This window comes from Vibrio sp. Y20_XG_PY13 (assembly GCF_024181925.1).
Lineage (GTDB): Bacteria > Pseudomonadota > Gammaproteobacteria > Enterobacterales > Vibrionaceae > Vibrio > Vibrio parahaemolyticus.
On sequence record NZ_JAMZAL010000007.1, the window covers coordinates 56,915 to 172,257 of the forward strand.

At 44.4% G+C, this 115,343-nt stretch carries 99 protein-coding genes and 1 other RNA gene (2 of these 100 running past the window's edge); 51 read left to right on the forward strand and 49 right to left on the reverse strand.

Annotated elements, in window-relative coordinates; all coding sequences use genetic code 11:
- From NL646_RS16710 to lnt, 4 genes are all read left to right on the forward strand, one after another.
- A protein-coding gene (locus NL646_RS16710) for a PhoH family protein (RefSeq protein ID WP_005483495.1) crosses the window boundary here: on the forward strand, nt 1–495 show its 3' portion. Its footprint begins 603 nt before the window's first position; the window shows 495 of its 1,098 coding nt (coding positions 604–1,098); its start codon lies beyond the left edge, outside the window; its stop codon occupies nt 493–495.
- A gap of 2 nt (nt 496–497) precedes the next feature.
- A complete protein-coding gene (gene ybeY, locus NL646_RS16715; RefSeq protein WP_017448782.1) occupies nt 498–962 on the forward strand; it encodes an rRNA maturation RNase YbeY in 465 nt (154 codons plus the stop codon).
- A 106-nt stretch (nt 963–1,068) separates the two neighbouring features.
- Nucleotides 1,069–1,968: a CNNM family magnesium/cobalt transport protein CorC gene (corC, locus tag NL646_RS16720; protein WP_005483493.1), complete on the forward strand. Its 900-nt coding sequence runs from the start codon at nt 1,069–1,071 to the stop codon at nt 1,966–1,968.
- Nucleotides 1,969–2,007: 39 nt separating this feature from the next.
- Nucleotides 2,008–3,525, forward strand: a complete 1,518-nt coding sequence (lnt, locus tag NL646_RS16725) for an apolipoprotein N-acyltransferase (protein WP_253664464.1) — start codon at nt 2,008–2,010, stop codon at nt 3,523–3,525.
- A gap of 96 nt (nt 3,526–3,621) precedes the next feature.
- Here the strand turns inward: lnt and NL646_RS16730 are convergent, their stop codons facing one another.
- Complete coding sequence (locus NL646_RS16730; protein WP_005454505.1) at nt 3,622–4,092, reverse strand: zinc ribbon-containing protein; 471 nt, start codon at nt 4,090–4,092, stop codon at nt 3,622–3,624.
- A gap of 155 nt (nt 4,093–4,247) precedes the next feature.
- Here NL646_RS16730 and leuS point away from each other — a divergent pair, with 155 nt between their 5' ends.
- From leuS to lipA, 12 genes are all read left to right on the forward strand, one after another.
- Nucleotides 4,248–6,821: a leucine--tRNA ligase gene (gene leuS, locus NL646_RS16735; RefSeq protein WP_005454506.1), complete on the forward strand. Its 2,574-nt coding sequence runs from the start codon at nt 4,248–4,250 to the stop codon at nt 6,819–6,821.
- Nucleotides 6,822–6,987: 166 nt separating this feature from the next.
- Nucleotides 6,988–7,530, forward strand: coding sequence for an LPS assembly lipoprotein LptE (lptE, locus tag NL646_RS16740; RefSeq protein ID WP_005454508.1), 543 nt, complete (start codon nt 6,988–6,990; stop codon nt 7,528–7,530).
- A 5-nt stretch (nt 7,531–7,535) separates the two neighbouring features.
- A complete protein-coding gene (gene holA, locus NL646_RS16745; protein ID WP_005496214.1) occupies nt 7,536–8,555 on the forward strand; it encodes a DNA polymerase III subunit delta in 1,020 nt (339 codons plus the stop codon).
- A 90-nt stretch (nt 8,556–8,645) separates the two neighbouring features.
- Nucleotides 8,646–8,963, forward strand: a complete 318-nt coding sequence (rsfS, locus tag NL646_RS16750) for a ribosome silencing factor (protein ID WP_005456130.1) — start codon at nt 8,646–8,648, stop codon at nt 8,961–8,963.
- Between the two features lie 4 nt (nt 8,964–8,967).
- A complete protein-coding gene (rlmH, locus tag NL646_RS16755; protein ID WP_086483952.1) occupies nt 8,968–9,438 on the forward strand; it encodes a 23S rRNA (pseudouridine(1915)-N(3))-methyltransferase RlmH in 471 nt (156 codons plus the stop codon).
- Nucleotides 9,439–9,467: 29 nt separating this feature from the next.
- Complete coding sequence (mrdA, locus tag NL646_RS16760) at nt 9,468–11,393, forward strand: penicillin-binding protein 2 (protein WP_253664465.1); 1,926 nt, start codon at nt 9,468–9,470, stop codon at nt 11,391–11,393.
- Nucleotides 11,393–12,514: a rod shape-determining protein RodA gene (gene rodA / locus NL646_RS16765; protein ID WP_021449681.1), complete on the forward strand. Its 1,122-nt coding sequence runs from the start codon at nt 11,393–11,395 to the stop codon at nt 12,512–12,514. Before mrdA ends, rodA begins: the two co-directional genes overlap by 1 nt.
- A gap of 2 nt (nt 12,515–12,516) precedes the next feature.
- Nucleotides 12,517–13,320 (forward strand): septal ring lytic transglycosylase RlpA family protein, encoded by an 804-nt coding sequence (locus NL646_RS16770; RefSeq protein WP_005483406.1) that lies wholly within the window; start codon nt 12,517–12,519, stop codon nt 13,318–13,320.
- 92 nt (nt 13,321–13,412) lie between these two features.
- Nucleotides 13,413–14,591 carry a serine hydrolase gene (locus NL646_RS16775; RefSeq protein ID WP_005488796.1) on the forward strand — a complete coding sequence of 393 codons (1,179 nt, stop codon included), beginning with the start codon at nt 13,413–13,415 and terminating at the stop codon, nt 14,589–14,591.
- 138 nt (nt 14,592–14,729) lie between these two features.
- A complete protein-coding gene (gene ybeD / locus NL646_RS16780; RefSeq protein WP_005488798.1) occupies nt 14,730–15,008 on the forward strand; it encodes a DUF493 family protein YbeD in 279 nt (92 codons plus the stop codon).
- A gap of 176 nt (nt 15,009–15,184) precedes the next feature.
- The gene (gene lipB, locus NL646_RS16785; protein ID WP_005488805.1) at nt 15,185–15,847 is read left to right on the forward strand and encodes a lipoyl(octanoyl) transferase LipB; all 663 of its coding nucleotides are present in this window, start codon (nt 15,185–15,187) and stop codon (nt 15,845–15,847) included.
- Entirely contained in the window at nt 15,844–16,809 is a 966-nt protein-coding gene (gene lipA, locus NL646_RS16790) for a lipoyl synthase (protein ID WP_005496220.1), read from the forward strand. The genes lipB and lipA overlap by 4 nt, the downstream gene beginning before the upstream one ends.
- Before the next feature lie 261 nt (nt 16,810–17,070).
- Here the strand turns inward: lipA and glyA are convergent, their stop codons facing one another.
- A complete protein-coding gene (gene glyA / locus NL646_RS16795; RefSeq protein ID WP_005479594.1) occupies nt 17,071–18,321 on the reverse strand; it encodes a serine hydroxymethyltransferase in 1,251 nt (416 codons plus the stop codon).
- A gap of 347 nt (nt 18,322–18,668) precedes the next feature.
- Between glyA and NL646_RS16800 the strand changes: the two genes are divergently transcribed.
- From NL646_RS16800 to NL646_RS16810, 3 genes are all read left to right on the forward strand, one after another.
- Complete coding sequence (locus tag NL646_RS16800; RefSeq protein ID WP_005496223.1) at nt 18,669–19,271, forward strand: YitT family protein; 603 nt, start codon at nt 18,669–18,671, stop codon at nt 19,269–19,271.
- A gap of 90 nt (nt 19,272–19,361) precedes the next feature.
- Nucleotides 19,362–20,882 carry a winged helix-turn-helix domain-containing protein gene (locus tag NL646_RS16805; RefSeq protein WP_253664466.1) on the forward strand — a complete coding sequence of 507 codons (1,521 nt, stop codon included), beginning with the start codon at nt 19,362–19,364 and terminating at the stop codon, nt 20,880–20,882.
- A gap of 131 nt (nt 20,883–21,013) precedes the next feature.
- Entirely contained in the window at nt 21,014–21,913 is a 900-nt protein-coding gene (locus NL646_RS16810; protein WP_136677758.1) for a hypothetical protein, read from the forward strand.
- A gap of 104 nt (nt 21,914–22,017) precedes the next feature.
- Here NL646_RS16810 and treC read toward each other — a convergent pair whose 3' ends face one another.
- The 4 genes from treC to gmhB form a co-directional block, all read right to left on the reverse strand.
- Nucleotides 22,018–23,703 (reverse strand): alpha,alpha-phosphotrehalase, encoded by a 1,686-nt coding sequence (gene treC / locus NL646_RS16815; RefSeq protein ID WP_253664467.1) that lies wholly within the window; start codon nt 23,701–23,703, stop codon nt 22,018–22,020.
- An 87-nt stretch (nt 23,704–23,790) separates the two neighbouring features.
- Nucleotides 23,791–25,215, reverse strand: coding sequence for a PTS trehalose transporter subunit IIBC (gene treB, locus NL646_RS16820; protein ID WP_024700102.1), 1,425 nt, complete (start codon nt 25,213–25,215; stop codon nt 23,791–23,793).
- 176 nt (nt 25,216–25,391) lie between these two features.
- Nucleotides 25,392–26,339: a trehalose operon repressor TreR gene (treR, locus tag NL646_RS16825; protein ID WP_005479596.1), complete on the reverse strand. Its 948-nt coding sequence runs from the start codon at nt 26,337–26,339 to the stop codon at nt 25,392–25,394.
- Between the two features lie 102 nt (nt 26,340–26,441).
- Nucleotides 26,442–26,993, reverse strand: coding sequence for a D-glycero-beta-D-manno-heptose 1,7-bisphosphate 7-phosphatase (gmhB, locus tag NL646_RS16830; protein ID WP_005459163.1), 552 nt, complete (start codon nt 26,991–26,993; stop codon nt 26,442–26,444).
- A gap of 342 nt (nt 26,994–27,335) precedes the next feature.
- On the opposite strand from gmhB, the gene metN reads away from it, so the two are divergent.
- From metN to NL646_RS16845, 3 genes are read left to right on the forward strand one after another with little or no spacing between them, the layout of a single operon-like run.
- Nucleotides 27,336–28,370, forward strand: coding sequence for a methionine ABC transporter ATP-binding protein MetN (gene metN, locus NL646_RS16835; protein ID WP_025499999.1), 1,035 nt, complete (start codon nt 27,336–27,338; stop codon nt 28,368–28,370).
- Nucleotides 28,360–29,037 carry a methionine ABC transporter permease gene (locus NL646_RS16840; protein ID WP_005459160.1) on the forward strand — a complete coding sequence of 226 codons (678 nt, stop codon included), beginning with the start codon at nt 28,360–28,362 and terminating at the stop codon, nt 29,035–29,037. The genes metN and NL646_RS16840 overlap by 11 nt, the downstream gene beginning before the upstream one ends.
- Before the next feature lie 32 nt (nt 29,038–29,069).
- The gene (locus NL646_RS16845) at nt 29,070–29,879 is read left to right on the forward strand and encodes a MetQ/NlpA family lipoprotein (protein ID WP_005459159.1); all 810 of its coding nucleotides are present in this window, start codon (nt 29,070–29,072) and stop codon (nt 29,877–29,879) included.
- A 104-nt stretch (nt 29,880–29,983) separates the two neighbouring features.
- On the opposite strand, the gene NL646_RS16850 is transcribed toward NL646_RS16845, so the two are convergent.
- Nucleotides 29,984–30,760: a Zn-ribbon-containing protein gene (locus tag NL646_RS16850; RefSeq protein ID WP_005459158.1), complete on the reverse strand. Its 777-nt coding sequence runs from the start codon at nt 30,758–30,760 to the stop codon at nt 29,984–29,986.
- A gap of 2 nt (nt 30,761–30,762) precedes the next feature.
- Nucleotides 30,763–31,308 carry a SecY-interacting protein gene (syd, locus tag NL646_RS16855; protein ID WP_025521221.1) on the reverse strand — a complete coding sequence of 182 codons (546 nt, stop codon included), beginning with the start codon at nt 31,306–31,308 and terminating at the stop codon, nt 30,763–30,765.
- 108 nt (nt 31,309–31,416) lie between these two features.
- Here syd and queF point away from each other — a divergent pair, with 108 nt between their 5' ends.
- The 6 genes from queF to NL646_RS16885 all read left to right on the forward strand — a co-directional run bounded on the left by queF (nt 31,417) and on the right by NL646_RS16885 (nt 39,823).
- Nucleotides 31,417–32,262 (forward strand): NADPH-dependent 7-cyano-7-deazaguanine reductase QueF, encoded by an 846-nt coding sequence (queF, locus tag NL646_RS16860; RefSeq protein ID WP_253664468.1) that lies wholly within the window; start codon nt 31,417–31,419, stop codon nt 32,260–32,262.
- A gap of 162 nt (nt 32,263–32,424) precedes the next feature.
- On the forward strand, nt 32,425–34,707 hold the full coding sequence (locus tag NL646_RS16865) for a tetratricopeptide repeat protein (protein WP_253664469.1): 2,283 nt from the start codon (nt 32,425–32,427) through the stop codon (nt 34,705–34,707).
- A 98-nt stretch (nt 34,708–34,805) separates the two neighbouring features.
- On the forward strand, nt 34,806–36,371 hold the full coding sequence (locus NL646_RS16870) for a diguanylate cyclase (RefSeq protein ID WP_253664470.1): 1,566 nt from the start codon (nt 34,806–34,808) through the stop codon (nt 36,369–36,371).
- A 288-nt stretch (nt 36,372–36,659) separates the two neighbouring features.
- Entirely contained in the window at nt 36,660–38,021 is a 1,362-nt protein-coding gene (gene ppnN, locus NL646_RS16875) for a nucleotide 5'-monophosphate nucleosidase PpnN (protein ID WP_005496242.1), read from the forward strand.
- 73 nt (nt 38,022–38,094) lie between these two features.
- The gene (xni, locus tag NL646_RS16880) at nt 38,095–38,877 is read left to right on the forward strand and encodes a flap endonuclease Xni (protein WP_005459149.1); all 783 of its coding nucleotides are present in this window, start codon (nt 38,095–38,097) and stop codon (nt 38,875–38,877) included.
- A 193-nt stretch (nt 38,878–39,070) separates the two neighbouring features.
- A complete protein-coding gene (locus NL646_RS16885; RefSeq protein ID WP_005496245.1) occupies nt 39,071–39,823 on the forward strand; it encodes a DNA/RNA non-specific endonuclease in 753 nt (250 codons plus the stop codon).
- A 91-nt stretch (nt 39,824–39,914) separates the two neighbouring features.
- Here NL646_RS16885 and rlmM read toward each other — a convergent pair whose 3' ends face one another.
- The 7 genes from rlmM to pomA form a co-directional block, all read right to left on the reverse strand.
- Nucleotides 39,915–41,006: a 23S rRNA (cytidine(2498)-2'-O)-methyltransferase RlmM gene (gene rlmM, locus NL646_RS16890; RefSeq protein WP_015296337.1), complete on the reverse strand. Its 1,092-nt coding sequence runs from the start codon at nt 41,004–41,006 to the stop codon at nt 39,915–39,917.
- Complete coding sequence (locus NL646_RS16895) at nt 41,003–41,401, reverse strand: DUF423 domain-containing protein (protein WP_005489963.1); 399 nt, start codon at nt 41,399–41,401, stop codon at nt 41,003–41,005. The genes rlmM and NL646_RS16895 overlap by 4 nt, the downstream gene beginning before the upstream one ends.
- On the reverse strand, nt 41,391–42,014 hold the full coding sequence (locus NL646_RS16900) for an alpha/beta fold hydrolase (protein WP_253664471.1): 624 nt from the start codon (nt 42,012–42,014) through the stop codon (nt 41,391–41,393). Before NL646_RS16900 ends, NL646_RS16895 begins: the two co-directional genes overlap by 11 nt.
- Nucleotides 41,995–42,915, reverse strand: a complete 921-nt coding sequence (locus NL646_RS16905) for a transcriptional regulator GcvA (protein WP_011105705.1) — start codon at nt 42,913–42,915, stop codon at nt 41,995–41,997. The genes NL646_RS16900 and NL646_RS16905 overlap by 20 nt, the downstream gene beginning before the upstream one ends.
- 547 nt (nt 42,916–43,462) lie before the next feature.
- Nucleotides 43,463–44,911, reverse strand: coding sequence for a tRNA uracil 4-sulfurtransferase ThiI (gene thiI / locus NL646_RS16910; protein ID WP_005496249.1), 1,449 nt, complete (start codon nt 44,909–44,911; stop codon nt 43,463–43,465).
- Between the two features lie 294 nt (nt 44,912–45,205).
- Nucleotides 45,206–46,153, reverse strand: a complete 948-nt coding sequence (locus tag NL646_RS16915) for a flagellar motor protein MotB (RefSeq protein ID WP_005460634.1) — start codon at nt 46,151–46,153, stop codon at nt 45,206–45,208.
- Nucleotides 46,154–46,168: 15 nt separating this feature from the next.
- The gene (pomA, locus tag NL646_RS16920; RefSeq protein ID WP_005482965.1) at nt 46,169–46,930 is read right to left on the reverse strand and encodes a flagellar motor protein PomA; all 762 of its coding nucleotides are present in this window, start codon (nt 46,928–46,930) and stop codon (nt 46,169–46,171) included.
- A 261-nt stretch (nt 46,931–47,191) separates the two neighbouring features.
- Between pomA and xseB the strand changes: the two genes are divergently transcribed.
- Genes xseB through dxs form a run of 3 tightly spaced genes read left to right on the forward strand, consistent with a single transcriptional unit; the run spans nt 47,192 to nt 50,226 of the window.
- Complete coding sequence (xseB, locus tag NL646_RS16925; protein ID WP_005381566.1) at nt 47,192–47,434, forward strand: exodeoxyribonuclease VII small subunit; 243 nt, start codon at nt 47,192–47,194, stop codon at nt 47,432–47,434.
- Between the two features lie 21 nt (nt 47,435–47,455).
- Nucleotides 47,456–48,340 carry a (2E,6E)-farnesyl diphosphate synthase gene (gene ispA, locus NL646_RS16930; protein WP_025504998.1) on the forward strand — a complete coding sequence of 295 codons (885 nt, stop codon included), beginning with the start codon at nt 47,456–47,458 and terminating at the stop codon, nt 48,338–48,340.
- A gap of 20 nt (nt 48,341–48,360) precedes the next feature.
- Nucleotides 48,361–50,226 (forward strand): 1-deoxy-D-xylulose-5-phosphate synthase, encoded by a 1,866-nt coding sequence (gene dxs, locus NL646_RS16935; protein WP_025570585.1) that lies wholly within the window; start codon nt 48,361–48,363, stop codon nt 50,224–50,226.
- 76 nt (nt 50,227–50,302) lie between these two features.
- Here the strand turns inward: dxs and pgpA are convergent, their stop codons facing one another.
- The 14 genes from pgpA to NL646_RS17005 all read right to left on the reverse strand — a co-directional run bounded on the left by pgpA (nt 50,303) and on the right by NL646_RS17005 (nt 63,053).
- A complete protein-coding gene (gene pgpA / locus NL646_RS16940; protein WP_253664472.1) occupies nt 50,303–50,809 on the reverse strand; it encodes a phosphatidylglycerophosphatase A in 507 nt (168 codons plus the stop codon).
- 37 nt (nt 50,810–50,846) lie between these two features.
- On the reverse strand, nt 50,847–51,812 hold the full coding sequence (gene thiL / locus NL646_RS16945; protein ID WP_025570589.1) for a thiamine-phosphate kinase: 966 nt from the start codon (nt 51,810–51,812) through the stop codon (nt 50,847–50,849).
- A gap of 83 nt (nt 51,813–51,895) precedes the next feature.
- Nucleotides 51,896–52,363, reverse strand: a complete 468-nt coding sequence (gene nusB / locus NL646_RS16950; RefSeq protein WP_005456038.1) for a transcription antitermination factor NusB — start codon at nt 52,361–52,363, stop codon at nt 51,896–51,898.
- Entirely contained in the window at nt 52,363–52,833 is a 471-nt protein-coding gene (gene ribE, locus NL646_RS16955) for a 6,7-dimethyl-8-ribityllumazine synthase (RefSeq protein WP_005440184.1), read from the reverse strand. The genes nusB and ribE overlap by 1 nt, the downstream gene beginning before the upstream one ends.
- 169 nt (nt 52,834–53,002) lie before the next feature.
- Complete coding sequence (ribBA, locus tag NL646_RS16960; protein WP_020840184.1) at nt 53,003–54,112, reverse strand: bifunctional 3,4-dihydroxy-2-butanone-4-phosphate synthase/GTP cyclohydrolase II; 1,110 nt, start codon at nt 54,110–54,112, stop codon at nt 53,003–53,005.
- Between the two features lie 169 nt (nt 54,113–54,281).
- Nucleotides 54,282–54,935 carry a riboflavin synthase gene (locus tag NL646_RS16965; RefSeq protein WP_005483039.1) on the reverse strand — a complete coding sequence of 218 codons (654 nt, stop codon included), beginning with the start codon at nt 54,933–54,935 and terminating at the stop codon, nt 54,282–54,284.
- Nucleotides 54,936–54,947: 12 nt separating this feature from the next.
- The gene (ribD, locus tag NL646_RS16970) at nt 54,948–56,072 is read right to left on the reverse strand and encodes a bifunctional diaminohydroxyphosphoribosylaminopyrimidine deaminase/5-amino-6-(5-phosphoribosylamino)uracil reductase RibD (protein ID WP_253664473.1); all 1,125 of its coding nucleotides are present in this window, start codon (nt 56,070–56,072) and stop codon (nt 54,948–54,950) included.
- 7 nt (nt 56,073–56,079) lie between these two features.
- Nucleotides 56,080–56,529 (reverse strand): transcriptional regulator NrdR, encoded by a 450-nt coding sequence (gene nrdR / locus NL646_RS16975; protein ID WP_005482986.1) that lies wholly within the window; start codon nt 56,527–56,529, stop codon nt 56,080–56,082.
- A gap of 127 nt (nt 56,530–56,656) precedes the next feature.
- Entirely contained in the window at nt 56,657–57,907 is a 1,251-nt protein-coding gene (locus tag NL646_RS16980) for a glutamate-5-semialdehyde dehydrogenase (protein ID WP_029863975.1), read from the reverse strand.
- Between the two features lie 17 nt (nt 57,908–57,924).
- Nucleotides 57,925–59,064: a glutamate 5-kinase gene (gene proB, locus NL646_RS16985; protein ID WP_005483011.1), complete on the reverse strand. Its 1,140-nt coding sequence runs from the start codon at nt 59,062–59,064 to the stop codon at nt 57,925–57,927.
- A gap of 121 nt (nt 59,065–59,185) precedes the next feature.
- On the reverse strand, nt 59,186–59,575 hold the full coding sequence (crl, locus tag NL646_RS16990) for a sigma factor-binding protein Crl (RefSeq protein WP_005455997.1): 390 nt from the start codon (nt 59,573–59,575) through the stop codon (nt 59,186–59,188).
- Nucleotides 59,576–59,691: 116 nt separating this feature from the next.
- A complete protein-coding gene (frsA, locus tag NL646_RS16995; protein WP_005455935.1) occupies nt 59,692–60,939 on the reverse strand; it encodes an esterase FrsA in 1,248 nt (415 codons plus the stop codon).
- A 91-nt stretch (nt 60,940–61,030) separates the two neighbouring features.
- Nucleotides 61,031–61,495: an oxytetracycline resistance phosphoribosyltransferase domain-containing protein Tet(34) gene (gene tet(34) / locus NL646_RS17000; RefSeq protein WP_005381590.1), complete on the reverse strand. Its 465-nt coding sequence runs from the start codon at nt 61,493–61,495 to the stop codon at nt 61,031–61,033.
- Nucleotides 61,496–61,763: 268 nt separating this feature from the next.
- The gene (locus NL646_RS17005) at nt 61,764–63,053 is read right to left on the reverse strand and encodes an NCS2 family permease (RefSeq protein WP_005456001.1); all 1,290 of its coding nucleotides are present in this window, start codon (nt 63,051–63,053) and stop codon (nt 61,764–61,766) included.
- A gap of 1,021 nt (nt 63,054–64,074) precedes the next feature.
- Between NL646_RS17005 and NL646_RS17010 the strand changes: the two genes are divergently transcribed.
- The gene (locus NL646_RS17010; protein ID WP_023623223.1) at nt 64,075–65,547 is read left to right on the forward strand and encodes an aminoacyl-histidine dipeptidase; all 1,473 of its coding nucleotides are present in this window, start codon (nt 64,075–64,077) and stop codon (nt 65,545–65,547) included.
- Nucleotides 65,548–65,623: 76 nt separating this feature from the next.
- Here the strand turns inward: NL646_RS17010 and NL646_RS17015 are convergent, their stop codons facing one another.
- Nucleotides 65,624–66,163: a DUF3332 domain-containing protein gene (locus NL646_RS17015; RefSeq protein ID WP_005455994.1), complete on the reverse strand. Its 540-nt coding sequence runs from the start codon at nt 66,161–66,163 to the stop codon at nt 65,624–65,626.
- Nucleotides 66,164–66,493: 330 nt separating this feature from the next.
- Between NL646_RS17015 and NL646_RS17020 the strand changes: the two genes are divergently transcribed.
- Together NL646_RS17020 and NL646_RS17025 are read left to right on the forward strand one after the other, a co-directional pair.
- A complete protein-coding gene (locus tag NL646_RS17020; RefSeq protein WP_140267950.1) occupies nt 66,494–67,564 on the forward strand; it encodes a succinylglutamate desuccinylase/aspartoacylase family protein in 1,071 nt (356 codons plus the stop codon).
- Nucleotides 67,565–67,774: 210 nt separating this feature from the next.
- A complete protein-coding gene (locus NL646_RS17025) occupies nt 67,775–68,218 on the forward strand; it encodes a hypothetical protein (protein WP_021823167.1) in 444 nt (147 codons plus the stop codon).
- 87 nt (nt 68,219–68,305) lie between these two features.
- On the opposite strand, the gene NL646_RS17030 is transcribed toward NL646_RS17025, so the two are convergent.
- Both NL646_RS17030 and purL read right to left on the reverse strand, forming a co-directional pair.
- Nucleotides 68,306–68,608 (reverse strand): DUF3622 domain-containing protein, encoded by a 303-nt coding sequence (locus NL646_RS17030; protein WP_253664474.1) that lies wholly within the window; start codon nt 68,606–68,608, stop codon nt 68,306–68,308.
- 269 nt (nt 68,609–68,877) lie between these two features.
- Nucleotides 68,878–72,786 (reverse strand): phosphoribosylformylglycinamidine synthase, encoded by a 3,909-nt coding sequence (gene purL / locus NL646_RS17035; protein ID WP_253664490.1) that lies wholly within the window; start codon nt 72,784–72,786, stop codon nt 68,878–68,880.
- A gap of 299 nt (nt 72,787–73,085) precedes the next feature.
- Here purL and mltF point away from each other — a divergent pair, with 299 nt between their 5' ends.
- Nucleotides 73,086–74,663 (forward strand): membrane-bound lytic murein transglycosylase MltF, encoded by a 1,578-nt coding sequence (mltF, locus tag NL646_RS17040; protein ID WP_164885536.1) that lies wholly within the window; start codon nt 73,086–73,088, stop codon nt 74,661–74,663.
- Between the two features lie 308 nt (nt 74,664–74,971).
- Nucleotides 74,972–75,106 (forward strand): hypothetical protein, encoded by a 135-nt coding sequence (locus NL646_RS23370; protein WP_020904161.1) that lies wholly within the window; start codon nt 74,972–74,974, stop codon nt 75,104–75,106.
- A gap of 57 nt (nt 75,107–75,163) precedes the next feature.
- Here NL646_RS23370 and tadA read toward each other — a convergent pair whose 3' ends face one another.
- The 6 genes from tadA to NL646_RS17070 all read right to left on the reverse strand — a co-directional run bounded on the left by tadA (nt 75,164) and on the right by NL646_RS17070 (nt 80,557).
- Nucleotides 75,164–75,688 (reverse strand): tRNA adenosine(34) deaminase TadA, encoded by a 525-nt coding sequence (gene tadA, locus NL646_RS17045; RefSeq protein WP_021823438.1) that lies wholly within the window; start codon nt 75,686–75,688, stop codon nt 75,164–75,166.
- Nucleotides 75,689–75,852: 164 nt separating this feature from the next.
- Nucleotides 75,853–77,412: an AbgT family transporter gene (locus NL646_RS17050; RefSeq protein ID WP_005483743.1), complete on the reverse strand. Its 1,560-nt coding sequence runs from the start codon at nt 77,410–77,412 to the stop codon at nt 75,853–75,855.
- A 287-nt stretch (nt 77,413–77,699) separates the two neighbouring features.
- Nucleotides 77,700–78,110 (reverse strand): prepilin-type N-terminal cleavage/methylation domain-containing protein, encoded by a 411-nt coding sequence (locus tag NL646_RS17055; RefSeq protein WP_021449706.1) that lies wholly within the window; start codon nt 78,108–78,110, stop codon nt 77,700–77,702.
- Nucleotides 78,100–79,407, reverse strand: coding sequence for a hypothetical protein (locus tag NL646_RS17060; RefSeq protein WP_025534919.1), 1,308 nt, complete (start codon nt 79,405–79,407; stop codon nt 78,100–78,102). Before NL646_RS17060 ends, NL646_RS17055 begins: the two co-directional genes overlap by 11 nt.
- Nucleotides 79,407–80,033 carry a PilW family protein gene (locus tag NL646_RS17065; protein WP_005455995.1) on the reverse strand — a complete coding sequence of 209 codons (627 nt, stop codon included), beginning with the start codon at nt 80,031–80,033 and terminating at the stop codon, nt 79,407–79,409. The genes NL646_RS17060 and NL646_RS17065 overlap by 1 nt, the downstream gene beginning before the upstream one ends.
- An 8-nt stretch (nt 80,034–80,041) precedes the next feature.
- On the reverse strand, nt 80,042–80,557 hold the full coding sequence (locus tag NL646_RS17070; protein ID WP_021487286.1) for a GspH/FimT family pseudopilin: 516 nt from the start codon (nt 80,555–80,557) through the stop codon (nt 80,042–80,044).
- A gap of 103 nt (nt 80,558–80,660) precedes the next feature.
- On the opposite strand from NL646_RS17070, the gene NL646_RS17075 reads away from it, so the two are divergent.
- Nucleotides 80,661–81,092 carry a type IV pilin protein gene (locus NL646_RS17075; protein WP_005483031.1) on the forward strand — a complete coding sequence of 144 codons (432 nt, stop codon included), beginning with the start codon at nt 80,661–80,663 and terminating at the stop codon, nt 81,090–81,092.
- 69 nt (nt 81,093–81,161) lie between these two features.
- Here NL646_RS17075 and dnaJ read toward each other — a convergent pair whose 3' ends face one another.
- From dnaJ to grpE, 4 genes are all read right to left on the reverse strand, one after another.
- Nucleotides 81,162–82,307, reverse strand: coding sequence for a molecular chaperone DnaJ (dnaJ, locus tag NL646_RS17080; protein WP_005482993.1), 1,146 nt, complete (start codon nt 82,305–82,307; stop codon nt 81,162–81,164).
- Nucleotides 82,308–82,511: 204 nt separating this feature from the next.
- Nucleotides 82,512–84,425: a molecular chaperone DnaK gene (dnaK, locus tag NL646_RS17085; RefSeq protein WP_005455943.1), complete on the reverse strand. Its 1,914-nt coding sequence runs from the start codon at nt 84,423–84,425 to the stop codon at nt 82,512–82,514.
- Nucleotides 84,426–84,770: 345 nt separating this feature from the next.
- Nucleotides 84,771–86,045 (reverse strand): dicarboxylate/amino acid:cation symporter, encoded by a 1,275-nt coding sequence (locus NL646_RS17090; protein WP_017448814.1) that lies wholly within the window; start codon nt 86,043–86,045, stop codon nt 84,771–84,773.
- A 417-nt stretch (nt 86,046–86,462) separates the two neighbouring features.
- Nucleotides 86,463–87,059 (reverse strand): nucleotide exchange factor GrpE, encoded by a 597-nt coding sequence (gene grpE / locus NL646_RS17095; RefSeq protein WP_253664475.1) that lies wholly within the window; start codon nt 87,057–87,059, stop codon nt 86,463–86,465.
- Between the two features lie 145 nt (nt 87,060–87,204).
- Here grpE and nadK point away from each other — a divergent pair, with 145 nt between their 5' ends.
- The 4 genes from nadK to bamE all read left to right on the forward strand — a co-directional run bounded on the left by nadK (nt 87,205) and on the right by bamE (nt 91,961).
- Entirely contained in the window at nt 87,205–88,089 is an 885-nt protein-coding gene (gene nadK / locus NL646_RS17100) for an NAD(+) kinase (protein ID WP_005455932.1), read from the forward strand.
- 250 nt (nt 88,090–88,339) lie between these two features.
- Nucleotides 88,340–89,530: a DUF3103 domain-containing protein gene (locus NL646_RS17105; RefSeq protein WP_253664476.1), complete on the forward strand. Its 1,191-nt coding sequence runs from the start codon at nt 88,340–88,342 to the stop codon at nt 89,528–89,530.
- Between the two features lie 167 nt (nt 89,531–89,697).
- Nucleotides 89,698–91,362 (forward strand): DNA repair protein RecN, encoded by a 1,665-nt coding sequence (gene recN / locus NL646_RS17110; protein ID WP_005456006.1) that lies wholly within the window; start codon nt 89,698–89,700, stop codon nt 91,360–91,362.
- 239 nt (nt 91,363–91,601) lie between these two features.
- A complete protein-coding gene (bamE, locus tag NL646_RS17115) occupies nt 91,602–91,961 on the forward strand; it encodes an outer membrane protein assembly factor BamE (protein WP_005455981.1) in 360 nt (119 codons plus the stop codon).
- Between the two features lie 100 nt (nt 91,962–92,061).
- On the opposite strand, the gene NL646_RS17120 is transcribed toward bamE, so the two are convergent.
- On the reverse strand, nt 92,062–92,409 hold the full coding sequence (locus NL646_RS17120) for an RnfH family protein (RefSeq protein WP_005456005.1): 348 nt from the start codon (nt 92,407–92,409) through the stop codon (nt 92,062–92,064).
- Nucleotides 92,399–92,842, reverse strand: coding sequence for an SRPBCC family protein (locus NL646_RS17125; RefSeq protein WP_005381641.1), 444 nt, complete (start codon nt 92,840–92,842; stop codon nt 92,399–92,401). Before NL646_RS17125 ends, NL646_RS17120 begins: the two co-directional genes overlap by 11 nt.
- Before the next feature lie 118 nt (nt 92,843–92,960).
- On the opposite strand from NL646_RS17125, the gene smpB reads away from it, so the two are divergent.
- From smpB to NL646_RS17150, 5 genes are all read left to right on the forward strand, one after another.
- Nucleotides 92,961–93,446: an SsrA-binding protein SmpB gene (gene smpB, locus NL646_RS17130; RefSeq protein WP_005455975.1), complete on the forward strand. Its 486-nt coding sequence runs from the start codon at nt 92,961–92,963 to the stop codon at nt 93,444–93,446.
- A 67-nt stretch (nt 93,447–93,513) separates the two neighbouring features.
- Nucleotides 93,514–93,881, forward strand: a transfer-messenger RNA (tmRNA) gene (ssrA, locus tag NL646_RS17135).
- A gap of 180 nt (nt 93,882–94,061) precedes the next feature.
- On the forward strand, nt 94,062–95,285 hold the full coding sequence (locus NL646_RS17140; RefSeq protein ID WP_053312925.1) for an integrase domain-containing protein: 1,224 nt from the start codon (nt 94,062–94,064) through the stop codon (nt 95,283–95,285).
- Nucleotides 95,286–95,638: 353 nt separating this feature from the next.
- Nucleotides 95,639–95,908, forward strand: coding sequence for an AlpA family transcriptional regulator (locus tag NL646_RS17145; protein ID WP_159738692.1), 270 nt, complete (start codon nt 95,639–95,641; stop codon nt 95,906–95,908).
- A 198-nt stretch (nt 95,909–96,106) separates the two neighbouring features.
- Nucleotides 96,107–98,386, forward strand: a complete 2,280-nt coding sequence (locus tag NL646_RS17150) for a hypothetical protein (protein ID WP_253664477.1) — start codon at nt 96,107–96,109, stop codon at nt 98,384–98,386.
- 370 nt (nt 98,387–98,756) lie between these two features.
- Here the strand turns inward: NL646_RS17150 and NL646_RS17155 are convergent, their stop codons facing one another.
- The 5 genes from NL646_RS17155 to NL646_RS17175 all read right to left on the reverse strand — a co-directional run bounded on the left by NL646_RS17155 (nt 98,757) and on the right by NL646_RS17175 (nt 107,729).
- Nucleotides 98,757–100,553: a DUF262 domain-containing protein gene (locus NL646_RS17155; protein ID WP_053312927.1), complete on the reverse strand. Its 1,797-nt coding sequence runs from the start codon at nt 100,551–100,553 to the stop codon at nt 98,757–98,759.
- An 8-nt stretch (nt 100,554–100,561) separates the two neighbouring features.
- Nucleotides 100,562–101,263 (reverse strand): M48 family metallopeptidase, encoded by a 702-nt coding sequence (locus NL646_RS17160; protein ID WP_159738690.1) that lies wholly within the window; start codon nt 101,261–101,263, stop codon nt 100,562–100,564.
- 31 nt (nt 101,264–101,294) lie between these two features.
- Complete coding sequence (locus NL646_RS17165) at nt 101,295–104,666, reverse strand: type I restriction endonuclease subunit R (RefSeq protein ID WP_159738689.1); 3,372 nt, start codon at nt 104,664–104,666, stop codon at nt 101,295–101,297.
- A gap of 101 nt (nt 104,667–104,767) precedes the next feature.
- Nucleotides 104,768–106,057, reverse strand: a complete 1,290-nt coding sequence (locus NL646_RS17170; protein ID WP_253664478.1) for a restriction endonuclease subunit S — start codon at nt 106,055–106,057, stop codon at nt 104,768–104,770.
- Nucleotides 106,050–107,729, reverse strand: a complete 1,680-nt coding sequence (locus NL646_RS17175) for a class I SAM-dependent DNA methyltransferase (protein WP_213911244.1) — start codon at nt 107,727–107,729, stop codon at nt 106,050–106,052. Before NL646_RS17175 ends, NL646_RS17170 begins: the two co-directional genes overlap by 8 nt.
- A 948-nt stretch (nt 107,730–108,677) precedes the next feature.
- On the opposite strand from NL646_RS17175, the gene NL646_RS17180 reads away from it, so the two are divergent.
- The 5 genes from NL646_RS17180 to NL646_RS17205 form a co-directional block, all read left to right on the forward strand.
- Complete coding sequence (locus tag NL646_RS17180) at nt 108,678–109,313, forward strand: recombinase family protein (RefSeq protein ID WP_023586000.1); 636 nt, start codon at nt 108,678–108,680, stop codon at nt 109,311–109,313.
- A 512-nt stretch (nt 109,314–109,825) separates the two neighbouring features.
- Nucleotides 109,826–111,292, forward strand: a complete 1,467-nt coding sequence (locus tag NL646_RS17185; protein WP_023586002.1) for a DUF5677 domain-containing protein — start codon at nt 109,826–109,828, stop codon at nt 111,290–111,292.
- 1,169 nt (nt 111,293–112,461) lie between these two features.
- Nucleotides 112,462–112,710 carry a type II toxin-antitoxin system antitoxin HipB gene (gene hipB, locus NL646_RS17195; protein ID WP_023586003.1) on the forward strand — a complete coding sequence of 83 codons (249 nt, stop codon included), beginning with the start codon at nt 112,462–112,464 and terminating at the stop codon, nt 112,708–112,710.
- A complete protein-coding gene (locus NL646_RS17200) occupies nt 112,710–114,023 on the forward strand; it encodes a type II toxin-antitoxin system HipA family toxin (protein ID WP_053312932.1) in 1,314 nt (437 codons plus the stop codon). The genes hipB and NL646_RS17200 overlap by 1 nt, the downstream gene beginning before the upstream one ends.
- Nucleotides 114,024–114,511: 488 nt before the next feature.
- Nucleotides 114,512–115,343: the 5' portion of a site-specific integrase gene (locus NL646_RS17205; protein WP_236253416.1), read on the forward strand. The gene runs 902 nt beyond the window's last position; only the first 832 of its 1,734 coding nucleotides appear in the window; its start codon is at nt 114,512–114,514; its stop codon lies beyond the right edge, outside the window.

Sequence of the window (115,343 nt, forward strand, 5' to 3'; positions counted from 1 at the left end):
TACGACGCATTATTCGAGATGCTAGGCTTCGAGCGAGTTGAAAAGCTGATTGAACGCAACGTTATAGAGGTCGCTCCTCTGGCATACATGCGCGGTCGTACGCTGAACGATGCTTTCATCATTTTAGATGAAAGTCAGAACACCACCGTTGAACAGATGAAAATGTTCCTGACTCGTATTGGTTTCAATTCGCGTGCGGTTATTACTGGTGACGTCACTCAGATCGACTTACCTCGTGGTGCGAAGTCAGGTCTTCGTCATGCGATTGAAGTGCTCAGTGAAGTCGACGACATCAGCTTTAACTTCTTCCAAGCAGATGACGTTGTTCGCCACCCTGTGGTTGCTCGCATCGTCAACGCCTACGAGAAGTGGGAAGCGCAAGATCAAAAAGAACGTAAAGAGTTCGAGAAACGTCGCCGTGAAGAGCGTGATGCTAAACTGTTAGAAGCAGCGAAAGCAGAACTTAGCGCTCAAGTCGCTGCAACTAAGGAATAAAAATGGCAATTGAACTTGATCTGCAACTGGCAGTCGAAAATGAAGAAGGCTTACCTTCGCAGCAAGACTTCCAACTTTGGTTAGACAAGACCATCCCTCTTTTCCAACCTCAAGCAGAAGTGACAATTCGAATTGTCGATGAGAAAGAAAGCCACGATCTTAACCATGAGTATCGTGGTAAAGATAAGCCGACGAATGTGCTTTCTTTCCCATTTGAAGCGCCTCCTGGCATGGAGATTGACCTTTTGGGCGATCTTATTATTTGCCGCCAAGTTGTTGAAAAAGAGGCAATTGAACAGAATAAGCCTCTGTTAGCACATTGGGCGCATATGGTTGTACATGGCAGCTTGCATCTGCTAGGTTATGATCATATCGAGGATGACGAAGCTGAAGAGATGGAGTCACTCGAAACAGAAATCATGCAAGGTATGGGTTATGAAGACCCTTATATTGCTGAAAAAGAGTAACCCTTTGGGTACTCGACAGGGAAAGGCGAACCAATAAAACAGTTCTCGCGTTCGCCTCTCTACGTGAGCTATCACACGTCTGATAGCGTTACTTAATTGAGAAACAATGAACGAAGATAATTCTCCCTCTTCTAACGAAGGTAAGAAAGAAAAGGCAGAAGGTCCGAGTAGAAAGTCCTTCTTTGAACGCCTAGGTCAACTATTTCAAGGCGAACCAAAAGACCGCCAAGAGCTTGTGGATGTAATCCGCGACTCAGAAGTAAATGACCTGATTGACCACGACACTCGCGATATGCTCGAAGGTGTTATGGAAATCTCCGAAATGCGTGTGCGTGACATCATGATCCCGCGTTCGCAAATGGTCACCGTTGAGCGCACTGACGATTTAGATACTCTAATCGCACTTATTACCGATGCTCAGCACTCTCGCTACCCAGTAATCAGCGAAGATAAAGACCATGTGGAAGGTATTCTTCTTGCGAAGGACTTACTTAAATACTTAGGCTCAGGCAGTAACCCATTTGATATTGAAGAAGTAATTCGACCTGCAGTTGTGGTACCGGAAAGCAAACGTGTTGACCGCCTGCTAAAAGAGTTCCGTGAAGAACGCTATCATATGGCGATTGTTGTCGATGAATTCGGTGGTGTTTCTGGTCTTGTGACCATTGAAGATATCCTGGAAGAAATCGTCGGGGATATCGAAGATGAATTCGATGAAAGCGAAGAAACAGACATTCGTAAGCTAAGCAAGCATACGTTTGCTGTCAGAGCGCTGACAACCATCGAAGAGTTTAATGAGACATTCGGTACCAACTTCAGCGATGAAGAAGTAGATACGGTAGGTGGCATGGTCATGACTGCCTTTGGTCACTTACCTTCTCGCGGCGAATTGGTCGAAATTGAAGGCTACAACTTCAAAGTCACCGCTGCCGATAACCGTCGTGTCATTCAACTCCAAGTGACCATTCCAGACGAAGAAACGCTGGTTGAAGCCACTCAAGAGTAACGCGATACCCTACTACCGGGAATATCAGAAAAAACAATAATGATGAATTTACTCTTTCATCGCCTCAAGCGGCCCTTAGCGGCCGCTTTTGTTGGCGCCTCCACTACCCTAGCATTTGCTCCTTACCAGTTATGGCCAATTGCCATTCTTAGCCCTGCAATATTGCTAATTCTTCTTGCAAACCAAACGCCTAAGCGCGCGCTTTGGGTAGGTTATGCTTGGGGATTAGGCCAATTTGCAACAGGTGTTAGCTGGGTTTATGTCAGCATTTCTGGCTTCGGCGGGATGCCGCTGATTGCGAACCTCTTCTTGATGGGTATGCTCATTGCCTACCTTGCAGTTTATTCCGGATTGTTCGCTTGGCTAAACAATAAGTTTTTCCCTCAATTTAGCCTCAGTAAAGCGCTTCTTGCTGCTCCGGCATTATGGCTAATTACCGATTGGTTACGCGGTTGGGTGATGACTGGCTTCCCTTGGTTGTGGTTGGGCTATAGTCAAATTGATGCGCCACTAGCAAGCTTTGCACCGATCGGTGGTGTAGAACTGCTCACGCTGTTTGTTCTTATTAGTGCAGGTGCATTAGCATATGCGTGGATTCACAAACAGTGGTTGATGATTATCATCCCTGTTGTTTTGATGAGCGCAGGTTTTGGGATTCGCCAATATGATTGGGTGACACCTCGCCCAGAAGACACCACTAAAGTGGCGTTGATTCAAGGTAACGTCAACCAGAACCTCAAATGGCTGCCAAGCCAACGCTGGCCAACCATCATGAAGTACGCCGACCTGACGCGTGAAAACTGGGACGCCGACATCATTGTCTGGCCAGAAGCAGCAATCCCAGCATTTGAAGTTGAAGTACCTTCCTTCTTGAGCAACATCGACAGTGCCGCGAAGATGAACAACAGCGCCATCATCACAGGCATTGTTAATCAATCGGAGGACAAGCAGTTCTATAACAGCATTCTGTCGCTAGGCGTCACACCATACGGTGATTACAGCTTTGATATGAGCGAACGCTACCACAAGCATCACCTATTACCGTTTGGTGAGTTTGTTCCGTTTGAAGATATCTTGCGCCCACTGGCTCCATTCTTCAATTTACCAATGTCGTCGTTTAGTCGTGGGGCGTTCGTGCAACCTAATATCGTTGCGAACGGCATGCACATGGCACCAGCGCTCTGTTACGAGATCATTTTTAATGAACAAGTGCGTCAAAACGTTACTGACGAAACCGACTTCATTCTAACGCTTTCGAACGATGCATGGTTTGGACATTCGATTGGACCACTTCAGCATATGGAAATCGCTCGTATGCGTGCTCTGGAACTGGGCAAACCGCTGATCCGTTCAACAAACAACGGCTTAACAGCAGTAACCGATTATAAAGGCAAGATTGTAGAGCAAGTTCCTCAATTTGAAACAGCTGTACTACGTGCAGAGCTCACCCCAACAGATGGAACAACACCATACCGAACGTTTGGCACTTGGCCATTGTATTTTTGGGTTGCGCTGAGTTTAATGCTGGCTTGGTGGTTACCGAGAAAGAAAGACTAAAAACGTCATTTTTTGACATAAGACGAATAACGAAAAAGAGGCCACACGGCCTCTTTTTTTTCTTATCAAGCAAATACAAAAAGATTGTATAGGTGGCTATGGTTTCAAGGACTGACGACTAAAGCCTTTGTGGCCACATTTGATACATGGAATGATGATAGTTGGATGGTTGTAGGTAGTTTTATGTCCGCACTCATCACAGACAAGTGTGCCTAAGCCGATAACCTCGCCAGCTTCATACAAGCCTTGATGCTCCAAGTCATCAAAAAGCTCTACCCACTCCACTTTGGTACGGTCCGTAATCTCTAGTAAGCCTTGCCAAATGGAATCCGCTACCGTTAAGTAAAAAGGACCGCTTTTGCTGTCTTCATAGCTCTCAGAAAACTCTTTTAAGTCGGCTTTCACATACGCGGCAATTAAGGCCAACTCATCTTTGGTCAAGTCATTGGCGGCTTCCACCACTTTGCCCGACGTTTCTAAAGCTTTGTTAACTTCTTCCGGACTTTGCTTCAAGGTTTCAATCACATCCTCGAGCATTTCCTCATAACCTGTTTTACGTTTAGGCATAACTGACCTCCATTCTTTCTCCTACCTAGGCGCATTCAGTGCGCATGGGTACAGATTGGCTATTGTTGTGATCCCTAGCTTTAGGTATTCTATGACGATCTATTTAAGTCTGTTCTAACCGAACTCACAAATTCCAAGATAACCGGATATCATCGATGCAAGAACAATACAATCCACAAGACATTGAACAGAAAGTTCAAAAGCACTGGGATGACAACAAGACCTTTGTTGTAAGTGAAGACCCAAATAAAGAAAAATTCTACTGTCTATCTATGTTCCCATACCCAAGTGGTCGACTGCACATGGGTCACGTGCGCAACTACACCATCGGTGACGTAGTATCTCGCTTCCAACGCCTACAAGGCAAAAATGTAATGCAACCAATTGGTTGGGATGCGTTCGGTCTACCAGCAGAAAACGCAGCGGTGAAAAACAACACAGCACCTGCGCCATGGACTTACGAAAACATCGAATACATGAAAAACCAGCTTAAATTGCTAGGTTTTGGCTACGACTGGAATCGTGAATTCGCAACTTGTACGCCTGAGTACTACCGTTGGGAACAAGAGTTCTTCACTAAGCTTTACGAAAAAGGCCTAGTTTACAAGAAGACGTCTTCTGTTAACTGGTGTCCAAATGACCAAACCGTTCTTGCAAACGAACAGGTTGAAGACGGCTGCTGCTGGCGTTGTGATACTCCAGTAGAGCAAAAAGAGATCCCTCAGTGGTTCATCAAGATCACAGAATACGCGCAAGAGCTACTTGACGATCTAGACAAACTTGAAGGTTGGCCAGAAATGGTTAAGACCATGCAACGCAACTGGATTGGTCGCTCTGAAGGTGTGGAACTGAAGTTTGAAGTGAAAGGTCAACAAGACCTAGAAGTTTACACAACGCGTCCAGACACACTGATGGGTGTGACTTACGTAGGTATCGCAGCGGGTCACCCTCTAGCAACGCTAGCTGCAGAGAACAACCCAGAGCTTGCTGCATTCATCGAAGAATGTAAGAACACCAAAGTTGCTGAAGCTGAACTGGCGACAATGGAGAAGAAAGGTATGGCGACTGGCCTTACTGCTATTCATCCATTGAACGGTCGTGAAGTACCAGTTTACGTCGCAAACTTCGTATTGATGGACTACGGTACAGGCGCTGTAATGGCAGTACCTGCACACGACCAACGCGACTTCGAATTCGCAACTAAGTACGGTCTAGACATCATCCCAGTGATCAAACCAGCAGATGGTAGCGAGCTAGACATCTCTGAAGCAGCGTACACAGAAAAAGGTGTATTGTTCGATTCAGGTGAGTTCGACGGCCTAGAATTCCAAGCGGCATTCGATGCAATTGCAGCGAAGCTAGAAGCGGAAGGTAAAGGCACTAAGACCGTTAACTTCCGTCTACGTGACTGGGGTGTATCTCGTCAACGTTACTGGGGTGCACCAATCCCAATGGTAACCACTGAAGACGGTGAAGTTCACCCAGTACCTGCTGACCAACTACCAGTGATTCTTCCAGAAGACGTGGTAATGGACGGCGTAACCAGCCCAATCAAAGCAGACAAAGAATGGGCGAAGACCACATTCAACGGCGAACCGGCTCTACGTGAGACAGATACGTTCGATACGTTCATGGAATCTTCTTGGTACTACGCACGTTACTGTTCACCACAAGCTGACGATATCCTAGATCCAGAAAAAGCAAACTACTGGCTACCAGTAGACCAGTACATCGGCGGTATCGAGCACGCTTGTATGCACCTATTGTACTCACGCTTCTTCCACAAATTGCTACGTGATGCAGGCTACGTAACGTCTGACGAGCCGTTCAAACAACTACTATGTCAAGGCATGGTACTGGCTGACGCGTTCTACTTCGAGAACGAGAAAGGCGGTAAAGAGTGGGTTGCACCAACAGATGTTGCTGTAGAGCGTGACGGTAAAGGCCGCATCATTTCTGCTAAAGACAACGAAGGCCGTGATGTAACACACTCAGGCATGATCAAAATGTCTAAGTCTAAAAACAACGGTATCGACCCTCAAGAGATGGTAGACAAGTACGGTGCTGATACAGTGCGTCTATTCATGATGTTCGCATCTCCAGCAGACATGACGCTTGAGTGGCAAGAGTCTGGCGTAGAAGGTGCAAACCGCTTCCTAAAACGTGTTTGGAAACTAGTGAAAGAACACGCAGAGAAAGGCGCAGCAGAAGCAGTGGATACAGCAGCACTTTCTGGTGAGCAAAAAGCACTTCGTCGTGACGTTCACAAAACTATCGCGAAAGTGACTGACGATATCGCTCGTCGTCAAACGTTCAACACAGCAATCGCAGCAATCATGGAACTGATGAACAAGCTAGCGAAAGCACCTCAAGAATCTGCACAAGATCGTGCAATTCTTGATGAAGCGCTAAAAGCGGTTGTAACGATGCTTTACCCAATCACTCCGCACATTTCATACGAGCTGTGGACTGCGCTTGGTGAGTCAGACATCGACAACGCAGCATGGCCAACGTTTGATGAGAAAGCGCTAGTTGAAGACGAAAAAACTATCGTTGTTCAAGTTAACGGTAAGCTACGAGCGAAGTTAACAGTAGCGGCAGACGCAACGAAAGAACAAGTTGAAGAGCTTGGTCTAAACGACGAAAACGTTACTAAGTTCACAGATGGCCTAACAATCCGTAAAGTAATTTACGTACCAGGTAAACTGCTGAACATCGTTGCAAACTAAGCGGTCACTGTAAGCAAATTACAGCTTGCAATAACGCAGAGCGAACTAATTCGCGCGCTAAGAGTCTTTAAACAGGGTAGTTCACTACCCTGTTTATTTACCTCAAACCATTCACAGCGAGTGGTTTAAGGTAAATAACCCCTTCAATTTAGGATGAATACAATCAATGCGCTTTTTCTCTTTGATTAAACTACCAGTGGTATTGGTACTAGCGGGGCTTCTTTCTGCCTGTGGTTTTCACCTTCGTGGCGAGTATTCCGTTCCGGAAGAACTGCACACCATGTCATTCTCTAGCTACGATGAATACAGCAAGCTCACACGCTATGTACGCTCTCAGCTGCAACTCAACAAAGTTGACCTAGTTCAGCCGTCATCTTCAGTACCAAATCTGCATTTAATCAAAGCAACCATGGATGAGCGAACGCTCTCGCTTTACCAAAACAGTCGTGCGGCAGAAAAAGAATTGACTTACGTGGTGCAATATCGCGTCACAATTCCAGGGTTTGGCTCAAAAAATTTCACCACAACCGTGAACCGCAACTACCTAGACAACCCGTTAACGGCATTGGCAAAATCGGTTGAACGTGACGTAATCGAAGACGAGATGCGTCAACAAGCAGCGAAACAGATGATGCGTCAACTTGGCCGAATCCGTGCCGAGTACGAAGCGGGGCAAATTGCAGCGCCAACTGAGAAAACAAACTCTTAATCAACATGCGAATTTATGCTGACAAGCTAGCTGACCATCTAGCCAAACACTTAAAGCAGGTTTATCTGATCTTCGGAAACGAACCGCTACTGATCCAAGAAAGCCGCCAAGCGATTCAAAAAACCGCTCTACAACATGGTTTTGAAGAAAGACACCGTTTTGCTGTCGATGCAAGTTTAGATTGGAACCAAGTGTATGACTGCTTTCAAGCTCTGAGCTTATTTTCTAGTCGACAACTCATTGAGCTTGAGATCCCAGAAAGCGGTGTCACCACAGCTATCAGCAAAGAGCTACAGACTCTGTGTGACATGCTGCATGATGACATCATGCTAGTGATCATCGGAACGAAGCTGACTAAAGCGCAAGAAAATGCCAAATGGTTTAAAGCACTGAATACCAAAGGCGATTGGGTCAGCTGCTTAACGCCGGATCTTCAGCGTTTGCCTATGTTTGTGCAAACGCGCTGCCGCGCATTAGGTTTAAAGCCCGATCAGCAATCCTTACAGATGTTGGCACAGTGGCATGAAGGCAACTTATTTGCACTTTCTCAGAGTCTAGAGAAACTGGCTTTGCTCTATCCTGATGGCGAACTGACTGTTGTACGCTTAGAGGAAGCCTTAAGTCGACACAACCACTTTACGACGTTTAATTGGATTGATGCGTTACTTGCAGGTAAAGCTAATCGTGCTCAACGCATCCTGCGTCAATTAGAAGCCGAAGGCATTGAAACGGTCATTCTCATCCGAAGTGTGCAGAAAGAGTTCAATCAACTATTAAGCATGCATCAAGATCTGACTCAAATGTCGATTAGCCAAGTCTTTGAGAAGTATCGCGTTTGGCAAAATAAACGTCCGCTTTATAACGCCGCGTTAATGCGCTTATCAGCAAGCCGTATTTGCGCCCTAATCTCCTTGCTTGCGCAAGCTGAGATTAAAGCCAAAACCCAGTATGACGAGTCCGTCTGGCCAACTATTCATCAATTGAGCTTAGAAACCTGCTCTCCTGATATTAAGCTGGCAATTTAAAAATCAAAGCGTGCTATAGTGCGCGACCTATTTTGCCCAACTACACGCAAAATAGATGAGATGTAAAAGAGATAACCCGAGGAAAACCGAGTGCTTCGCGAAGAACTGAAAGACTTTTTAGCAGACAAAGCCGACGATATGAAAGCGGAAGATATTGTCATCCTAAACGTGGAAGACAAATCCAGCGTAACAGACTACATGATCATTTGTACGGGTACGTCTAAACGCCACGTTTCATCCATCGCCGATCACGTTGCATCTGAAGTAAAAAAAGCAGGCCTTGAACCTTTAGGTATGGAAGGAGAAAACGAAGGTGAATGGGTTGTCCTAGATATGGGCGACGCGATGCTGCATGTCATGCAGGAAGAACACCGCTCTCTGTACCAACTAGAAAAACTCTGGGGTTAATCTTTTGAAAATTCAACTAATTGCCGTTGGCACAAAAATGCCAAAGTGGGTTGAAGAAGGCTTCCAAGAATACCGTCGCCGTTTCCCTCATGATATGCCACTAGAGTTGGTTGAAATCTCAGCAGGAAAACGCGGCAAAAACGCTGATATTGCTCGAATTCTACAAAAAGAAGGCGAAGCGATGTTAGCAGCAGTGCCAAAAGGCAATCGTATCGTGACCCTAGATATTCCCGGTAAAAAGTGGGACACCCCACAACTGGCAGAGCAGCTAGAAGTTTGGAAACTCGATGGTCGTGACGTTTCTATTCTGATCGGTGGTCCTGAAGGTTTAGCACCTGCATGTAAAGCCGCAGCCGACCAAAGTTGGTCACTGTCAGCGCTAACGTTACCGCACCCACTTGTGCGTATCGTCATGGCAGAGAGTTTATACCGAGCGTGGAGCATTACCGCTAACCACCCTTACCATCGCGAATAATCGTTGTTTAACTTTAGAGCCAAGCGTTAATGATTCGTAGACGCCGCAGTCAAATCCGAGATTATCAAGCCGAAGCGCGCCTATTCGCTAGCCGCGCTATCGTTGCTTTTTTCGGCATCGTTGTTTTGATGGGCTTGCTGGTCGCCAATATGTACAACATTCAGGTGAACCAGTTTCAAGATTATCAAACCCGTTCAAATGACAACCGCATCAAAGTGGTTCCTATTGCGCCAAACCGCGGTCTTATCTACGACCGAAATGGTGTCCTGTTAGCCGAAAACCGTCCTGTCTTTAACTTGGAGCTGACTCCAGAAAAAATCAAAGACATCGACGCTACTATCCAAGAATTGCAAACCATTCTGGAAATCACACCAGAACAGATCGAACGCTTCCATCGTGAGCGTAAGCGTACTCGTCGATTCAAATCCGTCCCATTGCTAACCCAGCTGAACGAAAAGCAGGTCGCGGTCTTTTCCGTCAACCAATACCGTTTTCCTGGTGTTGAAATTAGTGCCACACTCAAACGTTACTACCCTTACGGGGAAGTGTTAACGCACGTAATCGGCTATGTTTCTCGTATCAATGACCGCGACATGCAGCGTTTGATTCGAGAAGAAAAAGACGCCAACTACCAAGCGACTCGTGACATCGGTAAGTTGGGCATCGAAAAATACTACGAAGATCTGCTGCACGGCACTGCTGGCTACCAAGAAGTGGAAGTCAACAGCCGAGGACGCGTGATTCGCACGTTAAAATACGTACCGCCAGTTCCGGGCAAAGACATTGTCTTAAACCTCGATATCAACTTGCAGCTTTACGTTCATCAGCTTTTGGATGGTCGACGTGGCAGCGCTATCGTGCTTGATCCTCGTGACAATGGTGTGCTAGCTATGGTGTCTAGCCCAAGTTACGACCCGAACGCTTTTGTCCACGGCATTTCTGGTAAAGCCTATCGCGATTTGTTGAACGATAAAAACCGCCCGTTGGTAAACCGCACGACGCTAGGTATTTATCCGCCAGCTTCAACAATCAAGCCATTTATGGCTGTCGCAGCGTTGCAAGAAGGCGTAATCACGCCAAATACTACTCGCAACGACCCAGGTTATTGGCGCATTCCTAACTCAGACACTCGTCCATTCCGTGACTGGTTGCGTTGGGGACATGGCCGCGTGGATGTCATTAAATCCATTGAAGAGTCTGTTGATACGTTTTACTACCAAATTGCTTATGACTTGGGGATCGACCGAATTTCAAACTGGATGATGATGTTTGGTTTTGGTGACTACACAGGCATCGATATCTACGAAGAAAGTAAGGCAAATATGCCAACTCGTGATTGGAAAATGTCTCGTCACAAAACGCCTTGGTACAAAGGTGACACTATTCCTGTTGGTATCGGCCAAGGCTATTGGACGGCGACACCTATGCAAATTGCGAAAGCAACATCGGTGTTAGTGAATAATGGTGCGGTTTCCGCTCCTCACCTCCTAAAGTCCACCATCGATAATGGTGATAACTTTGAGGAACAAGAAACCTCTGAATACGTAACCTACCCACCGATTCAAAATGTGCCAGAAAAATACTGGGATATTGCGAAAGAAGGTATGCGCCGTGTAAACCATGGTACTCGTGGTACGGCTCGTCGTTCTTTCTACAATATGAGCTACCAGACAGCCGGTAAATCAGGTACAGCGCAGGTCTTTGGCTTGAGCGAGAACGAAGAGTACAACGCAGATGAAATCGCGGAACACTTGCGTGACCACGCCCTGTTTACGGGCTTTGCTCCGTTTGACGATCCAAAAGTTATCGTTACTCTCGTGCTAGAAAACGCAGGCGGTGGCTCAAGTAACGGTGGTCCAATGGCGAGAAAAATCTTTGACCGAGTGGTACTTGGCCCAGAAGAAATCAAACCAGAAGATGACAAAACCAACGCGCAAAAAGAGGTTACACGCTAATGAAGATGGATCCCTCTACAGGTAAAAACCGCGCCTTGTTTGAGCGCTTCCATATCGACTTGCCTCTCCTACTCGGCATCTTTGCTTTAATGGGTTTTGGTCTTGTGATCATGTACAGTGCCAGCGGACAAAGTTTGGAGATGATGGATCGCCAAGCAATGCGCATGGTATTGTCTCTTGTCGTGATGGTGGTTCTGGCTCAACTTTCTCCACGAACGTATGAAAGCCTGGCGCCACTAATGTTTATTGCCGGTGTAGTTTTACTATTTGGCGTACTGTTCTTTGGTGAGGCCTCGAAAGGTGCGCAACGCTGGCTCAACCTAGGCTTTGTTCGATTCCAACCGTCCGAATTACTCAAACTTGCGGTACCGTTGATGGTTGCGCGCTATATCGGTCGCCAACCATTACCACCAACATTCCGAACGCTGATTGTTGCGCTAATCATGGTGTGCTTACCAACGATTCTTATCGCGAAACAACCAGATTTGGGAACGTCGATTCTGATTGCGGCTTCAGGTATTTTCGTTATTTTCCTAGCAGGCATCAGTTGGAAGATCATCGCAGCGGCTGCCATTGCCTTAGGTGGTTTCATACCAATTTTGTGGTTCTTCTTGATGCGCGAATACCAAAAGGTTCGCGTTCGTACTCTGTTCAATCCAGAATCTGACCCACTTGGAGCGGGTTACCACATTATCCAAAGTAAAATTGCGATTGGTTCTGGCGGTATTTCCGGTAAAGGTTGGTTGCACGGTACGCAGTCACAACTGGAATTTCTTCCTGAACGACACACTGACTTTATCTTTGCAGTAATTGCTGAGGAATGGGGTATGATTGGCTTCCTTTGCCTATTAGCCATCTATCTCTTCATTATTGGTCGAGGCTTGTACCTTGCTAGCCAAGCACAAACCGCGTTTGGACGAATGATGGCAGGCAGTATTGTACTTAGCTTCTTCGTGTATATTTTTGTAAATATCGGCATGGTGAGTGGCATCCTACCTGTTGTAGGTGTACCGTTACCACTGATCAGCTATGGCGGTACCTCGATGGTGACCCTAATGGCTGGTTTTGGCATTTTGATGTCGATTCATACGCACCGAAAAGCATTCTCTAAGGCGACCTAGACATGCAAAAACGCGCTTTATATTCCTTAGTTTTTTCTGCACTGATTTTGGCTGGTTGTTCATCCACCAGCCAAAAGACACAAGAAGGCCGTTACGAACTTGAATCCGATGTAGCACCTGATACACCGCTTTCAGTCGAACACATCGAGGATGCGCATCCCAAATACGAACCTTACAGCCTAGGCGGTAATACCGATTACCACTTGCGCGGTAATGATTACAAGATCGTTCGCGACGCAAAAGGGTTTACTGAAAAAGGTCGTGCATCTTGGTACGGTAAAAAGTTCCAAGGGCATTTGACATCTAACGGTGAAATCTACGACATGTACTCCATGACGGCTGCGCATAAAACGCTACCGTTACCAAGCTATGTGAAAGTGACCAACACCGACAATGGCAAAACCACAGTCGTTCGAGTAAATGATCGAGGTCCGTTTCACGATGGCCGTATCATCGACTTGAGCTACGCCGCTGCGCATAAATTGGATGTCATAAAAACAGGAACGGCGAATGTTGAAATCGAAGTTATCAGCGTAGAGAAACCTACCGATCAAAAGTCGCTAGAATCTCACCCAAAGTACGTCATTCAAGTCGCATCTTCAAAAAATGAAGATCGCGCACGAACTTTAGGCGCAGAGCTTGGTCAAAAGCTGGATACCGAAACTTTCTTGGAAAACGCGAAAGAGTCTTATCGCTTGTTATTGGGTCCATTTACTGACTATTCCCTGACGCAAGCCACACTGGATAAAGTAAAGTTGCTCGGCTATTCGTCCGCATTTATTAAAAAACACAACACTGCGAAATGACCTTGAGTCATGAATTTCTAAACGAAGCCCCTCTTACATAAGTGGGGATTCTGGTAAGATGTGTGCAGTTAAACCCAAAAATTTGAATTACCATGAATAAAAATAAGTTTGTGAAATCTATTCTCGTTTCTTCGGTTGCCCTTTCTGCAACCTTCGCTCAATCTGCTTTTGCATCACCAGTCGTTGTTCCAGATGCGCCTCAAATTGCGGCAAAAGGCTACGTACTGATGGATTACCATTCAGGTAAAGTGCTAGCAGAAAAAGAAATGAACACAAAATTGTCTCCTGCTAGTCTAACTAAAATGATGACCAGCTACGTAATCGGCCAAGAGCTAGCACGTGGTAATATCTCAGAAGATGATGACGTAACCATCAGTAAGAATGCATGGGCGAAAAACTTCCCAGATTCTTCAAAAATGTTCATTGAAGTAGGTACTACGGTAAAAGTACGTGATCTTAACCGTGGCATCATCATTCAATCAGGTAACGATGCGTGTGTGGCAATGGCTGAACACATCGCAGGTTCTGAAGATGCATTTGTTGACCTAATGAACGCGTGGGCAAATACCCTAGGCATGAAGAACTCTCATTTTGCCAACGTTCACGGCCTAGATAACTCAGAACTGTACTCAACACCTTACGACATGGCGCTACTTGGTAAAGCCCTGATTCGTGACGTGCCAGACGAGTACCGTGTTTACTCTGAAAAGAAATTCACTTACAACGGCATCACCCAATACAACCGTAACGGTCTACTTTGGGATAAGAGCATGAACGTTGATGGCATCAAAACTGGCCACACAAGCAACGCAGGTTACAGCCTAGTAAGTTCAGCAACAGAAGGCCAAATGCGTTTGGTTGCTGTAGTGATGGGTACTAAAGATGCAAATGCTCGTAAATCAGAAAGCAAAAAACTACTGAGCTACGGCTTCCGCTTCTTCGAAACAGTAGCGCCTCACAAAGCGGGTGAAACCTTCGTAGAAGAAAAAGTGTGGATGGGTAACAAAGACACCGTTGCTCTGGGTCTTGATCAAGACACTTACGTAACACTGCCACGCGGTGAAGCGAAAAACCTAAAAGCAAGCTTCGTACTTGAAAAAGAGCTAGAAGCCCCAATTAATAAAGGTGATGTAGTCGGTAAGCTATACTATCAAATCGATGGTGAAGATATTGCTGAATACCCGCTAATGGCACTAGAAACCGTGGAGCAAGGCAGCTTGTTCAGCCGTTTATGGGATTACATCGTATTGTTATTCAAGAGCTTCTTCTAAACGAGTCGCAGAATAGCAAACTTATTCGCAAAGCCGCCAATTATGGCGGCTTTTTAAGTCTGTGATCCTCACCTTGAGTTCACCCTAATTTGACTGTACTATTTCGCACCGCAACGAATACCAACTGGAGTTATCGATATGCTAACCATCAACTCTGATGCAAAATTGAAAGACCTGCTTGAGTTCCCTTGTTCTTTTACTTACAAGGTAATGGGTCATGCAAAGCCTGAGCTTCCAGAACTCGTTCTTGAAGTAATCCAGCGCCATGCTCCAGGTGACTACAGCCCAAAAGTCAAACCAAGCGCTAAAGGCAACTACCACTCAGTGTCTATCAACATCACTGCAACGTCTATCGAGCAGGTTGAAACCCTATACAAAGAATTGGGCGAAATCGACATCGTTCGTATGGTTCTATAATTTTTTGATAGATTAAATTTTTTTTGAAAGCAGCTTCGGCTGCTTTCTTTTTATTTATCAACTAGATAACTCGATACCCTTGTGCTTTCAGTTAAAAATCTGTTACTCAGCGGTAGAGCATCTGGGTCATCCGGTTTATAATCCAAAAACTTTATATATTAGCGACAGGAATTACCATGCAACACCAACTTGTTGTAAAACGACTTGGCCGCCAAGACTATGAGCCTGTATGGAAGGCGATGCATGAGTTCACCGACCAACGCACAGAAGAAACCCCTGATGAAGTCTGGTTGGTAGAACATAACCCAGTATTTACCCAAGGGCAGGCAGGCAAAGCTGAGCACTTAATTAACACTGGTGATATTCCTGTCGTACAAAGTGACCGTGGTGGTCAGGTAACCTATCATGGTCCTGGTCAACTCGTGGCTTACTTCTTGATCAACCTACGTCGCAAAAAATTAGGCGTACGAGATCTCGTTACAACCATCGAGAACCTCGTGATCAACACATTAAAAGCATACAATATCGACTCTGCCGCAAGACCAGACGCCCCTGGCGTTTACGTCGATGGCAAGAAAATATGCTCTCTCGGTCTACGTATTCGTAAAGGTTGCTCATTCCATGGGTTAGCCCTGAATGTAAATATGGACTTAACGCCGTTCCTACGCATCAACCCTTGTGGTTATGCAGGCATGGAAATGGTTCAAGTGAGCCAATTTAACGGCCCGAGTGACGTAGAAACCGTAGAAAAACAATTAATAGAAGAACTCGTTACTTTGCTCGATTACGAGCGAGTAGAATTCAGCACAGAAGCACCTTCTCAAGGTAATAAAGCATGAGCAAACCAATCCAGATGGAAAAAGGCGTTAAATATCGTGACGCCGATAAAATGGCATTGATTCCCGTAAAGAACATGCCTACAGAGCAGAAAGAAGTGCTACGTAAGCCTGATTGGATGAAGATCAAGCTACCAGCCGACAGCCAACGAATTCAAGACATCAAAGCTGCGATGCGTAAGAACAAGCTTCACTCCGTATGTGAAGAAGCGTCTTGCCCTAACCTAGCGGAATGTTTTAACCACGGTACAGCAACCTTCATGATCCTAGGTGCAATCTGTACTCGTCGTTGTCCTTTCTGTGACGTTGCTCATGGCCGTCCATTACCACCAGAAGCAGAAGAGCCACAAAAGCTGGCAAGAACTATCGCCGACATGAAACTGAAGTACGTTGTTATTACTTCAGTAGACCGTGACGACCTACGTGATGGTGGCGCACAACACTTTGCCGATTGTAACCGTGAGATCCGCGCGTTAAATCCAGACATCAAGATCGAAACACTTGTTCCTGACTTCCGTGGTCGTATGGACGTAGCGCTTGACCTGATGAAAGACAACCCGCCTGATGTCTTCAACCATAACCTAGAAACTGCACCGCGTCTTTACCGTAAAGCTCGCCCAGGTGCGAACTACAAGTGGTCACTTGAGCTTCTTAAGAAGTTCAAAGAGCAGCATCCAGATGTACCGACCAAATCAGGTCTGATGATGGGCCTTGGTGAAACCAAAGAAGAAATCATCGAAGTGCTTAAAGATCTACGTGCACACGGTGTAACGATGCTAACTCTAGGTCAGTACCTAGCGCCAAGCCGTCACCACTTGCCTGTAGAACGTTACGTTCCACCATCAGAGTTTGACGAGCTAAAAGAAGTCGCACTAGAGCTAGGCTTCACGCACGCAGCATGTGGTCCATTTGTTCGCTCTTCATACCATGCCGATATGCAGGCACAAGGTCTTGAGATCAAATAAGCATCTTGAACTCGAAAACTGAAAAGGTTGGCTTAGTGCCAACCTTTTTTGTATCTGCCAAACAAGAGATGCCCTGCACCACTTTCTTTTATTCGATGGCACGATTAAACAATCCCAGACGCCAGACAAACAAAAAGGCCCTCTGTTGAGGACCTTTAGTATTTTCAAACTGATTCGTTTCTAGTTCAGGGAAAAGGCGCGCAGTTTACAACTGCAAATGAGCACCTTTGACGCAGAAATAGCGCGAATCAGGCAGAACAATTAGGCGTAAACCGGCAGACGCTTACAGATTTCTAATACTTTCTGTTTAGTCGCTTCGATAACTTCTTCGTTGCCGATGTTATCTAGAACGTCACACATCCAGTTTGCTAGATCTTTTGCATCTTCTTCAGTAAAACCACGACGAGTGATCGCTGGTGTACCTACACGAATACCAGATGTTACGAATGGGCTGCGTGGGTCATTTGGTACTGAGTTCTTGTTTACTGTGATGTTTGCTGCACCTAGTGCCGCGTCTGCATCTTTACCAGTGATGTCTTTGTCGATTAGATCAACAAGGAACAAGTGGTTTTCTGTGCCGTTAGATACGATTTTGTAGCCACGCTCTTGGAACTGACCAACCATTGCTTTTGCGTTTTTCACTACGCGAGCTTGGTAAGCTTTGAACTCTGGCTCCATCGCTTCTTTGAACGCTACTGCTTTACCAGCGATAACGTGCATTAGAGGGCCACCTTGACCACCAGGGAACACAGCTGAGTTCAGCTTCTTGTACATATCTTCGCCAGCATTAGACAAGATAAGACCACCGCGAGGGCCTGCTAGTGTTTTGTGCGTCGTTGTTGTTACTACGTGAGCGTGTGGAACAGGTGTTGGGTATTCGCCTGCTGCGATAAGACCAGCTACGTGTGCCATATCAACGAAAAGGTAAGCATCTACTTTGTCCGCGATTTCACGCATGCGCTTCCAATCAACGATTTGCGAGTAAGCAGAGAAACCACCGATGATCATCTTAGGCTTGTGCTCAAGCGCTAGCTGTTCCATCTCGTCGTAATTGATTTGACCCGCTTCATCGATACCGTAAGGGATAACGTTGTAATGCTTACCAGAGAAGTTTACTGGAGAACCGTGAGTCAGGTGACCACCGTGCGCTAGGCTCATACCTAGTACTGTATCGCCTGGGTTAAGAAGCGCCATGTAAACTGCGCTGTTTGCTTGAGAACCTGAGTGAGGTTGTACGTTCGCGTACTCACAACCGAATAGTTTGCATGCACGATCGATAGCAAGCTGTTCTGCTTTATCTACGTACTCACAACCGCCGTAGTAACGCTTGCCTGGGTAGCCTTCAGCGTATTTGTTCGTTAGCTGAGAACCTTGCGCTTCCATTACACGTGGGCTTGTGTAGTTTTCAGAAGCGATAAGTTCAATGTGTTCTTCCTGGCGAAGGGTTTCTTCCTGGATAGCTGCGAACAGTTCCGCATCGTAATCTGCGATGTTCATATCACGCTTAAGCATCTGTATCTCCTGACTCAGATTAGTACTGAAAGTTGCAAAAAAACTGGTTAACGACCTAACGCAAACGTTTTCGTCGCATCAATGGCGCGCATTCTACATAATTTGATCTAGGTCATAAAGAGAAATTTACAATTTTTCTCATGCAGTTTTTTCATGATGACAAGCAATAGTTATCATGGTGATGTTGCAATTGTTCAACCACGATTTATTGCCTGTCAATTTTGTGCTTTACACCCTGTAAAACAGCAATTACATAGGTTTACCGCAAATTTTACCCTCTAGCTACCGAAAAGATCATCTTTTTACTACTATGCACGCCTTATTTCTCACCGATGACTGCAATTTTGATGGAAAAACACTCAAGAAAAGAAGACTGGATAGCAATTCTCACTGGTACCTTTTTGGTAGCTCAGGGCGTTTTCTTTCTCCAATCCGCGAACCTTCTAACAGGAGGCACGACTGGATTGGCATTGCTAATAAGCCAATTTACACCTTTTACCTTTGGTGTGCTGTACTTTTTGGCAAACTGTCCTTTTTACTTACTCGCATGGAAACGCTTCGGCCGTCATTTCGCAATCAATAGCGCTATTTCTGGCGCTTTGGTTTCTATCTTTGCCGATCACCTTTATTTGCTGATCTCACTCGAATCCGTTAACGAAATTTATTGCGCGGTAGCAGGTGGCCTATTGATGGGATTAGGTATGCTGATTTTGTTCCGACATCGCTCCAGCCTAGGTGGCTTTAACGTGTTGTGTTTGTTTATTCAGGACAAGTTTGGCATTTCTGTTGGCAAAAGCCAGATGGCAATCGATGCATGTATCCTGTTTGCTTCGTTCTTCTTTGTCACTCCAGAGGTGATTGGCCTTTCGATTTTGGGTGCCTTTGCACTGAATGTCGTATTGGCGATGAATCACAAACCACACCGATATTCCGTTACCTACGGTTCATAAACTTTTGATGATAATTGACGCGCGATTTATAAGATTTCGCGCTTCAATAACTATATAATATTTCGCGATTTCCAAATAACTCGGTACGGTATGCGCGACTTTCTACAACAAGCCAAACAAACTCACAGTTGTATTGCGATTGGCGAGTTGGTCTACAATCCGAAAACTCAGACTCTTCATCAAGACACTATCGCGATTGATCTCGAACCTCGTACCATTGAGTTATTAGAACTGCTGCTAACAAGCGTGGGGCATCCGCTCTCTGCCGACACCATTATCGAAACCATTTGGCAGAGCAAATTCATCTCCAAGAATGTGCTCACTAACCGCATTAGCACCTTACGTGCGCTGCTACAGCAACACCTACCCGAGTACGATGCGGCTAAGCTCTTGGTCACTTATCCTCGCAAGGGCTATTTTCTTAACCCTGCCAATATCCGTTTAATACCACCGGCGAAAAGCCATCGACGCGTTATTCCAACTCAGGTTGCGAGTAATAAGAACTTCAAGCTAATTTTTGCTTATGGCTTGTGCGCCATACTTGCGGTTTGTAGCGTGACGCTCGCAAGCTTGTTATGGCAACGCCAAGAGATTTCAACACAACAAACACGTCATCAGTTACTTATCCCCAAAGTCGAGTTGCTGCTCAACCGTGTCGATGCAATCGGCTCTCAGGCGCGAAAATATCGCACACTAGTCAAAGCCGTCTTACTTCAACAACAAGTCGAATATCCATATACCGACATAGCTAACCAAGACGCTCCAAGTTACTTTCTGGATCCCATTGGTCATACACCGTATTTCCCTGGTGCACGAAATATGCAGACCAGTGATTACGAACTCAACATAGAGTTAAAAGACGGCGCAGAATCAGGTACCTTGAAAGCGCAGATGAACCTTATTTATCCTGCGACAGGGAAGCTGGCATTTCGCAATGAATACACACTGCGCTTATCCGACCTACAATCGGACATATTCCAAATTCACTCGGATGTCGCGCAATACTTCAACTTGCCTGCACCTTCGGCAAGCACATGGCAGCTGTCAGACGTTCACCAAAAAATGCTGTTTGAGAATGTCTTTTCTAACCAACCTCTCCAACAAGCTGATGAGTTTGCAGCTATCACAACCGCAAGGCATCTCGCGTTGTACGAGCAAGAGCCCCAAAAGCTGGAAGCGTATTTGACGCAAGTGCAGTCGTCGTTCGATGTTTTGCCGGATGAGCTAAGCCTCTGGTTGGGCGTATTGCATTTCAAACTAGGTAACCTAGACCGAGCAAAAGTTCTGTTGACTACTCCAGATGGCGACTCACGCATTCAAAACGCGCTGATTTATACGTTTGTGTCTCACATCGCTTATAAGCAAAACAAACTTGAACAGTTCCGTCTCAACTACATGGAATCACTGGTGGCACTGCTGCGCGTTTTACCCTCCGAGACATTGTTTGAACGTCTTTCTCAATCAGAATCGAAAGAAACTTGCCTTCAACCATGGAAAACGTTGCATGTCAGTTTGACCGATCAAGAAATTATCAGCCGATGGAAAGCGCTCATCAATGAGTATTGCACCAACGTAGCTAACGAAATAAGCCCAAATAAAACAAAGGCCTAAATATAAAATTAAGCTTTCGTTAAGCGCTATTAGCTTTTGTTTTTTGCCCTTTTTATCTCACTGAACTTAGCATGCTCGCATTCAAGCAACGGCCCAACATGAAGCGGCCTTATCAATCAGGAATGTAAACCATGCTAAACAAAATGACGCTTATCGCAGCAGCAACTCTGGCTCTTTACGGCTGTGGCGGAGGTTCGTCTTCTGGCGGTGCTAATCCAAACAAAGTGCCTCAAGAAAGTTTCGACATCGCGATTCAAAACTCCATTTTCGCTCCCGAGACAAACACACAACTTAGCTATTCGTTTAGCTTGGATGGCCAATCTGAAGGTGACATGAAGCTGAGCTTTCAAGCGATGGATAGCGAGCAAATATTGGCAGCATTGGCACAAATCCCAAACAGCGAGGCAATCATCCAGTTGGTTAATGACTTGGTGAACTACGGCGCTCAACAGTTCTATTACTCTGACGAACAGTTCAATAACGAAGAAGAGAGCAATACACTTTATTTTGCAGGCTCTGATGGTGCACTTCATGAAGTCACCGACGTTTATTCTATTGGCAATCAGTTTATTGCCATGCTAATGCACAGTAGCCCGATTTTCCGCCTGAACGGTAACGACGTAAAAGAGAAAAGCCCGAACATTGATATCGGTGAAGAAACCATGTCTCTGCAAACCACTCTTACAGGCAACGCAGTACACCACCTGTTAGACAGTTTTGAAGAACATGAGTGGGTACAACACCTGCCAATGACAGCATCTTGCCAAGTGGTTTGGCAACAGCAAATCCGAGAGACTGGCGTACGTAAAACGTTCTCGATTTCGGGCAAGACAATTGAAGCGGCGTACCTGACGGAAGAGAATACTTACAACCTAAACTGCGATGATATGGACTCAATGGAGTTCGCCACTTCAGCAGAACGTTGGTTTAACCCGAGCTTAGGTCTGATTGAGCAAATCGAACTACTAAAAGTACAACAAGTACAAATCAACGAAGAGAAAGTGCAGCTAACAGCGATTGAAACAAAATAAGCTCGCATCTTTTAGAAATACGGCATCTCAATAAAAGAAGGCTTTGGGGAGCACACCAAAGCCTTCATCTCGAACATCAATCCCAGGGGTGATGACACCCGAGTTTATTCTTCTATCAATAAAATACGAGTTTCGTAAGGTCGTAACACTTGATGGTTTGATGCGACTGCGCTCGCTGAGTTTTGATAATTGGATAGCAAGTTTTTCGCTTTACTCATATCAAAACGTTCTGGCAGAACGCATTCCACCTCTTCAGCGTAGTAGTTATTGATACACAGCAGCGTTTGTTTGTCGTTCTGGCGAGCGTAAGCAAAAATGCGTTGATGCTCTGGCAGTAAATCTTCATAACGGCCATCGGTGATCACCGGAACCTGTTTACGTAGCTCAATCAAACGTTTGTAGAAGTAGAACACCGAGTTCAAATCAGCAACCGCTGCTTCTGCGTTGATTTCAGAGTAATTCTGCGCCACCTCAAGCCACGGTGTGCCTTCGGTAAAACCAGCGTGCTTTTGGCTGTTCCATTGCATTGGTGTACGTGAGTTATCACGCGACTTCTGCGCCAAAATCGCCATCATCTCCTCGTGTGATACACCATCACGGTTGACCATAATGTCATACATGTTGGTGCTTTCTACGTCACGGTACTGGCTGATCTCGGTGTAACCTGGGTTGGTCATACCAATCTCTTCACCTTGATAAACATACGGTGTGCCTTGCATCATATGTACAGACGCCGCCAGCATTTTCGCCGACTCAACGCGGTATTGTTTATCATCACCTAAGCGGCTGACCACACGAGGTTGATCGTGATTACACCAGAACAGCGCCCCCCACCCTTTGCCATTTAAGCCCGTTTGCCAATGGTTGAAGATCTGCTTTAACTGAATGAAATCAAACGGCGCTTTGGTCCATTTTTCACCATTCGGATAATCGACTTTCAGGTGGTGAAAATTGAACACCATCGACAGCTCTTTGCCATTTAATGAAGAGTATTGCTGGCAGTGCTCTAGCGTGGTCGAAGACATTTCCCCCACCGTCACGCTGCCGTACTTTTGAAACACGGCTTCGCTGATTTCTTGCAGATATTCGTGCACGCGAGGACCATCCGTATAGAAACGGCGGCCATCGCCAATATCATCACTTGGGAAGTCTTGCTGTTTAGAAATCAGGTTGATGACGTCGAGACGGAAACCATCCACGCCTTTGTCTGCCCAGAAACTGATGACTTCTTTGACTTCTTCACGCACCACTGGGTTTTCCCAGTTCAAATCCGCCTGCTCTTTAGCAAAAAGGTGCAAGTAGTACTGCCCTGTCGCGTCATCCAATTCCCAAGCATTGCCTCCAAACTTCGATTGCCAGTTGTTAGGTTCAGAGCCATCAACCGGATCTTTCCAGATGTAGTAGTCACGGTATGGGCTGTTTTTGTCCCCTAACGCGGATTGGAACCAATGATGCTCAGTCGACGTGTGGTTCACTACAATGTCCATGATGATACGAATACCCAACTGATGCGCTTCTGCCAGCAAGGTATCGAAATCTTCCATAGTGCCGAACTGTGGATTGATCGCGTAGTAATCGGAAATGTCATAACCGTTATCAACCATAGGAGACTGATACACTGGCGTCAGCCAAATCGCATCCACACCAAGATGTTTTAGATAATCCAGTTTAGAAATGATCCCTTGAATGTCGCCCGTGCCTTTACTGCCACTGTCACAAAAGCTTTTTGGGTAAATTTGGTAGATGGTTGCGGTTTTCCACCAGCTCTCATCATGCTTGGTCATAGCCATTTCTAACACTCACTTACCAGTAATCGGAAACTTAAAATTTGAAAAGAAAAACAGGAGGAGGCAGCCAAGTCACTGCCTCAAATTGAATTACGCGTTTGCCGCTTCAAGCTCACCTTTCGCTTGTGCACGCTTATAGAGAATTAACGTTAATGCGGCAGGTACCACCATCGCGACTAGCATCGCCAGAGCAAAGATGCCCCAGAACTGCGGCTGGATAGATAAGATACCCGGCAAGCCGCCTACGCCGATACCGTTCGCCATTACGCCCGCACTACCACAAATAGCAGCAGCACATGCACTACCAATCATCGCGCTCAACATTGGGAACTTGTATTTCAAGTTGATGCCGTACATGGCTGGCTCAGTTACGCCAAGGTAGGCGGAAATCGCCGCAGGCACTGAGATTTCACGCTCATCCTGCTTTTTACTGATGATAATGATGCCAACCACTGCCGATGCTTGAGCAATGTTCGATAGTGCAATCAAAGGCCAAATCGGCGTGCCACCCAATTCTTGCATCAACTGCAAGTCAACGGCGTTGGTTGTGTGGTGGATACCTGTGATCACAAGTGGCGCGTATAAGAAGCCGAAGATAGTTGAACCAATCATCGCAAAGTCACCCGTCATGGCTGCTTTTGCTGCGAAAGCAACGCCGTCACCCAACATACGACCGAATGGGCCAATGATAGAGTGCGCAAGAATCACAGACACAATGATGGAAACAAACGGTACTACTACTAGGTAAAGGTAAGACGGAATGATGCGTTTTAAGCGTGTTTCGATAAACGCTAGTGCGATACCTGCTAACATCGCGGGAATCACCTGCGCTTGGTAACCGACTTTCTCAATCGCAAACAACCCAAAGTCCCACACTTCAGGTACTTGCTTACCAATCAGGTAGGCGTTCATTAACTGCGGCGAAACCAATGTCACACCGAGCGTGATACCCAGAATCGGTGTACCGCCGAGCTTTTTCACGGTCGACCAACACACACCAACGGGTAGGAAGAAGAAAATCGCTTCACCAATTAACCATAGGAATGAGTGAACAGTCGCCCAAAACTGACTAATTTCCGTTAGGGTTTGACCATCAAACATCTTAATGTCGCCAATCACATTACGGAAACCAAGAATCAAACCACCAGTAATGATCGCAGGCAACAGTGGTACAAAGATTTCTGCAAGGTGGGAAATACCGCGCTCAACAATATTCATGTTTTGACGAGCAGCGTTCTTGGATTCGTCTTTGCTCGCTTCACTTTTACCGCTTAGCTCGATCAGTACTTTGTAAACCTCATCAACTTCAGTGCCGATGACAACTTGGAATTGACCTGCGTTGGTAAAACAGCCTTTCACCATACGCAAGGCTTCTAACTGTTTCGTGTCCGCTTTGTCGGTATCATTTAGAACAAAACGCAAGCGAGTTAAACAGTGGCTTACACTGGCAATATTGTCCGGCCCCCCGACCAGCTCAATAAGACGCTCCACGTCTTTACGCGCAATCTTACTCATAACTTTGTCCACCCTGTATTGGATACATTCGATTCATCATTTTATTTTTATAAATGGGAACATTCCCATTTCTTAATTTTAATATTGCCACCCAAAGACAAAAAACAAAATGGGAACAGTCCCATTAATTGAGAATGATCACAGTATAATTTTAGAGCAGATCGTTTTAGAACGGGTTAACGGCAAACAGGATGTTGAGTGAAGTGAACGACTTCTTCATCGCCATTTAATTGATTAATCAGCATCTTAGCGGACTTTTCACCCGCAAGGGTATAACCTGGGTCAACACTAAATACTTTAGGGAAAAGGAAAGAAAGCAACTCGTTACCACCCACGCCTGTCACGACCACGTCTTCACGGCCTAACTCTTGAAGACGCTTAATTACGCCCAATGCAATGGTATCGCTGGCACACACAATGGCTTGCGTGTCTGCTTTTAGAACGTGATCCACCAATTGATAAGCACTTTCATGGCTAAGCTTACCGGTTTGGAAACAAGGTGTGAGTTGTTTACGTTGACACCAAGCTTTATAAGCATTTAAACGCGCCAAGCCTGTGGTTTTGTCTTCAGGATCAACACCAATATAAGCAATGCGAGAGAGAGATTGCTGCTCAAGATGAGACAAAGCCATGTCTATCACGCCTTGGTTATCATAATTGATGGAAGAGACGTTATTGGTATCCATCGCAATCACCACAATGCGATTGCCCCACTCAGCTAAGGCTTGCTCATCGCACCCAGTAAAGCCAAACACAATCACCCCATCCACATTGCGACGCTTAAGCACGTTTAGATGCTCGTTGGTTTTGTCGCGATCAAATTGGCTCTCCATGATCACTGCATCATAACCAGCGGAATACAATGCATTGAGCATTGTACCAACAGCACGATTTTCGGATGGTGAGTCCAGACGGGAGATAATAACTCCAATGACTTTTTGGCTACCGCCACGCATTGATTGCGCAGATTTGGACGGTACATAGCCAGATTCACGAATGATTTGCTCTACTTTCTCTCGCGTTTGAGGTTTCACTTTTGGATCGTTGGTAAGCACACGGCTTACTGTTGATTTGCCAACGCCTGCCAATTTCGCGATATCAAGAATGGTGAGTTTTTTGCTCATAAGTGATCAAACTAGAATGGATGAATGCTTAGGTGACTGAACTTTAACAGCAATAAAAGAAAAGGGAAGCAAACGCTTCCCTTAAACATGCAAATTGTGGTGTTATTTTTGTAAATACGCTGGCACATCTGCGATGCTATCGAGCACTACTGTAGCTAATGCTTCACCTTGCTCGGTGATTGGCTTACCTGTGCGAACCAGAATCTTAGTGCCAACACCTGCGGCTTCTGCTGCCATCATGTCTTCGGCTTTATCACCAATCATCACAGATTTTTCCATGTCGATCTTCAAGAAGTCGCGAGCAGAGATAAACATACCAGGTTTAGGTTTACGGCAATCACAATCTTGCTTGTAGTCACCGATGCCATGCTCAGGATGATGTGGACAGTAGTAAAAACCATCAAACTCAACGCCATTATCAACGAAGTTCCAGTCCATCCATTGTGTCAGAGACAAGAAACGGTCTTCACTGAATTTACCGCGTGCGATGCCCGATTGATTCGTTACAAGCACCAACAGGTAACCTTTATCTTTCAGCGCTTTTGTCGCTTCAAACACACCGTCAATGTACTCAAAATCATGTTCGTCATGAACGTAGCCGTGGTCAACGTTGATCACGCCGTCACGATCGATAAAAACAGCAGGTTTTGCCAAAACGTATTTCTCTATTAACTCGGTTTAATCAGATTATTACATACCTTATAAACTTCAACACTATCTAATTCGTTCTAGGCCTCGACAAAACGGTTGATTTGTTGGGCAAGAATCGGTAAATCTGAGGGGGCCCCTCCGCTCATCTTCTTGTTGTTATCTACGCCTCTTTCTTTCCAAAACAGAACATCCATACATTTAGACGTCTAGACGTAAAAATATCTATTGACTTCATTCTGGTTAACCCATAGCATCAACTGAGAATTGAGATAAAGCTCAAAATTAAGTTCTGTCAAAGGCCGTTTTTGACAGCGAAGTTCCCCTTATCTCTGGGCAGGTTGAAACATGATAGAAATAAAAAACGTCAATAAAGTGTTCTACCAAGGCAGTAAGGAAATCCTTGCCCTGAAAGACATTAACCTACACATCGCCAAGGGCACCATCTTCGGTGTTATCGGTTCATCAGGCGCTGGTAAAAGTACGCTGATCCGCTGTGTAAACATGCTAGAAGCACCAAGCTCTGGCTCCATCATCGTTGATGACGTTGATTTAACAACACTCAGCAAAAAGCAGTTGGTCGAAACGCGCCGCAACATTGGCATGATCTTCCAGCACTTCAATCTGCTTTCGTCTCGTACTGTGTTTGATAACGTGGCTCTACCACTGGAACTGGCTGGCAAAGACAAATCGCAAATCACAACAAAAGTGACTGAGTTGCTAAAGCTCGTTGGCTTAGCGGACAAGCACGAAAGCTATCCGTCCAACCTAAGTGGCGGTCAAAAACAACGTGTGGCTATTGCTCGTGCATTGGCATCCGACCCAAGCGTACTGTTGTGTGACGAAGCCACCAGCGCATTGGATCCTGCAACAACTCAATCCATCCTTGAGCTATTAAAAGAAATCAACCGCAAACTCAACATCACGATTCTACTGATCACCCACGAAATGGAAGTGGTAAAAAGCATCTGTCACGAAGTGGCGATCATCGGTGGTGGTGAATTGGTTGAGAAAGGCACGGTTGGCGATATTTTTGCGCACCCTAAAACGGAACTGGCTCACGAGTTCATTCGTTCCACATTGGATCTTTCCATTCCAGAAGATTACCAAGCGCGTTTGCAACCAAATCGCGTTGAAGGCAGCTACCCTCTTGTCCGTATGGAGTTTACTGGCGCAACCGTAGATGCACCGTTGATGTCGCAGATTTCGCGTAAGTACAACATCGACGTCAGCATTCTGAGTTCCGATCTTGATTACGCCGGCGGCGTTAAGTTCGGCATGATGGTCGCAGAGCTGTTTGGTAATGAACAAGACGACAGTGCAGCAATTGAATATCTGCGCGAGCACAACGTAAAAGTAGAGGTACTTGGTTATGTCCTTTAATACGATTTTTGAATGGCTAAGTTTAAACAGCAAACTACTTTTAGGTGCTACGTGGGAAACCATCTACATGGTCGCGGTTGCGGGCGTAGTTGGTTTTGCGGTCGGCATTCCATTGGGAGTGATTCTGCATATTACTAAGAAAGGCGGCTTACTAGAAAACACCAAACTGAACGGAATTCTTGGTGCAGTGGTTAACGTTGGGCGCTCAGTTCCTTTCCTTGTTTTGATGGTTGCGATCATTCCAGTAACTAAGATGTTAGTGGGCACTTTCATTGGTACAACTGCGGCAATCGTTCCGCTGACTATTGGTGCGATTCCGTTTGTCGCTCGTCTCATTGAAGGGGCATTGCTGGAAGTACCAACTGGCTTGGTTGAGGCTGCGCAATCCATGGGCGCAACACCAACGCAAATCATCACAAAAGTTCTCCTACCAGAAGCAATGCCGACTATTGTTAACTCAGTGACGATTACTCTAGTGACATTAGTGAGCTACTCTGCGATGGCAGGAACGGTTGGCGGCGGCGGCCTCGGTGACGTAGCCATCCGATACGGCTTCCACCGTTACGACATTACTATCATGGCAGTAACCGTTGTGATGTTGATTGTTCTAGTACAAATTATTCAGTCTATCGGTGACGCAGTGGTGCGCCGTGTAGACCACCGATAAGCATTGAAAATACATATTATAAGGAGATAAACATGAAATTTAGCCTTAAAGGTCTTTTGACTGTAGCAACTGCTGCTTCTGCTCTTGTTCTAGCGGGTTGTGGCGATAAAGAAGTGGACGTAAACAAGGTAAAAGTTGGCGTAATTGCAGGTGCTGAAGCGCAAGTTGCTGAAGTAGCGGCAAAAGTAGCGAAAGAAAAGTACAACCTAGACGTTGAACTGGTTACGTTCACGGACTACGTAACACCAAACGCTGCGCTAGATGACGGCTCTGTAGACGCGAACGCTTTCCAACACAAACCTTACCTAGATCAACAAGTTAAAGATCGCGGCTACAAACTAGCTATCGCAGGTAACTCGTTTGTTTACCCAATCGCAGGGTACTCAAAGCAAGTAAAATCTGTGGATGAAATTCAAGATGGCGCACGCATCGCGGTTCCAAACGATCCAACCAACCTAGGTCGCTCACTACTGCTTCTTGAGCAACAAGGTTTGATCACTCTACGTGATGGCGTTGGTCTACTCGCTACAGTACGTGACATCGTAGGCAACCCGAAGAACATTGAAATCATTGAGCTAGAAGCACCGCAACTTCCTCGTTCTCTGGATGACGTAACGCTGTCTATCATTAACACCACTTACGCAAGCTCTATCGACCTGTCTCCAGAGCGTGACGGTGTGTTTGTTGAAGATAAAGAATCTCCATACGTAAACCTAATCGTAGCGCGTGAAGAGAACGTTAATGCTCAAAACGTACAAAACTTCGTAAAAGCTTACCAAACTGAAGAAGTTTACGAAGCAGCGAAAAAACTATTCAAAGGCGGCGTAGTGAAAGGTTGGTAATCCCGCTTTTCTAAAACCGAACTATTCGAAAACAAAAGGGCTGATGTGAAAACATCAGCCCTTTTTAGTCTTTCTCAATCTATCAAGTTACGTCAGGTGAGAACCTATTTAATATGATCCCAAGAGATGTTCGAAACAATTCGGCACGAGTCGCACTTAAAATAGAAGATGTCATGTAATGGCTCATCAAGCAGCCATTCTCCACCACACTTCGGACACTTACGTGCTTTCTCGCTCTCCAACGACTGACCGCCTACGCGATACTGGTAATAGTAAGTTGGAATCTTGGTGATGTATTCGATACGACCACGCAAATCCCAACCGCGGCGGAACAACACACTGTCTACGTCGCAAATTTCGTGCAGCGCCGCATGCTCCGCGCGGCACCCGCCCGCCATTTGGATTTCATCGCACGCTTGCCATTCCGTCTGCCATTTGATGACCGCTTTATGATCGCCATTGAGTGTCGGATCATTACGATACAGTGGAATTGGCAACAAGGTTTCACCACTGCGCAGTGGCGAGCATGTGTGCACATACGTCGTGTAGAGCACTTGCCAACTTGGCGCTTCGTCTTCGGCCGCTTGTTCTGAATTTAAATCACGACCAAGCATACGCATTTTCGGCGCAAGCAAAGACGCATCCGACAAACGATTCATGCACACTTTAACGAAATCTGAATGATAACGCGGATGCAAACTGTCTTGTTCCGGGCAAACCACGCGCACAAAAAATTCACCATCGCCCATCACTATCGGGAATTCACGACCTAGCACTTGGCCGTTGTAACGTAACGCATCCATCAAACCGTTAATGGCTTTATCTACCGCACTGACGGTGGTGTTATCAAAACACTCAAATTGCAACTCAACAACGTACATGCTTACACCGCAGCCTCAATTTTGGCCAAAAACTCCACAACATTCTCTGAGAGCACTTCGCGCTTATCTGTTCCTAAACGCTCTAAAATTACATTGCCCGTTAAGTTACAAATTGAAATCACGTCCAATTCTGCATCCGTCGCTGCAATAAACACCGTCGGTTTTAGCTTTAGACGACGCTGCGTCACCAAGTGACCCAAAATGTTCTCTTGTAAACGAACAAAATCGTCATCACTCCAAACTTGAAGCAATGTCAGAGGATTCGTCTGCCACGTTGCGTCCATATCCGCACTGTATTGAGATCCATAAAACGCTTTAATGTCTTCATGCAGCGTCAACTCAATCGCATTTTCAACGTTAGTAAAATCCGCCATCTCTTCTCGCGGGAATGCTTTCCACAATACCACGCCGTCACACTTCTCTTCGACACATGGAGAAACAAGATCAGCAAGCTCCTCATTGCGAGGCAATTCATTATGCTTATTTTGCCAAGCTTGTTGGTAGCGCAGGCTGAAGTCTTGTAGCGCCTGAGTAACGGTTTGGGTCATGAAGGTCTCCTCATTCCTTATTTGTCAGATAGCAGAATTTGCCGGATAGCAATTAATCAGCGGATTCAGTAAAATTCTCGCCATTCTAATCGAAAACGACCACAAAGTATGAGCAAATATTCTGACGCTAAAGAGCTTGCTGGCCTGACGCTGGGCAAAAAGACTGAGTACGCTAACCAGTACGATGCAAGCCTACTGCAACCTGTACCTCGCAGCCTAAACCGTGATGACCTTGAACTAGGCGACACCTTACCTTTCTTGGGACATGACATTTGGACTCTGTACGAACTGTCTTGGCTAAACAGCAGAGGCTTGCCTCAAGTGGCCGTTGGTGAAGTGTACATTCCTGCAACCAGTGCAAACTTAATTGAGTCGAAGTCATTTAAGCTCTACCTAAACAGCTATAACCAAACCCGTTTCGCGAGTTGGGAAGAAGTAGCAGAGCGTTTAACGCAAGACCTATCCGCATGCGCGGGCGAAAAGGTATTGGTCGAAGTGAACCCTGTAGGTCACTACACCAACCAACCTATCGTGACAATGGAAGGCGAATGCATTGACGACCAAGACATTGAAATCAACAGCTACGATTTTGATGCTGATTTGCTAGCAGGTGCTGCTGGCGAAGATCAAGTGGAAGAAGTGCTGCATAGCCACCTATTGAAATCGAACTGTTTGATCACCAACCAGCCAGACTGGGGCAGCGTTGAAATTCGCTACCAAGGTGCCAAGATCGATCGTGAGAAGTTGCTGCGCTATTTGGTGTCTTTCCGTGAACACAACGAGTTCCATGAGCAATGTGTAGAACGTATTTTCACTGACCTGATGAAATACTGCCAACCAAACAACTTGACTGTGTTTGCGCGTTACACTCGTCGTGGCGGCTTGGATATCAACCCTTACCGTTCGACAGAACAAGATAAGCCAGCTCATAATCATCGCATGGCTCGTCAATAATAGCGTGATAGGCAGAAATAAGTTCGGCAATCAAAAGGATTGCCGGGCGTTTTTATTGCCCAAGCATGTTACTATAGCAAACGACTTCAACCGGCTATAAAAAGCAAGTTGAAGTCATTTGGGTTTATCCGCTATCTAAAACAGTTCGAGGGAACGAAAAGAATGTTTTGGGACAGTTCGCGTCTAATTAAATTAATAGGCTTTTTTTGTCTACTCTTGGCACAGCCACTTCACGCGACCATTTTATATTCAGCTTTGCTTAACGAAGCACAACAACTGGCTGAGATAGAGCCAGCTCAAGCAAAGCAAGCAGCCAAAAACTACTTATCGCAACGCGAACTGACCGAACGTAAAGAAAGCGGCAGCCCTTCTGCGATGTCTCGAGAAGAGACCGACCGCAGCATTCGTACCCCAGCCAGCACCATCGAAGCACACAAGATCATTGCGCAAGCCGACTATACGATGGGCAATGTCCGCTCAGCGATCGATAACCTCAATGAAGCAGAAAAGCTCGCGAAAGAATATCAACTGCCTTACATGACTTTGGATGTGCAACTCATGCGCAACCAAATGATTTGGATGTACGACCACAACTATTCAGCAGCCGAAGACACCCTCAATCAAATTGAAAAACAGCTCGACGAAGCCGACTCTGTACTTCAACGTACAGACAGCGTCCGTTATCGTCTAGTGATGCAACGAGCCCTACTAGCGGCTCATCGTGGCGATAACGTTGGCGCAGAGCGTTTGTATGCTCAAGCGAAAAGCATGCTTGAAGACAGTCGTTCCGATTTGGCCTTAATTGATTACTACACTTCTGTTGGTGAGTTTTACCTTAACAGTAAAAAATACAACCTTGCGCTTTCAGAACTGCTTTACGGTTATTGGCAGTCCATAGAAAGTGACAGCGGTACTCGCCTTGCCAAAGTAAACCGCTTGCTGGCGAGACTTTTCCAAGAACGTCGTGTGTACGACAAAGCCATTGAATATCTGTCTCAGGCTGCAGATTTCTACGACTCTTACCCAAGCTCCCCTATTTTGGCCGATGTACTTGAACAAATGGGCGACATCTATTTTTATCAAGGCAAGTTCAATCTTGCTTTGGTGCACTACTTCAACGTACTGGATCACGAAAGCACCAGTCGTAATATCAATCGCACCATTAAGATTCGGTTGAGCTTGGCTGCGACTTACCTGCAACTCTACAACTACGCACTTGCAGAGCAATATCTGGAACGTGCGACAGAGTTACTGGAATACGCGGATATCCCTCAACTTGAAGCGAAAGCCGCCCTACTTCAGTCTGGTCTCGCTTATCATCAGAACGACAGCAAAAAAGTAATTGAAAACGCGAAGAAAGCCTTAGAGCTTGTCGAAAAAGCGCCGGAAAACAAAAACTTCATCAAACAGCAATCTTACCGTTTGTTGGGCTTGGGTTACGAACAGGCGGGCGAATATCAACTGTCACTGCAAGCGTACAAAAAATACACCAGCTTAGTGCGTTTGGAGCAAAAACAACTCAACCAAATTAGTGAAGATGCGTTCCGTCAGCAAAAAGAGTTTGCGGAACAGACTATTCACTATGTCGGTCAATCAGAGCGTCTAGAGCAGGTGGAAATGGAACATCGTAAGTTCCAGAAAATTTCCTTTGCCCTATTCATCACCGTTCTGGTTATGTTTTTGTTCATTATGCGCCGCGGCGTGATCATGCAGCGCCAAGCGGGTGAAATCGAAAAACTTCGTAACGACCTCTTTACCCATTCCCGCTCTCGCTTACGTAATCTGCGCATGCTGAACGTGAAGTTGTCTCGCTCACTGAAAAAATCGCGTGACACTTTTGAACAGTGGCAAATGGGTGAACTTATCCATGAACCGCTCAACGACCGACTACGTTTTGTGATGATCGACCTACCGTTCTTACGCAGCATGTACGTTCAAAATGGTTACAAAGCGGGCTTGGAATTAGAACGCGCATTCGGTGAATACCTAGCAGAGCGCATCGAAAAACCGGCACGTTTATACCACTTCTCGGATGCAAACTTACTCTACATCGAACCTAACGCAGACCGCGACGCCTCTGCCGAAGTCATGTTTGAAAAATTCCAAGCGTGGGTAGACGAATTTGCGACTCAGCATAACGTCAATCGCATCATTCGTATGGGCATCAGCGACTACCCGTTCTTGCCTCGTGCTTACACCGCTATCAATGACGAAGAGCTGCTCGATTTACTGCTACTTGCGACGCACATTGCACGCGAAGTTAGCCTCAAAGATAAACAAAGTCATTGGGTATTTTTGAAAGCCATAGACAACGCGCCAGCAGCGAGCTTTGCAACCGGTAACATAAGAACCGCTTGCCAACATGCCATCAACCAAGGCCTGATCAAGATCCACTCCTCTTACAAGAATGAGGACGACATCAAGAAAATATTAAAAAATGGATAATTAACCATCGGTTAAGCGTAATAACTAATGACGCTATAAAGTTTTTTGTTATTATCAGTTAATTGTCAGTAGTACATGGACTTAACCGTAGTCGTTTCATGGGAATCTTGGAATCCGATATTCAGTCGCAGCTTCATCAGCTGAGTTGTCAACTTGACCAACTCAGGCTGACACATCGTGATACTTCGCTCAAATTTAAGCGAGAACAACAAGTTCTCAAGCGCGTTGTGGCATCTTTGTCGTCTGCTTGCCAAGGCTCAAACACCCAAGTTGCTAACTATCTGTTTGAAATTCAGCAAGAGCTGCAACATCAAAAAGACATCAGCACTCTGATCCCGCGTTTGGCGGTACTTGAAAGAATGCTCAAACAGCAGTCGAAAACGATGGATAAACAGAACGGCTACCTCGATGAACAAATCAAACACAGCGGTGAGACACTCCAACGTGTTACGGGTTTGCCAGCGCAGTTAAAACGCGAACTGCGCAACTTAATGAGCTTCTCGGAAGTACAAGCAGGGAAGAAAGTCGATCAAGCTACCCGTCTACTGAGCATCTACGAACGCGCGATTAAAATCATCACTTCGAACTCGCGTTTACAACTCAGCGAATTCGAAAACAACCCAGACAAATCTCAACTAGAATGCCTCGCCGTCGATCTACAACATACGATTACAGAACTTGATTTTGAAGGCGAATGTGGCGAGAGACTGCTTGATATTCGTGCAAAACTGTTGCTTGGCGTGAATGCAGAATCCTTAATCGAGCTGACGTTAAGCACTCTGAAGTTAGTCGTCGAAGCGACTAAGTTTGAGCGCAAAGCATCAAGCCAATTTCTCGATCAGTTAAACTCAGCGCTGGCGAGTAACCTCAAAACCGTCCATCAAAACGTCGATCAACACCATACTTATTTTGAGCATCGCCAAGAGCTGAATACGGAAATGAATGGTTTGGTTGAGCTCAGCCAACAATCTCTCGACCAAGCACAGGATTTAGCAGAACTCAAACAAGAAGTCGCTCCATTGCTGGCAAAAATGGCCTCGTTAACCGAGCGCCTCAAGATGACGGAAGAGAGAGAACAGGCCCTGCAAGAGCGTTTAAGCTACAGCAAAAATCAGCTTGAAGCGGTGTTTGAAACCACACAAGATTACCGCCGCCGCTTAGACGACCAGACACAGCGAATGTTGCTTGATCCACTCACGAAGGTTTACAACCGAACAGCATTTAACGATCGTCTTGAGCTCGAATACCGTCGTTGGATTCGCTCTCAGCAAAATCTACGAGTGGTACTGTTTGATGTCGATAACTTCAAAGCCGTAAACGACAGTTATGGTTATACCGCTGGTGATAAAGCGCTGAAGATCATCGCTCGAGCCATCAATAAGAGCGTGTCTGATACCGAAACCGTCGCTCGCTTTGGCGGTGAAGAGTTTATTCTGCTGATTCCAGAACAAAGTGAAGAATACACGTTAGAGCTGATGAAGAATATTCAGCGCGATATCTGTCAGCTGCCGTTTAAGTTCCGCGAGCAAAACATCATCATTACTCTGACAGCCGTCTCTACTTCATTTAAGGAATCAGACGCACCAGAATATGTGCTCGATCGCCTTGGGCAAATGCTCACTGACGCTAAAAAACGGGGCACAAACCAGCTAAACTGGAACTAAAAACCGTTCAAAAAACAAGCAAACAAACACTCCCCCCCCTCTCAAACGCTCATAACCTCCCATTTTCAACGAGTTATCACATTTATCCCCTTTCAGTCTGCTAAGCTGTTAAAACCCAAGTCACTTCAAGATGATGTATTCATTGATGACGAATATGGCATCTTGAGGTTGCTTGGGACTCGATAACCATAAAACCAAACCCTCCAGCCATCTGAGTAAAACGACACGTACAACTAAGTAAGATGCGTTGGAACTATCCCTCAAAATAATGCAACACAAGGAGGCGTTATGATTACCCATATAAGCCCCGCAGGTAGCATGGACTTGCTATCCCAACTGGAAGTTGAACGCTTAAAGAAAACCGCTTCGAGTGATCTTTACCAGCTTTATCGTAACTGTACGTTAGCGGTATTGAACTCTGGTAGCCACACAGATAACTCCAAAGAGCTTCTCGATAAACACCAATCGTTTGATGTGAATGTAGTGCGCCGCGAGCGTGGCATTAAGCTAGAGCTGACCGACCCACCAGAGCATGCGTTCGTCGATGGAGAGATCATAAAAGGCATTCAAGAACACTTATTCTCTGTACTGCGTGACATCGTTTATGTGAACATGCACTTGGCTGACAGCCAGCGCCTAAATCTCACTAACCCAACGCATATTACCAACCTTGTGTTTGGTATTTTGCGTAACGCAGGCGCGCTCACTCCCGGTATTGAACCAAATCTCGTCGTCTGTTGGGGCGGCCATTCAATCAATGGCGTTGAATACCAATACACGCGCGAAGTGGGTAACGAGCTTGGCTTACGTGAACTTAATATCTGTACGGGTTGTGGACCAGGTGCGATGGAAGGCCCGATGAAAGGAGCGGCAATCGGTCACGCTAAACAACGTTACACTGAGCAACGCTACCTTGGCTTGACAGAGCCTTCAATCATTGCCGCTGAGCCGCCAAACCCAATCGTCAACGAGCTGATCATCATGCCGGACATCGAAAAACGTTTAGAAGCGTTTGTTCGTATGGCGCATGGTATTGTGATCTTCCCGGGTGGTCCGGGTACTGCTGAAGAGTTGCTGTACATTCTTGGTATCATGATGCATCCAGACAATGCTGATCAGCCGATGCCGATTGTGTTAACCGGACCAAAAGAGAGCGAAGAATACTTCCGTTCTATCGATGCGTTTATTCGCGATACCTTAGGTGAAGAAGGTCAAAAACACTACCAAATCGTCATTGATGATCCTGCAGAAGTTGCACGTATCATGAAGCGCTCGATGGAAGATGTACGCCTTCACCGTAAAGAAAAAGGCGATGCTTACAGCTTCAACTGGTCATTGAAAATCGAACCGGATTTCCAACTGCCATTTGACCCAACGCATACATCAATGGAAGGGTTGAATTTGAACTTGGATCAAGAACCTCAGGTTCTGGCGGCTAACTTACGCAAAGCCTTCTCTGGTATTGTGGCAGGTAACGTCAAAGCCGAGGGCATTCGCGAAATCGAATGCAAAGGTCCATTTTCCATTCATGGCGATCCTGTACTGATGAAGAAGCTCGACAAGCTACTGCAAGACTTCGTTGAACAGCATCGAATGAAATTGCCAGGCGGTTCTGATTACGAACCATGCTATCGAATTGCCCATCCATAAATTGGTGGTCGATAGTCTGGCTTGCATTCGTTACACTAGGGGCATTACGCCCCTTTTTTATTGCTAAGTCATTATGTCTATTCATCTTGTTATTATTGATGCCCTCAACTTGATTCGCCGTGTGCACTCTGCACAGCCGGATCCAACTGACATCGCAAGAACCATCACGACGACTCAGCGAACCCTTACGCGTATTCTTTCCGAAGCGAAACCAACACATATCATCGCGGTGTTTGATCACCATGAACAAGATAGAGGTTGGCGCGCTGAAATCCTTCCTGACTACAAGCAAAATCGCAAACCGATGCCAGAGCCGCTGATGCAAGGCTTGGATGCCATCCAACAAGCATGGTGGGAGCAAGGTATTGATTCACTGCTATCAGAAGGCGATGAGGCGGACGATTTAGTTGCGACACTGGCGACCAAAGTGGCAAGCCACGGCGAGAAAGTAACGATCGTTTCAACCGACAAAGGCTACTGCCAGTTACTTTCACCGACGCTGCAAATTCGCGATTACTTTCAACACCGTTGGTTGGATGAACCGTTTATTGAGAAAGAGTTTGGCGTAAAGCCAAGCCAACTCGCTGATTATTGGGGGTTAACTGGCATTAGTTCAAGCCAAGTGCCAGGCGTTCCGGGCATTGGACCGAAAGCCGCCAAAGAGATCCTAACTCAATTTGAAGATATTGAAGCAGCCTACGCCAGCGATGAACTTGCACCGAAATATCGTAAGAAGCTGGATGAACACATTGAGTCTGCACGTCTATGTAAACGAGTAGCGGCGTTGAAATGCGATATCGAGCTCGGCTTTAACCTGCAAGACATTCGCTTTACCGGACCAAATAAAGCCGAGTAAGTACATCTCTTTTACGCTGTAAGTTTTGGGTTAGACAACACGTTTATAAAATCTGTTGTGTAACCCTTTACATTCACGGCAATGATATTTACCTCATCATTAACCTACAAGATACTGATTAGTTTATAAGCTAATTCACAGTCTTAGTGAGTAATTTCATTATTTTTAAATCTCTTAATAACGGAGAAAAATAATGAAAAACATCATCTTAGTATCTTTAGTCACACTCCTATCCTTCCCTACTCTTGCTGAAACTTGCGGTCAACACCTTGATAAAGGCATACCTTCAAGCAACAGCGATCAGTTCCTTTGCAGAGATGGCTATGCGGTTGGGTACAACTACAACACCAAAAATGCAGACTGGGTTGCTTACCACATTACCGCGGAAAGCGTGAACATCACCAACAAACGCAGTAACGCCTTCCAAGAAGACACTGAAATGCCGGATTACGCGCGCTCTACCCTAGCGGACTACAAAGGCTCAGGATACGACAGAGGGCACCTTGCGCCGTCAGCGACAATGGATTTCACCCAAGAGTCAATGAAGCAAAGCTTTTTGATGAGCAACATGTCACCTCAACTGCCGGGGTTTAACCGAGTTGGTTGGCGCGTTCTAGAAGAACATGTTCGTGACCTCGCCAATGAGTACAATGAGCTTTATGTGGTGACCGGACCGATTTACCAAGGTAACGAAGGAACAATTGGTAATGGTGTGGCGATCCCGAGCGCATTTTACAAAGTCATTCTTGATCCAAGCTTTGATGAAGCCATTGCGTTCATTGTCCCGCATCGCGATGTTTCAAGCTCTGAGTTAGCCAACTTTATTACCACCATTGACGAAGTTGAACGTCAAACTGGATTAGACTTTTTTGCTCAAACGCCAGATAGCATCGAAGACAACATGGAATCAGTAAAATGGGAAGAGATGTGGCCAACCAACCAGTAATTGAGTGACTGTCGCGATTCCTAAACCGCAATAAAAAAGCGCCTGAAGTAGGCGCTTTTTTGATAATGCTCAACCACATAGAAACGATAACTTAGTGCGGAGAGATATTAGATAGACACTGAATGTGAATCGTGATCTCTTCACGGTCATGATACAGATGCTTCGCTTGCAGCTTGAATTTCACCTTGTTCTCAATCAAGAACATTTTTAGATTTTCAAGATCTTGCAGTACTTCATCGTAACGACCTTTCATTGGCAATTTCAGGTTAAAGATGGCTTCTTTCGCCCAACCTTTAAGCAGCCATTGGCCCATAAGATGTGCCACGCGAGCTGGTTTCTCAACCATATCACACACAATCCAAGTCACGTTCTTGCGGTCTGGTTCAAACTTAAAGCCATCCACCATGTGGTGCTTAATTTGACCGGTTTCCATCAAGCTGTCTGCCATCATGCCATTATCAACACAATGAACGAACATAGAACGTTTCACTAATTGGTACGTCCAACCACCTGGACATGCACCTAAGTCAACGCCCCACATGCCTGGCGCCAAACGCTCATCCCACTCATCTCGCGGAATAAATACGTGGAAAGCTTCTTCCAGTTTTAGCGTTGAACGGCTTGGTGCGTCTGCTGGGAATTTCAAGCGAGGGATACCCATAAAGAACTGCGAGTTGTTGCCTGGTAGTGAGTAACCCACATAACAATGACCCGGTGCGACAAAACAGATGTGTAGCACTGGCTTCTTCGCGTTGTCTTTATTCCACATCAAGCCTTTTCCACGCAACGCTTGGCGCATTGGTACGGTGAACTTGCGGCAGAACTTCAATAGCTCTTTTGCTTCGTTCGTATCTGGCGTTTCGATACGTAGATCGCCACAACGTGGGAACGATTCAAACTCTGACAGCTCGGCAAGAATTGGGCTGATGCGGTCTTCACTTGGCAGCGCTTCAAACTCAGCCGCTACAGCAAACATCTGACGCGCAAAAATCAATGAGCTAAAGTCTAAGCCTTTAACTAGCTTCTCTGCGTCTCCATCTTGGTAACACTCGAAGACAACATAACCTGAGTTTTTCTTCACACGAGGAAAGCCATACACTTCCAACTGTGTCGCTTTGTCCTGAATTTCACCAGCACACTCTTTCTCAAAGCCAGCACGGCAATAGAGCATTAGTTGTTTCACTTGGAGACCTCTTTGATATTAAACGCAGCAAAAAAGAACAGACACCAGCCGATCATGAACATGAATCCTCCCATTGGGGTGATGGGGCCAAACCATTTAATGCCCGTCAGCGCCAGCGCGTAAAGACTGCCGCTAAAACAAAAGATGCCGATGATAAAGCAAATCGCCGCGATGAAAAAATATTTTTGTGCTTTTTGTCCCAAATTGAGCAGAAGCAAAATGGCACAAAATGCAACCGCTAAGGTGTGGATGAACTGATACAACACACCCGTCTCAAACACGCCAAGCAAATAAGGCGCAAGCTTGGCTTTTAAGCCGTGCGCTGCGAAAGCACCTAGTGCAACAGAAACTAGTCCCGAAAGTCCCGCAAAAGAGAGTAACCACTTACTTTTCACTGCACACCTCATTGATGAATGCTGACAGTTGCTCTACTGCAAGTGCAATATTGCCCGCTTCGGTATGTCCCGAGCTCTTGCGCGCCTTAAAGCTATGGTCGCCATCAGGTAAGAAGCTCACTTTTACTTGCTGAGAAAAGACAAACTCATCAAACTCTTCACGCTTACCAAAAGTATCTCGCTCACCTTGAAGAATCAGAGTGGGCTTGTCGATGCTTGCAAGATGATCACCGTTGAATTTTTCTGGCTTACCCGGAGGGTGAAATGGAAAGCCTAAACAGGCAATGCCCGCCACCAGCTCGTGCTCTGCGAGTAAACTCGCCATTCTCCCCCCCATCGACTTGCCACCAATGACCACGGGAGAAGAAGCAAAGTGAGCGATCACTTCGCTGTATGCTTCGAGCAACTTTGGGGTGCGATCGGGCGGACGCTTTTTGCCATCTTCCGAACGTTTCACCATGTAAGGGAAATTAAAACGCACCACACGAATGCCTTGCTCAACTAATCCTTTGGCGACAGCAGTCATGAAGTCATGCTCCATCCCCGCCCCTGCGCCGTGAGCAAAAACAAACAGCGGCCCGTTTTCAGGCCCCTCAACTATCCACTGGCTCATCCAATACTTCCTCTTGTTCTTTTCTCGCCGTTGCCAGCATCCAATCTCTAAATGTCGCGATGCGTCCCATGTCTGCCTGCTGCTCATGGCACACCACATAGAAGGCATTTTTGGAGATAAGCACCTCATCAAACGGCGCAATCAGTCGTCCCGCTTCCATTTCTGGTTTCGCTAACACGTTGTTGCCCAATGCTACGCCTTGTCCGTGTGCAGCAGCCTGCAGCACCATAGTCGAGTGACTGAAAATCGGACCGTGATTCACGTTAATGCCTTCGATGTTGTAATGACGAGCGAACTGCTTCCAATCTTTACGCGAAGTATCATGTAACAAAGTGTGTAATTTGAGGTCACTTAGAGATTCTAATGGTTTGTTACCTAAAAGTAACGAAGGTGAACAAAGTGGGATCAGAAACTCTTGGTACAGTTTATCCGCTCGCAAACCCGGCCAGTTCCCACGGCCGTAGTAGATCGCTACATCTACATCATCAGTCAGTGAACCTTCATCCATATCCACGGCTTTGATGCGTACATCAATGTCTGGCTCCTGAGCATTAAAGTCCGCCAAACGAGGCACCAACCACTGAATAGCAAAACTCGGTGGCAAGCTGATGGTCAACGCACCTTTTTCGCTACGTTCCAATACCTTATCGGTCGCTTCAGCAATCGAGGTAAAGATGTCTTTGATGTCGAGAAAGTAACTTTGTCCTTCTTCTGTTAACAGCAAAGAACGGTTACGGCGACGGAAAAGTTTTAGAGATAGAAACTCTTCTAGGGCTTTAATTTGATGACTCACTGCGGCTTGAGTCACAAATAACTCTTCTGCCGCACGCGTAAAACTGAGATGACGAGCGGCTGCTTCAAATACTCGAAGCGAATTTAAAGGAGGCAATCTGCGAGACATATGGGACCTCAAATAGGATTAGTTTTTTTAATCTGAAACATTATAAAATGTCCGTTGTCGAACAGCCAGATAAATTCTATATTTCACCCCGCAACACGAGCCTGAACGGCTTGATTTCCTTGGAAATCAATTGGCTTCGTTGTTGCGATGTTGTGTTTGCAAACTCGTATTTCGAGTTAGGTAGATTTCTACCATGATGTTTTGTCCACACTCCCTGTGACAAAACAGATACTTCCTGTATTTATTTTTGACCTGTCTGTCAAATTTGTTACACCGCCTTTTTAGGCGGTGTTTTTTTATCTAAAGAAAATCCCATCTTTCAAATCTGGCATCAACATCACTTTTTATCTGTATTTCGGATTAATTATCGTTATATCAACACAACCAATATAGCTTTGCGATAAGCCTCAACATTATGCCGAGTTACGCTTATTTATTGCGCGATCAAAAACAAAAAAGCGCAAATTACATCAGCAATTTGCGCTTTGGGTCTGCTTCAGATCACCGCCATTGGCGGACATCGAAAGTGTGTTTATTTACTGAGTGACTATGGACGGTAAACTTTCACGTTGTTAAAGCCTTGCTCTTGCAAGTAAAGCGCTTGCAGACGGCTCATTACGCCACGGTCACAGTACAATAGGTAAGTTTTCGACTGGTCTAGGTCACCGAATTGCGTACCCAGCTTGTAGAACGGAATGTGTTTCACATCCACACCATCGATTTCTAGTGGGTTATCGTCTTCCTCATCAGGGCTACGAATATCCAATACTACCGCGTGTTCTTCTACCGCTTGTACTTGCTCGACTTCTGGTGCCGCTTGCTCAGATTCTTTTGCGATATCACGAATGTCCATTTGACGCGCTTCGTAAACCACTTTTTCTAGAATGCTGAAGTCAAACTTCGCTTCTTCTGCTTCTAGCTTCTCTTTCACCGCTTTTACTGTTGGCTTCTTAGAGATCACGCCACAGTACTCAGGCATGGTTTTCGCGAAGTCTTCTGTACCGATTTCACGAGCTAGGTTGATGATGTCTTCTTTATCCCAGTTGATAAGAGGGCGCAGAATCAGCGTATCCGTTACGTTATCGATGTGACGAAGGTTCGTTAGCGTTTGGCTAGATACTTGGCCAAGAGCTTCACCCGTTACCAACGCTTCAATCTTAAACTTCTCAGCAATCATGCCAGCAGCGCGCATGAACATACGCTTCAAGATGACGCCCATTTGACCGTCATCTACTTTCTCAAGAATTTCAGCAACCACAGGTTCGAAATCAACAGAGATGAAACGCACCTTCGCTGATGAGCCGTATTTGTTCCATAGGTAGTGAGAAACCTGCTTAACGCCGATTTCATGAGCTGGGCCACCTAGGTTAAAGAAACAGTAGTGAACTTTAGAGCCACGTTTGATGTGTAGGTAGCTTGATACACCAGAGTCGAAACCACCTGAGATCAGGCTTAGTACGTCTTCTTGAGTACCTAGAGGGAAGCCTCCTAGACCTTTGTAACGTGCCAACACTTGGTTAAGTTTGTCACCCGATACTTCAACTTTTACCGTCACATCAGGGTTGTGCAATTTAACGCGTGCGCTTTCTACTGCTTGGTTTAGACCACCACCAACGTAACGTTCAAGCTCGATAGACGTGAAGTCATGCTTACCACGGCGTTTTGCACGAACCACAAACGTTTTATTTTCAATAAGCGGACGGCTAAGTTCCAGCACCTGCTCGTAGATGTCGTGCAGGTCTTTAAACTCAGATTGCTTCACTTCTAGAACGTGATGAATGCCTGGCGTGTGAGTCAGGATTTCTAAAACTTCAGCGTGGTATTCGTTGCTCTCAGAGGTCACTTCAATGTGATCACGACGGTTAAATACTGCGACAGATTCCGTGCGGCTCTTGACGATATTACGAATGTTGCACTCTAAAATCTTTGTGAAGCGCTTACGCACAGATTCACTTTTTACAAAAATTTCTGGATGGGGCTTTACAATAAATTTCATAGTCTAATTCGCAGGTTAGTTTCGCAATCAACAATGAGTGAACTCTCATAACTATAGAATCAAATCGAAATCCGCGTGAAAGGCACGCCGTTTTCAACGATGTAATGAGCTCACTTTTAGGGCGCAAGATTATATACCCAAACAACCTTAAGATGCTAGGTGCAGCGAGAATGCCTTGGATTGCAGGCAAGGCTACGATTTTAAGAACAAGCGACTCTCGACTAAAAATCTTTAATAAAAAAGCGAGCACTCTGCTCGCTTTTTATCTTCTGAACTATTTATAGACGCGCTTTGTTATTGAATAACGGGCACTTCTTCACTGTATAAAGGTTCACCTTGCATGATACTGATTTCAACACGACGGTTAAGTGCGCGGTTTTCATCAGAATCATTCGGCACCAAAGGCTCGGTATCCGCCATACCTCGCACACGAAGACGCTGATGCGAGAAACCTCTGACCTTTTCCATCTCTTGAGCGACCGACACCGCACGCTGCGATGACAAGTCCCAATTCGAGCGATACAGCTCAGAATCCAAACGCTGATTGTCCGTGTGACCAGAGATTCGGACAATACCTGGCACATCTTTCACTAGCTCAGCAATCTGTCGCACTAATGGTCTGAACTTCGGTTGCAGGAATGCAGAACCTTCTGGGAATGCGCCTTTCTCTCGCATTCGTATAACGATTTGCTGACCGAGGTTCTCCACTTCAATCGCGCCTTGTTCGATTTCACGTTCGAGCGCCTTCTTGATGCTCTCCATCAAGGTTTCCATCTCTTGTGACATCTCTTCAGACTGCTGCTGTTGCATATCTGACTCTGCGGACTGATTGCTTTGTGTCGAAGTTTCCGGTGATTGACCGCCCGTCAGCTTGCCTTCATCACGCTTAGTACCACCAGCTCGGTCAGACTCACCTTCGTGGAATTCTAGCGTCTGCTGAGTGATGTCCATGGTTTGTTGCATGATGACATCAATCGGTGTCGGCTCAGGACGGCCTGGTCTAAATTCTTGTGCGATGATGCTGGTGCCTTTAGGAATGTCTTTCACTTCCAGTTGGTTTTGCACACCAAATGCAAATTTCATCGAACCAGCAATCTGTTTGAACTTCAAAACATCCATTTCAGAGAATGAAAGCAGCAGTACGAAGAAGCACATCAACAGCGACATCAAGTCCGCGAATGTCCCCATCCACAACGGGAGACCGGGTGGCGGACAATCGCATTTGTTATCTTCATCATCCATCACAAATCTCCGCGATTACTCATCAATCTCAAGAGCACGTTTACCCTCGTTGAGGTAGTTCTTCAGGTAGCTGTCGATAACTCGTGGGTTTTGACCATCTTGAATGGCAAGTACGCCGTCCATGATCAAACGGCGGTTAAGCGTTTCTTGATCTCGGCGTAAAGAAAGCTTATCGGCAATTGGGAAGAACAGCATGTTTGACAACACCGCACCGTAAAGTGTGGTTAAAAGGGCTACCGCCATTGCAGGACCGATCGCTTTTGGGTCATCCATGTTCGAAAGCATCGCAACCAGACCAACCAGCGTACCGATCATCCCCATCGCTGGAGCAACGTCACCAAACGCTCGGAAGACACCCGTGCCTTGCGTGTGTCGCTCATCCGTCAAGGCAATGTCTTTTTGCAACGCAGCGCGAACCACGTCCGCATCGTGACCATCCACCAAAAGGTCAATGCCTTTCTGCATAAAGCTGTTGTTGATTTCCATCTCTTCCAGAGCGAGGAAACCGCCTTTACGCGCTGCATCGGCCATTTCAACAATCTTTGCGATGAGGTCTTCTGGCTCATCGGCTTTAAACATGAATGCCTTGCCTGCAATTTTCGCCGCACCAAAGAACTGGCCGAGCGTGAACTTCATCAATACTACAAATGCAGAGCCACCTACTACGATAAGGATCGATGTAACGTCGACGAACATGCCGATACTGCCACCTAGCACCATTGCCATGATGACGAAGGCAAAACCACCGATCAAACCTATTAGGGTTGCTAAATCCACAAAGCACTCCTCACGCTATTTAAATACTGCCGTTAGGCGGATTATTACTTGTATCGACAACTAGAACAGATTTTTTAGGAAAATCTTAGCTAATAGATCACAAATTAACGCCAACAACCTTAACTAAAATATGGGGTTTGTCTAATCAGACCCGTTTAGAGCCAATTTTGTGACAATTATGTAAGGTTAAATTTGACCAAGTAACTACGCTAAGGTAACTTTCGTGCATCCTATTCAAGGCTTGATTAAGGCAGAAAAAAGATGGCGGTCAAGAAACCAGAAAACATGACCTTCGAAGCAACCATTGAAGAGCTTGATAGCTTGGTTGATCAATTAGAAAACGGCGATCTTGCCCTAGATGATGCCTTACGTAAATTTGAACGAGGCATTGCCTTAGCTCGTGCTGGCCAAACCAAACTGAGCGATGCAGAACAGCGCGTAAGCATTCTTCTTAGCGAAGATGACGAAGCCCCTCTTAGCGACTTCAAACCAGATTCAGAATAACCATCAGTAGTGAGCAATGTGATGCAACAGACATTGACGTCTTTCCAAGAAAGAAACAATCAGCAATTGAATTTGTGGCTAGAACAGCTTCCATATCAAGAGCAGCCATTGATTCAAGCAATGAAATACGGCCTTTTGTTAGGCGGCAAACGCGTTCGCCCATTTCTTGTTTACATCACAGGTCAAATGCTCGGCTGTAAACCTGAAGATCTAGACACTCCAGCTTCAGCCATCGAGTGTATTCATGCCTACTCGCTCATCCATGACGATCTTCCTGCTATGGATGATGATGATCTGCGCCGAGGTCAGCCAACCTGCCATATCAAATTTGATGAAGCGACCGCCATTTTAACCGGTGATGCCCTACAAACTCTTGCTTTTACCATCATTGCTGACGGTCCGTTGAGCACAAGCGCAGAAAACCAACGTGTCAACATGATCAAAGCGTTAGCTCACTCCTCTGGTGCGAACGGCATGTGTGTCGGCCAAGCATTGGATTTGGGTGCGGAGAATCGCCAAGTTTCTCTTGCAGAAATGGAAGAGATACACCGTAAAAAAACCGGAGCTCTGATTGATTGTGCGGTAAAATTAGGTGCTCTGGCCGCTGGTGAAAAAGGTATCGAGGTTTTACCTCATTTAGAACGCTATTCAAAAGCAATTGGTTTGGCGTTTCAGGTTCAAGACGATATTCTTGATATCATTAGTGACACAGAAACATTGGGTAAACCTCAAGGTTCAGACCAAGAACTGAACAAAAGCACTTACCCATCCCTGCTGGGTTTAGAGGGAGCCATTGAGAAAGCTCACACTCTATTACAGGAAGCACTTCAAGCATTGGAAGCTATCCCATACAATACTCAGTTACTCGAAGAGTTCGCCCGATACGTCATCGAGCGCAAAAACTAACACTATAAGCGCGCATTTATATGACTCTTGATATTTCAAAGTACCCAACACTGGCGTTAGCAAATACACCGGAAGAGTTGCGTCTTCTTCCAAAAGAAACATTACCAACTCTGTGTGATGAGCTGCGAACGTATCTGCTAAATTCAGTGAGCCAATCTAGCGGACACTTAGCGTCTGGCTTAGGCACCGTAGAGCTAACTGTGGCTCTGCATTATGTTTACAACACACCCGTAGATAAACTTATCTGGGATGTTGGTCATCAGGCTTACCCACATAAAATTTTGACGGGTCGTCGCGATCAAATGCCAACGATTCGTCAGAAAGACGGCTTACACCCTTTCCCTTGGCGCGAAGAGAGCGAGTACGACACGCTATCAGTTGGTCACTCTTCTACTTCCATCAGTGCAGGGCTTGGCCTAGCCATCAGCGCTCAAAAAGAAGGTAAAGGTCGTAAAGTCATCAGTGTGATTGGTGATGGTGCGATTACTGCAGGCATGGCATTCGAAGCCATGAACCACGCAGGCGATGTTCATCCTGACATGTTGGTGATTCTGAACGACAATGAAATGTCGATCTCAGAAAACGTTGGTGCTCTAAACAACCACCTAGCGAAAGTGCTTTCCGGTAGTCTTTACACCTCTATCCGTGAAGGTGGGAAAAAAGTGCTATCAGGTGTACCACCAATCAAAGAACTGGTTCGTCGCACTGAAGAACATCTAAAAGGCATGGTTGTCCCTGGCACTCTGTTTGAAGAGTTTGGCTTTAACTACATTGGTCCAATTGATGGGCACGATGTGAATGAGCTCGTTAAGACACTGAAGAACATGCGTGAGCTTAAAGGCCCTCAGTTCCTGCACATCATGACCAAGAAAGGTAAAGGTTATGAGCCAGCAGAGAAAGATCCTATTGGCTACCACGGCGTCCCTAAGTTCGATCCAAGCCATAACTGCTTACCAAAAAGCAGTGGCGGCAAACCAACTTTCTCAAAGATTTTTGGTGACTTCTTATGTGACATGGCTGCGCAAGATCCTAAGCTAATGGCAATTACGCCAGCAATGCGTGAAGGTTCTGGCATGGTGCGTTTCTCGAAAGAGTACCCAGACCAATACTTTGATGTGGCAATTGCAGAGCAACACGCTGTGACACTTGCGACAGGTATGGCAATTGCTGGCGATCATCCGATCGTGGCTATCTACTCAACCTTCTTGCAACGTGGTTACGATCAGCTTATCCATGACATCGCTATCATGGACTTACCAGTAATGTTCGCTATCGACCGCGCAGGTTTGGTTGGTGCAGATGGTCAAACACACCAAGGTGCCTTTGATCTTAGCTTTATGCGCTGCATTCCTAACATGGTGATCATGGCACCAAGCGACGAAAACGAATGTCGCCAAATGCTGTACACAGGTCATAAGCACACTGGACCAAGTGCCGTACGTTATCCTCGTGGTAGTGGTATGGGTACAGAGATCGAAAAAGAGTTTACCGCTCTTGAGATTGGTAAAGGTCGAGTGGTACGCAAAGGTGAAAAGGTGGCAATCCTGAGCTTCGGTACTTTCTTACCGAATGCACTAGAAGCAGCTGAAAACCTCAATGCAACGGTTGCTGATATGCGTTTCGTCAAACCTCTTGATGAAGCATTGATTCGCCAACTCGCTGATGAACATGACGTTCTTGTCACGCTAGAAGAGAACGCAATCGCAGGTGGTGCTGGTGCAGGTGTTATTGAATTTATGATGAAAGAGAAAATCATCAAACCAGTACTCAATCTTGGTTTACCTGATAAATTCATCCATCAAGGTACTCAAGAAGAGCTTCACGATGAACTTGGTTTGGACGCAAAAGGGATTGAAAAATCCATTGCGGAATACCTTGCGAAGTAAGCAATTAAATAGCAAAAAGGGATGCCAGTGGCATCCCTTTTTAATTCTTGTTGTTCTTCGAGTGATAGGTGATGTACTAACTCATCCAACCCGCATACTTTGCAACGAGAAACAAAGCAATACCCGCCATAATCCCCGCCACAATATCATCGAGCATAATGCCAAGCCCGCCATGGATGCGTTTGTCTAACCAACCTATTGGCCACGGTTTGACCATATCGAAAAAGCGGAAAAGAATGAAACCTGTCAACAACCATTTCCATTCCGTGATAGGAATATTCAGGGCTGGTACAATACTCATGGTGATCCAAAAGCCCGCAAACTCATCCCAAACAATTGAGCCGTGATCATGCACCTTCATATCATCCGACGTGACTTGGCAGATTTTGATGCCGATCACGCACGAAAGTAATACCACAACGACATAAGCCAGAAATGGCTGCTGCGCCAACAACAGAAAAAACGGAACCGCAGCAAGCGTCCCCATTGTTCCAGGAACTACTGGCGACAAACCACTGCCAAACCCCGTCGCCAACAAATGCCACGGGTTCTTTAATGAGATCAGAGAAAGAGGGTTGGTCATATCCTTAAACCTATACTGCTAGTTTAACTCGATGAGCTTATTTAAAGTGGTCGAAACCACTTAAATCCCAGTCGAGAGGTTGGTTGTTATCGTGAAGCTCAAACGTTCCATTTGGTCTAATTTGGCCAATGCACGTCACTTTGCACCCGCTATAAGACAAAGCACTCTGCAAAGAACCTCGATTTTGTCCTGATACAGTGAAACACAACTCGTATTCTTCACCGCTAGATAAAGCATACTGCTGTGCGCTGACCTTATCATCTAAAAATTGTACCAGCTCTGAAGAGATTGGTAATTGAGACACATCGATACTCACACCAACTTGTGAGCGTTTTAAAATATGTTTGATATCCGAAATCAGGCCGTCTGAAATATCAATCGCCGAAGATGCTAATCCTACCAAAGCTTGCCCTGCTAACACTCTCGGAGTACTTAGGTAGTGGGCTTTTTCTAGTTCATCAGCACCAATGCGACTGCGAAGTGTTTCATCTAAGATGACATCCAGCCCTGCTTTTGCGTCACCCAAATTCCCCGTGACATACACCCAGTCCCCGACTTTCGCGCCAGAGCGAGTCAGCGCTTTGCCCTCAGGCACAAAACCTTGCACTGTCAGTGTTAAGCTTAATGGGCCTTTCGTTGTATCACCGCCGATTAACTGAATACCAAAGTAATCCGCCAGTTCGAAAAACGCATCACAGAAGGGTGCGAGCCATTCTTCATCCGCTTCAGGCATGGTCAATGCAAAGCTTACCCAAGCAGGTGTTGCGCCCATGGCAGCTAAGTCGCTGATGTTGGATGCAAGCGCCTTGTGAGCAACCCAAGCAGGGTTCGCGTGAGGAAGGAAATGGGTTCCAGCAACCAAGGTATCGGTGCTGATAGCAATCTGTACATTTGCTGGCGCCTTAACGAGAGCGCAATCGTCCCCTGCGGCGAGGTGTACGTCTTTGCGCTGGTTTTGTCGGCCAACAAAATACTTATCAATCAGGTTAAATTCACCAGACATAATTCATTTATCTTTTCATGCCAATGGCATTGATATCATACAAAAAAGGTCAGCATGTGCTGACCTTTTTATTGAAGAAATCGTTATTTCTTACGTACGTGTGGTGCGGCTTTATCTAGCACACCGTTCACGAATTTGTGGCTGTCTTCTGCAGCGAATACTTTAGCAAGTTCAATCGCTTCGTTGATTACCACTTTGTAAGGAACATCTTCGCGACGAGTCATCTCGTACATAGCAAGGCGAAGAAGAGCAAGTTCCATCATATCTAGATCCTGCATAGGACGAGATACGTAAGGACGAATTTTGCTATCTAGCTCAGCGTGGCTAAGTACAACACCGCTTAATAGTTCACGGAAGTAAGCAACGTCTGTTTCTGGAGCAGCAAGTGCTGGCTCAGATGCACGAAGTTCTTCTTCATCGTATTTGTCGCCAGACAAAAACTGTTCTTCAATCGTGGCAACATTCTCTTTAGTAATTTGCCATGAGTAGATCGCCTGTAGAGCGAATTGACGTGCGTTACGACGTGCGGCTGGTTTCACACTGGCCCCCATTAGGAATCAATTTCAGATAGTACATTAATCATTTCAAGTGCGCTTAGTGCAGCCTCTGCACCTTTATTACCAGCCTTGGTTCCTGCGCGTTCAATCGCTTGATCGATAGTATCAACAGTCAGCACACCGAATGCGACTGGAAGACTGTATTCCAGAGACACTTGTGCTAGGCCCTTGTTACATTCACTACAAACATAATCAAAGTGTGGTGTACCGCCACGGATTACTGTACCTAGAGATACGATCGCATCGTATTTACCAGTTTTAGCAACACGTTGAGCTACTAGAGGTAGTTCTACGGCACCTGGACAACGTACAACAGTGATGTTGTCTTCGCTTACTTGTCCGTGACGCTTTAGTGTATCGATCGCACCAGAAAGTAAGCTTTCGTTAATAAAACTGTTGAAGCGAGAAATAACGATAGCAATTTTTGCATTTGGCGCTGGGAAGCCACCCTCGATCACTTTCATAAGCTTTCCTTTAACTCTATTTATAAGTGAAATTTGTTCATCAAGTGAGAATCGCCGGATTCTAGCACAAATTTGTGAGCAATATCTAATGGAAATTGGCCGCGTGTCACGAGTTCCTAGTCCACACCAAAATAGGTGTGCATGGGACTAGGAACTTATCGTTCACTTCTTATTCGCAAACGTATTCAACCACATTCAGGCCGAAACCGCCCAATGCATGGTATTTTTTGTTGGTCGAAGACAGAAGACGCATATCGTGAACACCAAGGTCTGCAAGAATTTGCGACCCCACTCCCACGCGGCGAGACGTGCCCTGCTTTTTCGCTAAAGTCGGTGCTTCGCCTTTATCTTGTGCTTCGAACATCTTCACGCGGTGGATGAGCAACTCGGTTGATTCTTCATTGCCAAGAACAACCAGAACACCACCTTCTTCACCGATACGCTTCATCGCTCTATCCAGTGTCCAGCTGCGCTCTGCATTGCGGTCACTGCGTAATACATCGGTGAATACGTCTTGTAGATGCACACGAACCAGCGGCGCTTCGCCGGCCAAATCACCTTTGCACATCGCGTAATGCACTTGATTATCGATGGTGTCTTTGTAAGTCACCAAAGTGAACTCACCGTGTTCAGTTGGCAGTTTGCATTCTGCTACACGCTCAATGGTCGTTTCTGTGTTGTTGCGGTATTCGATAAGGTCCGCAATAGTGCCTAACTTCAAGCCGTGTTTTTCAGCAAAGATTTCAAGATCAGGGCGGCGAGCCATGGTGCCGTCGTCGTTTAGAATCTCAACAATCACAGAAGCAGGCTCAAGCCCCGCAAGGCGAGCTAAATCACAACCCGCTTCGGTGTGACCAGCGCGAGTCAATACACCACCATCTTGCGCAGCAAGAGGGAAAATATGCCCCGGTTGAACCAAGTCTGCCGCTTTTGCGTTTGGCGCAACCGCAGCTTGAACGGTACGTGCGCGGTCAGCCGCTGAAATACCCGTGGTTACGCCTTCAGCAGCTTCGATAGAAACGGTAAAGTTAGTGGTGTACTGCGCGTTGTTGTCTTGCACCATTGGCGGCAAGCCGAGATTTTCACAACGCGCTTTAGTCATGGTCAGACAGATCAAGCCACGACCGTAAGTCGCCATAAAGTTGATCGCTTCCGGCGTAATATGCTCGGCAGCCATGATCAAGTCACCTTCATTCTCACGGTCTTCATCATCCATTAGGATGACCATCTTGCCTGCGCGAATATCATCAATAATTTCTTGTGGTGTACTGATTGGCATATTCTGTTTCCCGTTATTCTAAAATTTATTTTCCGACAGCAATGCGTGAAATCTTATTGCAATGGTAATGACATCAACAGTTTGAGCCTTGCACAATGCAAGTCAATTGCCCTAACGATGTTCTGTGAATCCGGTCTGTTATGGCAATTATCGCAACGTGGCTGAGCGCTTACGCAAAGCCATTTTGTTGTAAGAAGTCCATGGTGATGCGAGATTCAGGCTGCTCTTCTTGCTGACCTTGCAGCAAGCGTTCCATATAACGCGCCAACACATCCACTTCTAAATTCACTTTGCGGCCCACTTGGAACTGGTCGATGGTGGTTTCTTCACTGGTGTGAGGCACAATCGTCAGTTTGAATGCGTTTTTACGCAAATCATTCACCGTTAAGCTGATACCATCAACGGTGATAGAGCCTTTTTCTGCCACGTACTTGCTGATCTCAGCAGGCATCGCGACCCAAAACTCTATCGCACGACCAACTTGATTGCGCTCCACAATTTCACCCACGCCGTCCACGTGTCCAGATACAATGTGTCCGCCAAAACGTGTCGTCGGCAGCATGGCTTTTTCTAAGTTAACCTTTTCGCCTACTTGGTAGTTTGCAAAACCGGTTTTTTTCAAGGTCTCGAGAGACAAATCCGCGCTGTAGTAATTGCTTCCAAAGTCAATCACCGTTAAGCACACACCATTAGTTGCGATGCTGTCGCCTAACTTTACGTCAGACATGTCTAACTTACCTACTTCTACCGTAACGGTAATGTCTTCGCCTTTTGGCGTAATCGCAGTTAATTTACCAACTGCTTCTACAATTCCTGTAAACATAGTGCTTCTTTTCTAAATTTCTTTACGTACAAGGGTGGCGGTAATACGGATATCTCTGCCCACCATTCGCACATCAGTAATATTTAAATCGATGACCTGCGCCATCTCCGTCAATCCCAGCGCGCCAATTAAACCACGTCCATCGCTTCCCATTAGTTTCGGAGCGAGATAGACAATCAACTCATCTACAAGGTTAGCTTTGATTAGAGAACTCGCGAGCGTCGCGCCAGCTTCCACCCATAAATGGTTGATATTATGCTGAGTCGCGACCGCTTTTAGGGTCGCAGCTAAATCAATTTTTCCGCTTTGGTCTAGTTGTGGACAAACATCGCCTTCGCTGCTGACAATAATTCGCTCACCTTCGGTCCTGAACAGTTTAAGGTCATCACTCAGTTTCTGTTGACGGTCGAGTATTACCCGTGCAGGTTGGCGAACTTCCGTCAGCTCATAGTGCGCTTGAACACTCTGCGGCAAATCATCCCAACGAACGTTGAGAGAAGCGTTATCATCCATCACTGTTTTGCTTGTAGACAGAATGCCACCGCTTTGCGCTCGATAACGCTGCACGTCTTGGCGAGCCTGTGGGGAGGTGATCCATTGGCTCTTGCCATTACTTAGCGCACTCTGTCCATCTAAGCTTGCTGCCATTTTTAATTGGATAAATGGCATGCCTGTTTGCATGAATTTGATGAAGCCACGATTGAGCTCAATCGCATCGTTTTCTAACAATCCAACCTGAACCTCAACCCCGGCTTCACGTAGCATTTGGATGCCACGTCCAGCCACTTTTGGATTCGGATCTTCCATCGCACACACTACTCGCGCCACTTTGGCTTTTATCAGCCCTTCAGCGCAAGGTGGCGTGCGTCCATAGTGAGAGCACGGTTCAAGGGTAACGTATGCCGTTGCACCTTCGGCTTTATCACCAGCCATACGCATCGCGTGCACTTCAGCATGCGGCTCTCCAGCGCGATGATGATAACCTTCACCAACGATCACGCCATCACGAACAATTACGCAACCGACGTTCGGGTTTGGAGCCGTCGTATAAATGCCGCGTCGAGCTAACTTAAGCGCACGCGACATCATTGAAAAATCTTGAGGAGAAAATGGAGACGCAGAAGTGTGTTGAGGCATGATTTAATCAGTCTTCAAGGCGGGCAATTTCTTCGCCGAATTCACGAATATCTTCAAAGCTACGATAAACCGATGCAAAACGGATGTAAGCCACTTTGTCGAGCTCTTTAAGCTGATCCATAACCAAGTTACCAATCATTTGGCTCGGTACTTCACGCTCACCAGTTGCGCGGAGTTGCGACTTAATCATACTGATTGCAAGCTCGATAGAGTCGGCACTTACCGGACGTTTCTCTAATGCGCGCTGAATGCCACCGACCATTTTATCTTCATCGAATGGTTCACGATTGCCATTCGACTTAATGACTTTAGGCATGACCAATTCTGCCGTTTCAAACGTAGTAAAACGTTCACTACAGGCTAAACACTGGCGGCGACGACGGACTTGATGACCATCCGCAACCAATCGGGAATCAATTACTTTTGTATCGTTCTCTGAACAAAAAGGACAATGCATATCACCTCCAAATAACGTGCCATTGGGGCCGTCCCAAAAGCCAGACTAGTGTAGCGGAATTGATATGTGAGAGAAAACAAAAAGGGGCACTAGTGCCCCTTTTTCAATCAATATCGAGTCGAATCTGTTAACTGCGTGCTAAGTAGTTCGCTTTGCCGACCCATTTGTAGCTTGTTAATTCTTCCAAACCCATCGGGCCACGTGCATGTAGCTTTTGAGTTGAGACGGCCACTTCAGCCCCCAAGCCAAATTGGGCGCCGTCAGTAAAGCGCGTTGCCGCATTCACATAAACTGCAGCCGAGCCCACCGAATTGATGAACAACTCTGAGTTAATCAAGCTGTTGGTCATGATTGCATCTGAGTGACTCGCATTGTGAACTCGCATATGATCAATCGCATCTTTCACGTCAGCGACAACTTTTACACCTAACGTGTAGCTTAGCCATTCGGTATCAAAATCACCTTCTGCGGCATCGCGAATTTGCGTAGCTTGAGCCATTAGCGCTTTCGCTTTTGGTTCTGCTACAAACGTCACTTTGTCATTCATTCGCTCGACAATCATTGGCAAGAATTTCGCCGCTACTTTCTCGTGAACAAGCAGTGTGTCTAACGAGTTACATGCCGAAGGGCGTTGAACTTTCGAGTTTTCAACCACGTTTAGCGATTTCTCTAGGTCCGCGGATTCATCAACAAAAATGTGACTGATACCAAAACCGCCGATGATCACTGGAATTGTGCTGTTCTCTTTACACATTTTGTGCAGACCCGCTCCACCACGTGGGATGATCATATCAACGTAGTCATCCAGTTTAAGCAGTTGAGAAACCAGCTCGCGATCTGGCTTTTCAATGTACTGTACTGAAGCGGCTGGCAAGTTTGCTTTTGCAAGGGCTGATTGGATAACTTTCACAAGTTCCATGTTAGAGAAAAACGTCTCTTTACCACCGCGTAGGATACTGGCGTTACCCGTTTTCAGGCACAGTGCGGCAATGTCGATGGTCACATTTGGACGCGCTTCATAAATCACACCCACAACACCAAGTGGTACACGGCGTCGAGAGAGAGACATGCCGTTTTCTAGCACTTTACTGTCGATTTCGCTGCCCACAGGATCGTTTAGGCTGATCACATTGCGAACATCATTTGCAATGCCCGTTAAGCGTTCTTCATTCAACAGTAGACGGTCTAGCAGCGCATCGGTCAGACCAGCTTCGCGACCAAGTTCGATGTCTTTTGCGTTTGCTGCCAAAATCGCAGCTGAGTTTGCTTCTAGCTCATCTGCGATGATCGCTAGAGCTTGGTTCTTTTGAGCAGTTGACGCCGTCGCCAATTCGAAAGCTGCATCTTTAGCAGCTTTACCCATATTCGTTAAATCCACGTTGCTTCCCTCAATTTCTATTCTTGAATGACGACAAGATCATCGCGATGAATCACTTCTGAGCCGTAGTCATGCCCCAAAATAGAGATGATGTCTTTACTGTGTTTGCCAGTAATTTTTGCCAAGTCTTCACTTGAGTAGGCGCTAATACCACGCGCAACCAGTTTGCCATGAGAATTTGTTACGCGAGCAACTTCACCACGGGCAAAATCACCGCTCACCTTGATGACCCCTTTTGCTAGCAAGCTGCTGCCTTTACCAACAACCGCATTTACCGCACCATCATCGATGATAATGTCACCCGATGCTGCAGGACCTGCGAGGATCCAACGCTTACGGTTTTCCAATGCTTCTGAACAAGGTAGGAAACGCGTACCTTGAGGCTCCGTGCTCAACGAGTCAAAAATTACGTTTGGCGCGCTACCTGCTGCGATAATAACTTCAATACCCGCGCGACGTGCGATGTCGGCTGCTTGAAGTTTCGTCGCCATACCACCCGTACCGAGTGTTGTACCGCTGCCGCCAGCAATTTTACGCAACGTGTCATCAATGGTTTTAACTTCTTTGATCAGCTCTGCATTCGGATCTTTTCGTGGGTCAGCAGTAAACAGACCTTTTTGGTCTGTCAGTAGCAATAACTTATCTGCACCACACAAAATACCCACTAAAGCCGATAGGTTGTCATTGTCGCCGACTTTGATTTCACTGGTGGCTACTGCATCATTTTCGTTCACGATTGGAATAATATCATTCGCTACAAGCGCATTGATGGTGTCACGCGCATTAAGAAAACGCTCACGATCATCCAAGTCAGCACGAGTCAGTAGCATTTGACCAATCTTGATACCGTAAATACCAAACAAAGACTCCCATGTTTGAATCAAACGACTCTGACCCACAGCAGCAAGCAACTGTTTGCTCGCCATCTCGTTGGGCAGTGCGGGGTATCCAAGATGCTCACGGCCTGCTGCAATTGCACCAGACGAAACCATTACCACTGAATGGCCTTGTTTCTTAAGCTCAGCACACTGACGCGCTAGCTCAACCATGTGAGCGCGATCTAGTGCCAATGTGCCGCCTGTCAGCACACTTGTACCCAGTTTCACAACGACGGTTTGTGGTTGCGAAACAACTGCGTTTTGTTGATTCGTTGTCATGATGTCTTCTGAAGTGAAAAACAAATAAAGAGAGGATGTTTTAACAATCAAATAGGGATTTAACAAGAGAAAAGGTGCGAAAACGCACCTTTTTGTTCAGTCGAAAAAGAAAACCGCCAAATCAGGCGAAATCAAATGACTCGGTATGATATTCCACTTCGAGTTTGAAGTGTTCAGCCAAGGTATCAATGAGCTTCTGATGAAAGGTACTTTGTGTAAAGTACACTTCCTCTACCACTTTTTGCGGCAGAGCTTCAGACACCCATTTCCCTTCTTTGTTGTATTTCCCAATATGGTACTTAGCGGTAAAGCCCCCTTCGATGGATTCTAAATCCATCCACCAGCCCCAGAACTCGCGTTTCTCAGGTGACTTTTTGTCGTCTACACAAACAGATAGACAATCAAAATAGTAGCGCCCTTCTTGTGATTGCGGTTCACGCAGGTAAGGCCCAATGGCCTTCAGCTTTGACATCAAGCGAAAGTGTGTTGGACCCTGAGTCGTCTCTGACATATGAATCTCCGTTTCCATATAGTTAAAGTAAACACCCAATAATGATTATTATTTTTTATTATCATGAGCTTATTTTTTGCTCAGGTATATCACTCTTAACTAAATTAGGAGATTTGTCATCTTAATAATTCATCTTCCAACCACTTTATCGCCAAATCGAGGGATTGCTCATATCCTTTTGTAATTGTCTTGGAACTGATCTTCTTCGCCTGCCCATAGTGGCTAAATAGCGCGACTAACTGGTTGTCACTGTAAGGCGAAACGGGGTCACCTTCTAAGCTCAGCGCTAAAATTGGCACCTTAGTTTTACGACTGCTCAAGAAGCCTTGAACTTTCAATGACCAAGCCATCATCTGCCCAGCCATGCTGTTGATATCAACTGCGCTTTTACCCAAACGAGAAGCCAGCATATCCAGGTACATCTTCGGCATTTTTTGCAGCTTTTTCGGCGAGGTAAACAGATCATGCACCGGTGCGCCTAGTGCCACACACGCTTTGATCTTTTCTTGCTCAAGAAAAGACAGACGAACCATGGCATTGCCACCAAAACGGAAACCGACCAAACCAACTTTGTGATGATCAACGTAAGGAATGGAATAAAGCTCATTCAACACAGCTTGATGAAGACAGCTTGAATCTTCCGTCAAAGGCCAATGAGAACTGTGTCCGACTGATGGCATATCGACGGTCAGCATTGCAATATCTTTAGGAGCAAAGTGATTGCGGAACAAACGCCACATGTCGGTTTGTAAACTGTCGAGTCCTGCACTCACCATCACAACTGGCAGCTGCTTATCGGTTCTTGGCAAATGCAAGTTAGCGATAATTTTGCGTTTTTGGTAAGGCACCTCAATTTGCTTGATGGTGTATTGAGTTTTCTCAGCCCCTTCAGAATAGGCTTTGTTTGCTAACACCTGAGCCTGAAGCGCCAAGTTGTCGTTTTTTAAATGAGGATAGCCCGCAATGCTGAAACACAACGATGCGGTAAACAGCTCGTCGGCAGCATCCTCACCTTTAAGATCATTGGCACGTCGTTGGTGTTCCATACCTAACTTGATCCACTCAAACGTCCAGTTACCGCTGTGATACCCCATCACAGTATCTAACCAATCATCGTGAGTACGAGAATGCGTTGACGAAGCAATGCGCGACAACACGCCTTCCATTTCAATTGGAGATAAGCCTTGCCACGCCCACTGCAAGCGACGCAAATGACGATACCAAGCACGATCTTCTTGCTGTTCTCGATCATCAAGAATCTTTTTGCTGGTTGGCATGTATTGAGTGAGCGCGGAGGTTTCTTTCGCTTGCTTATGTTTTACGAACAAAGTCTCGGAAAGATTTTTACTGACGTCTTCAGACATAGGAAGAACCTTTGGCTATTAGCATTAGCTGTAATGATAATAAAAAAAATGCCCCTATAAAGGGGCATTTCTCAATATTCTTCGCTAGCGATTACTTTTGCTTGCGATTTACTGGCTCTGCATACTGGATAGACATATCCCAAGGTTGCTCGATCCAAGTGTCTTGCGCGATGTCTACTACGTAGTCATCTAACAATTCTTTACCCGACGGTTTTGCACATACTGCAATCATTTTTGCTTTCGGGTACATTTCACGCAGTTTACGCGCTGTATCACCGCTATCTACTAGGTCTTCAACGATTAGGTAGCCTTCACCATCGCCTTCAGGTGCTTTAAGCACTGTCATATCACGTTGATGATCATGGTCGTAGCTTGAGATACAAATTGTATCAACGTAGCGAATACCCAGTTCACGAGCCAAGATAGCACCCGGTACTAGACCGCCACGGCTTACCGCCCAAATACCTTTCCATTGCTCAGCTGGCATCTGTTTCTCAGCCAGTTCACGGCAGTAAGTCTGCATCGCATCCCAAGTGATAATGAATTTTTTACTCATTGTAATAACCTAATAATTTGAAAATATGCATCCTCAAAATCTAGCGAAACGGCTTTAAAGCGGAATATTCACTATGCTCTCCAGAGGTCAGGAGACGAGGATTTCAAGCTGCGCAAACGATTATTCTACCGAAACACACCGTTAATACCAACGGTGATATCAAAATTCTCCGTCTATTACGCAGAAAAATCGAATTCAGTGAACAACGCTAAAAGCAAAAAGCCAGCACGAACAGCTTTTGCTGCTCGCGCTGGCTTTTTAAAAGTAATTACCCGGCCAGGTATTTAACGATGAAGATGGCAGACATAACCCAAACACTCATCGATACATCGCGGCCTTTGCCACTAAACAATTTGATAGCAGCATACGCAATAAAGCCTAGGGTGATACCTTCTGCAATAGAGAATGTAAGCGGCATCACAAGACAAGTTACAACAACTGGAGATGCTTCAGTTAGGTCACGCCAATCAATGCTCACCAAGCCAGAAAGCATCAAAATTGCTACATAGAACAATGCACCTGACGTTGCATACGCAGGGATCATACCCGCTAGTGGCGAGAACAATAGTGCAAGCAGGAAGAGTACACCAACAACCACTGCGGTTAGGCCAGTACGACCACCAGCAGCTACGCCCGAAACACTTTCAATGTATGAAGTCGTGTTTGACGTACCTAGCAACGCACCAACAGAAGTCGCTGTTGAGTCAGCAAGTAGTGCTTTGTTTAGACGAGGAATGTTGCCATTCTCATCCGTTAGACCGGCTTTTTGAGAAACACCAACGAGCGTGCCAGCCGTATCAAATAAGTCGACGAACAAGAAAGCGAACACAACAGAGATCATGCCGACTTCAAATAGACCCGAGAAATCCAATTGTAAGAATGTTGGTGCGATACTTGGTGGTGTTGACATGACACCGTTCCATTGCACATCACCAAATAGAAGACCAAGCGCCGTCACACCCAAAATCGCGATCATCACCGCACCTTTCACACCACGGTGAACAAGCGCGATAGTAAGGAAGAAACCAATCGCCGCCAACACTGATGGCAATGACGTGATATCGCCCATTGAAACCAATGTCGCTGGGTTATCAACCACAATACCTGCGTTTTTAAGGGCGATAAACGCCAAGAAAAGGCCAATACCTGCAGAAATGCCGGTGCGAAGCGAATGCGGGATCGAGTTAATGATCCACTCACGAATCTTAAAAATGCTCAGCAGAATAAACAAAACACCAGAAACAAACACTGCAGCCAGCGCGACTTGCCATGTGTAACCCATGCCTAACACAACGGAATATGTGAAGAATGCGTTTAAACCCATGCCCGGAGCCTGAGCAATTGGGTAGTTTGCGACTAAGCCCATAATGAAACAGCCAATCGCGGCGGCAAGACACGTTGCAACAAAGATCGCACCACGATCCATACCGGTATCAGACAAAATAGCTGGGTTTACAAAAATAATGTAAGCCATGGTAAGGAAGGTCGTAATACCTGCAATGATCTCAGTGCGCACATTTGTGCCGTTTTCACTAAGTTTAAAGAGCCTTTCGAGCATGATCGAATCCTGTAAAGGTAAAAAGTAAACGGTTGCGTAATCGATTGGCAGGAATTATAAAGTTATCAAATAGCAAATTCTAGATAGAATCATCACTCTAAAGCGATTTTTTCGCAGGATATGAAACCCATCCGTTAGTATTTAAAATCAAGAATGAATATAGCGCTTATTAAACAATAACTAACCGCTCATGTTCACTTTGCCTTCAATGCGTGCAAATTGAGCAATGTTCTAAACTTTCAAACAGAAATGGACGTTAAAGGGCAATATTCACTCACAATTTACTGCGTAAGTGGGATTCCTTTTAGCAGCAATAAGAGAATGGAGGCTTAGTGGTGGAAATTTGGTCGGAAGTAGAAAAAAGAGATAAAAAAACGCCACTCAATTTGAGTGGCGGTGAATCATGTCAGCACTATCACTGAAAAAAAATTCCAATTTATAGGGGTGAACAAACTGTTCGAGTCACATGCGTTGACTTCACTTAGTAGCCAAAGCTTGTTGGGTATACAAAGTTACCGGTATATACAGATTTGCTATTCCAGAACATTGCACTTGGTAAACCTTTCATAAATATCACCTTCTAAATCAATTAAAACAGTCGTTGATTTCTCGGTTCCTTGGAGGCGATAAACGGACTCATCCTTTGAGCATTTCATTCTTCATCTCAGAAGCTGGTTACAAATATACCACCAAGAAATTTAATTACAAGCATTTTAGTGATAAAAGTCACAAAAAATCCATAAATTGACGTCAATCAAATTTTAACTGTAATTAAATTACATTTTTGTGAATTAAAAATTATTCTACTTTCAGTTCATATAAACATAAGCGCATTTACGACCTATACCATGTTCATAAAGTGTGACAGTGAGGAAGGAAATCCTTTTGTTCTCGACTACTAGTAGCCTTCGTCTGGTGGTATCCTTGAGCTAATTCATGCCAAATATCATTAGCATTTCCTGCTAATCACACATTATTTATACGGTATATATTTGGCAAAGCACATCAAAAGGAGTCTTCCGTGTCTGAATTCCATTCTGAAATCAGTACCTTGTCACCTGCTCCACTTTGGCAGTTTTTCGATAAGATTTGTTCCATCCCTCATCCATCTAAGCATGAAGAAGCATTAGCACAGTACATTATCAACTGGGCAACAGAGCAAGGCTTCGATGTTCGCCGAGACCCAACGGGCAACGTATTCATCAAAAAGCCAGCAACGCCTGGGATGGAAAACAAAAAGGGCGTGGTTCTTCAAGCACACATTGACATGGTGCCACAGAAGAATGAAGACACTGACCACGACTTCACAAAAGATCCAATTCAACCGTACATCGATGGTGAGTGGGTAACAGCGAAAGGCACGACGCTTGGTGCAGACAACGGTATTGGTATGGCTTCTTGTCTGGCTGTATTAGCATCTAAAGATATCAAGCATGGGCCAATTGAAGTTCTACTAACAATTGATGAAGAAGCAGGCATGACAGGTGCATTCGGGCTTGAAGCAGGTTGGTTGGAAGGTGATATTCTTCTAAACACCGACTCCGAGCAAGAAGGCGAAGTGTACATGGGCTGCGCTGGTGGTATCGATGGTGCGATGACTTTTGACATCAAACGCGACGCGATCCCTACTGGCTTTGTGACTCGTCAGCTAACCTTGAAGGGTTTAAAAGGCGGTCACTCTGGTTGTGATATCCACACTGGTCGTGGTAATGCCAACAAACTGCTTGGCCGATTCCTAGCGGGCCATGCACAAGAGTTGGATCTTCGCTTGGTTGAATTCCGTGGTGGTAGTTTGCGTAATGCTATTCCTCGCGAAGCTTTCGTAACAGTTGCTGTTCCTGCTGAAAACCAAGAGAAGCTTGCAGAGCTTTTCAACTACTACACTGAGCTATTAAAAGCTGAGCTTGGCAAAGTAGAAACGGGCATTGTGACGTTCAATGAAGAGATCGCAACCGAATCACAAGCCTTCACCGCGGCGGATCAACAACGCTTTATTGCTGCTCTCAACGCATGTCCTAATGGCGTGATGCGCATGAGCGACGAAATTGAAGGTGTGGTTGAAACGTCACTGAACGTTGGCGTGATCACTACTGAAGAAAATAAAGTGACTGTTCTGTGTCTGATTCGCTCTTTGATTGACTCTGGCCGTAGCCAAGTAGAGAGCATGTTACGCTCTGTTGCTGAACTCGCAGGAGCACAAGTTGAGTTCTCAGGCGCTTACCCTGGTTGGAAACCAGACGCTGATTCAGAAATCATGGCAATTTTCCGTGATATGTACGAAGGCATTTACGGCCACAAACCAAACATCATGGTTATTCACGCAGGTCTAGAGTGTGGTCTATTTAAAGAGCCGTACCCGAACATGGACATGGTTTCTTTCGGCCCAACGATCAAGTTCCCTCACTCTCCTGATGAAAAAGTGAAGATTGATACCGTTCAACTGTTCTGGGATCAAATGGTTGCGCTTCTAGAAGCAATTCCTGAGAAAGCGTAATCCAAACGCGACAACAAAACAAAAAGGGTGCCGAGACACCCTTTTTTATTGCTATTTATCACGAGAGTATCGCGAATTATGCACGAGTTTGCGCATACGCTGCTAGCTCATCCATAGAAGTCTTCGCGACCACTTCACCATTGATGTAGTAAGTAACAAACTCACCCTCACGTACACCCATTAACGTCGCTTTTTCGCCGTTGTTGTATGTGATGTTCATCTGAACCGTATTTTCATCGATTTGGTGCATTTGGCCTTGCTCGATAACGCGGTTGTTTGTAAGTGGGCCAATCGGCGCTGTTGTAAGCGACTTATCTAGCTGGTGGTTTACATCAATGTAAGTGTCCATCTTAGTATCGAAGATGTGTGGTTTGCCGTTTAGCGGGTTTTTACCAGTCCAGAACTCTAGAGAGTTAAATACGATGTAGTCAGCTGCGATTGCCACACCGTAAACTGGTGCCATAAGCATGTTTAGACCACCACGAGCGTAACGGTTATCTACCGCTTTCAAGTTGAAGCCCATAACATAGCCAGTTACCGCGTTGCTGCCAACACAACCTGAAAGTGAAACTGCCACAGCAGTCAATGCGCCAATTTTAGCAATTGCCTTTTTCATCAAAACCTCTAGTTAGAAAGTATTAGGTCGAAAATTCGGCGCGGATATTAGCTTATAAAAACTAGGGATAAAAGACAGAATTTTCCGAAGAAAGCATCTTTATTATTTTTAATACGTGGACATTTATCTAAACAATAAATAACCAATTTAAGATAAGGGTGACGAGATATTCAGCAAATAATAAACGTCACATTTACAACAAACTTTCCACAAACGGTTATTATTTGCTCTCCTTGATTAAAATAATTTGTCGTATCCTTAATTAGAATGATTAGTGTGATTTTGACGCGATTGTTACATTGTTGCTAACTTATTTGACAGAGATGGTTTATGGCCAGAAGTAAAACAAGCAAAGTATTTGAGCTGCTCGGGCATAAAATACAACCAGGACAGCGTTTAGAAGTAGAATTCGAAGCTGCTCAGCTATACACGCACTCTCCACTTTCTATCCCTGTGGAAATCATTCACGGGAAACAAGAAGGTCCAGTGCTGATGGTGAACGCCGCAATCCATGGTGATGAGCTTAATGGCGTAGAGATCGTTCGTCAGATGATCAACCAGTTAAACCCATTAAAGCTAAAAGGTACGGTTATTGCGGTGCCAATCGTAAACGTATTTGGCTTTATCCATAAGTCTCGTTACTTACCCGATCGCCGCGATCTAAACCGTTGTTTCCCTGGCAGCGAAAAAGGCGCACTCGCTTCACGTATGGCGTATGGATTCTTCAATAATATAGCGAAACGTTGTGATTACATTTTAGATTTACACACAGGTGCGATTCATCGTACTAACCTACCCCAAATACGCGCTAACCTGAGCAATCCGGAAACACTACGCATTGCTCAAGCATTTGCCACGCCAGTGATCGTTGACTCTGCATTGCGTGATGGCTCGCTACGTAGCGAAGCCGAGAAGTGTGATATCCCAGTATTGACTTACGAAGCTGGTGAAGCACTTCGCTTTGATCCGCTATCTATCAGTGCTGGTGTTTTAGGCGTTCAACGCGTTATGCAAGCGATCGGTATGTTAAGAGCCAGCCGTAAAAAACTGCCTGAACCTGTTATCGCGAAATCGACCAGCTGGGTTAGAGCGCCAGGCAACGGTATTTTGCGCACGGTGGTGAACCTAGGCGATAAAGTAGAAAAAGGTGAAACCTTAGCTTACATCAGCTCACCCCTCGGTCACGATGAAATAGAGCTAAAAGCACCTAAAAGTGGTTTAGTGATCGGTCAGCAAACGCTGCCATTGGTGAACGAAGGCGATGCCATTTTCCACCTCGCATACTTCAGCCAAAGCGACGATGAAGTAGAACAAGCGGTAGAAAGCTACATTGAAGGATTAACTGAGTTTGACGTCGAACAGGTAACGACGGGACAAATCCCACTCGACACTCAGTCATAATTGCATGCTCTATGATCTCAAAGCCCAGTACCTGTTGCCGGGCTTTTTTTGTTATGTTTACTCACCAATATTATTTATTACAAACACTTAAACATGAAAACTTAACGTTTGTGCTTCGTGTTTAGCTTATTTCAATTCATCTTGTTCACCGCACAATTGCACAGCGTTTTATTTATTCGTATTATGTTTTCTTTTTGCTTGCACACATCTATGAATAAAACACAACTCATTAGCTGTTTGTTGGGACTTGGACTTTCTGCAAATCTCCTCGCTCAAGAATCTGAAAACATCGCTCAATACTTACAAGAACAAAGTCAACAACATTCACTAGAAGATCATTATGCTTCATCTGTTCCAGATGAACTCAACTTGGACGCGCAACGCTCAGAACTCAAATGGCGAGAGGAAGGTAAGCCAGATCATTGTTACCACACAAAAAATAACGCCGAGGTTACAACAGACTTTGACTACGGTGAGGCCAACGATCTTTCGGATGGCTTACATCATATTGATTTACCGCCTGTGCATACACGTAATAACAAATCATCTCATCGTGTTTACGCAAACAATCCCCACTTACTGCCTGGTAACCAACAGTTTGCCGCACCTTCCGAAGGCTCTTTTGGCTTCTCGGTTTCTTCTGACTGCTTATGAAAATGAGCCAACAAAAAAGCCCTGAAGAAAACTTCAGGGCTTTTTAGCATTACCGGCAGATCGAAACATCTATCGGAATATATGCCATTATTCTTCGTCAGCTTCAGCTTCGCGTGCTTTACGAGCTTCTTCTTTGCGAACTTTTGCCGCAAGTTGCTCTGCTTCACGTTCTTGACGCTGTACAGCTTTACGCTCATTACGAACAACTTGGTTTTCGATGAAGCCCGCAAGTTCTTGTTCAGCCCAAGCTTGTGCTTTTTCTTCGCTGTCAAACTCAGTTTCACGTTTTGAAACCATTGTTTTGCGAGACGTTACTTGACGAGTGATTTCTGCGCTCCAACCGTTACGTTTTTCAGTTACGCGGATAGCAAATTTTGGATTTTTAGACATCTATTTCAGTTCCTAAGGGATTAATCAGGGATTCGGTCAACTTGATAACTCCATCTAAGCTGAGCTGTTTAACACCATCCCTTGGTAAGCGCGGTATTAGAGCATAAATCATTATGATTGGCTGCAAAAATTTTATTTTCCACACTTAAACCACATTGGTTGTTGGCAATAAGTGTACTAGCCCGTTTTCGACTTCACACTTCCACAATCCCAAAAAAGAAAAGCGCAGATCTTTCGATCTGCGCTTCGCGTTTGTAAAGTATTAATACTTAACCGATGTTCTTGCGCGCGTTTTGGAACATACGCATCCAAGCGCCATTTTCACCCCAACCTTCCGGAGCCCAAGAGTTTGCAACTGTGCGGAATACACGCTCAGGGTGAGGCATCATAATGGTTACACGGCCATCTGCGGTAGTCAGACCGGTAATCGCATTCGGCGAACCATTCGGGTTGTTCGGGTATTGTTGCGTTGGGTTACCGTTATTATCAACGTAACGTAGCGCGACAGTACCTGACGCTTCAATTGCGTTTAGGTGCTCACCGTCACGTACTTCGACACGACCTTCACCGTGAGAAACCGCGATAGGCATACGTGAGCCAGCCATGCCGTCGAAGAACACAGAATCAGACTTCTGTACTTCAACCAGGCTAAAGCGTGCTTCAAAACGCTCAGATTCGTTGCGAACAAAACGTGGCCACAAGTCTGCCCCCGGGATCAGCTCTTTCAGGTTCGACAGCATCTGACAACCGTTACAAACACCTAGAGAGAATGTCTCTTCACGGTTGAAGAAGGCTTGGAACTGCTCACGAGCTTGTGCGTTAAACAGGATAGACTTCGCCCAACCTTCACCCGCACCTAGCACGTCACCGTAAGAGAAACCACCACAAGCTACCAGACCTTGGTATTCATCAAGTACCGCTTGGCCTGTCAGAATGTCGCTCATGTGGATGTCGGTTGCTTCAAAGCCAGCACGGTCAAAGGCTGCTGCCATTTCAACGTGAGAGTTAACACCTTGTTCACGAAGAATCGCCATCTTAGGTTTCGCGCCTTTCACAATGTAAGGTGCTGCGATATCTTCATTCACATCAAAGCTTAGAGATACGTTCAGACCAGGGTCAGTGTTGTCTTTCTTCGCGTCAAATTCTTGGTCTGCACATGCTGGGTTATCACGTAGCGCCTGCATTTTATGCGTAGTTTCTGCCCAGATAACACGTAGTTCGGTACGTGAACGCTTAAGCACAACATCATCACCAGAAGTGATAACAAAGTCGTCTGATGCTTCAACAGAACCAATTACATGTGAACATGCTTCTAAGCCATTCGCTGCTAGCGTAGACAGAACTGAATCCAGATCGTTGTTTTTAACCTGAACAACCGCGCCTAATTCTTCGTTAAATAGGACCGCCAGCGCATCTTCACCCAGCTCTGCGATGTTCGCCTTTACGCCACAGTGACCCGCGAACGCCATCTCAGCCAACGTTACAAATAGACCGCCGTCACCTTTATCGTGGTAAGCAAGCAGCTTGTCGTTACGTACGAGATTTTGCATTGCATCGAAGAAGCCTTTTAGTTGCTCTGCGTTGTCTACGTCTGCCGGCTTATCACCCAGCTGCTTGTATACCTGTGCCAGTGCTGTTGCACCCAGACGGTTTTTGCCGTTACCTAGGTCTACAAGAACAAGTGAAGTGTCACCTAGTCCTTCCAAGGTATCAGATGTGCGTAGCTGAGGCGTTACTGTCTTACGTACGTCTTCAACACGACCAAACGCAGTGATAACTAGCGATAGTGGCGAAGTCACTTCTTTGCTTTCGCCATTCTCTTCCCACTTAGTCTTCATTGACATTGAGTCTTTACCAACAGGGATAGTCAGACCTAGCGCCGGACATAGCTCTTCACCAACCGCTTTCACTGCTTCGTAAAGACCCGCATCTTCACCTGGGTGACCCGCTGGAGACATCCAGTTCGCAGACAGTTTAATGCGCTTGATATCTCCGATATCTGTCGCTGCGATGTTAGTCAGAGATTCACCAACCGCCAGACGAGCAGATGCTCCGAAGTCTAGCAGAGCAACCGGAGTGCGCTCACCCATCGACATCGCTTCACCGTGGTATGTGTCGTAACTTGCCGCCGTAACTGCACAGTTCGCTACAGGCACCTGCCAAGGACCAACCATCTGATCACGAGCAACCAGACCCGTTACCGAGCGGTCACCGATCGTGATCAGGAACGTTTTCTCAGCAACCGTTGGTAGGCGAAGTACGCGGTCTGCGGCTTCATCGATTTCAATACCGTCACGTGCAATCGCTGGGCTATCTACTTTCAATGTTGTTGCTTCACGGTGCATCTTCGGTGTTTTACCAAGCAAGATATCCATTGGCATATCAATTGGCGTGTTATCGAAGTGGGAGTCTTCTAGTGTCAGGTGACGTTCTTCTGTTGCAACACCCACAACTGCATAAGGTGCACGCTCACGCTTACAGATTGCATCGAATGCTTCCATATGCTCTGGCGCAACCGCAAGAACGTAACGTTCCTGAGATTCGTTACACCAGATTTCCAGCGGGCTCATGCTCAATTCATCATTTGGTACATCACGTAGCTGGAACTTACCACCACGCTCGCCATCGTCACAAAGCTCAGGAAGTGCGTTAGAGATACCGCCCGCGCCCACATCGTGGATAAATGCGATTGGGTTCTCTTCACCTAGCTGCCAACAACGGTCGATAACTTCCTGACAACGACGCTCCATCTCTGGGTTTTCACGTTGTACTGAAGCAAAGTCCAGATCTTCTGCTGACTGACCAGACGCCATTGAAGACGCCGCACCGCCACCAAGACCGATGTTCATTGCTGGACCACCAAGTACGATTAGGCTTGCACCAACTGGGATCTCTTTCTTCTGCACGTGTTCGTCACGGATGTTACCCATACCACCAGCAATCATGATTGGCTTGTGATAACCACGCACTTCTTCCCCCGCGTGAGAGGTCACTTTCTCTTCGTAAGTACGGAAGTAACCCAGTAGGTTTGGACGACCAAATTCATTGTTGAATGCAGCGCCGCCCAAAGGACCTTCAAGCATGATGTCCAGTGCGTTTACGATACGACCCGGCTTACCGAAGTCCGTTTCCCAAGGCTGTTCAAAACCAGGAATACGCAAGTTAGACGTTGTAAAACCAACCAGACCCGCTTTTGGCTTACCACCGATACCGGTCGCGCCTTCGTCACGGATTTCACCACCAGAACCCGTTGATGCACCTGGCCAAGGAGAGATAGCCGTTGGGTGGTTGTGCGTCTCTACCTTCATTAAGATGTGTGCATCTTCATGGTGGTAAGTGTATTGACGAGTTTTAGGATCTGGGAAGAAACGCCCCACTTTAGAACCAGTCATTACCGCTGCATTATCTTTGTAAGCAGACAGAACATGGTCTGGTGTCGTTTCGAATGTGTTTTTGATCATCTTAAACAGAGACTTCTCTTGGTCTACGCCATCGATAGTCCAGTCTGCGTTAAAGATCTTATGACGACAGTGCTCTGAGTTCGCCTGAGCAAACATCATCAGCTCAATGTCGTTAGGGTTACGACCTAACTTAGTGAAATTCTCCACCAAGTAATCAATTTCATCTTCTGCGAGTGCCAAACCAAGGGAAACGTTTGCTTCTTCAAGCGCAAGACGACCGCCCGCTAAGATATCAACATGCGCCACAGGCTTTGGCTCTGCGACTGTAAACAGCGCTGACGCGGCTTCAAGTTCTGTGAACACCGTTTCCATCATGCGGTCGTGAATTAACGCTTTGACAGCGTCAACTTGAGCTTCTGATAGAACAACTGAAGATTCTACGTAGTAAGCCGTACCGCGCTCCAGACGCTTAACAGTGTCCAGACCACAATTAATAGCGATATCGGTAGATTTAGAAGACCAAGGCGAGATAGTGCCAGGACGAGGCGTAACAAGAAGTAGAAGACCTTCTGGCTCATGCTCTTCAATTGTTGGGCCGTAAGTTAGTAACTTTTCAAGTTTTTCTAACTCTTGGTCATCAAGGTCAGACTTTAGATCTGCAAAATGCATAAACTCGGCATAGATGCCAGTTACAGGCAGATCTTGTTCACGACAAAGTTCCAGTAGTTTATTAACACGAAACTCAGAAAGAGCTGGGGAGCCACGCAAAATTCTCATGTGCTTAGGTCTCTTATGCAATTGATTAAGGTGATATTGGAATAAATTCAGATACTTAACTTGAGCTCTATCGAACCTATGCCGATTCCACCTCGTCATTGCGAGCGCATTATATAGCAATTGTTTTTGTGATGTAACATCAAAAGCAACCGTTTGCGTCATTTTTTTTGTCAAATTTGAGTTGTAGCCGAAATGTCGATAAAACACACAATGTCGCACTCTATCTGTCCGATTCGCTTTGCCCCATCTCCACGCTTTGATATAAAGACCACTAGAAATTTTCTGAGATGTACCGATCAATGCAAATACGCCACTTCAACCGACTCAAGCGCAGCGTCCTACTTTTTGCTTCTGTGCTACTACTTTCTGCCTGCCAAATTGAGTCGCAACCGAAAAGTGAATTCGAGAAAATCCAAGAGCGCGGAGTGCTACGCGTTGGCACGCTCAACAACCAACTCTCGTACTACATTGGTCCTGATGGCCCTGCGGGTTTGGATTATGAGCTAGCGCGTAAATTTGCAGAAGAGTTGGGCGTAAAGCTAGAAATCAAACCCGCTTTCAGACAAGCCGACCTTTTCCCAGCCTTAAAGAAGGGCGACATCGATATTATTGCTACGGGGCTTAATCAAACCTCACAAGCCGTCAAACGTTTTAGACCTGGCCCTGCTTATTATTATGTAAGCCAGCAAGTGGTCTACAAAAAGGGCCAGCTTCGTCCTCGTGATATTGAGCAGCTTATCGAGTATCAAGCATCCAAAGACAGTCAATCAGAAGAAGACGTGAATGCTGGCGCACAAACATTGAAAATTGTCGAACAGTCACAATATGTTCCGACACTGACGGCATTGAAGAAGCAGTATCCTGAATTGCAGTTTGAAATCGTGGGCGATGCTGACACTCGCGATCTACTGAAACATGTATCGACTGGAGAACTGCGTTTCACCGTCACTGATTCCGTAGAACTGTCCCTCGCGCAACGCCTGTATCCAGATTTAGCACTTGCTTTTGAGCTCACCGAAGATCAACCAGTATCATGGTTTACTCGCCGCTCAGAGGATGAGAGCTTGTATGCGATGCTGATTGAGTTTTTCGGCAATATCAAACAATCTGGCGAGCTAGCTTCTCTTGAAGAGAAGTACATTGGCCATATTGAAGCGTTTGACTACGTGGACACGCGTGCCTTTATTCGTGCTCTTGATGATAAGTTGCCGAGATGGGCTCCGCTGTTCCAAAAATACAGCGAAGAGTTTGATTGGCGTTTAATCGCGGCTTTGGCCTACCAAGAATCTCATTGGAAACCAAAAGCAAAATCGCCTACGGGTGTTCGTGGCATGATGATGCTGACTTTACCAACTGCGAAAAGTGTTGGTGTAACCGATCGTCTAAACCCAGAGCAATCTGTTCGTGGTGGTGTGGAATACCTGCGTCGCATCGTCGCTCGCGTACCTGATACGATTAACGAACATGAAAAAATTTGGTTTGCATTGGCATCGTACAATATTGGTTATGGCCACATGATGGACGCGCGTCGACTAACCAAGACACAAGGTGGCGATCCAAACGCATGGGCAGATGTAAAAGACCGACTACCGCTGTTACGACAAAAGCGTTACTACAGCCAAACTCGTTATGGCTACGCTCGTGGAGACGAGGCACGAAATTACGTTGAAAATATTCGACGCTACTACCAATCAATCATTGGGCATGTCAGTCAAAAGCCTTCCATTGATGAAGATACGGATGATCTACAGGTTATCCCACCACTAAATCCAGAATTGCTTATTTCTGGTGCGGTGGAAACCACTGCAGAAGAAGTGTCTGGTGCCTCTGATGTCACCAATGAAGTCGATGAAGATTTAGACCAAGAAGAAGAATAAACACGCAAAAAAGACGAGTGTGAAGCTCGTCTTTTTTGTTGAGTCCAAGGTAGAACTTATCTAAAATCCGATGTTCCGAACCAGACCGGTCATCATAGTAAGTGCATACAAACGTGATTGGTCAACACCTTGCCGCAGCGTCCATACCCGTTAATTGATGCCTGCGGAATAAATCGGTTCGGTAGGTTTCCCTCTCTCCTAATTTGAAGTGACTCCATCACTAGAATGTCATCCACGATGCAAAGCAGATGCGGCGTGTGCTGCATCGCGAGAGGGTGTTTGTAGTCTTGTCTGCAGGAGGTTCGGATATGAGAAGACGTAGAGTGCAGTCAAAGCGTTTGAATAAGACAGTGGCTGCGATTCGCCGCAAGCGAAAGCTGACAACGATGAAAAAGAAAGTCAGCGCACGCAATCGTGTATTCGTTCACTTAGTAAATCACTAAGAACTTAAAGCAAACATCTACACACCCGTAGATGTTTGCTGAACACAACTCACCAACTTAATCTTCTTGCTTACCTTCTAACGCTTTTTTCTCTTGTTTCTTAGCCTTAATTTCTTTACGACGACGCTTGAAAAATGCCTGCAACTGCTCACGGCACTCATCTTCTAACAGCCCTTTTTCGACCGTTGCGTAATGGTAAGCAGCTTGGCTCTCAAACAAGTTCAATACCGTACCAGCCGCGCCAGCTTTAAGATCTGGCGCGCCAAATACCACGCGTTTCACTCTGCTGTGCAACAGTGCTCCTGCGCACATCGGGCAAGGCTCTAGTGTGACATAGAGAGTGGTGTCTAAAAGTCGATAGTTTTCTAACACAGCCCCAGCGTTACGTAGAGTCTGAATCTCCGCATGTGCTGTTGCATCATGAGAGCAGATAGAGCGGTTCCAGCCTTCTGCAATCACTTCTCCATCTTTAACTAATACCGCTCCCACAGGCACCTCTCCTTCCAATTCAGCTTGTTCAGCTAATGCAAGTGCACGGCGCATAAAAATTTCGTCTTGTGGGGTAAATTGATGCTCAGACAAAAGGGCTCCAGAAAGGAAGGTAACTATGAATAGAGAAATATTACCACCAACATCGCTTTCACTACAGCAGGACATAAGTTTTGGAGATGCGCCTCTTTCGTAATAGCACCTCAAAACAAAAAAGCGCAGACCTTTCGACCTGCGCTTCTCTAATATTCGATCATTTACATCGTGTATGTGTACGGTGCTTGAATACCTAGTGGGATACCTACCATCCAGTAAAGAACTAGGAAGATTGACCAACCAATCAACATAGCAATCGAGAATGGCATCATCAGTGACGCAAGCGTACCAATGCCTGTCGACTTCACGTAACGTTGACAGTAAACCACTACAAGAGGGAAGAATACCATCAGAGGTGAAATGATGTTCGATACTGAGTCACCCACACGGTAAGCCGCCTGAGATAGTTCAGGAGAAATACCTACCGCCATTAGCATTGGAACTAGGATTGGACCAATCAAAGCCCATTTCGCAGAAGCGGAACCGATAAGTAGGTTTACAGCTGCTGTTAGCAAGATCATACCAATGATGGTTGCTTCACCTGGTAGGTTCATCGCTTTTAAGCCTTCTGCACCATACAACGCTAGCATCGTACCGATGTTTGACTGAGCAAATGCAGATAGGAACTGAGCACAGAAGAACGACATGACAATGTATGCGCCCATGGTCGACATGGTGTCCGCCATCGCTTTGATGATGTCGTTACTTGTCTTAAAGGTGCCAGATACTTTGCCGTAAACGTAACCAGGGATGATAAATAGAATGAAGATCAGTGGAACAATCGACTTCATGATAGGCGCAGAAAACGCCGTAATTTCGCCTTCAGGAGAACGAAGTGCCGAGTTCTCAGGCAATAACGCGGCAACAAGAAGTGCGATACCCGCCATCATAGCCCAGCCAGCGTAGCGGAATGCTTTTGATTCCAACTCAGTGAAAGAGCCTAAGTTTGGTGCCGTTTCTGCATCTTCATCAATTGGCATCTTTGCAAGACGAGGCTCGATGATTTTCTCAGTCACGTACCAACCGATAGCAACGATGATCACTGAAGATAGACCAGTGAAGAAGATGTTTGCTAGAGGGTTAACCACGTATTCAGGATCAAGAACCTGTGCTGCCGTTTGTGTGAAACCAGCGAGCAATGGGTCAATACCTGAAGGAATGAAGTTTGCAGAGAAACCACCAGACACACCAGCAAATGCTGCTGCGATACCAGCTAGAGGGTGACGACCAGCGGCATGGAAAATGATACCACCTAGAGGAATAACCAAAACGTAGCCCGCATCAGCCGCGGTATGCGAGATGATTGCGACAAGAATAAGCATTGGTGTAAGTAGCTTCGCTGGAGTGAAGTTCAGCATCTTCTTAAGGCCAGTCGTGATAAAACCAGAAGAATCCGCAACACCTACACCCAACATTGCAACTAATACGATGCCTAGAGGTGCAAAACCAGTAAACGTAGTGACCATGTTAGCAAGGAAACTTGCTAGAGCTTCACCCGTAAGTAAGTTAGTAATGGTAAGAGCTTCGCCCGTTCGAGGGTTTGGAAGGTCGAAAGTCACATTCGACAAAAGTGCAGACGCAGCCCAAGTAATGATCAGTGCCCAGAAAAACAAAATCGCAGGATCAGGAATTTTATTACCTGCACGCTCGATAAAGTTTAGAAAGCGATCCATCCCGCTCGGCTTCGATGATGGTGCCTTATTTACAGCTTGGTTACTCATGGTAACTCCATATGAATGATGTTGGTGCCAAGGCCTATTTGAATAATTATAACGGCCTATTATCAACACAGCATTCTAGTAAATAAGGATAGGGAAAGCACAAGGTTCTATGATTTTTTCCATAATTGGAGACATATTTTGCAAAAACGCCACTCCAATTAAACATAATAAAAACAGTAGCACATCAACCGCATTAACAGTTCGAAAACCATTCATTAACTGAGACAAACCCGGTATCAAAAAGAAATTATCCACGACTTTGTCTCAAGCTATGTATGCAATTGAACTTAGTTTTCGAATTCACTGTACTGTGAAATCATAGTTTTCAACTGAACTGATTGCGTTTGTCCCACTCTATCTTTCCAACTGGTCGTAATAGTAATGGTTTTAAGAGATCCAGACACAGTAGCCGACGGCACAACCCACTCCACTGTATACGCACCAGTAGCGGAAGATCCTGTTGCAATAGAGGCAAAGCTAGCCGTAGAGATCGTCGAAAGCGCATCCGAGGCTCCACGCGTACGGAACCATTCAAGCTGGTTCTCTGCTAGACGCAGTGCTTCAATACTTTTTATGGCATATTCGGATTCACGTTCGAGATACACGTTTAGCTTTGTTAAACCTAGTGCCCCAACACCGATAAGCAAAAAAGAAATTAGAACCTCAAGAAGGTTAAAACCTTTTTGTTTAGAGATCATTCCAAGAGCCCTTTTTCCAATGTGCTTTCTTCAGCTTCTCCTGAGGCTCCTCAATTACATCGCGATTGTATTGGAATGATAACGCAGCATTAAAGAGTGCAAATGTTCCTGGTGCATCCATGACAAATCCTCCTAACGGGTTGAATGCACCGTGCTGAAAATAGCCAACCTTTGTCTTTTCCATAGGAACTGTTGTTTTTAAAGCTGCTATGACGCCATCCAATGCGGCATCATTGGCAGAGCCAGACCAGTCGGTAAAATCAAATGTAGCCCCAGTTGTTGGTTCGGTATACAGCGGAGAAATAAAGTGGTAAAGCATTCCTTTGAAATCCTGCGTCCCTATCGTAGAAAAAATACCGTCTTGAACGACTAGAATTATCCCGCTCCCACCCAGGCTATTATCTATTGCGTTCTTTATACTCGTAAAATCTGCCGTATTAATTTCACAGCCACCATAAACCCAAATAAGATCTTTCCCATTTTCTATATTGCTAACAATCCCCTCCGCGCATGTCTCGTTGAATACAGGAGAAGGGAGATCTGCTTTTGAGTTCAATTTCATACTATTTAATGACAAGGGTACATATCCGAACAGGGAATTATCCGACATCACATCGAACCACTCACTTCGAGGGACATCAAATACATCTTTAAACGGATCCATATCCGAAGACTGACGATAATCACTCTCAGACGCAGCAACACTTGTTCCCCAACTATAGTGAGTAGATGCGCACTTTTGTTCTTGTCCTGCAGGACTGTCAGGGAAACTCGAATAAGGCTTATCAGATAGCTGATAGGGATGAAAAGTGCTTACACTTGTTGCATAAAAAAAGTTGAAATAAAGAACAGAAGTGCATTCCCATAAATTATTACCGAGACTTTTACTCGGATCTGGAGAGCTCGTATATGAGCCATTAATCACGAGGTCGGATTTAGATTTTATCGCTCCAGCCCCACTGCTTGTAGGTAGTTTAATGGTCTTTTTAATTTCCCGATTACCTATCGTTGAAGTCACTAGACTTGAAGAGCCCGAGGAATATGTTAAGGCATCAAGCCCCATAGCTGTGATGCAATCATTCACATTAGTTGGCAGTGTTTTATTTATTTTGGTCTTGCTGTAGACGCACTCTAGCCCCCCCTCTGCACGCCAATGCTCTTGTCGTGCTTCAATTTGATTGTTGGCTCGTTTAATTTGGTAAAAGAGGGATTTATAGCTACCGAGAGACATCATTAATGCCGCAACTAGCAATACGCTCACAACTAATAACGCAGCTGCACCTTGTTGTTTCTTCATTACTGCCAGTTCCTTTGCATCGTAGTAAACGACTGCTGCGTGCGAATATCAGTCGCGTCTTTCAATTCGGTTCCCAATGTAATGGTCACCAGTGCACTTTTTGCATCAGTGCTTTCTAGCAATTCACTAGCCAGGTCAAATCGATTAACGTGAATAACTTTTTTATCAAAGAGAGTGTTACATGAGCCTGTGCCTGCAAGGTTGACCACATCATTAACATCCCATATCGTTATTTGCTTTTTTTCACACACAAATAGCGACTCTGGCGTGTTAACTCGTTGCTCATAAGCCACGTTTTTATACAAAGGAGCAGAGCCAGAAACACCTATGTAATAGGCGTAAGCAATTAGCCCTCTATCAACATCATCAAGAGTGTAAATTGTGTTCGCTGAGCCCGATATTTTTATAGAATGACCATCGTTACCGTCAAAACCAGCACGCTGAATGTCACTCTTGAGCATCTGCACGACACTTTCAGAATTCTGTAACAACATTAACTCTTTCGAACGTTCCATTATCACTCGTTGACCACTCACATAGATTGACCCCACTGTCGCTAGAGAAATAAGCCCAAGTGCAGATGCGATCATAAACTCAACAAGGCTCGCCCCTTTTTGTTTAAACATAGCCATCCTTAAGAGCAAGTTGAATAACCGTAATATTCTGTGCCGCTGTTATCACTACATACTCTTACGCGGGCTGATAAAGTATGAGAAATGAGCTTTAAGGCTTTTGATGATTCACCAACAGGATAAAACTTCAAGTTTCCTGATGATGGTCGACCATGGACATCGTCGAAGCTGATTTGATCGGAAGCATAGCTCGGGGTAACGACAATACCGTCATACGGCTTACCTGATAAAGAGAACAACACAGTTCCAGCCCCCTCAGCCGCATTGTCTGTCAAATCAATACGCCAGTTTCCGTCACTGGATGAACTCCCAGACATGATGATGTGCGCCCAGAGTCTTTCGCGCCGTAATACTGCTTCAGACTTACCTTCAATAACAAAGCCATGTAATTCATTAGCTAAACGCTGCATTTTATTGGTTTCAAAGACATTCTTGAAAGATGGTGCAGCTGTAGCCAATAAAGCACTCAGTACAGCAACAGTGATCATAAGTTCCAACAACGTAAACCCGCGAGGCATTTCCCAAATTCCTATGCAAACGGCTAGTCGACCGTAATTCATCTTGCACAGATGCTATCACCTGCCAAAAATAGGCGGAAAAGTGAAAAGGAAACTACTCGTGATGATTCGAATTTCTCGTTGTAACAGCTACAAAAAAAGATTGAGAGGGATGACATTGATCGAATTACTGATAGCCGTAACGATCGTCGGAATCATTGCAGCAATCGCCTACCCTTCTTATACCAATCATGTGATCAAGTCCCATAGAACGGTTGCCTTGAGCGATCTTAGTCGAATTCAACTGGAACTAGAGACATCTTATGATGGTGGGTATGACTGGAGTCATATTATTTCTGGTGGCGCCTGTACTCTATGTGATTCCGACACAGATCGATTTTCGTTCGATATTGCGAGCTCTGCAAGCACAGCCTACACCATTACAGCAACAGCAAAATCGGATCTTGGGCAGGACGACGACGAGTGCTTGAATGGCACTACAACTATCACTTTAACGTCAACAAATGTTGAATCACCAAGTGCTTGCTGGAACTAAAAAACTACAAATGCAAAAAGGCCTGCGTTTCAGCAGGCCTTTGTTTTTTGAGCTTTTAGTGAACTTATCTTAGCTGGTTAAATCATCAAAGAACTTCTTCACACCATTGAAGAAGCCTTCAGATTTTGGTTTGTGTTTAGTTGCAGCTTCACCGCCACAAGACTCTTCAAACTCTTTCAACAGTTCTTTTTGACGAGAGCTTAAGTTAACTGGCGTTTCTACAACCAATTTAACGATCAAGTCACCAATACCACCGCCACGGACGCCTTTCACACCTTTACCGCGCATACGGAACATACGGCCAGTTTGTGTTTCTGACGGCACTTTTAGGCTTACTCGTCCATCAAGAGTTGGAACTTCAACTTCGCCGCCGAGTGCAGCCATAGCAAAGCTTACTGGCACTTCACAATAGAGGTTGTTGCCGTCACGCTCGAAAATGTGGTGCTCTTTCACGTGTACTTGTACGTATAGATCACCTGATGGTGCACCCATTTCTCCCGCTTCGCCTTCGCCAGATAGACGAATGCGATCGCCAGTATCCACGCCAGCTGGGATTTTAACGTTAAGTGTTTTCGTTTTTTGCTTGCGACCTTGACCATGACACTCATTACAAGGGTCTTTAATGATCTTACCTTTACCATGACAGGTAGGACAGGTTTGCTGAACAGCGAAGAAACCTTGACGCATTTGCACTTGGCCATGGCCATGGCAGGTACCACATGTTTCCGCCGATGAGCCTTTCTTCGCACCGCTACCGTCACAAGAGTCACAGTGAACCAGTGTCGGAACTTCAATCTCTTTAGTTACACCACGAACGGCTTCTTCTAGCGTTAGCTCCATGTTGTAACGTAAGTCGGCACCACGTTGCGCACGATGACCACCGCCTCCACGGCGACCGCCACCGAAGATATCGCCAAACACATCACCAAAGATGTCGCCGAAGTCAGCACCGCCTCCACCAAAGCCGCCGCCGAAACCACCGCCACCTTGTTCAAAAGCAGCATGGCCATATTGGTCATAAGCCGCTTTTTTCTGAGAGTCGGTTAGAACTTCGTACGCTTCTTTTACTTCTTTAAACTTGTCCGCCGCAGACTCATCACCCTGGTTTCTGTCTGGGTGGAATTTCATCGCTAGGCGCTTGTACGCCTTTTTGATATCACGCTCTGAGGCATCACGGCTTACGCCTAATACTTCGTAAAAATCACGTTTTGACATGTTCTTCGTCACCAGTTAATTACTACAAACGGCATCGATTCACCGCTTGGTGTTTGTATCGTTCTAGGTAAGTGCACTTATTGCAAAATACTTAACTAGAAAGACAGCGTTTACAAACAGACGGGCGTAAGAGTCACCCCAAACGCCCGCACACCGAAGTCGTATCGACTCCAGATGGCTTTGCAGCCATCTGGTTAAGAAAGATTATTTCTTGTCGTCTTTAACTTCTTCGAACTCCGCATCTACAACGTCGTCATCTTTTGACTGTGCGCCAGCGTCAGCACCTTGTGCTTGTTGCGCTTGAGCTTGTTGTTGAGCGATTTCCATTAGTTTTTGAGCAGCAGTCATAAGAGCTTGAACTTTCGCGTCAATTGCTTCTTTGTCTTCGCCTTTACGTGCTTCTTCTAGCTCAGAGATAGCAGTTTCAATCTTCTCTTTCTCTTCAGCTGGAAGTGCGTCACCCGCTTCTTCCATTTGCTTACGAGTACCGTGAATCATTTGGTCTGCTTGGTTACGTGCAGTTGCTAGCTCTTCGAACTTTTTGTCCGCTTCTTTGTTAGCTTCTGCTTCTTGAACCATTTTCTCGATTTCGTCGTCGCTTAGACCGCCAGAAGCTTGGATTGTGATCTTCTGCTCTTTACCAGTCTGCTTGTCTTTCGCTGATACGTGTAGAATACCATCCGCATCAAGGTCGAAAGTTACTTCGATTTGTGGCATGCCACGTGGTGCAGGCTGGATGCCCTCTAGGTTGAATTGACCTAGAGACTTGTTGTACATCGCTTGCTTACGCTCACCTTGTAGAACGTGGATAGTTACCGCGCTCTGGTTGTCTTCTGCAGTAGAGAAAACTTGGTTCGCTTTAGTTGGGATAGTTGTGTTCTTCTCAACTAGCTTAGTCATTACGCCACCCATAGTCTCGATACCTAGAGACAGTGGAGTTACGTCTAGTAGTAGAACATCTTTAACTTCACCAGCAAGTACACCACCTTGAACTGCAGCACCCATTGCTACTGCTTCGTCAGGGTTCACGTCACGACGCGCTTCTTTACCGAAGAACTCAGCAACTTTCGCTTGAACCATTGGCATACGAGTCTGACCACCAACTAGGATTACGTCAGTGATATCGTTTACTGATAGGTCAGCGTCAGCTAGAGCTACTTTTAGTGGCTCAAGAGAGCGTTGTACTAGGTCTTCAACTAGAGATTCTAGTTTCGCACGAGTCACTTTGATGTTCATGTGCTTAGGACCAGTTGCATCAGCAGTAACGTAAGGTAGGTTTACGTCTGTTTGAGAAGTAGAAGAAAGCTCAATTTTCGCTTTTTCTGCTGCTTCTTTAACACGCTGCATTGCTAGTGGATCGTTTTTAAGATCGATACCTTGCTCTTTCTTAAACTCGTCTACTAAGTAGTTGATAAGACGGTTATCAAAGTCTTCACCACCTAGGTGAGTATCACCATTAGTTGCTAGAACCTCGAATGTTTTTTCGCCTTCAACTTCATCGATTTCGATGATTGAAATATCGAATGTACCACCACCAAGGTCGTATACAGCGATAGTGCGGTCACCGCCTTTCTTGTCTAGGCCGTAAGCTAGCGCAGCTGCTGTTGGTTCGTTGATGATACGTTTAACTTCTAGACCTGCGATACGGCCAGCATCTTTCGTTGCTTGACGCTGTGCATCGTTAAAGTAAGCAGGTACTGTGATAACTGCGCCAGTTACTTCCTCACCTAGGAAGTCTTCAGCAGTTTTCTTCATTTTCTTAAGAACTTCAGCAGAAACCTGAGGAGCTGCCATTTTTTGGCCTTTCGCTTCTACCCAAGCGTCACCGTTGTCAGCCTTAACAATTTTGTAAGGCATGATTTCGATGTCACGCTGAACTTCTTCGTCTTCAAAACGACGACCAATTAGACGCTTAATTGCAAATAGCGTGTTAGTTGGGTTAGTTACTGCTTGACGTTTCGCAGGTTGACCTACTAGCGTCTCACCGTCAGTGTAAGCAATAACCGATGCAGTAGTACGTTCACCCTCTGCGTTTTCAATTACACGTGGTTTGTCGCCGTCTAGTACAGCAACACATGAGTTAGTAGTACCTAAGTCAATACCAATGATTTTACCCATCTGGCTATCTCCGAATAAATTCTATTTTCGTTTGGTTATAACCCCAATGTGGGGGGAGGAGAATCGGGTTTCAACCCTTGCTCACAAACAAAAATAATCAATGTTTGCTTCTCTATGCCACATAGATAAGGGCGTCAAAACGCTTTTCAAGGGCAGAATTGAAAAAAAGCGTATTTTTTATGAATTAATTGATTTCTTTCAAGCTTGTTGGGAATGCATCACATTCCAGAGACAACTTCCAAAGTAAACATGATGAAAAGCGGTTATTTTTCTGTGACATAAAAACAAGAAAGCGAGCTCATTCCGCTCGCTTTCTATATATAGATTCAACTCTATTGTTCAAGACTAGGCATTAGCTTGTGCAGGCTGCGCCTCTACTTCTTCTTGATTGCCGATCTCACCTTCTGTTTTGGCGACAATAGTGTTCACTGCGGTATCCCCTACCACGTTCGAAGAGGTACAGAACATATCATTGATACGGTCAACCGCAGCAATGATAGCTAAACCTTCTGGTGGAAGACCCAATTGGTGAAGAAGCACACCAACCATCACTACACCACCACCTGGTACGCCACCAGCACCAATAGAAAGAAGAAGAATCGTCAGACCGAGTGTAAACACATCAGCGGTGTTAATTGGCTGACCAAACGCGTTAGCAACGAAGATTGTTGCAAGCGCGATGTAAATAGATACACCTGACATGTTCATCGTCGCGCCTAGCGGTACACCAAAACCCGCAACTGATTTAGAAACTTGCAGTTTCTCTGTCAGAGTACGCATGGTTACAGGGATGGTTGCATTTGAACTTGCCGTAGATAGGGAAAATAGGATTTGTTCACGAGTTGCGCGGAGAAACGCCTTTGGAGATGTTCCAGTCGTAATGCCAACTGCCATTGGATAGAAGATGAAAATCCAGAACACAAGCATAGCCACGACAAGCGCAACGTAACCTGCAACAGACATCAGTGTATTCGCATTTAAGGTTGCACCTAGTTGAATCATCAGAGCAAACACACCGTAAGGTGCTAGACTCATGACCAAACCAACCAGCTTCATCATGATCTCATTGGCCATCTTAAACGTGCGGATAGCAGGGCCACCTCGAGAATCCAGAGCTTGAATGGCTAGACCTGTCAAAATAGCCATAAAGATAATTTGTAGCATGTCACCGTTAGCAAAAGCTTGTACTGGATTGCTTGGTACAATGTTTACCACGAGCGAGAAAATATCTGGTGTTTCAGTTGTCGTCAGTTTGACGGTTTCAGAAACCGTACCGGCTAAGTTTGCACCAGCACCCGGTTGGAAAATTAAACCTACGGTCAACGCTGCTGCGATCGCAATGATGGTATTGAGAATGTAGAGAGTAAAAGTTTTCCCACCAAGACGACCAAAAGCACTAATGTCTTTCAAATCGACAATGCCGCACACGATTGAAACATACACAAGCGGCACAACCAAAAGCTTGATCAGCGAGACAAACATGCCGCCAACCCCTTCTGCCGTTCCAAGTAGGTAAGTATCAAAAATCGCAATACCACTAAATAAGTACTGAATAGCTGTGCCCAGCACAAGGCCGGCAAACAAGCCTATGAAAATCTTACTAGAAAGCGATTTATCCATTATAAATCTCCGATATGTTGTGTTTGCTATTTACATTTTTGTAGTTATATCTGCTTATTTCTAAAGCAGTGGTCGCAAATAATACATATCAAAGTTACAAAATAAAGCGATAATTTACATTTTTGTTAACAACAAAATTCAGCAAAACAAACTATGAATACATTCATATTCAGAACAAAGTTCACTTAGTCAAATGATAACAACCAGTTATCGGTTTAGGGTTGTATAACTACGCAGTTGATAGAAAGAAAATTCCCTATAAGAAAAAATATCCTCAATAGGAAAAACTTTGAAAGGGATCAAATTTTAGATATCGATGGTTCAGCGAGACGGAGGGAGCACACCTTTGTTTAAAACAAAAATGCCCATCACAAACGTGACAGGCATTTTGTATCTACTTTGCAGTGACTTGTGTCGTTATTTAGCAACCATAACCATTGCCGGACGAATCACACGGCCGTTTAACTCATAACCCTTCTGCATAACAAACATCACGGTGTTTGATTCATGATCTTGGCTTTCTTGAATAGACATTGCTTGGTGGAATTCAGGGTTGAACGTTTCACCTTCAGGGTTGATTTCTTTCAAACCAAACTTAGCAACCACATCAACAAACGTCTTGTGAGTCAGCTCAACACCTTCAAGGATCGGCTTAATCACTTCGTTTTCTGTATCTGCCGCTTGAATCGCACGCTCTAGGTTATCGATAACAGGAAGCAGTTCTTCAGCGAACTTGTTAAGAGCGTATTTACGCGCTTTGTCGATTTCCTGTTCAGTACGACGACGCATATTTTCAACTTCAGCTTTTGCACGAAGCACTGCGTCTTGCTGATCTTTTACTTTGGTTTCGCTAGACAATAATGCCGCTTCTAGTTGAGCAATCTTAGCGTCTTTCTCGTCACCAATTTCTTCAAGTTCTGCTTCAGCTTCTTGAGCCGCAGCTTCTACTTTTTCAGCCTCTTCGATGATTTGATCAAGCTCTTCTTCTGTAACTTTGTTTTCTTCGTTGCTCATGATATCTCCAGAATTCAACGTAATGCCCTTAAAGCCATGCTCGTTTTGCGGGCTTTAACCACATAAAAATTCGCATATTTAGGTAACTTGCCATTATTATGGGGATGAAGATTCCTGATTCAAGCCTCTTTAATGCGGAAATGCTATGAAAAATCCATGTAACGTGATCGCGATTATCGGAAAACCAAGAGATCAACAAGCGATTCAGACTCATAAAGAGCTTTACGAATGGCTGACCTCAGAAGGTTACAAAGTGTTTATTGACGATCGCCTTGCAGCGATTTTGGACGAGATCCCGCAAAACCACTTCGCCAGCTTAGTTGAGTTGGGCAAAAACGCAGACCTTGCGATAGTTGTCGGTGGTGATGGCAACATGCTGGGCGCAGCGAGAATTTTATCGCGTTTTGACGTGCCTGTGATTGGCGTAAACCGTGGCAATCTAGGCTTTTTAACTGATTTAAACCCAGACGATTTCCAAGCGGCACTCAAAGCCGTACTTGCGGGAGAGTACATTGAAGAAGAGCGTTTCTTACTTGAGGCAGAAGTGCATCGTCATGGTCAAATAAAAAGTCATAACGCCGCTTTAAACGAAGCCGTACTCCATCCTGGGCAAATCGCACATATGATTGAGTTTGAGGTGTACATTGATGAAAGCTTTGCCTTCTCTTTACGCGCCGATGGGTTGATTGTCTCCACACCAACAGGCTCGACAGCATACTCACTTTCTGGTGGTGGCCCTATTCTGTCACCAAGCCTGAATGCCATTTCACTGGTGCCTATGTTCCCTCATACCTTATCTAGCCGACCGTTGGTGGTTGATGGCAAACGCAGAATCAAACTGATTGTGTCACCAGAAAATCGCGGTACACAAGAAGTAAGTTGTGATGGACAAGTGTCGCTGCCAGTTTCTCCCGGCGATGAGATCCACATTTATCAAAGCCCAAATGTACTCAAACTCATCCATCCGAAAGACTACAGCTACTATCACGTATTAAGGAACAAACTCGGTTGGTCTAGTAAGTTATTCTAGCTTTCATGAACACGAATTTAAGCCAGTTGCTGATTGCTGCTGGCTTTTTTCTTTTTTGGGATAACACGTAAAGACTTACTAATAAGGCGACGTGATATATCCTGCCGTTAAAACGAAATTTATAAACTTTGATCCTGTGTGCAAAGTTTAACTTATTCCAGAAAAGCAAATTGAATGGAGTATGTCGGGTGATATTCTCACCATGAATAGAGTATTAACTCTATTTCATAAAATCAATAAAGGACATACTATGAAAAAAACTATCATTCTGTCTGTTCTCAGTACATTAGCACTGATTGGCTGCCAATCTGAAGATACTAAAGTGACAAACGTATCTAATGCGCGTGCGGACGACATTACACAAACCAAACGGGAACTTGCTCAACAACTGAGCGAAAACTATACGGCAATTGAGCCTATGTTGAGAAGAGATATTACTGCTCAACAAACCAATGTTCCTGTCTCCTCTTTCATTGAGCAAAACCCGACTGCAGAATTTAGCCAACAGCTCGTTGAAGCCGACGCTCAAATTCGTAGCTGGAAAGGCATTACTGAATTCTCAGATCAATTGCTAGAAGTGCGCTTAGCCAACGAAAAAATGCTAGGAGCATGGCTCAATGGCGACGTTGCACCACTCTTTGCCTTTGAACCAAGCGGTGATGATGAAAGCTGGCAATACATCGAAGCGTTTGACGTTTACGGGCAAATTCATCAACTTGATGTGTATCAGCTTCCTGACGTTCCCGTTCTAGTTGTCGATAACAACAGCTCTGCAGAGCTCAAAGCAGGCTTACAGGCGATGCAGGCAGAAATGAAAAAGCTGGGTCAGCCAGCTCTAATTCAGCCTTATTATTCAGAGAGTCAAAAACAATCTTCACCAACGCTACAAAGCGCAGCGACAAGTGATGTCGCTCCGATTCAAACAACTCAACTGAAGAAAATTCGCTTAGCGGATGACAAAGAACCGTGGATCTCTGGCAAAGCAGAGGTTTACGCCATCGTGACAGGTGTCAATCCAAGCCGCGACGAGCCGACAATTGATCTGGTAGAGCTTCCTTACTTGGATTACGACAACCAAGATGACTACCCAAATCAAATCATCATTCACTGGTCTCGCTACCGCTGGGGCGCTGCAGATATTGTTCTGATGGAGCAAGATGACGGCACAGACTACAAACAGCTGGCTAAACTATTGGTGCAAGTCGCTGAAGAAGTTCTGAAAGCCATCCCAGATCCGCAAGTTCAGGCATACGCAGTCATCCCACAAATCACAAACAAGATCATCGATGCCATTCCAGATGGTGTGCTTACCAACGATGATGACTTTGTTGACGTTTTCTACACGTTGATGCAAGACACGTCGTATGTCGATCACCCAGGAGCAAGTGTTAATGCTGTCGTGACACTAGAGCCACTGACGATCAATCCAACTCGCCCATAACCCTTTCAATTTCAATGAGTCGTTGTCGAGACTTCGACTCATTTTTCCCACCTCATCACAAAAAATAACCTGTTAGATAAAAATATTCCCGCTCATCTTTACTGTATAAAGAAACAGTATATACTGTTCTCATATACAGTATTGTTCAGTTATACAGGTAAATAAAAATGCTGGCTCATCTAAGTGTTAATAATTTTGCGATTGTTAAGTCTTTACAACTCGAGCTTTCTAAGGGCATGACCACCATTACAGGTGAAACAGGCGCTGGTAAATCTATTGCGATTGATGCGTTAGGTCTGTGCCTAGGCGGACGTGCCGATGCAGGTATGGTGCGTCAAGGTGAAGAGAAAACCGAAGTCAGTGCCGCCTTTTTACTGGACAACAACCTACATGCAACGCGTTGGCTAGAAGACAACGATCTGCTGGATGGCACTGAATGTATCTTGCGTCGCATCATAACTAAAGAAGGCCGTTCAAGAGCCTTCATCAACGGCAGCCCAGTACCACTTTCACAATTAAAATCTCTTGGGCAGCTGTTAATTAACATCCATGGACAACACGCGCATCATCAACTGATGAAAAGCGAATACCAAATGGCGATGTTGGACCAATATGCCGGACACTTAAATCTATTAAAGAGCACACGCAGTGCGTACCAACATTGGCGTCAGGCAGACAATAACCTCAAGCAACTCAAGGAAAATAGCCAGCAGAATCAGGCGCAAAAACAGTTGCTTGAATACCAAATCAAAGAACTGAATGAGTTATCGCTAGGTGAAGAAGAATTCGCTGAACTCGAGCAAGAGCACAAACGACTGTCCAATAGCGGTGAACTCGCCGCTACCTGTCAGCAAGCCCTCGAACTTATTTACGAAGGTGAAGAAGTCAATGCGCTTGGTATTTTGCAATCGGCCAATCACTCCCTAATTCAATTAGCGGAATTAGATGAGAAATTAGCCGAGCTACCAAATATGCTGGCTGACGCGATGATCCAGCTAGAAGAAACCAAAAACGAACTTCGTAGCTACTTGGATGGCATCGATGTCGATCCAGGTCGTATGGCTTATGTCGAAGAGCGTTTTTCTAAAGTGATGTCGATGGCTCGTAAGCATCATGTTATGCCTGATGAGTTATACCAACATCACCAAGACCTTCTAGCACAAATCGAAGCATTGGATTGCTCTGATGAACGTCTGGATGAATTGGCTCAAGAAGTGGAACAGAAATACCAAAGCTTCCTGACTCAAGCGGAAAAGCTGCATAAATCACGCAGCCGTTACGCAAAAGAACTGAACAAGCTGATCACGCAAAGCATGCACGAACTGAGCATGGAAAAAGCCGTCTTCAGCATTGAAGTAAACAACGAAAACACACATCCGTCGCCACTGGGTATGGACAGTGTGTGCTTCTTGGTTTCCACTAACCCGGGTCAACCTTTACAACCAATTGCGAAAGTTGCGTCAGGTGGTGAGTTATCCCGAATCTCGCTAGCGATCCAAGTGATCACTGCTCAAAAAGTAGATACGCCAAGTTTGATCTTCGATGAGGTGGACGTGGGTATTAGTGGCCCAACAGCTGCGGTAGTAGGCAAAATGCTACGCAAGCTTGGAGAATCGACTCAAGTCATGTGTGTCACACACTTACCGCAAGTAGCCGGTTGTGGCCACCAACAAATGTTTGTCGCAAAACACACCAAAGGTGGTCAAACGGAAACACAAATGCGCGCACTAGATGAAGAACAACGTGTGGCAGAACTGGCTCGTTTACTCGGTGGTAGCCAAATCACTGATTCAACATTAGCTAACGCGAAAGAACTCCTTATCGCCGCCTAACCCTATGACACAGAGTCATCGGCAATCCAGTTGATGACTCTTTTCGTATTAATCGCTTCAGTGACTCGGCTAACGAAAACGCCATTAGGCCCCCTATCACCCCTTAATATCTGCTAATAAATGCAACTCAACTCAAAATTCGTTGTCAGATTCCCTACCATGCGACGCATAGCTTTTTACATCTGCGTCGAGCTTGTTTATTATCAGCGCAGTATTTTAAAGGTTACTAAGAAATTATTATGCAATTAAAGAAGTGGTTAGTTGCCGTACCATTAGCAATGACATTGCTGACAGGATGTTCGGTATTGGAAAAACTGGTTTATCGTATTGATATCAACCAAGGCAACTATGTAGAACAAAGTGCGGTTGATAAATTAAAGTTTGGGATGACTAAAGCACAGGTTCGCTTCGTACTTGGATCGCCAATGCTTATCGAAAATGGCTATCCTAACACTTGGTATTATATCTACCATCACACGCCAGGCCACGGTGACCCAGTACAGAAAGATCTTGTCGTAAACTTTAATGACCAAGGAACGCTGGCCGATATCAGCGGTGACTTCCCGAAAAGTGACGCGTTTTACGAACAGATCCAATAAACCAATCCTGTCATTACATCGATTGGCATCATAAAACCTTTATGCAAAAAAACCTCCCACTTGGGAGGTTTTTTATCATCTAAAATATTGCTTATTCTGCTTACTTGCGCAGAGCATTTGGCTTGCCACCAGTCACTGGATCGGCATTCCCAGCCGCTTTTGCTTGCTCTGCTCGCTTACGACGAATCTCTTTTGGATCTGCCAATAAAGGGCGATAGATTTCAATGCGGTCTTTATCACGTACGGTCGCGTCTAGTTTTACATTACGACTAAACACACCTACTTTGTTTTTCGCTAAATCAATTTCTGGATACAATTCCAAGACACCCGACTGACGAATGATCTCTTCAACCGTCGCGTGGTTATTCACAACTAAGTTAAACACGCGTTGCTCATGAGGCAATGCATACACGACCTCAACGTGAATCATGTCTGACTCAATACTCATAACACTCGTACACCTGTTTCGCGCGTTTGGTAAATGCATTAACCATATTGCTAGTTAGCTCGTTAAAAATCTTGCCGAACGCCATTTCAATCATTTTGCTCGAAAACTCAAACTCAAGCTTAAGTTCAACCTTACATGCCTGCTCATCCAACGCAGTAAAAATCCAACCACCTCGGAGCGTTTTAAACGGACCATCAACCAAGTTCATCATAATAGCTTGGCCAGGAATAAGCTCATTGGACGTAGTGAACGTTTTACTGATGCCCGCTTTCGCAACATCGACAGAAGCGACCATGCCGTTACCCGAAGACTCAATAATTCGAGAGCCCGAACAACCAGGCAAAAATTCAGGGTATTTAGCAACATCATTGACCAGATTAAACATCTGTTCTGCACTAAAAGACACCAACGCAGAACGGCTGACTTGCTTCATACATACTCCTATCGATACATGTACAGATTTAAAGCTCGCGACAATTTTACTTTTATTCCACGATTGCGCAAATAAAAGGATTTCCTATCCGATATCCAACCCGTATAATGACGCCATTATGGCAAAGAAAAAATCAAAACAAAAAGCGGGTAGTAACACTATCGCGCTGAACAAAAAAGCTCGCCACGAGTATTTCATTGAAGATGAAATCGAAGCTGGCTTGGAGCTCCAAGGTTGGGAAGTGAAAGCCCTTCGCCAAGGTAAAGCCAATATTTCTGAAAGTTACGTATTCATGCGTGACGGTGAAGCCTTTGTGAGTGGCATGACAATCACTCCTTTAAATCAGGCATCGACACACGTAGTGGCGAACCCTACTCGTGTGCGCAAACTACTTATGAGTCGTCGTGAACTTGACAACCTACTCGGTCGCATTAACCGTGAAGGTATGACACTTACGGCACTCTCTCTGTACTGGTCTCGCTCTTGGGTGAAGATAAAAATAGGTGTAGCAAAAGGTAAAAAGCTTCACGATAAACGTACAGATCTTAAAGAAAAAGACTGGGCAAGAGAAAAAGCACGCGTAATGAAGAGCGCACTGCGTTAATCTTGACCACTTAAACGCATAGTGCTGGACAGCTAAGTCTTTTCTGTTACTATGCGAATCATACCTTGGGGCTGATTTAGGATTCGACGGGAATTCAGAAGTCTGAGGTGCATGCCGAGGTGCGGTAGGCCTCGTTAACAAACCGCAAAAAAATAGTCGCAAACGACGAAAACTACGCACTAGCAGCTTAATACCCTGCTCAGAGCTCTCTCGCCCTAGCTTCCGCACGTAAGACGGGGAATAACGAGAGATCAAACCCAAACGCGCTAGCCCGGATTCTCCCGCCTGAGAGATGAACGGCGAATTATAATTCAGGATAGTCATTCATTAGCGTGTCGGTTCGCAGGTGGATGGTGAATTTAAAGATCGACTAAGCATGTAGTACCAATGATGAAAGGTTTTCGGACGCGGGTTCAACTCCCGCCAGCTCCACCAAATACGCGTATCGGGACGTCTCAGGACGTCCCTTTTTTTATCTAAAGCCTTATGAAACCTAACGTTACTAGGATCATAGTGTCTCATCGTATTTCCCTGTTTCTCACCGCTTGTGTAACATTAAATGTAACACCTCACTATGTGTTACTGTATTCGTGTTACATAAACTTGGAATAGATGATGGCTAGAGCTACCCAACCCCTTTCTGATACAAGAATCAAAAATACTAAACCCACAGAAAAGCAATTTGCTTTGTACGACGGCAATGGTTTACAACTGAGAGTAATGCCAAACGGAACCAAGTCTTGGATTTTCAACTATATTCACCCTACAACAAAAAAGCGCAAAAATTTAGGTCTTGGTAAGTATCCCGATATTACTTTGTCTTCCGCTCGCAACAAAACACGAGAAATGAGACAGCTTGTGGCAGAAGGTGTTGACCCAAAAACTCATAGAGACAATCAACTAGCAAATAAACTACTTGAACGTGAGACTACATTACTTAGTGTTGCAACCGAATGGTTTGAACTTAAAAAACATACTGTTAGTGAAGATTATGCAAATGATATCTGGCGTTCGCTAGAACTGCATATATTTCCCAATCTTGGTCAACTAGCCATCTATGATTTGAAAGCTCCTACAGTCATAAATCAACTTCGCCCTTTGGAAACGAAAGGCTCATTAGAAACCGTCCGTAGGGTTTGTCAGCGATTGAATGAGATCATGACTTACGCTGTAAACAGTGGAAAAATCCAGGCAAACACTATTTCAGGAATAAAACAGGTATTTAAACAACCAAAAGTAGAACACCAAAAAACTATATCACCAAGTGAGTTACCTATGGTTATGAAAGCAATGTCCGAGGTCAACATTAAAGCGATCACGCGTTGTGCTTTTGAATTTCAACTTCATACGCTCACTCGACCTAATGAAACAGCTAGAGCGAGATGGTGCGAAATAGACTTTGAAAATAAGGTATGGATAATTCCTGCTAGCAAAATGAAAATGAAGAGAAATCATAAGATACCGTTATCTGCCTCAGTGATAAAACTGCTCGAGTTCATGAAGCCTATTTCAGCCCACAGGGAGTTCATTTTTCCTAGTAACACCAAGCCAACCTCCCATCTCAATACTCAATCTGTAAATAGCGCTCTAAAACGTGCTGGATTATCTGGAACTCTTGTTAGCCACGGTATGCGCTCAATCGGAAGTACAGCTCTAAACGAACAGGGCTTTAACAGAGACGCGATTGAAGTTGCCTTAGCTCACGTTGATCAAAATTCTATTCGAGCAATCTACAATAACGCTGAATACTTAACAGAGAGACGAGAGATCATGTCGTGGTGGAGTAAATTTATTGATACCGCCACAGGCCATCATTTCGCTATTTCAAAAAAAATCTAGATATCGATTGACAGTTTGATCTTACTTTTGTATTAATAAAGGGAGTTCACAAGAACTTCCTTTTCAACAGGTTAGATCAATAACCGAAGCACTATAGGAGTCTACTTAGATCTCGCATCTTTTGATGCAATTACAAATGAAAATGATTTTTCACCCAGTCTTTTAAAATTTAAAAGACATAGTTGCTAAAAGTAGTTTAATCGTAGATATAAAGATAAATGTGTAGTTGATGCCATATACACGGGTAATTAGTTTGAGTTTTTTCAAGACTCGTGTGTGTATTCGACTGTACTGAGCAAAACTGTGGCAACTGGGGCTAAATCTATTTCATATAGATCTTAAGGTAGACCCATATGACAAATCAAAACATCCAAATCCTTCGTAAAAACGACGTACTTCAAAAAGTAGCGTTCTCGAAAGCTACACTACATCGCAAAATAAACAACGGTACATTTCCTCCTGCAATCGACTTGGGTGCGAATTCAGTTGGATTTCTTGCTCATGAAATTGACCTAATCATCGTTGCGATGGCAACAAATCAAAATCTAGAACACACTGTTCAAAAAATTATCGAGAAAAGAAGATCTCTTTTAAGTGAAGCATTTCTACAATTAGCTGCTTAATCAATAGCTCTAGCATGCGTGTATACGCATGCATTCTTTTTCAATTCGAAAAAGTGGATTTTTTTGATTAAGTATATATAAAAGAAAGATCTCCACTTTTCATCAGCTCGGTAGTAAATGATGAAGTATAGTGACCCAAACACTCTGAAGGCTTTCCAACATTCAGTTCTTTGCAATAGAGAAAAACAAGAGATTTGCGTGTTATCACACCCAAATATTTCTATTCCTAAGCAACTATTAAATAAAAAGGTGGTTGCACCAACAACACCTAGCCATAGAAATACTGCCCAAATATGTGCATATTACGCCGAAGCGAAGCAACAACTACAAGTACTAGTTATTGACTCTAATTCATACCGCTCACATGCTATTGATGCATCTATAAGTAACTATTATTCATATCACATGAATATCTTGGATATACATTCTGGTATGGTTGTTGATTGCCAAGACAAGCTTAGCTACCTATTAGTCTTAGCTGAACTCTTAAATTCAGATAAAATAATCTCCATTGCTGCAAATATTGCAATAAAGATGATACCTCTCACCTACTCTAGCCCTGCATCAATTCTAAAAGCATATAACCTTAGAGGTGAGCTTGCTAAAAAACTTACGAAACAAGTTAAACAGGCTTTATCTAAAAGTAAAAAAACCATCAACTCCTATTACAACTTATCACCAAAACTCACGATTAAGAATATAAATGACCTTCAACAACTTAACGCTGAAAGGCTCTTCGCAGATACAAGTACTGTAGCACTTAAAGCTAAAACTGGTGTAGGAAAAACAAAACACGTTTTTTCACCGTTAACACAGTCTTCAAGTAGAAGTCAGAAAGTCGTTTATATATCTCACTTAGTTGCTCTAAGCGAACAGTTCTGTAAGAACAATAAGGCTGTTTCATACAGTTCAAATTCACTCACTGAGATCGAGAATTCGGAAAGGCTATCGATAGTTATAAACAGTCTTTATAAACCACATTTATTAAAAAAAGCAATGGAAGCCGATATCTTAATAATTGACGAATTTGAAAAAGTACTTAGTGCTATTGTGAGTTCTAAAAATAAGCGTGAGATGAAGTCATCTCAAGTACACAAGGCTCTTCGTGTAGTCTTAGAATCCGCTCAAAAAGTTGTTGTAGGTGATGCAGATCTTAGCAACTTCAGCCTCAATTTCTTGAGTGGAATTAGACCAGACTTAATCTGCATGAACTGTTCACAAAACCCTTATACAACGATTAGTGCTATCGTTAAAGCTCAAGAACCCCTGCTCTCTTCACAAACACTAAGAGAGTCTCTATTTGAAAATAAAGTCTTTCTTTTTGATACTCGAGCTACTCTACAAGCAGCAGCAGTACATATGGGATTTGAGAATGAAGCAGGATTAGAATGTGAAGCAACAGCACTAGAATCTGATGTTCTTATTATCCATGGGAAGAATAAGGATATGGCAGAGCAAAAAGCTTTTCTCGCCAACCCTGATGAAGAAGTACAAAAGTACAAAGCAATTCTTGCTTCTCCCTGTTTAAGCGCTGGATTCTCCATTACTGTCAATTATACTGATACAGTACATATATTTTGTAATGGCACTCTCACTCCTGATGAGCTAATTAATTTTTCACGAAGATTCCGCAGTGCCAATCAATTAGTATTCAGCCCAAACTCAACCCATAATAGGCACCACGACTTTTGTGATTTAGAGAGAAAGGACGACTTGCACTGTTTGTCGCTGCAATATGCAGAAAAGAAGTCATTGCTGAATGAAAATCTAGCTCTTTCATTAAAACATTTATTAGCAATGGAAGGCTTTCAAGTACTGACTGAACAGAACGAAAGTGTCACTCTTAATTCTAGTCGCAACGTAGTCAGTAAAATTAAAAGGCAGTTAAACTACTGCCGAGATCTTGCGGTAGTTGAAGCTGAAAATATTTCTCGAACAAAGTATAAAGAGCTGAAGGCCAGTAATAAAGTGACAGCGATACAAATTGCTCAGTGTGATAAGTTTCTTTTAAAGGAAACATATCAACTTCCCCACATTACTCTTGAAGACGTTTTTTTCAATAAACAATTTAATAAAGAGCTTTTCAAAGCATTATGTTCGATAAACCAGGGTGTACATATCAAGATCAATAACGATCCTAATCTATTAAAAACCGCTAACATACTGAATACTATAATCTTAGACTCAAAGAAAATAGATATAAAGAAAAAAACCAATCACTTTATAGAAGGAGATCGTTGCTTGTCTATCACGCATAATCTAGCAAAGCATTGGAAAGTTCTTGTACACTTTTTACCAAACTTGTGTAATCCAAAATCTATTGACACTAAAAACAAAGCGACTAGATTTATTAAACAAATATTAAAATCTTTTGGTGCTGACCTTACGAACTTTAGCGGAAATACGAACAAGGCTCGGGTTACATTCCATGATAACACTATTATATATTACAAAAGGCTACAGCCTAATAATGACTAACAGTAATAGTTAGCAAATTAAAAATGTAAAAAACTTGCACGTAAATGCTCTTTGCCGAAAACGACAATGAATTTGCCGAATAAGACAACAAAAATGCCAACTAAGGCAGAGAATTTGCCGAGTGCGACACTGATTTTTTATCATTAACTTAAAAAACTTGAAGGATTTTTAAATAAAAAATCTCTTCCTCCTTATATTAAAGCTATAACCGTTATAATAGTTATAACCGTTATAATAGTTATAACATATTTTCCTGAGGGAATAAACGTAAATAATTCTCACTTATGTAAAGAAATCACCTCCCTACGAGCTGTGCTTGGGTAGTTATAGGAAATCAAAGCCATTTCTGGCTTTGATTCATCCTATAGCGTTATAACTTGAAATAGTATTCCTTTATCTTTTCAGACATTTTCTGTCTACGATAAATTAGGAAGTCATCGTAGTTTTCTAACTTATATAACGTATTATCTAGTGGCATACAGTTAACTACAAAGTTATCATCTAAATCTTGTTTGTCACGAATCGAACCATACATTAAGTCACCGTTGTCACACTGAGCTTGTACCTGGTCGATGTATACATCAGGCGCAGAGTCGGCAATCTTGATATTGATCTCTTGCTGCAAAAATACATAGTTTGCAACCTGATTATACTTAGCCTGTGTGAAACCATTTTTCTTGAGATATGCTCTAGGGAAAACATGATGCATATCACCTTTATGTATCAGCATATCTTTGACCGAAATTGCAGAAGATAAAAATCCAACTTCATTAGCTGCTGCTTGAGCCGCAAGGTAAACTTTAAATGCAGAAGCATTAGTACTTGATGTTGTTAAATTTTGAACTAGCCGTAAATCCCAGAAAGCATCGGATAACTCAGTAGCCTCTACTCTGGATAAAAAATCTGTAAAATCATCACAACTAGAAATTGCCTTTATGTCCTGTTCAAACCTACTTTCAGGAGAGCCTGAATATCTGCCTGTCAACACTGACATTACGAACCAACGCCTAACCCAATGTTCGATTTTTGGTTCATTTCCGTAGTCACGTTTTAGTTTGAGGTAAAGAATATAAGCAAAGTTCAAAGCATTTTGCGAACGAATCATACTTCGACTAACAAAGCCTGTAGAACGGATAATCATTAAGAAACGTTTAAAATTTGTTTCGTTGATAAACTCTTTTACACCATTAGCGAGAGTATTATATGACGCCTCTTCTATCTCTTTCTCATATGTTCGAGCTTCAAAGTTTCGGCCAGATAATAGGCTGACTAAAAATGCCAACCGACCTCTATCAAAATTAGATGTGTAAGCCACTCTTAGCATGTCAGAATAGTCAGGATCATAGAGATCATCATTTTCGTTGCGTAGCCACTTCATAGCCTTGAAGTAATCAGTAGAGATGAAGGCCTCATCATTCTCGATATGTGCAATAAACTCAGGGGCTTTAGCAAGGTGACAAAAGTAATCAATCGCTTTTCGTAAAGTATTACCATTGAATTCTTCATTCGCTGCAATCTTTGACATAGCAAAATCTGCTTGGCTCAGGACGACCCCTTTAGAATTAATTCTGATAAAGATTTCTGTTACCGTTTCAATATCAAGCTCCGAATCCAGCTCAATCATACCGATCTGTTTTTTTACGATGTCACAGAGCTTATCAATACGGTCATAAATCAAATCCGCTTCAATATCAGAATTAAGCTCTAGGTACTTTGGAACAAGATGATGCACCTTTACCTCACCACTCATTAGTGGTGCTATATCATTCACCCAAGTTTTATCTTTCTCAATTGCAGGGTTCAGTACTTCAAACTTTTCTTCTAATGGATTAAAAGCTATCTTGATCTTAACAGTTTGATACTTCTGATTAATTACAGGTTGCCCCGTGAGAGCGGCTTGCAAAGCGGTGACACGTTGCTGTCCATCAATAAGTACTTTCTTACCCTCAGAAACAGAGCCATCTTTGAGTTTTACGTTAGGGTTTTTCCAGGCAATGATGTAACCGACGGGAAAACCTTGGTACAAACTATCGATCAAGTCTCTTACTTTTGATGAATCCCATACGAAAGGACGTTGAATCTCGGGTATCGCTATCTCACCTGACTTAACCCAGTTGACCACTGAATCGATCATGTACTGATTTACTGTATATTTTTGAGTTGTCATTATTTTCCTTATAAACCCATACCAGAACGCTCTACCTCTTCATGCAGCTCTTTCCAGTCAGGACAATACTTGGCGACTAGTTTCCAAAAGTTTTTGCTATGACTTTTTTCTACGGTATGGCATAGCTCATGAAGGATTATGTAATCCATCACCTCATTGGAAAACTCCATGCAACGAGGGTGGAACTCCAGAACATTGTTCTCGGTACAGTTAGCCCAACGTGCATCAAACTTTTTTATGTGGAAAGTTGTGGCTTGCATACCCGTTTCCTGCTGCCAATAGCGTAAGCGAGAAGCAATTTTTTCTAAGGCTTTCTGTTTGTAGAAACGTTCTAAAGCTGGTTTGAATCGCTCACGACTGACGAACTGGCCTTCGGGAGAAAGAACTTTAAAACGGCTTTGGTTAAACTTCACTTCTACCGTCGATAACTCTGGCGCGGGGATCACTTCACAATAGAAAGAACGACCACGATAAGGCGCTCGGCTACCTGTGACTATTTTTTCTTTTAACGGTTGATTGACTTCCGCTAAGCGCTCTTTAATCCATCTTGCTCTGTAACGAATCAGCTCACGTTGCTCATCCTCAGAGACACTTGGGCCTCTGAGAAGAACAGTCTTCCCTCTTTCTACAGTAACGTAGTGGTGACTGAGTTTTGAGTCGAGCTTAAATTCCCACTCGATTTCAGTTGTACCGTATTGAAAAATTGGCATGTGTTTCTTTCGTCATTGATGAAGCAAAGGATCAGTTGTTCAGCATAATACTGAAAATTTCAGCAGAGTGCTGACGTGCTACAGTCATATCCCAGCCGCCAAGACCACGTAAAATCGTTCTGATTGTTTTCTTGATCTCATTGTGAATATCAGTCTGTTTTTTCCATATCGGTGACAACATGACTTCAGCGATATCAGGGTGGCTAAAAATGCCTTTAGTCCATGCCAGAGCTTCTGCTTCCTCTACCTGCTTTTCCAAGTAGTTGAACACGGCTCGCTCTGTTGCTGTTCCCAAGCCCATTTCAGATGGCTTTGCATCTTTATTACGAACACGCTGAGCAAAAAGCTCTAGCTGTTCCAGAAATAGAGCTTGTTCAATACGTCCTTCACGTTCATCTTGGATAAGCTTTTCTAGCTCTTCTTCCAAGTCACCAAAGAAGGCAGGATCTTTACCTTTACCCGTCTTAATGGTGTGCTTGAGTTTGTTCTTCATGACCAATGCTGCACTCCCCGCACTTTTTTGTTTGCGGAGTAGATCCATATCCGCAGCATCCAGAATTGAAACTTCACGGCCTAGCAAGCTCTTAACTTCACTTGCTTCTATATGCTCGTCGAGCATGTTTTTAAGCAGTTCAGATTCAGATGCTGTGATGCGAACCGTATCGGCACTCTCAGGCATTTTGTTGCGCAGTTGGAGTTTTATCTCATTCAGCACTTTGAAGTAAGGCTGATATTTAGATGCGCGTTCGTCGGGTAACACAATATCGAAACGGCTATTGAATCCAGCGAGAGCAACGAGGAAGTCTTCAACAATATCTAGACGAGTATCTGGGTCTAGGTAGAGATCGGCATCCTCTTTGTAAGGTTCAGGTTGCTTTACGGGATTGTGCTTTTTCGGAAGAATGTCTAACACTTTCGTCAAAGCTGATTGAAGACGTGGTAACTCCGCTTCGACGTCCGTCCATACTTGATCGGGTTGTACGTCACCCCCATAAACTTTCAGTGCTTCATCTAGGTACTCAACCACACCGAAATAATCGACAATATAACCCGCTTTCTTACCTTTTCGAGTTCGGTTTACACGAGCAATAGCCTGAAGCAAAGTATGTTCTTTTAGCGGTTTATCCAAATATAGAGTGCTGACAATAGGCGCATCCCAGCCAGTTAACAGCATGTCAGAAACGATGATTAATCCAATGTTGTTAAACTTGGTTTCTTCTTTGGTATTAGCGGATTCATCACCATACGGTAGCTTAAATTCATCATTCACGAAGCTTGGGATCTTTTCAGACGGTACGGCTATCGGTGTTTGGCCTTGTTTGAGTTCCCGTTTGATGCGCTCTTCGATAGTTTCAAGTTTTGATGCTGAACCTGATGCATAATGAGCTTGTTGTTCACTAATACCTGTACGCTTATCTGTCATACTACCGAGAGAGATAACCACTCGGCTTTCAAAGGTCGGCAGACCTTTGTTTTGACGCTCCTGCATGATTTGGTTCAGCACGTCTTTATAGCGAACAGCCATATCACGCCCGTCACATACCAGCATGGCTTTAAAGCCGCGAGGTTTCACGCTTGATAGAAAGTGCTCGACAAGATGGCGAGCATTCTCCTCAATACGACCGATAGCACCACGACGTTTTTTGAGTAACTCTTGCTTCAGCTTTTTCTTACGGGCTAAAGGCTCATTACCAAATTCATCCTCAAAAGCTTGTTTTAGTTTTCCGTCGCTACCCCATTGCGCCATACCTTCAAGATATTTAATAGGCAGTGTTGCGCCATCAGCAACCGCCTCGTCGAGGCGGTAAGTATCGATGTACTCTTTCCCACCGAATGTACCCAGGGTTTCTTTATCGTCTTTAAAGAGCGGGGTGCCAGTAAATGCTATGAACTTCGCATTAGGTAAAGAGGCACGCATGAATGCAGCAAGGAACCCATACTGGCTGCGGTGAGCTTCATCAACCATCACGAAGAAGTTTGGCTTGGTACTCAGAACACGAAAATCAACTTTCTCTTCGCTGACGAGTTCCCACTTGGCTTTTTTAGGATTACCACTGGCATCGGTTTGACCGTGAAGAACATTGTTCTCTTTCAAAATCCAGCATTGTTCTTGCCCCGAATCATCCTTCCTTAAAACGCGTCTGACACGACTTTTAGAGTCTACAATGGAATCCTCATCTTCAGACTCTTTTGCGGCCTGTATCTGCTTACCATCGCTTTCTTGAAACTTTTGAACGGTCGAAGTGAAAATGGTGCCGTAGTCATTGCTGAGCATGGCTTCTAGCCCTGCGACGGAATCTGCTTTAATCGATTCAAGGCCGACATTAGTAAAGGTATTGTGGATCTGACGGTCAAGGTCAGTGCGGTCGGTAAGAATCAAAATACTTGGGTTATTGAAACCAGAAATTTCGGCTCGCATTAAACGGGCAAGTAGTGCCATCGTCAGTGATTTACCACTCCCTTGCGTATGCCAAACCACGCCGCCAAGTTCTTGGCCTAATAGCTGCGGGTCTTTCCCCTGTAGACGGAGTAGCGTCTTCTCTACTGCACGCCACTGTTGGTAACGTGGCAGCTTCTTGATCATGACGCCTTTCTCGATTTCATACATAGGGTAGAAACAGACTAAGCGCACGAAGCGGGAAGGTTCGAATAATGCCCACAGTAGTTTGTCTTGCTCTGTAGGTTTCTTTCCTAATTGATTTTCTAATTCGGTAAGAACAATGTTCTCGTCAGGCTTTTTCGGATCAAATTTGTAAGTTAGATAGAACTGTTCTGGCGCATAGATAGCGCCATACTTGGCTTGGCTTCGATTAATGGCAGCACAGACCATATTAAAGGCAAAGTGTTGAGTAAAAGTGCCTTGGTAGCCATCAATTTGTGCAATGCCTTTGCTGAGCTTAATTGAGCTGTTTTTACACTCAATCAAGCCAAGCGGTAATCCATTAATAAATAACAGCAAATCGGGCTTAAAAAGCTCATCGTTGGCATTTTTGCCGACGTACTGATCAACCACATGGAATAAGTTACCCTCGGCACCTGTTTGGTTGATAAAACGGATGCTACGAGGCTGACCATTTTTGTCTTTTTGTTGCAGATTCGATTGGAACAGAACATGCTTCCAGAACGCATGGTTAGCCAGCATTAAGTCGCTGTTATGCTCAAACCATATGTCTCTAAGCTGTTTAATCGCTTTGTTTGATCCGTTCGGAACCTCGGCCAGCCAAGGGTTAAGGGCGTGTAATCTGTCAGTTAACACCGACTCTAGAATAACAGGCTCGGTCTTGTGTGTTTGCTCTACATCTCGACCTTTAATATGCTGGTAACCAAGAGTTTTTAACCATTCAATCGCTGGGCGTTCAACCCCAACTAGCTCTGGATTCGATGATTCAGCCTGACCTGACATACCTTATTCCTTTATTTATTGTTATTCATTTTTTATTGTTCATTTAAATTACGTTTTTTGCTTTTTAGATGCCTTCGCTTGAAGGCATCATGAAGCAATCGCTAAGCGGCTTCAGTTTCCTCAACAGGAACTCGCCATTCTCCAGTAAGTAGCTTCTGCATTAAGCCTTTTTTTAGTTGTTGGGTTTCGGCTTTTTGCTTATCAAGAATATCTAACTTTAAATCTACAGTAGCTAGTGTTTCAGCTATCAATTGTTGTTCTTCTTGAGGAGGAATCGGGATAAATTGGGATTCAAATAGAGACTTTTTCACGATAGGAACTGCTTGAATGCCAGCTAATCTTTTGATGCTTCCTGAAATATGTGACAAAGCGTAGTAAACATACTCGCTCATATATCCGTCTTTTTCTAAGATAACTGTATTTATCTGTTGGTTTGTACAGCATTCTTGTGTACTAATACCAATTTTTCCTATTGTTGAACCTATACATGTGAAAAATATTGCACCTTTCGGCACTACCTTCCCATTGTTAACTCCTTGCTTACTTAAAGTACTTTTCGTGTGCGAAATGTACTTTCGAGAACCTAAATCTGAAGGGGATACAAACATATAATCACCACCATAATTCTCAGTGTTAGCTGGCGGTGGAGTTTTACCAGTAATCACATTAGCAATAGATTTTAATTGCATTACTTTCCAACAATCAGGGTAGCCACTAGGCTTAAAGTCAGTATGCGGTTGCCACACCCCGTTCTCGTCCTGAACACCGATACCTTCTGAAAACAGCTTTTGCATTAAGCCTGTTTTGAGCTTTTCGGTTTCTGCAATTTTTTGGTCGATAAGGTCGATTTTTTTATCGACGATTGAAAGGACTTCCGCAATTTTCTGTTGTTCTGGATATGAGGGTAGTAATATTGGTGTTTCTCGTACTTGCTTCAAACTAATCTGAGGGTAAGCTTGACCAGTCAAAATACGTTCATAATATCGAGTATAATGCTCTTGTTGTAATGACTGTGCTACGTAAGAACTAGAAACTCCTTCAATCACGCTAATTTTAGCAATATGTTGGTTTATATTAGCTTCTGGGATTTCATCTGGAAGAGTCGCAATACGGCCAATATTTCCTGTAATCGTCATCAGGATATCTCCTGATTTTATTTTCGAACGAGCCATTGCCGCATGTGCTTTCTTCGATATGAAGTTCATCCCCTTGCGTTTGAAGCCATTAGCAGTAACACATTCACTTCTTAGGAAAGGGATGCTATCACCACTTTCTTCTACCCACTCAAATCCATAGGTGGTTGGTGTAGCGCCTTTTGTTATAAATTTGGCAATATTTTCTAAGTTCTTTATGTTCCAATCTGATGGTTTATAGGTGATAAAATCAGTCATTACTTTTCTCTCTTGTTAAAAGAGACATAAAAGATGAAAGTTGTTTGTCTACTTCTTTTAGTTGTAACTCAAGGCTCTGCAAATTATCTAAGGTATTTTGAATGTTGATGATCTCTTCTTTCTCAGAAGTATCGATATAACGGCTGATACTGAGATTAAAGTCGTTCTGCTTGATTTCAGCGATATCAACGACACGCAAGTATTTATCAACAGCGACAGCATCCAATAGATCCGAAAGCTTATCTTCCGTTTGCTCTCCTGCATCAACTAAAGTTTTTTTCGCTTTGCTGTACTCGGTCGTGATGCGTTTGATATCTACTTCGCGAAGGAAATTCATCGCTTTACCTTCACCAAACTCGGCGGAAGCATCAACGAAAATAACCTTGTTCTTCAGTGCAGTAGGTTTGTCTTTATTAATAATTAAAACCGCAGCCGCAATGCCTGTGTTGAAGAAAAGTGCTGGCGGCAAACCAACAACACCTTCGATCAAGTCACCTTTCAATTCATCGTTGCCAATAAGCATACCTTTACGAATTTTACCTTCATCACCTTCACGGAAAAGTACACCGTGAGGGACAACGACACCGATGCGACCATCATCTTTCGTTGAGGAAATCATATGCTGAACAAAAGCTAGATCTGCTTTTGTTCGCGGTGCAACACCTAGACCAAAACGACCATAAGGATCTTTAAGGTCTGTACTGTATTTCACGTTTCTCTCTTTACCACTTTTTCCATCAATGATTTTACCGTCATTGAGTTCGAGCGGTTCCCACCACTTTGATTGAGAGAAAGGAGGGTTGGCAATCACACGGTCGAACGTTTGAAGGCCTTCGCCATCTTTATGTAATGGGTTTACCAGTGTATCGCCGCGCTTAATGTCACCATCTAGGTTGTGCAGGAACATGTTGAGTTTGGCAATTGCCCATGTTCCTAGGTTCTTCTCCTGACCGTAAAGTTTACAGTTAGGTTTACCCATGATGGTGCCATTCTCGTAGTTTTCTTTAATGTGACGAGCGGACTCGACCAACATGCCGCCACATCCACAGGTCAAATCGTAAATCTCATGACCTGGTTGTGGGTCAATCAGCTTAACAATAAGCTCTACCACTTCGTGAGGGGTGTAGAACTCGCCACCTTTCTTGCCAGCATCATCAGCAAATTTACCAATCAAATACTCGTATGCATCACCAAGTAGGTCGGCTTTGTAGAGGTTTTTATTGCCCAGCTTGTGTTGGTTAAAGTGACGGAGTAAGCGAGTTAGAAGCTCGTTACTGAGCTTCTCTTTATCACCGAACTGAATGGCGGTAAGCACTTTTTCCAATGATGGGTTTTGGTGTTCGATTTCAGCAAAGGCTTCATCAATGTACTCACCAATATTTTCAGTTCTTTCGATCAGCTTGTTCCAACGTGCATACACAGGAACGAATTGCTCTGGGTTATCTTCTTGAATGAGCGCCATTGCTTCTTCAGCGCTGCAACCTTCCTCTTCCATCACGGCTTCTACACGCTCGTCAAATACGTCTGAAAGACGTTTTAAGAACAGGAGACCAAAGATATAGTTTTTGAAGTCTGAGCTATCTACGGTGCCACGCATGATGTTTGCGCTGCCCCAAAGCCATGTTTTTAGCTCTTCAAGGCTGATTTTTTCTACTGCGGTATTGATTGTCATAACTTTCTCGATAGAAGTGCATTCGCTCTTGCGAATCCTTTTACTAATTAGTCGGGATTATACCTGACTGGAGTGCTAGTTTAAGCAAGCTCTAGCCATAAAAGTGGTGGAATCATGATTTAAGAACACTGTTCTATAGTTTTTTTGTTTTTCATCATGTAGTTCGAAATAAACAAAAAATTAAAACCGACAATGGGAACAGTGTTCTCTTATCCCCCAAAGACCAACCAAAAACATTTAACTTTAAAAATCAACAACATAAATAATAACGAGTAACGACTTAGATTTTTGGTCACTCATCTCAAAACAAAAAACAAAAAACAAAAAACAAAATTTGCTCTAGTGACTCCAATAGCAACTAATTTCTATCTATCAATGATGGCAATACCAAAGAGCAAAGCTCTTTGGCTTATTCTACTTTACAGAGTGTACTCTTTGCATGGTCGTCAGATTATGAGGTTCGATACTTAAGGCTCAACAGAATATTACTCCGTACAAGATAACTAGGTATAGGTAAGCAATCAGTAGCAAAGTTTAGTGATTGGTTCTCCATTTATGCTGACGCAGAAAACATCGGGAACACTGTTCTTGCCACTTTGTGACTTCAGCCGTTTCGTTCTTAGAAATAGAGGAGGTTCTTGTTCAAATTACTCCAATAAATACCAATCTTAGATTATCAGTCGTCTTACTCGTGACTTCACTCCCCTTCTTTATCAAACTGAACTTAAGCATTCAAAGCTTTATAGTTCCGAGCATGTCACTAGGCAATGCTAAAGAGTAAGCTCTTTAGCTTTTTCTATTTTGTTTGTTATATGAACACTGTTCTTTGGTTCTTTTAGGTATACCCATCACATCTATATGAACTTAAGCGTCATTTAGGTTGAACTCAGACTTAAATGAACTATAGTTCACTAGAGTATCTAAATGAACCATTAGGGATAAGACAGTATGATTTATGGATATTTGCGAGCATCTACTTCGGAGCAAGATGCTACTCGTGCAAAAACTTACCTCGAAAGGTTTGCAAATGAGCACAAAGTAACAGTAGCAGAGTACTTCATTGAAAATGCTTCAGGTCGAGATTTTGACCGACCTATCTTAAATCAGCTTATCGATATTGCAGAAGATGGTGACACCATCCTTGTGGAGCAATTAGATCGCTTAACACGTCTATCAAGCGAGGATTGGGAAAAGCTAAAAAACAAGCTAGTTCAATCTGGCGTATCGATTGTAGCTGTCGATATCCCTACGAGTTACCAGTTATTAAAGAATGACGACTCTATCGGTGATGAGCTTACGAACATTATTTTCAAGAAGCTGAATGAACTTCTCTTTGATGTACTCGCAGCGATTGCCGCGAAGGATTATGAAGATCGTAGAAGACGACAAGCGGAAGGAATAAATAAAGCTAAGAAAGAAGGCAAGTACCGAGGCAAACAGCAGACTCAAGAAACTGTTGGAAAGTGCCTCAAAGCCAATCAATACATCGAATCAAATGGGCTATCACAGCTCAAAGCCTGTCAATTAGCTGGAGTATCAATTTCAACCTGGCGGAGATTCAATAAAAGTAACAGACCAAACTAAGCGGGACTAAAATGATAGTGATACGCATTTTTTCTAGTTCGTAAAACACGGACCGCATTTTAGGAACCAAAGTGTTTAACTTGAACTCCATCAAGTAAACAGAATTAGTCATGACGCAATCTGTCACTTTTCAAGCCAAGTTTGAATCTGTTCTGGCAGATTGCCCCAACTCACTCATGCCCCATTCAGTGCTGGTAACTAGGAAGAAATACTTCTCAGTTGCTTTTCAACTCATAAGTTTTCCTTAGCAGTTGTTTCCCCCACTCACCGCAACACATTTCTGCCCCTTTCCGAGTTGCGAATGCTTAAGAATACACTTGCTCAAGTAGCAGTTGGCTTAAGATTTTTTGTATCTGTAAAGTATCTATTAGTTTCAGGCCTAACCAATAAGGTATTGATTTGTAATTGAGTCAGTACGTGAAAAACGGCATTATATGAAAATTAAAGGCGGCTGTTAGTCGTCTAATTAGCGTTAGCTATCTGGGTGATTAATCTTCAATATTAGGTGGGTTATGGCAGGAAATAAAAAAACACGAAAAAAGAAACCTTCAAAAAGTGGTAAGAATAGAACGGCTTTGCTCGACCACAAAAAAGTAGGTTCTGAGCTACAGCCAGGTTTTGCCCAATTAGGGGACAAAATGACGTTTTCTTCTTGGTCCAATGAGCGTCTCCCAGAAATGTTGTGGGCTGCGATTATCCGCGTTATTCAAGAACAAGATTTGGCAATCGCTGAGTTTAGAAGGATTATTAAATTTGTTTCAGAGCATTCAGAAAAAGAGAAGCTATCAGATCTCACTATTACAGGGATCTCAAAGTTAGATGAAGAGCTACGGAATGAGTTTTTGGATTTTCTAACGTCAAATCCCAAAACAGCGTCAGCCTTAACTGTTTTAAAGTTATTTAATAACTTGCCAGCTAAAGATTCTTGGCTGAAGTTTTTACCACCAAGTGAGCCAGAACTTAATATTCTGATGACTGCAGTTGGTATGTGCTTACCTCATCAATCTCAAGAGGCTACGGATTGCCGTTGGCTCAAGTTAATGTTAATGGTTGTAGGGGGCAAGTTTCATGCACCAAGAGAAATGGTTGAACCTTGGATTAACTACCCTTATGAGGGAGACCAACGAAGTGTTCGCCCATCCATCCGTTCGTGTGAAATGACTATTAATCCGATGGTCGAGCAAGATTTAACATGGTCAAATGATTTTTGGGCTGAGTCATGGGAAAACACTCCATGTTTAGAATTAGTTCCCGAGAGTGGCACTAACTCTGAAGAACGTTGTTGTGATTTAGATGACATCCATAAGCTTAGGGGCGAGTTGGAAACACACTGGGAAAAAACTCACTCTACAACTGGAGTCGATGCTAAGCACGACGGCGTTTTTGGTACAGCATTTTATGCGCTATCGATATTGAATGAGATAGTCTCGGTTGGAGTTGGCACTGGAATTCTTGCAAGGTTAGGGCTGAGAACCATTTTAGAAACTCATATCAGTCTTAGATATTTGATTCAAAAAAATGACGATCAGCTTTGGACCAAATGGAGAACCTACGGGGCTGGTCAAGCCAAACTAAACGCGCTGAAGTTTGATGAGCTTGTAGAGCCACCAAAATTTATTAATACCGAAACACTAGAGTCTATTGCAGGCGAAGACTTGTGGGAAGAGTTCATCAATATAGAACTTGGTAGTTGGAGTGGTTCTGACCTCCGAAAATTGAGTGATAAAGCAGGCTTAAAGTCTTCTTATGACCAATTTTACTCTTGGTCATCTACATATTCGCACGGGACTTGGGGGGCTATCAGGGAGGTTTGCTTTCATACATGTGGTAACCCACTGCACCGCTTACATAGATACCCTAAGGAGTCGACACTGCCCGATACTCTTCAAGATGCGTGTGTTTTGGTAAATGAAATACTAAATGACTTAAGTGTAGTGTACCCAACATTTAGTCCTCGTTTACTGGGAGAAGATAGCTAACAAACGACTAAGAGTGATTCGCAACGCATGGCATTTACTATGCGTTGCGTTTAGTGTTTAAAGTGCTATGCGGCGGCTTCAGTATTGCGTTGCTCACCTTAACAGGGCTTAGCTTACTCCAGCTCATGGGAAAATGATGTTGTTGCTTTAATGTCGTCTCACCCAATTGATTAAACAGTCCAACTGTCATAACCGTATTCCCATGCGTGGGAATGGTGTCATTATTTTCATATCGTCACACACAATTGATTAAACAGTCCCACTGTCATAACCGTATTCCCATGCGTGGGAATGGTGCCGTTATTTCGATATCGTCACACCCAATTCATTAAACACTCCCACGTTATAAGCGCATTCCCATGCGTGGGAATGGCTGTCTGACCTTCATATCTTGAAATTTAATTGGTTAAACAACCCTATGTCATAACCACATTCTCATGTATGGAGTAATTGAATGATGTGATACGCCCTAACTAACCAAGCTAGCTCGACTTGGAGTATTGTTTAGGAAACTTCAGAATTGGTAATTTAAAAGTGCAATGAGCGCGAAATACAACATAACGCTCGGTTTAATCAAATGACGGGTATTAATGTCGAGTCAACCAATCATTGATCCAGAAATAGCTACCAGATTAGATATGTAAAAACAGAAACCAAACATTAAGCATTTGATTTGTAATAATATAAAAGAAAAAGTAACAGACTCAGATCCCCTAACCAAGTTTTATTAGCCTATTTGAGATCTTGTTTAGGACTCAAAGATGTATGCCTGAATAGATATATCCTATAGAGGGGTAAAGCATTATCTATCCCCCAGAAGGGATAATGCGCTATCTATCCCCTAAAAGGGATAATGCATTATCTATCCCCTAGAAGGGATAATGCATTATCTATCCCCTAGAAGGGATAATGCATTATCTATCCCCTAGAAGGGATAATGTATTATCTATCCCCTAAAAGGGATAATGCACTATCTATCCCCTAAAAGGGATAACGCGCTATCCATCCCCTAGAAGGGATAATGCATTATCTATCCCCTGAAAGGGATAGTCATGTTATTATCGCTTGTAAGGGATAATATCACTAAAAATCTATAGCAAATTTTGAATATAGGTCGAATAGGTTATGCGGATCTAACTAGATAAACAGACTACTCGGGGGTAGTACAAATGATATATAGCCCAAAACAACTCGCAGACAGAATGCTACTCATCAGGCAAAAAAATCGCTGGAGTCAAAGTGAGCTAGCAAAAAAAGTAGGTTTAAAACAATCGACTATTTCTAACTTTGAAAATAATCCTAGTAGAACAACACTTTCAACCTTTTTCAAGCTGCTCCAAGCGATGGAGTTGACAGTAAGTGTTAATGAAAAAAATCATAAGCCAGAGAGCAATACTAATAGTGATGAGGATTGGTGATGCAAGAATTAGTCGCATATATGAACGGAGAGCTTGTTGGTAGATTACAAAAACAAACAAATGGAGCACATTCTTTCAAATATGACCCTAGCTGGATTGATAGTGATAAAGCCCGCCCTTTATCACTATCATTAAAACTACAACTAAATTCTATAAAGTCAGACGCAGTCATCAACTACTTTGATAACCTTTTGCCTGACGCCCCAAAAGTTCGAGACAGAATTGTAGCAAGATACAAGGCAGCATCTAAACAGCCATTTGATCTTCTCAAAGAGGTCGGGAAAGATAGTGTTGGAGCAATCTCATTATTGCCTCCAGATCAACCTTACAAAGAAGAGCCTCTTAGCTATGAAATATTAGACGAGAACAAACTTGAAAATGTACTTCTCGCCTACAAGTCGGACATCCCACTAGGAATGCTAGAAGAGGAAGATGATTTTAGGATTTCTGTAGCAGGCGCCCAAGAAAAAACAGCTCTACTTCGCTTCAACGAACAATGGTGTATACCAAAAGGTAATACACCAACAACACACATTATAAAGTTACCTATCGGTGAGATACAGCAAGCTCAAGCAACATTGGATTTAACAGATAGTGTTGAAAATGAATTCTTATGTATTGAGTTAGCTCGGGAGCTTGGTTTTCAAGTACCTAAAGTTGAAATCATCCAAACAAGTGAAGTAAAAGCATTAGCAGTAGAGCGCTTTGATAGACGTTGGAACCGTGATAAAACAAAACTATTGCGTTTGCCACAGGAAGATATTTGCCAGGTAAAAGGAATGCCCTCATCTATCAAATATGAATCTCAAGGTGGACCTGGAATTGCAGAAATAATGGATCTATTAATGGGTTCTAACAATGCAATCGAAGATCAATATAACTTTATGAAATTCCAAGTTTTTCAATGGGCAATCGGCGCAACAGATGGACATGCTAAAAACTTTTCTATCTTTATAGAAAAAGGAGGAAGCTACAGACTAACGCCTTTCTACGACATTTTATCAGCATACCCAGTACTAGGAGGAAGAGGCCTAAACATTCGGAAGTTAAAGCTTGCTATGGGGTTAAAAGCAACCAAGGGTAAAAAGTATGAGATAAGTAAAATCTATCCTCGTCACTTTATTGATACAGCTAAGCATGTAGGTTTTGACCAAGAAAAAATGCAAGCGATTCTTGATGAAATGCAAGTTGAAATGCCTAAAGCTATTGAGCGCTTAAAATCAAGATTGCCTAAAGAGTTCCCGACTCAAATCACTGATGCTATCTTCAACAACTCACTTACTATGATTGCTAAATTAAAACTAGATAGCTAAGACCAGCAACTTGCCTAGAAAATCATAAAATACTAATGGCCCTAATCAGCGGTCAACATGACCTGATAGCAACTCAAAGAGCTTATGCTCTTTGAACTTATCTACTCATTGTTTTAAGCCATGGCAATAGACGGTTTACTCACTTTATAGATAACTTGATAGGATAGGAATGACTAGTTATACGTATATCTAATAGAATATTTAGCTATAACGAACTAGGAATATCTAGTGTAATCAACATAAGCAGACGACGGTTCAGTTCCTTTTCAAGTAGGATTTAGATGTAACATATAAAGTAACATAAAATTGGAGTTAATATTCTAAGAGTCTGCCTGATATGGGATGAGACATATGTCCCACTCCCGCCAGCTCCACCAAACATCATGTAAGCCTCTGATTTTTCAGGGGCTTTCTTTTTATATATGCCTATGAAAAGAGAAATTGAGGTACATCCTGTTCTACATATGGACGGAGATGACACTTTGCACATGACACTACGGGCAAACGGTAACTGGTACTATCAACGCCGTATCCCAACCCACTCTCAGCCATTCTTTGGCAACAAAAAGTCCATCAAAATCTCACTGCGCACCAAGTCTGTCGCAGAGGCTCGTGTTAGAGCGCGTCAGCTATCTGTAGAGCATGACGTCCTATTTGCGCAGCATGAGACTCTCGCAACAACGACAAGCAAACCTAAAGGCTACGCAAGTAACCCACTTGAGGTGCTCGTTGACGTCAAAGCTAGCCAAGCTCAACACAAAGAAATCACTCAAGCGACGTCTGGCAACCTAGTAGGAACTCAGAGCTTACTACACGCCCAAGTCTTTACTGCGCCACTAAAGGAGCGTGAGAGCGTCTTTACGGGTATTGAGGCAATGAGAGATGATTTATGCGAACTAATGTGCGACCTTGCCGAAAATAGATTGAGTGAGTATGACGCCAAGCTTTCGCGCTCATGGCGTATCATTGAGGGTGCGATGGAGTCAGAGCACTACGAGTACTTTGTAGAGCAACCATTTGAAACTCAAAGACAACTTGTCATCGAGAGCTGTAGAAAGTCGATACAAGGACTATCCTCATTAACTACTCAGCTCACGGATGTGATGGCAGAGCGTCTTGAGTTACCTAATGCGTCTGATACCTACCTTCATGAGCTAAGGGGAACGCAAGCTCCTACGGAGAGCGAACATCAAGGCTTACTACTATCAGAATGCGCAGAGCTTTACATCACAGACCGCTCGAAAGACGATATACGCCCTAAGACTCTTGAGCGCTACAAAGCTCGTATGCGTTTGATGTTATACATCTTGGGTGACCGTC

Excerpts from the sequence above, each read along its gene's own strand:
- ybeY (WP_017448782.1), top strand. The coding sequence starts at position 498 with ATGGCAATTGAACTTGATCTGCAACTGGCAGTCGAAAATGAAGAAGGC.
- corC (WP_005483493.1), top strand. The coding sequence starts at position 1,069 with ATGAACGAAGATAATTCTCCCTCTTCTAACGAAGGTAAGAAAGAAAAG.
- lnt (WP_253664464.1), top strand. The coding sequence starts at position 2,008 with ATGATGAATTTACTCTTTCATCGCCTCAAGCGGCCCTTAGCGGCCGCT.
- NL646_RS16730 (WP_005454505.1), bottom strand. The coding sequence starts at position 4,092 with ATGCCTAAACGTAAAACAGGTTATGAGGAAATGCTCGAGGATGTGATT.
- leuS (WP_005454506.1), top strand. The coding sequence starts at position 4,248 with ATGCAAGAACAATACAATCCACAAGACATTGAACAGAAAGTTCAAAAG.
- lptE (WP_005454508.1), top strand. The coding sequence starts at position 6,988 with ATGCGCTTTTTCTCTTTGATTAAACTACCAGTGGTATTGGTACTAGCG.
- holA (WP_005496214.1), top strand. The coding sequence starts at position 7,536 with ATGCGAATTTATGCTGACAAGCTAGCTGACCATCTAGCCAAACACTTA.
- mrdA (WP_253664465.1), top strand. The coding sequence starts at position 9,468 with ATGATTCGTAGACGCCGCAGTCAAATCCGAGATTATCAAGCCGAAGCG.
- rodA (WP_021449681.1), top strand. The coding sequence starts at position 11,393 with ATGAAGATGGATCCCTCTACAGGTAAAAACCGCGCCTTGTTTGAGCGC.
- NL646_RS16770 (WP_005483406.1), top strand. The coding sequence starts at position 12,517 with ATGCAAAAACGCGCTTTATATTCCTTAGTTTTTTCTGCACTGATTTTG.
- NL646_RS16775 (WP_005488796.1), top strand. The coding sequence starts at position 13,413 with ATGAATAAAAATAAGTTTGTGAAATCTATTCTCGTTTCTTCGGTTGCC.
- ybeD (WP_005488798.1), top strand. The coding sequence starts at position 14,730 with ATGCTAACCATCAACTCTGATGCAAAATTGAAAGACCTGCTTGAGTTC.
- lipB (WP_005488805.1), top strand. The coding sequence starts at position 15,185 with ATGCAACACCAACTTGTTGTAAAACGACTTGGCCGCCAAGACTATGAG.
- lipA (WP_005496220.1), top strand. The coding sequence starts at position 15,844 with ATGAGCAAACCAATCCAGATGGAAAAAGGCGTTAAATATCGTGACGCC.
- glyA (WP_005479594.1), bottom strand. The coding sequence starts at position 18,321 with ATGCTTAAGCGTGATATGAACATCGCAGATTACGATGCGGAACTGTTC.
- NL646_RS16800 (WP_005496223.1), top strand. The coding sequence starts at position 18,669 with ATGGAAAAACACTCAAGAAAAGAAGACTGGATAGCAATTCTCACTGGT.
- NL646_RS16805 (WP_253664466.1), top strand. The coding sequence starts at position 19,362 with ATGCGCGACTTTCTACAACAAGCCAAACAAACTCACAGTTGTATTGCG.
- NL646_RS16810 (WP_136677758.1), top strand. The coding sequence starts at position 21,014 with ATGCTAAACAAAATGACGCTTATCGCAGCAGCAACTCTGGCTCTTTAC.
- treC (WP_253664467.1), bottom strand. The coding sequence starts at position 23,703 with ATGGCTATGACCAAGCATGATGAGAGCTGGTGGAAAACCGCAACCATC.
- treB (WP_024700102.1), bottom strand. The coding sequence starts at position 25,215 with ATGAGTAAGATTGCGCGTAAAGACGTGGAGCGTCTTATTGAGCTGGTC.
- treR (WP_005479596.1), bottom strand. The coding sequence starts at position 26,339 with ATGAGCAAAAAACTCACCATTCTTGATATCGCGAAATTGGCAGGCGTT.
- metN (WP_025499999.1), top strand. The coding sequence starts at position 27,336 with ATGATAGAAATAAAAAACGTCAATAAAGTGTTCTACCAAGGCAGTAAG.
- NL646_RS16840 (WP_005459160.1), top strand. The coding sequence starts at position 28,360 with ATGTCCTTTAATACGATTTTTGAATGGCTAAGTTTAAACAGCAAACTA.
- NL646_RS16845 (WP_005459159.1), top strand. The coding sequence starts at position 29,070 with ATGAAATTTAGCCTTAAAGGTCTTTTGACTGTAGCAACTGCTGCTTCT.
- NL646_RS16850 (WP_005459158.1), bottom strand. The coding sequence starts at position 30,760 with ATGTACGTTGTTGAGTTGCAATTTGAGTGTTTTGATAACACCACCGTC.
- syd (WP_025521221.1), bottom strand. The coding sequence starts at position 31,308 with ATGACCCAAACCGTTACTCAGGCGCTACAAGACTTCAGCCTGCGCTAC.
- queF (WP_253664468.1), top strand. The coding sequence starts at position 31,417 with ATGAGCAAATATTCTGACGCTAAAGAGCTTGCTGGCCTGACGCTGGGC.
- NL646_RS16865 (WP_253664469.1), top strand. The coding sequence starts at position 32,425 with ATGTTTTGGGACAGTTCGCGTCTAATTAAATTAATAGGCTTTTTTTGT.
- NL646_RS16870 (WP_253664470.1), top strand. The coding sequence starts at position 34,806 with ATGGGAATCTTGGAATCCGATATTCAGTCGCAGCTTCATCAGCTGAGT.
- ppnN (WP_005496242.1), top strand. The coding sequence starts at position 36,660 with ATGATTACCCATATAAGCCCCGCAGGTAGCATGGACTTGCTATCCCAA.
- xni (WP_005459149.1), top strand. The coding sequence starts at position 38,095 with ATGTCTATTCATCTTGTTATTATTGATGCCCTCAACTTGATTCGCCGT.
- NL646_RS16885 (WP_005496245.1), top strand. The coding sequence starts at position 39,071 with ATGAAAAACATCATCTTAGTATCTTTAGTCACACTCCTATCCTTCCCT.
- NL646_RS16900 (WP_253664471.1), bottom strand. The coding sequence starts at position 42,014 with ATGAGCCAGTGGATAGTTGAGGGGCCTGAAAACGGGCCGCTGTTTGTT.
- NL646_RS16905 (WP_011105705.1), bottom strand. The coding sequence starts at position 42,915 with ATGTCTCGCAGATTGCCTCCTTTAAATTCGCTTCGAGTATTTGAAGCA.
- thiI (WP_005496249.1), bottom strand. The coding sequence starts at position 44,911 with ATGAAATTTATTGTAAAGCCCCATCCAGAAATTTTTGTAAAAAGTGAA.
- NL646_RS16915 (WP_005460634.1), bottom strand. The coding sequence starts at position 46,153 with ATGGATGATGAAGATAACAAATGCGATTGTCCGCCACCCGGTCTCCCG.
- xseB (WP_005381566.1), top strand. The coding sequence starts at position 47,192 with ATGGCGGTCAAGAAACCAGAAAACATGACCTTCGAAGCAACCATTGAA.
- ispA (WP_025504998.1), top strand. The coding sequence starts at position 47,456 with ATGCAACAGACATTGACGTCTTTCCAAGAAAGAAACAATCAGCAATTG.
- dxs (WP_025570585.1), top strand. The coding sequence starts at position 48,361 with ATGACTCTTGATATTTCAAAGTACCCAACACTGGCGTTAGCAAATACA.
- pgpA (WP_253664472.1), bottom strand. The coding sequence starts at position 50,809 with ATGACCAACCCTCTTTCTCTGATCTCATTAAAGAACCCGTGGCATTTG.
- thiL (WP_025570589.1), bottom strand. The coding sequence starts at position 51,812 with ATGTCTGGTGAATTTAACCTGATTGATAAGTATTTTGTTGGCCGACAA.
- nusB (WP_005456038.1), bottom strand. The coding sequence starts at position 52,363 with ATGGGGGCCAGTGTGAAACCAGCCGCACGTCGTAACGCACGTCAATTC.
- ribE (WP_005440184.1), bottom strand. The coding sequence starts at position 52,833 with ATGAAAGTGATCGAGGGTGGCTTCCCAGCGCCAAATGCAAAAATTGCT.
- ribBA (WP_020840184.1), bottom strand. The coding sequence starts at position 54,112 with ATGCCAATCAGTACACCACAAGAAATTATTGATGATATTCGCGCAGGC.
- NL646_RS16965 (WP_005483039.1), bottom strand. The coding sequence starts at position 54,935 with ATGTTTACAGGAATTGTAGAAGCAGTTGGTAAATTAACTGCGATTACG.
- ribD (WP_253664473.1), bottom strand. The coding sequence starts at position 56,072 with ATGCCTCAACACACTTCTGCGTCTCCATTTTCTCCTCAAGATTTTTCA.
- nrdR (WP_005482986.1), bottom strand. The coding sequence starts at position 56,529 with ATGCATTGTCCTTTTTGTTCAGAGAACGATACAAAAGTAATTGATTCC.
- proB (WP_005483011.1), bottom strand. The coding sequence starts at position 59,064 with ATGACAACGAATCAACAAAACGCAGTTGTTTCGCAACCACAAACCGTC.
- crl (WP_005455997.1), bottom strand. The coding sequence starts at position 59,575 with ATGTCAGAGACGACTCAGGGTCCAACACACTTTCGCTTGATGTCAAAG.
- frsA (WP_005455935.1), bottom strand. The coding sequence starts at position 60,939 with ATGTCTGAAGACGTCAGTAAAAATCTTTCCGAGACTTTGTTCGTAAAA.
- NL646_RS17005 (WP_005456001.1), bottom strand. The coding sequence starts at position 63,053 with ATGCTCGAAAGGCTCTTTAAACTTAGTGAAAACGGCACAAATGTGCGC.
- NL646_RS17015 (WP_005455994.1), bottom strand. The coding sequence starts at position 66,163 with ATGAAAAAGGCAATTGCTAAAATTGGCGCATTGACTGCTGTGGCAGTT.
- NL646_RS17020 (WP_140267950.1), top strand. The coding sequence starts at position 66,494 with ATGGCCAGAAGTAAAACAAGCAAAGTATTTGAGCTGCTCGGGCATAAA.
- NL646_RS17025 (WP_021823167.1), top strand. The coding sequence starts at position 67,775 with ATGAATAAAACACAACTCATTAGCTGTTTGTTGGGACTTGGACTTTCT.
- NL646_RS17030 (WP_253664474.1), bottom strand. The coding sequence starts at position 68,608 with ATGTCTAAAAATCCAAAATTTGCTATCCGCGTAACTGAAAAACGTAAC.
- purL (WP_253664490.1), bottom strand. The coding sequence starts at position 72,786 with ATGAGAATTTTGCGTGGCTCCCCAGCTCTTTCTGAGTTTCGTGTTAAT.
- mltF (WP_164885536.1), top strand. The coding sequence starts at position 73,086 with ATGCAAATACGCCACTTCAACCGACTCAAGCGCAGCGTCCTACTTTTT.
- NL646_RS23370 (WP_020904161.1), top strand. The coding sequence starts at position 74,972 with ATGAGAAGACGTAGAGTGCAGTCAAAGCGTTTGAATAAGACAGTGGCT.
- NL646_RS17050 (WP_005483743.1), bottom strand. The coding sequence starts at position 77,412 with ATGAGTAACCAAGCTGTAAATAAGGCACCATCATCGAAGCCGAGCGGG.
- NL646_RS17055 (WP_021449706.1), bottom strand. The coding sequence starts at position 78,110 with ATGATCTCTAAACAAAAAGGTTTTAACCTTCTTGAGGTTCTAATTTCT.
- NL646_RS17060 (WP_025534919.1), bottom strand. The coding sequence starts at position 79,407 with ATGAAGAAACAACAAGGTGCAGCTGCGTTATTAGTTGTGAGCGTATTG.
- NL646_RS17065 (WP_005455995.1), bottom strand. The coding sequence starts at position 80,033 with ATGTTTAAACAAAAAGGGGCGAGCCTTGTTGAGTTTATGATCGCATCT.
- NL646_RS17070 (WP_021487286.1), bottom strand. The coding sequence starts at position 80,557 with ATGCCTCGCGGGTTTACGTTGTTGGAACTTATGATCACTGTTGCTGTA.
- NL646_RS17075 (WP_005483031.1), top strand. The coding sequence starts at position 80,661 with ATGATTCGAATTTCTCGTTGTAACAGCTACAAAAAAAGATTGAGAGGG.
- dnaJ (WP_005482993.1), bottom strand. The coding sequence starts at position 82,307 with ATGTCAAAACGTGATTTTTACGAAGTATTAGGCGTAAGCCGTGATGCC.
- dnaK (WP_005455943.1), bottom strand. The coding sequence starts at position 84,425 with ATGGGTAAAATCATTGGTATTGACTTAGGTACTACTAACTCATGTGTT.
- NL646_RS17090 (WP_017448814.1), bottom strand. The coding sequence starts at position 86,045 with ATGGATAAATCGCTTTCTAGTAAGATTTTCATAGGCTTGTTTGCCGGC.
- grpE (WP_253664475.1), bottom strand. The coding sequence starts at position 87,059 with ATGAGCAACGAAGAAAACAAAGTTACAGAAGAAGAGCTTGATCAAATC.
- nadK (WP_005455932.1), top strand. The coding sequence starts at position 87,205 with ATGAAAAATCCATGTAACGTGATCGCGATTATCGGAAAACCAAGAGAT.
- NL646_RS17105 (WP_253664476.1), top strand. The coding sequence starts at position 88,340 with ATGAAAAAAACTATCATTCTGTCTGTTCTCAGTACATTAGCACTGATT.
- recN (WP_005456006.1), top strand. The coding sequence starts at position 89,698 with ATGCTGGCTCATCTAAGTGTTAATAATTTTGCGATTGTTAAGTCTTTA.
- bamE (WP_005455981.1), top strand. The coding sequence starts at position 91,602 with ATGCAATTAAAGAAGTGGTTAGTTGCCGTACCATTAGCAATGACATTG.
- NL646_RS17120 (WP_005456005.1), bottom strand. The coding sequence starts at position 92,409 with ATGAGTATTGAGTCAGACATGATTCACGTTGAGGTCGTGTATGCATTG.
- NL646_RS17125 (WP_005381641.1), bottom strand. The coding sequence starts at position 92,842 with ATGAAGCAAGTCAGCCGTTCTGCGTTGGTGTCTTTTAGTGCAGAACAG.
- smpB (WP_005455975.1), top strand. The coding sequence starts at position 92,961 with ATGGCAAAGAAAAAATCAAAACAAAAAGCGGGTAGTAACACTATCGCG.
- NL646_RS17140 (WP_053312925.1), top strand. The coding sequence starts at position 94,062 with ATGGCTAGAGCTACCCAACCCCTTTCTGATACAAGAATCAAAAATACT.
- NL646_RS17145 (WP_159738692.1), top strand. The coding sequence starts at position 95,639 with ATGACAAATCAAAACATCCAAATCCTTCGTAAAAACGACGTACTTCAA.
- NL646_RS17155 (WP_053312927.1), bottom strand. The coding sequence starts at position 100,553 with ATGACAACTCAAAAATATACAGTAAATCAGTACATGATCGATTCAGTG.
- NL646_RS17160 (WP_159738690.1), bottom strand. The coding sequence starts at position 101,263 with ATGCCAATTTTTCAATACGGTACAACTGAAATCGAGTGGGAATTTAAG.
- NL646_RS17165 (WP_159738689.1), bottom strand. The coding sequence starts at position 104,666 with ATGTCAGGTCAGGCTGAATCATCGAATCCAGAGCTAGTTGGGGTTGAA.
- NL646_RS17170 (WP_253664478.1), bottom strand. The coding sequence starts at position 106,057 with ATGACTGATTTTATCACCTATAAACCATCAGATTGGAACATAAAGAAC.
- NL646_RS17175 (WP_213911244.1), bottom strand. The coding sequence starts at position 107,729 with ATGACAATCAATACCGCAGTAGAAAAAATCAGCCTTGAAGAGCTAAAA.
- NL646_RS17180 (WP_023586000.1), top strand. The coding sequence starts at position 108,678 with ATGATTTATGGATATTTGCGAGCATCTACTTCGGAGCAAGATGCTACT.
- NL646_RS17185 (WP_023586002.1), top strand. The coding sequence starts at position 109,826 with ATGGCAGGAAATAAAAAAACACGAAAAAAGAAACCTTCAAAAAGTGGT.
- hipB (WP_023586003.1), top strand. The coding sequence starts at position 112,462 with ATGATATATAGCCCAAAACAACTCGCAGACAGAATGCTACTCATCAGG.
- NL646_RS17200 (WP_053312932.1), top strand. The coding sequence starts at position 112,710 with ATGCAAGAATTAGTCGCATATATGAACGGAGAGCTTGTTGGTAGATTA.